The organism is Candidatus Nomurabacteria bacterium, from assembly GCA_020632395.1.
Classification (GTDB): Bacteria; Patescibacteriota; Dojkabacteria; order SC72; family JAHDCA01; genus JACKFQ01.
The window spans coordinates 288356-403698 of sequence record JACKFQ010000001.1 but is presented as its reverse complement, the minus strand read 5'-3'; the positions used below and the strand labels follow the sequence as shown (position 1 = coordinate 403698).

The 115343-nt window shown below is 40.6% G+C and carries 96 protein-coding genes and 3 tRNA genes (2 of these 99 running past the window's edge); 49 read left to right on the top strand and 50 right to left on the bottom strand.

The annotated features are described in order from the left end of the window. Positions 1–64 carry the start of a 50S ribosomal protein L31 gene (rpmE, locus tag H6763_01890; GenBank protein MCB9803558.1) on the bottom strand. Its footprint begins 266 nt before the window's first position, so the window shows 64 of its 330 coding nt (coding positions 1–64); its start codon is at positions 62–64; the stop codon falls past the left edge of the window. Positions 65–326: 262 nt separating this feature from the next. Here rpmE and H6763_01885 point away from each other — a divergent pair, with 262 nt between their 5' ends. The 17 genes from H6763_01885 (at position 327) to H6763_01805 (ending at position 17544) form a co-directional block, all read left to right on the top strand. Beyond that, positions 327–554, top strand: a complete 228-nt coding sequence (locus tag H6763_01885) for a metal-sensitive transcriptional regulator (GenBank protein ID MCB9803557.1) — start codon at positions 327–329, stop codon at positions 552–554. A 146-nt stretch (positions 555–700) separates the two neighbouring features. Further along, on the top strand, positions 701–1348 hold the full coding sequence (locus H6763_01880) for an MBL fold metallo-hydrolase (protein MCB9803556.1): 648 nt from the start codon (positions 701–703) through the stop codon (positions 1346–1348). A 139-nt stretch (positions 1349–1487) separates the two neighbouring features. Continuing rightward, on the top strand, positions 1488–2801 hold the full coding sequence (gene dnaB, locus H6763_01875) for a replicative DNA helicase (protein MCB9803555.1): 1314 nt from the start codon (positions 1488–1490) through the stop codon (positions 2799–2801). Positions 2802–2926: 125 nt separating this feature from the next. After that, positions 2927–3013, top strand: a tRNA-Leu gene (locus H6763_01870). Between the two features lie 47 nt (positions 3014–3060). Then, a complete protein-coding gene (locus H6763_01865; GenBank protein ID MCB9803554.1) occupies positions 3061–4344 on the top strand; it encodes a zinc ribbon domain-containing protein in 1284 nt (427 codons plus the stop codon). 8 nt (positions 4345–4352) lie between these two features. Continuing rightward, positions 4353–5207 (top strand): hypothetical protein, encoded by an 855-nt coding sequence (locus H6763_01860; GenBank protein ID MCB9803553.1) that lies wholly within the window; start codon positions 4353–4355, stop codon positions 5205–5207. Continuing rightward, positions 5185–5637 carry a hypothetical protein gene (locus H6763_01855; protein ID MCB9803552.1) on the top strand — a complete coding sequence of 151 codons (453 nt, stop codon included), beginning with the start codon at positions 5185–5187 and terminating at the stop codon, positions 5635–5637. The genes H6763_01860 and H6763_01855 overlap by 23 nt, the downstream gene beginning before the upstream one ends. After that, positions 5606–6625, top strand: a complete 1020-nt coding sequence (locus tag H6763_01850; GenBank protein ID MCB9803551.1) for an RluA family pseudouridine synthase — start codon at positions 5606–5608, stop codon at positions 6623–6625. The genes H6763_01855 and H6763_01850 overlap by 32 nt, the downstream gene beginning before the upstream one ends. A gap of 343 nt (positions 6626–6968) precedes the next feature. Beyond that, entirely contained in the window at positions 6969–8225 is a 1257-nt protein-coding gene (locus H6763_01845) for a LytR C-terminal domain-containing protein (protein MCB9803550.1), read from the top strand. Between the two features lie 237 nt (positions 8226–8462). Further along, positions 8463–11294 (top strand): type IV secretion system DNA-binding domain-containing protein, encoded by a 2832-nt coding sequence (locus H6763_01840; GenBank protein MCB9803549.1) that lies wholly within the window; start codon positions 8463–8465, stop codon positions 11292–11294. A 90-nt stretch (positions 11295–11384) separates the two neighbouring features. Continuing rightward, a complete protein-coding gene (locus H6763_01835; protein ID MCB9803548.1) occupies positions 11385–12176 on the top strand; it encodes a YebC/PmpR family DNA-binding transcriptional regulator in 792 nt (263 codons plus the stop codon). A gap of 28 nt (positions 12177–12204) precedes the next feature. Beyond that, on the top strand, positions 12205–12702 hold the full coding sequence (ruvC, locus tag H6763_01830; protein MCB9803547.1) for a crossover junction endodeoxyribonuclease RuvC: 498 nt from the start codon (positions 12205–12207) through the stop codon (positions 12700–12702). Between the two features lie 5 nt (positions 12703–12707). Continuing rightward, the gene (gene ruvA / locus H6763_01825) at positions 12708–13298 is read left to right on the top strand and encodes a Holliday junction branch migration protein RuvA (protein ID MCB9803546.1); all 591 of its coding nucleotides are present in this window, start codon (positions 12708–12710) and stop codon (positions 13296–13298) included. Positions 13299–13531: 233 nt separating this feature from the next. After that, the gene (gene ruvB / locus H6763_01820; GenBank protein MCB9803545.1) at positions 13532–14497 is read left to right on the top strand and encodes a Holliday junction branch migration DNA helicase RuvB; all 966 of its coding nucleotides are present in this window, start codon (positions 13532–13534) and stop codon (positions 14495–14497) included. Continuing rightward, positions 14497–15315 carry a hypothetical protein gene (locus H6763_01815; protein MCB9803544.1) on the top strand — a complete coding sequence of 273 codons (819 nt, stop codon included), beginning with the start codon at positions 14497–14499 and terminating at the stop codon, positions 15313–15315. Before ruvB ends, H6763_01815 begins: the two co-directional genes overlap by 1 nt. A gap of 318 nt (positions 15316–15633) precedes the next feature. Further along, a complete protein-coding gene (locus H6763_01810) occupies positions 15634–16059 on the top strand; it encodes a hypothetical protein (protein MCB9803543.1) in 426 nt (141 codons plus the stop codon). 3 nt (positions 16060–16062) lie between these two features. Continuing rightward, positions 16063–17544: a tyrosine-type recombinase/integrase gene (locus H6763_01805; GenBank protein MCB9803542.1), complete on the top strand. Its 1482-nt coding sequence runs from the start codon at positions 16063–16065 to the stop codon at positions 17542–17544. Positions 17545–17642: 98 nt separating this feature from the next. Here H6763_01805 and H6763_01800 read toward each other — a convergent pair whose 3' ends face one another. From H6763_01800 to H6763_01780, 5 genes are all read right to left on the bottom strand, one after another. Beyond that, positions 17643–18440: an NAD-binding protein gene (locus H6763_01800; protein ID MCB9803541.1), complete on the bottom strand. Its 798-nt coding sequence runs from the start codon at positions 18438–18440 to the stop codon at positions 17643–17645. Positions 18441–18680: 240 nt separating this feature from the next. Continuing rightward, positions 18681–24566, bottom strand: coding sequence for a hypothetical protein (locus H6763_01795; protein MCB9803540.1), 5886 nt, complete (start codon positions 24564–24566; stop codon positions 18681–18683). Then, positions 24547–25161: a hypothetical protein gene (locus tag H6763_01790; GenBank protein MCB9803539.1), complete on the bottom strand. Its 615-nt coding sequence runs from the start codon at positions 25159–25161 to the stop codon at positions 24547–24549. The genes H6763_01795 and H6763_01790 overlap by 20 nt, the downstream gene beginning before the upstream one ends. A 295-nt stretch (positions 25162–25456) precedes the next feature. Then, on the bottom strand, positions 25457–26158 hold the full coding sequence (locus H6763_01785) for a hypothetical protein (protein MCB9803538.1): 702 nt from the start codon (positions 26156–26158) through the stop codon (positions 25457–25459). A 1071-nt stretch (positions 26159–27229) separates the two neighbouring features. After that, a complete protein-coding gene (locus H6763_01780; GenBank protein ID MCB9803537.1) occupies positions 27230–28378 on the bottom strand; it encodes a hypothetical protein in 1149 nt (382 codons plus the stop codon). A gap of 87 nt (positions 28379–28465) precedes the next feature. On the opposite strand from H6763_01780, the gene H6763_01775 reads away from it, so the two are divergent. Further along, positions 28466–30043 (top strand): glycosyltransferase, encoded by a 1578-nt coding sequence (locus H6763_01775; GenBank protein ID MCB9803536.1) that lies wholly within the window; start codon positions 28466–28468, stop codon positions 30041–30043. A 74-nt stretch (positions 30044–30117) separates the two neighbouring features. Here H6763_01775 and H6763_01770 read toward each other — a convergent pair whose 3' ends face one another. The 4 genes from H6763_01770 to H6763_01755 form a co-directional block, all read right to left on the bottom strand. After that, positions 30118–30363 (bottom strand): hypothetical protein, encoded by a 246-nt coding sequence (locus H6763_01770; GenBank protein MCB9803535.1) that lies wholly within the window; start codon positions 30361–30363, stop codon positions 30118–30120. Between the two features lie 44 nt (positions 30364–30407). Further along, on the bottom strand, positions 30408–31145 hold the full coding sequence (locus H6763_01765; GenBank protein MCB9803534.1) for a sortase: 738 nt from the start codon (positions 31143–31145) through the stop codon (positions 30408–30410). Positions 31146–31259: 114 nt separating this feature from the next. Beyond that, positions 31260–31631 carry a hypothetical protein gene (locus H6763_01760; GenBank protein MCB9803533.1) on the bottom strand — a complete coding sequence of 124 codons (372 nt, stop codon included), beginning with the start codon at positions 31629–31631 and terminating at the stop codon, positions 31260–31262. Between the two features lie 66 nt (positions 31632–31697). Next, positions 31698–32468 carry a hypothetical protein gene (locus H6763_01755; protein MCB9803532.1) on the bottom strand — a complete coding sequence of 257 codons (771 nt, stop codon included), beginning with the start codon at positions 32466–32468 and terminating at the stop codon, positions 31698–31700. A 224-nt stretch (positions 32469–32692) separates the two neighbouring features. Here H6763_01755 and tnpA (H6763_01750) point away from each other — a divergent pair, with 224 nt between their 5' ends. Continuing rightward, on the top strand, positions 32693–33118 hold the full coding sequence (gene tnpA / locus H6763_01750) for an IS200/IS605 family transposase (protein ID MCB9803531.1): 426 nt from the start codon (positions 32693–32695) through the stop codon (positions 33116–33118). Here the strand turns inward: tnpA (H6763_01750) and H6763_01745 are convergent. The 11 genes from H6763_01745 to H6763_01695 form a co-directional block, all read right to left on the bottom strand. Next, positions 33085–34074 (bottom strand): IS30 family transposase, encoded by a 990-nt coding sequence (locus H6763_01745; GenBank protein ID MCB9803530.1) that lies wholly within the window; start codon positions 34072–34074, stop codon positions 33085–33087. The two genes, tnpA (H6763_01750) and H6763_01745, sit on opposite strands and share 34 nt — an antisense overlap. Before the next feature lie 125 nt (positions 34075–34199). Then, positions 34200–34850, bottom strand: coding sequence for a hypothetical protein (locus tag H6763_01740; GenBank protein MCB9803529.1), 651 nt, complete (start codon positions 34848–34850; stop codon positions 34200–34202). Between the two features lie 32 nt (positions 34851–34882). Beyond that, the gene (locus tag H6763_01735) at positions 34883–35848 is read right to left on the bottom strand and encodes a transposase (GenBank protein MCB9803528.1); all 966 of its coding nucleotides are present in this window, start codon (positions 35846–35848) and stop codon (positions 34883–34885) included. Positions 35849–36184: 336 nt separating this feature from the next. Next, positions 36185–36442, bottom strand: a complete 258-nt coding sequence (locus tag H6763_01730) for a D-alanyl-D-alanine carboxypeptidase family protein (protein ID MCB9803527.1) — start codon at positions 36440–36442, stop codon at positions 36185–36187. A 648-nt stretch (positions 36443–37090) separates the two neighbouring features. Next, the gene (locus H6763_01725) at positions 37091–37756 is read right to left on the bottom strand and encodes a hypothetical protein (GenBank protein ID MCB9803526.1); all 666 of its coding nucleotides are present in this window, start codon (positions 37754–37756) and stop codon (positions 37091–37093) included. 108 nt (positions 37757–37864) lie between these two features. Beyond that, positions 37865–39949 (bottom strand): hypothetical protein, encoded by a 2085-nt coding sequence (locus H6763_01720; protein ID MCB9803525.1) that lies wholly within the window; start codon positions 39947–39949, stop codon positions 37865–37867. Positions 39950–40116: 167 nt separating this feature from the next. Continuing rightward, complete coding sequence (locus H6763_01715) at positions 40117–43092, bottom strand: DNA gyrase subunit A (protein MCB9803524.1); 2976 nt, start codon at positions 43090–43092, stop codon at positions 40117–40119. Positions 43093–43265: 173 nt separating this feature from the next. Beyond that, complete coding sequence (locus tag H6763_01710) at positions 43266–43685, bottom strand: hypothetical protein (protein MCB9803523.1); 420 nt, start codon at positions 43683–43685, stop codon at positions 43266–43268. Positions 43686–43826: 141 nt separating this feature from the next. Beyond that, positions 43827–44627, bottom strand: coding sequence for a DUF4013 domain-containing protein (locus H6763_01705; GenBank protein ID MCB9803522.1), 801 nt, complete (start codon positions 44625–44627; stop codon positions 43827–43829). 309 nt (positions 44628–44936) lie between these two features. Next, positions 44937–46856: a type IIA DNA topoisomerase subunit B gene (locus H6763_01700; protein MCB9803521.1), complete on the bottom strand. Its 1920-nt coding sequence runs from the start codon at positions 46854–46856 to the stop codon at positions 44937–44939. Between the two features lie 168 nt (positions 46857–47024). Next, complete coding sequence (locus tag H6763_01695; GenBank protein ID MCB9803520.1) at positions 47025–47720, bottom strand: hypothetical protein; 696 nt, start codon at positions 47718–47720, stop codon at positions 47025–47027. A gap of 198 nt (positions 47721–47918) precedes the next feature. Between H6763_01695 and H6763_01690 the strand changes: the two genes are divergently transcribed. The 15 genes from H6763_01690 to H6763_01620 all read left to right on the top strand — a co-directional run bounded on the left by H6763_01690 (position 47919) and on the right by H6763_01620 (position 66215). Beyond that, a complete protein-coding gene (locus H6763_01690; GenBank protein MCB9803519.1) occupies positions 47919–49733 on the top strand; it encodes a type II/IV secretion system protein in 1815 nt (604 codons plus the stop codon). A 1844-nt stretch (positions 49734–51577) separates the two neighbouring features. Beyond that, positions 51578–52723, top strand: coding sequence for a type IV pilus twitching motility protein PilT (locus H6763_01685; protein ID MCB9803518.1), 1146 nt, complete (start codon positions 51578–51580; stop codon positions 52721–52723). Positions 52724–52742: 19 nt separating this feature from the next. Beyond that, on the top strand, positions 52743–53954 hold the full coding sequence (locus H6763_01680; GenBank protein ID MCB9803517.1) for a type II secretion system F family protein: 1212 nt from the start codon (positions 52743–52745) through the stop codon (positions 53952–53954). A gap of 97 nt (positions 53955–54051) precedes the next feature. After that, positions 54052–54633 (top strand): type II secretion system protein, encoded by a 582-nt coding sequence (locus H6763_01675; GenBank protein ID MCB9803516.1) that lies wholly within the window; start codon positions 54052–54054, stop codon positions 54631–54633. A 108-nt stretch (positions 54634–54741) separates the two neighbouring features. Continuing rightward, a complete protein-coding gene (locus tag H6763_01670; protein MCB9803515.1) occupies positions 54742–55521 on the top strand; it encodes a prepilin peptidase in 780 nt (259 codons plus the stop codon). 30 nt (positions 55522–55551) lie between these two features. Next, the gene (locus H6763_01665; protein MCB9803514.1) at positions 55552–56514 is read left to right on the top strand and encodes a prepilin-type N-terminal cleavage/methylation domain-containing protein; all 963 of its coding nucleotides are present in this window, start codon (positions 55552–55554) and stop codon (positions 56512–56514) included. Positions 56515–56549: 35 nt separating this feature from the next. After that, positions 56550–57215 carry a hypothetical protein gene (locus H6763_01660; GenBank protein ID MCB9803513.1) on the top strand — a complete coding sequence of 222 codons (666 nt, stop codon included), beginning with the start codon at positions 56550–56552 and terminating at the stop codon, positions 57213–57215. A 4-nt stretch (positions 57216–57219) separates the two neighbouring features. Then, positions 57220–57930, top strand: coding sequence for a prepilin-type N-terminal cleavage/methylation domain-containing protein (locus tag H6763_01655; GenBank protein MCB9803512.1), 711 nt, complete (start codon positions 57220–57222; stop codon positions 57928–57930). Positions 57931–57957: 27 nt separating this feature from the next. Beyond that, positions 57958–58968: a hypothetical protein gene (locus H6763_01650; GenBank protein MCB9803511.1), complete on the top strand. Its 1011-nt coding sequence runs from the start codon at positions 57958–57960 to the stop codon at positions 58966–58968. 18 nt (positions 58969–58986) lie between these two features. Further along, the gene (locus H6763_01645) at positions 58987–59379 is read left to right on the top strand and encodes a response regulator (protein ID MCB9803510.1); all 393 of its coding nucleotides are present in this window, start codon (positions 58987–58989) and stop codon (positions 59377–59379) included. Positions 59380–59440: 61 nt separating this feature from the next. Further along, positions 59441–60043: a hypothetical protein gene (locus tag H6763_01640; protein MCB9803509.1), complete on the top strand. Its 603-nt coding sequence runs from the start codon at positions 59441–59443 to the stop codon at positions 60041–60043. Beyond that, entirely contained in the window at positions 60040–63480 is a 3441-nt protein-coding gene (locus H6763_01635; GenBank protein MCB9803508.1) for a hypothetical protein, read from the top strand. Before H6763_01640 ends, H6763_01635 begins: the two co-directional genes overlap by 4 nt. A 160-nt stretch (positions 63481–63640) precedes the next feature. Next, positions 63641–64672: a type IV pilus assembly protein PilM gene (gene pilM, locus H6763_01630; GenBank protein MCB9803507.1), complete on the top strand. Its 1032-nt coding sequence runs from the start codon at positions 63641–63643 to the stop codon at positions 64670–64672. After that, positions 64672–65460 carry a hypothetical protein gene (locus tag H6763_01625; GenBank protein ID MCB9803506.1) on the top strand — a complete coding sequence of 263 codons (789 nt, stop codon included), beginning with the start codon at positions 64672–64674 and terminating at the stop codon, positions 65458–65460. The genes pilM and H6763_01625 overlap by 1 nt, the downstream gene beginning before the upstream one ends. Continuing rightward, positions 65460–66215 carry a hypothetical protein gene (locus H6763_01620; protein MCB9803505.1) on the top strand — a complete coding sequence of 252 codons (756 nt, stop codon included), beginning with the start codon at positions 65460–65462 and terminating at the stop codon, positions 66213–66215. The genes H6763_01625 and H6763_01620 overlap by 1 nt, the downstream gene beginning before the upstream one ends. Positions 66216–66556: 341 nt before the next feature. On the opposite strand, the gene H6763_01615 is transcribed toward H6763_01620, so the two are convergent. From H6763_01615 to H6763_01585, 7 genes are all read right to left on the bottom strand, one after another. Then, positions 66557–66940, bottom strand: a complete 384-nt coding sequence (locus H6763_01615) for a KH domain-containing protein (protein MCB9803504.1) — start codon at positions 66938–66940, stop codon at positions 66557–66559. 35 nt (positions 66941–66975) lie between these two features. After that, complete coding sequence (rpsP, locus tag H6763_01610; GenBank protein MCB9803503.1) at positions 66976–67278, bottom strand: 30S ribosomal protein S16; 303 nt, start codon at positions 67276–67278, stop codon at positions 66976–66978. A gap of 60 nt (positions 67279–67338) precedes the next feature. Further along, positions 67339–68058 carry a ribonuclease III gene (gene rnc, locus H6763_01605; protein MCB9803502.1) on the bottom strand — a complete coding sequence of 240 codons (720 nt, stop codon included), beginning with the start codon at positions 68056–68058 and terminating at the stop codon, positions 67339–67341. An 11-nt stretch (positions 68059–68069) separates the two neighbouring features. Then, positions 68070–68513, bottom strand: a complete 444-nt coding sequence (gene nusB, locus H6763_01600) for a transcription antitermination factor NusB (GenBank protein MCB9803501.1) — start codon at positions 68511–68513, stop codon at positions 68070–68072. A 28-nt stretch (positions 68514–68541) separates the two neighbouring features. Beyond that, a complete protein-coding gene (rpmF, locus tag H6763_01595) occupies positions 68542–68718 on the bottom strand; it encodes a 50S ribosomal protein L32 (protein MCB9803500.1) in 177 nt (58 codons plus the stop codon). Positions 68719–68797: 79 nt separating this feature from the next. Next, positions 68798–71509 carry an ATP-dependent Clp protease ATP-binding subunit gene (locus tag H6763_01590; protein ID MCB9803499.1) on the bottom strand — a complete coding sequence of 904 codons (2712 nt, stop codon included), beginning with the start codon at positions 71507–71509 and terminating at the stop codon, positions 68798–68800. Continuing rightward, complete coding sequence (locus H6763_01585) at positions 71509–71928, bottom strand: hypothetical protein (GenBank protein ID MCB9803498.1); 420 nt, start codon at positions 71926–71928, stop codon at positions 71509–71511. The genes H6763_01590 and H6763_01585 overlap by 1 nt, the downstream gene beginning before the upstream one ends. 97 nt (positions 71929–72025) lie before the next feature. Between H6763_01585 and H6763_01580 the strand changes: the two genes are divergently transcribed. The 3 genes from H6763_01580 to tnpA (H6763_01570) all read left to right on the top strand — a co-directional run bounded on the left by H6763_01580 (position 72026) and on the right by tnpA (H6763_01570) (position 74081). After that, the gene (locus tag H6763_01580) at positions 72026–72487 is read left to right on the top strand and encodes a YbaK/EbsC family protein (GenBank protein MCB9803497.1); all 462 of its coding nucleotides are present in this window, start codon (positions 72026–72028) and stop codon (positions 72485–72487) included. 4 nt (positions 72488–72491) lie between these two features. Then, complete coding sequence (locus H6763_01575) at positions 72492–73463, top strand: tRNA-dihydrouridine synthase (protein ID MCB9803496.1); 972 nt, start codon at positions 72492–72494, stop codon at positions 73461–73463. A gap of 222 nt (positions 73464–73685) precedes the next feature. Next, positions 73686–74081: an IS200/IS605 family transposase gene (gene tnpA / locus H6763_01570; protein ID MCB9803495.1), complete on the top strand. Its 396-nt coding sequence runs from the start codon at positions 73686–73688 to the stop codon at positions 74079–74081. Between the two features lie 359 nt (positions 74082–74440). Here tnpA (H6763_01570) and H6763_01565 read toward each other — a convergent pair whose 3' ends face one another. Together H6763_01565 and H6763_01560 are read right to left on the bottom strand one after the other, a co-directional pair. After that, positions 74441–75007 carry a GNAT family N-acetyltransferase gene (locus H6763_01565; protein MCB9803494.1) on the bottom strand — a complete coding sequence of 189 codons (567 nt, stop codon included), beginning with the start codon at positions 75005–75007 and terminating at the stop codon, positions 74441–74443. Between the two features lie 121 nt (positions 75008–75128). After that, positions 75129–75205, bottom strand: a tRNA-Val gene (locus H6763_01560). 96 nt (positions 75206–75301) lie between these two features. Here H6763_01560 and H6763_01555 point away from each other — a divergent pair. Then, complete coding sequence (locus H6763_01555; GenBank protein MCB9803493.1) at positions 75302–75928, top strand: hypothetical protein; 627 nt, start codon at positions 75302–75304, stop codon at positions 75926–75928. A gap of 326 nt (positions 75929–76254) precedes the next feature. On the opposite strand, the gene H6763_01550 is transcribed toward H6763_01555, so the two are convergent. The 5 genes from H6763_01550 to H6763_01530 form a co-directional block, all read right to left on the bottom strand. Then, on the bottom strand, positions 76255–76779 hold the full coding sequence (locus tag H6763_01550) for a hypothetical protein (GenBank protein ID MCB9803492.1): 525 nt from the start codon (positions 76777–76779) through the stop codon (positions 76255–76257). 486 nt (positions 76780–77265) lie between these two features. Beyond that, positions 77266–77342: transfer RNA gene (locus H6763_01545), tRNA-Val, on the bottom strand. Positions 77343–77664: 322 nt separating this feature from the next. Further along, positions 77665–78255, bottom strand: a complete 591-nt coding sequence (locus H6763_01540; GenBank protein ID MCB9803491.1) for an ATP-dependent Clp protease proteolytic subunit — start codon at positions 78253–78255, stop codon at positions 77665–77667. A 28-nt stretch (positions 78256–78283) separates the two neighbouring features. Further along, positions 78284–79516, bottom strand: coding sequence for a hypothetical protein (locus H6763_01535; protein MCB9803490.1), 1233 nt, complete (start codon positions 79514–79516; stop codon positions 78284–78286). A gap of 71 nt (positions 79517–79587) precedes the next feature. Further along, a complete protein-coding gene (locus H6763_01530) occupies positions 79588–80313 on the bottom strand; it encodes a class D sortase (protein ID MCB9803489.1) in 726 nt (241 codons plus the stop codon). Between the two features lie 95 nt (positions 80314–80408). Here H6763_01530 and H6763_01525 point away from each other — a divergent pair, with 95 nt between their 5' ends. Further along, complete coding sequence (locus H6763_01525) at positions 80409–81434, top strand: hypothetical protein (GenBank protein ID MCB9803488.1); 1026 nt, start codon at positions 80409–80411, stop codon at positions 81432–81434. A 3-nt stretch (positions 81435–81437) separates the two neighbouring features. On the opposite strand, the gene H6763_01520 is transcribed toward H6763_01525, so the two are convergent. Next, a complete protein-coding gene (locus H6763_01520; protein ID MCB9803487.1) occupies positions 81438–82136 on the bottom strand; it encodes a hypothetical protein in 699 nt (232 codons plus the stop codon). Positions 82137–82207: 71 nt separating this feature from the next. Here H6763_01520 and H6763_01515 point away from each other — a divergent pair, with 71 nt between their 5' ends. The 4 genes from H6763_01515 (at position 82208) to mutS (ending at position 89505) form a co-directional block, all read left to right on the top strand. Further along, positions 82208–82867, top strand: coding sequence for a DUF2085 domain-containing protein (locus tag H6763_01515; protein ID MCB9803486.1), 660 nt, complete (start codon positions 82208–82210; stop codon positions 82865–82867). Positions 82868–82889: 22 nt separating this feature from the next. Continuing rightward, positions 82890–83987, top strand: a complete 1098-nt coding sequence (locus tag H6763_01510; GenBank protein MCB9803485.1) for an AI-2E family transporter — start codon at positions 82890–82892, stop codon at positions 83985–83987. Between the two features lie 136 nt (positions 83988–84123). Then, positions 84124–86841, top strand: a complete 2718-nt coding sequence (locus H6763_01505; GenBank protein ID MCB9803484.1) for a hypothetical protein — start codon at positions 84124–84126, stop codon at positions 86839–86841. Between the two features lie 60 nt (positions 86842–86901). Continuing rightward, entirely contained in the window at positions 86902–89505 is a 2604-nt protein-coding gene (gene mutS, locus H6763_01500) for a DNA mismatch repair protein MutS (protein ID MCB9803483.1), read from the top strand. Here the strand turns inward: mutS and H6763_01495 are convergent. Both H6763_01495 and hisS read right to left on the bottom strand, forming a co-directional pair. Continuing rightward, entirely contained in the window at positions 89476–90177 is a 702-nt protein-coding gene (locus H6763_01495) for a response regulator transcription factor (protein MCB9803482.1), read from the bottom strand. The two genes, mutS and H6763_01495, sit on opposite strands and share 30 nt — an antisense overlap. Before the next feature lie 168 nt (positions 90178–90345). Further along, the gene (gene hisS / locus H6763_01490; GenBank protein ID MCB9803481.1) at positions 90346–91635 is read right to left on the bottom strand and encodes a histidine--tRNA ligase; all 1290 of its coding nucleotides are present in this window, start codon (positions 91633–91635) and stop codon (positions 90346–90348) included. Between the two features lie 180 nt (positions 91636–91815). Between hisS and H6763_01485 the strand changes: the two genes are divergently transcribed. Then, on the top strand, positions 91816–92556 hold the full coding sequence (locus H6763_01485; protein ID MCB9803480.1) for a hypothetical protein: 741 nt from the start codon (positions 91816–91818) through the stop codon (positions 92554–92556). Between the two features lie 48 nt (positions 92557–92604). Further along, the gene (locus tag H6763_01480) at positions 92605–95694 is read left to right on the top strand and encodes a transglycosylase domain-containing protein (protein MCB9803479.1); all 3090 of its coding nucleotides are present in this window, start codon (positions 92605–92607) and stop codon (positions 95692–95694) included. Between the two features lie 635 nt (positions 95695–96329). On the opposite strand, the gene H6763_01475 is transcribed toward H6763_01480, so the two are convergent. The 7 genes from H6763_01475 to H6763_01445 all read right to left on the bottom strand — a co-directional run bounded on the left by H6763_01475 (position 96330) and on the right by H6763_01445 (position 104305). Next, entirely contained in the window at positions 96330–98861 is a 2532-nt protein-coding gene (locus H6763_01475; protein ID MCB9803478.1) for a phenylalanine--tRNA ligase subunit beta, read from the bottom strand. A gap of 27 nt (positions 98862–98888) precedes the next feature. Further along, positions 98889–99938: a phenylalanine--tRNA ligase subunit alpha gene (gene pheS, locus H6763_01470; GenBank protein MCB9803477.1), complete on the bottom strand. Its 1050-nt coding sequence runs from the start codon at positions 99936–99938 to the stop codon at positions 98889–98891. 83 nt (positions 99939–100021) lie between these two features. Then, on the bottom strand, positions 100022–100360 hold the full coding sequence (gene rplT, locus H6763_01465; protein ID MCB9803476.1) for a 50S ribosomal protein L20: 339 nt from the start codon (positions 100358–100360) through the stop codon (positions 100022–100024). A gap of 160 nt (positions 100361–100520) precedes the next feature. Continuing rightward, positions 100521–101120, bottom strand: a complete 600-nt coding sequence (gene infC / locus H6763_01460) for a translation initiation factor IF-3 (GenBank protein ID MCB9803475.1) — start codon at positions 101118–101120, stop codon at positions 100521–100523. A gap of 16 nt (positions 101121–101136) precedes the next feature. Further along, complete coding sequence (thrS, locus tag H6763_01455) at positions 101137–102933, bottom strand: threonine--tRNA ligase (GenBank protein MCB9803474.1); 1797 nt, start codon at positions 102931–102933, stop codon at positions 101137–101139. 142 nt (positions 102934–103075) lie between these two features. Beyond that, positions 103076–103837 (bottom strand): RsmD family RNA methyltransferase, encoded by a 762-nt coding sequence (locus H6763_01450; protein MCB9803473.1) that lies wholly within the window; start codon positions 103835–103837, stop codon positions 103076–103078. Between the two features lie 15 nt (positions 103838–103852). Continuing rightward, positions 103853–104305, bottom strand: coding sequence for an RNA methyltransferase (locus H6763_01445; protein ID MCB9803472.1), 453 nt, complete (start codon positions 104303–104305; stop codon positions 103853–103855). 57 nt (positions 104306–104362) lie between these two features. Here H6763_01445 and H6763_01440 point away from each other — a divergent pair, with 57 nt between their 5' ends. Then, positions 104363–105385 (top strand): flippase-like domain-containing protein, encoded by a 1023-nt coding sequence (locus tag H6763_01440; GenBank protein ID MCB9803471.1) that lies wholly within the window; start codon positions 104363–104365, stop codon positions 105383–105385. A 101-nt stretch (positions 105386–105486) separates the two neighbouring features. Here the strand turns inward: H6763_01440 and H6763_01435 are convergent, their stop codons facing one another. Beyond that, positions 105487–106137 carry a hypothetical protein gene (locus H6763_01435; GenBank protein MCB9803470.1) on the bottom strand — a complete coding sequence of 217 codons (651 nt, stop codon included), beginning with the start codon at positions 106135–106137 and terminating at the stop codon, positions 105487–105489. 132 nt (positions 106138–106269) lie between these two features. Here H6763_01435 and H6763_01430 point away from each other — a divergent pair, with 132 nt between their 5' ends. Continuing rightward, entirely contained in the window at positions 106270–106653 is a 384-nt protein-coding gene (locus H6763_01430; protein ID MCB9803469.1) for a hypothetical protein, read from the top strand. 167 nt (positions 106654–106820) lie between these two features. Here the strand turns inward: H6763_01430 and H6763_01425 are convergent, their stop codons facing one another. The 3 genes from H6763_01425 to tyrS all read right to left on the bottom strand — a co-directional run bounded on the left by H6763_01425 (position 106821) and on the right by tyrS (position 112782). After that, a complete protein-coding gene (locus H6763_01425; protein MCB9803468.1) occupies positions 106821–108803 on the bottom strand; it encodes an ATP-dependent DNA helicase RecG in 1983 nt (660 codons plus the stop codon). A 165-nt stretch (positions 108804–108968) separates the two neighbouring features. Beyond that, positions 108969–110477 carry a bifunctional (p)ppGpp synthetase/guanosine-3',5'-bis(diphosphate) 3'-pyrophosphohydrolase gene (locus H6763_01420; GenBank protein ID MCB9803467.1) on the bottom strand — a complete coding sequence of 503 codons (1509 nt, stop codon included), beginning with the start codon at positions 110475–110477 and terminating at the stop codon, positions 108969–108971. Between the two features lie 340 nt (positions 110478–110817). Further along, positions 110818–112782 carry a tyrosine--tRNA ligase gene (gene tyrS / locus H6763_01415; GenBank protein ID MCB9803466.1) on the bottom strand — a complete coding sequence of 655 codons (1965 nt, stop codon included), beginning with the start codon at positions 112780–112782 and terminating at the stop codon, positions 110818–110820. A gap of 341 nt (positions 112783–113123) precedes the next feature. Here tyrS and H6763_01410 point away from each other — a divergent pair, with 341 nt between their 5' ends. Both H6763_01410 and H6763_01405 read left to right on the top strand, forming a co-directional pair. Beyond that, positions 113124–114047 (top strand): hypothetical protein, encoded by a 924-nt coding sequence (locus H6763_01410; protein MCB9803465.1) that lies wholly within the window; start codon positions 113124–113126, stop codon positions 114045–114047. Positions 114048–114057: 10 nt separating this feature from the next. Continuing rightward, complete coding sequence (locus H6763_01405) at positions 114058–114594, top strand: CDP-archaeol synthase (GenBank protein ID MCB9803464.1); 537 nt, start codon at positions 114058–114060, stop codon at positions 114592–114594. Between the two features lies 1 nt (position 114595). Here the strand turns inward: H6763_01405 and H6763_01400 are convergent, their stop codons facing one another. Continuing rightward, positions 114596–115343, bottom strand: the 3' portion of a protein-coding gene (locus H6763_01400; protein ID MCB9803463.1) for a replication-associated recombination protein A. 221 nt of this gene lie beyond the right edge of the window; the window shows 748 of its 969 coding nt (coding positions 222–969); its start codon lies off the right edge, out of view; its stop codon occupies positions 114596–114598.

Genomic DNA, 115343 nt, shown 5'->3' with positions numbered 1-115343 from the left:
TATTACCGCAGGAGCAAGTCACTTTTACGTTGTGGTTGTACTTGGGATGGATATCTTTTTTCATGACGGGGTGATTATAACAGATAGGTATGACCCATACAACACCTGTCCCGCTAACTTATAGTCGGGGAGGTGTGGTGCTGGTAGTTCCTTTATTGCACAGCTAATAGCCCAGTTTAGAACCACTTAAGACCCCTCACTATGAATACGTGATCTAACGGAAAACTACTTTGTAGTGATCCAGGCTTCACCTTAATAACTTGGGTTTGACCTATACCCCCAGGGGTATTACAATGGTTATAAATAAGCTGTTACTTTAAAATTCGATGCCAAGAAAAGGACCCTCGTCAATGATTGATAGATTACATAGGATAGAAGGACAGATCAGAGGGGTAGAAAAGCTTTTGCAAAACGAAGAACCGAACGAGAAAGTTATCCCCCAGATACAGGCTGTGATGTCTTCACTAGAGAGTGTTAAGCTGGAGCTTGTCAAAGAGCAGGTGAGGCAAAGCATACTTTCAAACCTCGACGAAGCAGTTAGTCTGCTTAAATAAGCGATTTATGTGTCAGATACTGTCCGAGAACTATCGATCAATATATCCTTCTGGAGAAGATACACTTCAGACGCTTCTCTGTATGGTGTAGAATACGCTGAACTCTGATGGAGTACTTCAGATACTTAATGTAATCGAATATCACCATGAAGATCAAGAAATTAGGATTCATAACATTTAGATTTAGTTGTGAAGAGATAGATATCATCACCGATCCGTTACTTTCCGAGGAAGCCGGAGTGACTATAGGAAAGACTACGGGAGAGGTTGTCCTATTCACAGGAGAGAAATACATCGGATCACATAGTGTGATAGAGGATTCCGGTTACAAGAAGATAGAACCCAAAAAGAGAGAGTCATTGCATGAGATCACAAGCCCTGGAGAATATGAACTCGGAGGGGTGCTGATCAGACGTCCACAAGGAACAGACTTCTATATCTTAGATGAGAAAGATGTACGAGTAGTTTATGTGGGTGAGATATCTAAATCTATAGCAGTAGAACAGTTTGCAGATCTTGGGGATGTTGACCTTCTGATCCTACCAGTCGGTGATGCAGAGGTGTTTCCAAATTTTGATAAATTAGAGAAGATCATCAGTAAGGTCGACCCGACATATATGATACCTTGCGGATATAAAGAGAGTGGACTCAAGGGGGACTTTGCTTCCTTGAAGGGAGTTGATGAATTCATCAAACAGTTTGGATATACCCATGTGACAAATGATAATAAGTTCGTTCTCTCATCGGGAACTGAGCAGGAGAGTAAGGTGATAGAAATAGTGGTACTTGATTGAACTTGTATTTAATGATTTGGAAGGGTTGGACAGCATTAGATATAATCAAGGATAGCTTCGTATATAATTAAGGGTAGCTTCACATAATTCAGAAGAGCTTTAGATATAATTAAGGATAGGTTAAGCAAGATAGTAGAGTATGGATAGGATACCACCACAAAATATCGATGCAGAAAAGTCAGTTCTAGGCTCGATGCTTTTAGATAAAGATGCTGTCATAAATGTCGCAGGAGTGCTTCGTTCCGAATACTTTTACGAACCAAGACATGCAACTATCTATGAATCATTGATGTCGCTGTTCGAAGAGGGTCAACCGATCGATCTTGTTACTGTTTCTGATAAGCTCAAGGCCAAAAAGGCGTTAAAGAGGATAGGAGGACGTTCATATCTTGCTGATCTTGTGAGTTTTGTGCCAACATCAGCCCATGCGGAGGATTATGCTCTGATAGTGAGAGGAGCCGCCTTGAGGAGGAAACTGATCAGCTCAGCTGCAAAGATCACTGAACTGTCATTTGATGAGCAGATAGATGTTCAGCAGGTTGTGGATAAAAGTGAGCAGTTACTCTTTGGTGTAGCTCAACAGGGTGTCTCAACAAATTTTGTTCACATCAAGGATCTACTCAAAGAAGCATATGAGAGAGCTGAGAGAGCAGATGAGAATTCTGCAGGTTTAGGTATATCTACCGGATTTAAAGAGCTTGATAAACTGCTGGGAGGGTTCCAGAAATCCGATCTGATCATACTGGCCGCCAGACCATCAGTAGGAAAAACATCGTTATCATTGGATTTTCTGCGGGCAGCAGGTGTGTATGAGAAAAAGAAGGTGCTGTATTTCTCTCTAGAAATGGGTAATACGCAGATAATCGATAGATTGACTGGTATGCAGGCTGGTATACCGTTTTGGGAGATCCGAACAGGAAGATTGAATGATGAGAAATTTATGAAACTTGCGGATTCGATGGGGGAGCTTTCTGAAGCCGAGATATACATTGATGATAAACCAGGGCAGAGTATAAATGAGATACGTACTAAAGCTAGGCGCATGGCTCTTGAGAGGGGTGTTGATATAATCTTTGTAGATTATCTACAACTAATGCATGCTGATAGTAGTGAGGGAAGAACACAAGAAGTATCACAGATATCTCAAGGACTAAAAAATATTGCTCGTGAATTGGAAGTGCCAGTAGTAGCACTCTCACAGCTTTCTCGTGCTATCGAAAGCCGTACAAATCGCCGACCACAACTTTCCGATCTGCGAGAGTCAGGTTCAATAGAGCAAGACGCTGATATTGTGATGTTCATCGACAGGGAGGAAACATATAATCCTGATACGGACAGAAAGAATGTTGCCGACCTTTATGTTGCAAAACACAGAAATGGACCAACCGGAATAGTTGAATTGGCTTGGGTTGGTGATATCGCAAGTTTTAGGAATATATACAAAGATTCATAAGGACTCATCCTCTGTACTTCAGAGATAGTTCAAATATCCTTCTGTTACTTTTCTTAGTGGATATTATCCAATACTGGCTAATCTTCTTGTCTTATAGGCGTTTCTGCGATATCATATTCTAGCTTGGTCGAGTGGTGGAACTGGCAGACACGCGGGACTCAAAATCCCGTGCTAGCAATAGCGTGAGGGTTCGATTCCCTCCTCGACCACCAATTAACGGTCTTTTCGATCTACAGGAATTAAACTTATACCAAAGATTATGGATTTTGAGAGTACTTTGCTAGATATGCTTGAAGGTGTGGGTAATTTTGATTTCAATATCTTGATCCGATCTTTCCTTGCTAGTCTTGTGGTTATCTGGTTTTTTATCGCTGTCTGGGTTTGGATCGATTCAGGAGAGAGAACTCGGAACATACTTTTTAGGATCTTTAGTGTTTTATTGGTTGCACCCTTTAACGTAGTGGGTTTGATAATCTATCTCATCCTAAGGCCAAAAGAAACTATAGAGAATGTCTATTGGGGCGACCTAGAAAGACGTTACCTCCTCTATGAAACCTCTGAGCTCGGAGATTGTCCGCAATGTGGGGACCAGCTAAGTCCCGGGTTCAATATATGTCCATCATGCTCATACGAATTGAAAGTGAAATGTAAAGGTTGTGAGATGATGTTGGATCGTAAATGGAATTTCTGTCCATATTGTAAGGAAAAAGTACTTCATCCACTACCAGAAGAGGAAGGTATCTCTAAAGAGGTCATTCGACAGAGAGTTGAGCAATCTCGTCAGGAGATCAGATTTAAGGTAGAACAAGAAGGGACTAGATATAAGACAGCAACTGGAGTGACTGTGAGATTAGGAAATATTGTTATGCATGGGGTCATGTCACTTGGAAAAGCAGTAAATGACTTTGTGGTCAACATAGTTGCATCGATCAAACCTTCCAAGAGCGATCGGAAGGACAACAGTATCAAAGATAAGAACAGTTCCGAAACTGAAGAACAGAAACTTCCCGAAACTATTATTGATGAAGAAAGTGGCGATTTTACAGAAAAGATATCTGAGTTAACTGATGAAGAACTCGAAAAAGAGATGGCTGATATCGAAGAGGTTATTGATGAAGTTCTTCAGGATGAATCTGATAATGAAGATACTGTAGAAAGAGTAGAGAGTGATTTGGAGGATATGATCTCGGATATGGAAGATGAGGCGTCTACAGAAGTTGGTGATGTTACCGATGAGGACATGGTAAGCGACAGTGTAGATCAGGTTGACGAGTCTATCGATGCAGGCGAGAGTAGAGAAGATGGTATTTTGGATAATGAAGTTATGGAGGATTCGGGTACAGATAGTCTGACTAATGATGATGAAGTAGGGGGTCTTGATATGAAAGATATTAATACTGCTGGATCTGATGAAACAGTAGAAGTTAGCAAAGAGCAGATAACTTCCGGAGATAGAAATTCAGCACAGGTTGATCGATCTACTAGATCTAAAAATTCCAAGAAGAACAAGAAGAAAAGAAAGAAGAAAAAACGATCTAAATAGATCAAAATATGGAAGAATTCCTATACAATTCACTATCGTTCATTCCTACGAGCATAAGCTTTGTACCACTTCTTGGGCTTGTTTATTTTGTCGGTATGATGATCTTTTGGTGGGAAGCCGATCTGGCAAAAAAGAACCGAAATTCGATTTTTGATCAATGGTTCTTCTCTACGCTTCTGATGTTGGTATGGGGGCGAGTGACTTATATCATTACCAGTTGGGATCAGTTTTCACAGTGGAATTGGTTCTATCTACCATACGAAAGATATGGAGAGCAAATATACCTTTTTCGTGCGATGCCATGGAGATTGTTTAGTATATGGGATGGTGGATTCCTATTTATACCGATGTTCCTTGCATACCTGATACTTGGGTATTTTTACACGGTATATATCAAGAAGTGGAGATGGCGAGAAATGATGGGAAGTGTTCTGTTCTCGGCGAATTTTCTACTAGGTAGTGCACTACTTCTATATGGACTATATGCTCGCGACAGTAGGGTTACCCTCAATGGGTTTCTGGTATTCATATTTTCTTTTGTGATACAGGTCGTGGTGCATTCAATAAAACGCTTTTATAAAGATAGACACGACCCGTACAGGAGGATGTCCAGGGTTTTGGTACTATTTTATCTTGTATTAGACATTTGGTTCATCAGCTATACATTTTTGTCACAGCCCTTGATCAACATGGATAGATATCATATTTATGGATTTGTGATCTTAGGATGCTTTATGGCTATATCGTATATATTGGATATTCGCAGAAAAACACCAACAACAGACGATCAGAAGACTTTGACACCTAGGAGGATCTCCCTAAACCAAGCGATCCGCATCAGTGATAAAAAAGATCAGAACTAAAGCGTCGGTAAATATTTTGGTTCCAACTGTGATCATACTGCTTACTGATCAATGGATCGGATTTTTCTATCGAAAGAACGGAGAGTGTTCAGTAGTAGATACGATCAAAAGAGTATATGAGCTTCCATTTGTAGAGATCTTCTTGATCCTGATGTCGCTTATCTTTCTATTGAGATCAGTACGTAAAAAGGAGACGGATATTCATGAGAAGATGCCCAAATATGGTGTTTATATGGTCTTGCTTGGGTGTGCAAGTAGTCTTGTGGAGTATATGATATTTGGTGCGAATTGCGATAATTTTTCGATATTCGGAAATTTTATGTTCGATGGGACGGATATTATTGTTACCCTTGGTATAATAGTGTTATTGTGGAATATAATCTTTGTGGAATTGAATCTTGCTACATTCAGAAGTAACAGAAAAAGATAAAGGAGTGCGATTAGATATGTTTGTCCTTCAGTTGATACGATCCCTTGAGGTTGGGACTGACGTTAGTACTGTGTCCAGAGAGCAGGTCCAAAATATATTGTCGGATATTGTGACTATCAATTCCCTGATCAAGAAGCCTTCATATAGATTGAAACAGGGTGATCAGGTCGAGATGGATCAGGATCGTTTAATGGAGCTTTTGGTGAATATACGAGAGAAAAGGGAGAGTATCAATCAGATCCAGCCGATACGAGGTGATCTTGAGATCATAGAGGAGAGTAGATCATATCTGGTGTTGAACAAACCTCGTGGTCTTGCAGTTCATCCCGGTATAGGAAATGAGCAAGATAATCTCGCAAATAGAGTTAATTGGTATTTCTCATCTACCGGTGTAGATACAGCACCATTGGTTCGTTCGGGGTTGGTGCATCGATTGGATAAGCCGGTGGGCGGATTGATCATTTTTGCAAAAGATCGCTCTACACAAATTGACCTTGCCGATCAGTTCAGTAGACATACGGTCTTGAAGATCTATCACGCACATTCATCAACAGCATTGGATGTTATCGGTGGGGAGAATAAAGAAGACCTAAGCGAGATGCCCTCAGAACTCGATAGAATCATCACAGAATGGAAAGAGGGCGGTGTTGACTCAATATCTCAAACGGGCTGGTTAAATGCTACAGGGGTGATCGAAAGAGATCCATTACATCGAAAACGAATGTGGTTTCGTCCGACTCATGCAACGGTGGGCAACTCGCGTAATTCTGTATCATTTATACGAAGATATGGTGACAATGAGCTTCTGATACGGATCGAAACCGGAAGAACCCATCAGATCAGAGCAACATTGATGTACTTGGGTTGTCCGATCGATGGTGATTCGTTATATTCTAGTAAATACGATGTCCCTGATCAGATAGATCTAACTTCAGTTGTGCTTGGGATCGCTGTCGATGGAGAAGATAGAGTCTGGCGTATAATATAAATATCTAGGCCATAGCTTCATTCTACAGGTATTTTTGTATATAAGTAGGATAAATAGTGTGTGGGAATGTCGAGGTGGTTTATATTAGCGGTATAGAGCTATTAAATACATGTATAAAGAAGTTATACAGTAACTGCCTGCACAGTTTGATCCGAGTAAGTAAAAGAGAGGTAAATACATAGGGTGGTTTACCAAATTCGACAAGCCCGTCTATAAAGCGGTGTAATGTAACAAATATGTAACAAGTGGTGCGGGTGTGTAGGGGGTAAATAAAGTGTACTAAACGCGATATGAAAACGGAAATATAGCTATAGGGTATGAGTAATATCGGTAGATTATCAAAATGACGAAAAATAATAGAAAGAAAAATAGTAAAAAAAGATCGGAAGGAAGGATCAGTAAAAGGTCTTTGGTTGTATCAGGTTCAGGACGCTCAAGCAAAGGTAGAAAGAAGGGAAGGATACATGATCTGAGTAGATATATGTCACGCGGAAATCTGATCATCCTACTTGTTGTAGTATCTGCTTTAGTCTTGGTCGTAAATTGGGTAGATATCACAAATTCACTCTCAGCTATACAGATCGAACCAACTATAAATAACTCCAAGTTCATACGTAAACCAATAGATAATGTTGATCTGGTAACTGAAAGTACATTGATCGTATTAACAACATCCACCGGCATGGATCTTAGGATAGAACACGCATTTGTAGTTGTGCAAAACAAGGAGAAAGCAAAGCAGTGGATCGTACATATCCCGGGAAATATCTACATTAGTAGTAGTTTTTCGAATTTTGCTGATTATACGCCAGTTTCTAATCTGTATTATCTAGGAGAACTTGAAGAGAAAGGTGCTGGAAAAGAGTATACGATCTGGGAGTTAGGACAGCTGTTAGGATATAAGTTCAATAATTATATCTGGTTAGATGATCAAGCTGTGAGTACTATGTTTGGCGAACTGAAAGATTATAATGACAGCTTTTCTATCTTGACGAGAATGATAGGTAGCGCTAGTCCGATCAATCTCCTTATCAACAACCATGAGATCGTCAAGATAGCAAATGGTACTGACAGTAATATAAGGATAGATAGGATAGTTGCTCTGATGGGAAGTATTCGAGCTGTACAGGATGATCCAGAAGAATATTTCGATTTTGAGCTATCAGAGCTACAGGAGTTACGAACTAGTGAATTTGGTATAGAGATCCCCGTAGTCACTTATGCAAGTGTTGACGATAGGCTGAAAAATATCGGAGATGCTGTCTTGGACAAGGATGTAGAGCGGGAACAGGCAAAGATCGAGGTTTATAACGGGAGTGAGATCTCAGGGCTTGCTTCGAGGTATACGAGAAAATTATCTAATAATGGTATGAATGTCATCAGGATCAACAACACGGATGATCTTTACGAAAAGAGTGTTATCTATACATCAGATGCAGAACGATTCGGTCATACGATCAGTGCCATCAGACAACTGATGCCAGTAGATGTTATCGTAGAGCCTGAAAGACCTTCATTTCTAACAACCGGAGACATTGTATTGGTGCTAGGTATGGATCTGAATATTGATTCAAGCTGGTTAGTGAACGACTCTGAATAGTTTATATATGTGTTCGCAATCAACGGTGTGAAGAGATTAAATCCCTCGACCGTTGGCCAAGGTATTTTTGTTACTCCACAGCCATTCTGGGATTGGGTCTCGCGAAGCAGGACCCAGTCTCATCCCCAATCGCACCCAAGGGGTATAAAAGTATGGTTCATAATTAAAGAAAGTAATAATGTTCGAATTGTTAAAGTGTTTTTGTATTGTGTAATTTCTTGTTAAAATAGTGTCATCATGTTTCAAGTCATACTGCTCATAGCTCTACTCTTTTCTGCAGGCTTTACTGTATTTGTGTATTTCTATACACGAAAAGAAGATGATGAAGTAGAGGTCTTTGAAGAGGTTCGTAATCCAGTGGTGATGCAAGTACTGGTTCCACGAGAGAATGATAAAACACCGTTAGCTTCTGAACAGATGTTCGCCTCCATACATGGGATCTTGCGTGATGCAAAGAAATCCTTGGATATGGTGAGCTTTGAAATAGTTTCGAATGGCATGAACGGTATTAGGTTCTTTATAGTAGCCCCACAGCACCTGTATAAATTCATTGAGGGGCAGGTGTATGCACAGTATCCAAACGCCGATATCAGCCTTGTTAAGGATTATACGCAGGAGCCGATCCAAGCTACTTTGTCCAATGGTGAACCTTATCAGGCGTATGTTACCACTGGACTGATCGAGCTTGAGAAAGATTATATTTTCCCCATCAAGACATTTCGAAATTTTGAAGTAGACCCACTGGCAGCAATTACTGCGGCAATGGCAGATCTTTCAGAGGGACAAGATATTTGGTTACAACTACTTGTGAGGCCCATAGCTAATTATTGGCAGGAAAATTCAAAAGAATACATAACAGCTATCCGGGATGGAAAAGATCCTGGTCAGAAAAACCTTTGGCAGAGGTTTCTTAGCGACATGTCAGGTACACTTACAAATCTAAATACATCAGGCACATCAGATAAACCTGCTGCAAAGCAAGTTGTAAAGCTGATACCGGGTCAGGATGAAGAGCTTAGGCAGATCGAAGAAAAGATGTTGAAGCCAGGATTTGAGATAACTATAAGGGTGATAACAAAAGCGGGTGATCAATTTACTTCAGAACAGCTTCTCAGAGATGTTGTAGCGAGTTTTAAGCAGTTTACAACATCTCATCTGAATGGTTTTATACATTCTGTACCCGATATGAGTGGTCAGGAGATATATCAGGATTATCTTCGTAGGTATCTACCTGCTGATCAGATCGATATTGTGAATATCGAGGAGCTTGCTTCTATATACCATCTCCCCAACATATCAGTGGAAACCCCAAATATTCATTGGAGTAGGGCTAGAAAGGCAGAACCACCGTTGAATGTTCCTGTTGTAGGTTCTGATGAAGACATTAATATATTTGCAGAAACAGATTATAGAGGAGAGAGGATACTTTTTGGTTTGAAAAGACATGATAGACGTAGACATATGTATCTGTTGGGAAAGACTGGAGTAGGGAAGTCGGCTACATTCAAGAACATGATCGTGTCGGATATCTTGAAAGGTGATGGAGTATGTTATATCGACCCACACGGGCAGGATATCGATGAGATCTTGAACTATATCCCACCACAGAGGGTCAATGATGTGGTGTATTTTGATCCCTCCGATAGCAAGTTTCCGATCGGTTTCAATATGTTGGAGTTAGAGGATCTTACGCTTCGTGATCTTGTTGCTGATGGTGTCGTTAGTGTATTTAAAAAGCAGTTTGGTGATTCGTGGGGACCTAGACTCCAGTATATCCTGCAGAATGCAGTAGCTACCTGTATAGAGGCTCAGGGGACTACTATCCTTGCTGTGCAGAGGATACTGATCGATACGAATTATAGGAAATTCATATTAAAACAACTTAAGGATCCGATCTTGTTAAAATTCTGGCAGGATGAGTATGAGCAGATGTCCCAGAATTCCAGATTGATCACAGAAGCTGTAGCACCTATCCAGAATAAAGTAGGTAGGTTCATCTCGTCATCGGTCATCCGAAACATTGTAGGACAAGTGAAATCAACTATCGATCTCAGAGAGATCATGGATAGTAAGAAGATACTGTTGATAAATCTAGCACAAGGAAAGATTGGTGAGGAAAACGCATCATTGCTAGGAGGTATGATAATCACCCGATTGCAAGCAGCTGCTATGCAAAGGGTTGATATACCTGAAGATGAAAGAGAAGACTTTTTTCTATATGTGGATGAGTTCCAGAATTTTGCTACTGACAGTTTTGCTAAGATCCTTTCAGAGGCTCGTAAATTCAGGCTGAACCTCACTATGACGAACCAATACATTGAACAGATCCCGTTGACGGTTCGTCATGCAATATTTGGAAATGTTGGTACATTATCTTCTTTTGTTGTGAGCCAATCTGATGCAAGTCTTTTAGCTCAAGAGTTTGCTCCGATCTTTGATTCAGAAGATCTAGTATCACTCGAATCTCACTCGATGTATTTAAAGCTCTGTATTGATGGTATGACATCAAAGCCATTTAGTGCGAAATCGCTTGATTATAAGAAGAGGCTTGATCCTTATGGTGAGAGGGAGAAGATCATTCAGGTATCACGAGAGCGTTACGGCACTCCACAGGAGGTGATAGAGGATAAGATACAGAGATGGGCAAATCAAAGTTATAGTCAACAGGGAAACCGTAGCCAGCTAACTTATAGTGAGAAGAAGGGGAAGTCTGATGGTGCCAGTTCGAAGCAACCCCAAGATCAGTCATCGACAAGGGATACACAGGGCAACGATCGTCAGCAGAAGCAACCCCAAGATCAGTCATCGACAAGGGATACACAGGGCAACGATCGTCAGCAGAAGCAACCCCAAGATCCGTCATCGACAAGGGATACACAGGGCAACGATCGTCAGCAAAAATTACCACCAGATCGATCCTCTGCAAAAGATTCACAAGCGAACGATAGGGATACAAGTCCAGGGTACTCAAACACATCTCCCTCTGAAAATGCGCTGGGTAACGATCGTAATGCGAACCCGCAACGATCACCGCTCCCGGTTATTGAGGGACCAAAAGAATCCAATTAACCTAGAGGATCTTATGTAGCAGTTGTGATCAGATATATTCAAACTGATTAGTGTGATAGAATACAGCAGTTAATTAGCATTTTCGACTCTATGTCAGGACATTCAAAATGGTCAAAGATCAAGCATAAGAAAGCTTTGACAGACGCAAAAAAAGGAAAAGTATTTTCAAAATTAGCCCAACAGATAACTATAGCTGCTAGAGAAGGGGGTGACCCTGAATCGAACTTCTCTTTGAGGTTGTTGATCGATAAGGCTAAAAGTGCCAGTATGCCTGCTGACAATATCCAGAGAGCAGTAGATCGGGGAGCAGGTAAAGGCTCGGAGGAGATTCATCTGGAAAAGGTCACATATGAAGGTATCGGACCTTTAGGCGTATCTGTGATAGTAGAAACCTTGACGGATAATAAGAATCGAACAGTTGCAGATCTCAGAAAGACATTTAGTGAAAGAGGGGGGGCTTTGGCTGAAGCAGGAGCTGTAATGTGGAATTTTGATCAGCTGGGATTGGTCACATTGAAGGCAGGGTCTATGAAGAAATCAGAAAAGTATGGACATAGCGATGAATTTGTACCATCAGATCCTGAGGAGGTGACCCTTGCACTTATGGAGATCCAGGGGATCACGGATATTGATAATTATCACGATGATGAGGAAAATGTCGAATATCTAGATGTATATACGGATCCAAAATCATTGACCACAGTACGAGATACTATCAAAGATATGGGCTATGTGATCACATCCGCAGAGCTTATCTGGAGGGCAAAGGTACAGAAAGAGCTTGATGAACAGGAAGTGGAGAGGATCAGGGAATTTGTTGAAGCTGTGGAGGAGCATGATGATATCCAGTCTGTATGGACTGATATTGATGATCAGCTATAGATCGAGATTAAGATAATGATAATGATGCATGCGTTTCTTTGGAATTGATCCGGGATATGCACTAGTCGGGTGGGCTGTTATTGATTTTGATGATGTTCGTAACGCACGGCTGATAGATTATGGCGTCATAACAACAGACAAACACCTAGCCATCCCTGAAAGACTCAATGAGATCGCTGTAGATATTAGTTTTCTGCTTGACAAGTTCCAACCTCAATTCGCAGGGGTCGAAACCCTTCTGTTCCAGAAAAATGTCAAAACAGCTATGTCTGTCAGTCAAGCGCGAGGAGTTATGTTATACATGTTGCAGAATCTCGGTATCGGTATAGTAGAGGTTAGCCCATTACAGGTCAAAAGTTCAATTGCTGGATATGGGAGAGCGACGAAAGCTCAGGTCCAAGAAAATGTTAGAATGATCTGTGGTCTGCAAGAAGTTCCTAAGCCAGATGATGCGGCAGATGCTGTCGCTGTAGCTATTTGTGCATATGATATGATCTACAGTGGAAATTTAAGTTCTAGACAATAATCGGAATGATCGTACAACTAAAAGGCATAGTTTCAGAAATTCGTATGATATCAAACTTAAAATACCTAGATCTGATAACTGTGAGTGGAGTGGGGTATAGGGTGACTGTGCCAGCAAACGAATTCCCAGGAGCAAAAGGTGAGGTTGTTGTATATACAAGTATGCAAGTCCGTGAAGACAGTCAAACCTTATATGGATTTGAAAGGGCCTCTACAAGAGACTTTTTTGAAATATTGATAGGTGTATCGGGGATCGGACCAAAGATCGGTATATCTATCTTGGCAACCTATCCAGAAGAGAAGGTCAAGCAGTTGATCCTTGAGACTGATCATAAAAGCTTAAGTAAGGTGTCAGGATTAGGTCCTAAGGGCGCAAAAAAGATAATACTTGAACTTGCTGGTGAATTGTCATCTGTAAATGAGGAAGAGGCAGACGCACGAAATTTGGAGATGATCAAGGATATGAAACAAGCTCTAAGAACATTGGGCTTCAAAGGTGAGGAAATGGAGAGTATGGTCAAAAAAGCTCATACACTATTAGAAGAAGATATGGAGATGAATGTTGAAGATCTCTTGGCACAAGTGTTGAGAGGGTGATCTTGGTAGATATTTTAAGCGAATCAATTAATTTTGAACTATAGGGCTGTCCAATGGTGGTTTCAAATATGTCAGATCAGGCTGTTCCTCAACAAGATCGTAGCGTAGGAGATAATGATGTTCTACAGATCGTTGATGCATCTGCATCTATCAATTCTGAAGATCCTGGCCAAAGTTCTACTACTGGTATAGATGATGGTACAAATGTGAGCCAAAGCAAAAGCGGTGATCCCATGGAAGAGACGATGAGACCTAAGCGATTTGACGAGATCATTGGTAGGATCAGAGAGAAGAAAACTATAATCATGATGATAGAGGCAGCAAGGAGCAGGGGTGATACCATTGATCATATCCTTTTTTATGGCCCACCTGGATTGGGAAAGACCACATTTGCAGTATCGATATCAAATGAAGTAGGTTCAACACTCAGAATTACCTCAGGTCCTGCTATTGAAAGACAAGGAGATCTTGCTGCTATTTTAACGAATCTCCGTCGTGGAGATATTCTATTTATAGATGAGATCCATAGATTGTCCAGGAATATCGAAGAGATACTTTACCCAGCTATGGAGGACGGTGCAATTGATATTGTAATGGGTAAAGGCCCTTCTGCTAAGACAATTAGGCTCAATCTAGAACCTTTCACGCTCATTGGTGCTACAACTCAGATCGGTAAGATAAGTAGTCCTATGAGAGAACGGTTTGGATTGGTCCAGAGACTAGATTATTTCGACGATAAAGATCTTTCTGCGATAATCAAAAGAGCAGCAAGGATCGAAGGGATGAAGTTTACAAAAGAGGCTTTAGAATCGTTATCTGGTCGTTCGAGAGGTACAGGTAGGGTGGCACTAAGACTTTACAGGCGTGTACGGGATTATCAGCAAGCACATGGTATAAAGGGCGATGTGACGATAGAAATCGTCAATAAGGCTCTAGATATGTTGGGAGTAGATAAGTATGGTCTAGAACGTATAGATAGGGAATTGTTGAGAGTGATGTATGAGAATTTTGGAGGTGGACCGGTTGGTCTTTCGACACTTGGAGCTGCAATTTCTGAAGATATATCAACAATATCAGATGTTTATGAACCTTTTTTGCTTCAACAAGGATTTTTAAGTCGCACATCAAGGGGTAGGGTATTGACCCAAAAGGGCATAGAGTATGTATCAGGGTTATTTGATGGTAAAATCACTGAATAATGGCAGAACAGAAAAGCTATGTAGACAACGGAAAGAGAGGGAGAATGTTAACCTTAGCAGGGTTGATAGGGGTAGGGTTATTCTTGCTCAGGGGGTGGGGTTTGATCGATATCAACTCAAATTATGATCTACTAGCAACATCTGCAGGATTCTTTATATTCACCTATATCGGTTTGTTGGTAGCATTCAAATTCAAGGTGACTTGCAGATCGATGCTGGTCTCAATATCGCAAAGCTCGATCTTTGTTGCAGGTGAGGTGCTGTTTGTTATGATGTTCTTCTTTAGGGAATTTTCAAGAGTATCGGATTTTGTTTTTCTATCAATACTTCTGCTTATCATAGTATTCGTCACATATGCGATATTCCTTATGACAAATATCTTTAATGTAGCTTCTTTTAAACCAATTCCATTGATCCAAGTGGCATCGACCGCCTCATTCATAGCAACGGTAATGATGATCTACTTCATCTCCTTTGCCTTGATAAATCTCGCTATACCAATGATCCTGATGATCAGTCTCATATTCCCGATATACATAGCGATCATGGCAAATCACTTTGCACAGATGTCCATTAGGTTCAGAGATTCTTCGATCATAATATTTTCGACTGCAATAGTAGGGCTTATTGCCTTCCTAGCGGTATTATTTCTAGGTTCGAGGCATGAATTGAGTGCTATAGTTCCTGCCTCTGTAGTTTTTGGCTTGATCGGATTGGAAATGTCCTTTGGTAAGTCAGAGAAGAAGAATGTACTGTTATTCCAGCATATTCTCGTCGTTATCGCAGCGTTTTTGGTAAATATCCTCTTTAATCGCTGATTCCCAATATTAAAATTTGAGGTATACCCACTAGAGAGTAGGGGTAGGGGCCTATAGTCATCAATGACCCATAGCACATATCGGCCCATACGGCCTATAGTATATCGTGTGGATAACTGTCAGAGGCGTTAAATGAGTGCTTATTTCCGATCCTATAAAAACATCGATATTTCAATATCAGGGGGAGTGACAAGAGTGTCATGTGCTACTTACAGCTAGAGAGGAGATAGACTCTATCCTACTTGACCATAGGTCTATATTTGTATACAGTATAGGTATGTAGCAACCGAGTATAATCACCCTTATATGCGGTACAGTATGGGTAGTGATCGGAGGAGTGGCTTAAAAGCAGATATAAAAGGATTATTTGCGTATACCAATATCAGATCATATATTCATGATCGCACTTACTATAAATTCTTTATTAAATTCATAAAAAATCCTCTACTTTCTACTATGTCTGGCAAATTCACAAACCCCTATCTAACAGTATATTTGAAGCATAACCCCTATTTACCCTATTTTGTGATGGGAAATTCCCCTATGCACCCTATTTCGCTTGGTATAGAGGCATTTCTGAGGGGTGTGAGGTGTTTGATAATCGAATTATTATCTGCTCTAAATAATATATACAGTACTTATTCATCAAAATTACTTATCTCACGGGCATTTTTGCATATTAGAACAGATGTTTCGTATATTGGCACAAATATTTGTGTCATACCAATTAATTATGTAGATTGAAGTATGGAATACAAATTCCCAAAATTACCAGATCAAGATGACTATCTATTGGATCTGCAAAACAACAATTACTCAATGCGAACTGTATATAACTACGCAAGGGATCTGTGTATATTTGCTCTGTTCCTGAAAACCAACGGATACGATTTTATGAATTTCGACAAGAAAGCTATCACCATGTATAAAGGATACTTAAAAAATGGAGATCATCTGATAGATCTGAATAGATTTAGAGAAGATGTTGCCAGAAATGCTGGTATATCAACTGAAATGGGCTCGAAGCCCTCTAAGGGGTCTAGAACGAACGAAGCGGATGAGGGTGCTATGAACATACCCTCTGAACAGGTCGAGAATGACGAAAATGTGCACAAGAGGTCTGAAACATATCTGGATGATGTCTATCGGAAGGTTTACGGTACATTAGGAAGTCTGAAGTTAGGATCGACCCATCCAGACGCATCTAAAGGTTTGGATGCACGAAGCGTCAATCGAATGCTATCAGCATTGCGTTCATATTTGAAATACAGGATCGAATTCGATCTGGATTATCCGGTAGCACCAGATGCGATCAAACTGATCAAAGCTGATAAGAAGAATAAAGGAGTTGCTGAGTTCGATGAGCTTGTTGCTTTAATCGAATGTCCGATGCAATTTGAAGCTGACGAGCGTGTGGCATTGCGAAATCGTGCTATGTTAGAGCTACTATTCAGTACTGGTATGCGTATATCCGAATTGATAGGATTAGATCTTGAGAATGTGGGACTCTCTGGTAAGTTATATATAGTTGGTAAAGGCCGTAAGGGTCGTTTTGTATATCTTACCCACCGTGCTATGTATTGGATCGACCAGTATCTCGGTATCCGTCTGAGATATGTTGATGAGAATGTCGATCCCGAAAGGTTCGACGGAAAGATGCCGGGTCAGAAAGTGAAGCTCATAAGTTTTGGTACAAAGAAAGGATTGGATATCGAAGGTGAAGAATCGATCGAGCTTGAGATTGATGGCTCAGAAAATAACACTGATCGTGAAACCTCCCAGAATATAGGTGTTTCACGCGGTGGGGATGACAGTAAAGCATTTACTGATGGTATGTCTCGTGCTGAATATGAGAAGCGAGCTGCCGAGTTCCAGAATCTCGCCCTACTTGAGAATCACAAACGCACGAACTTTCTAGCGAAATTCACATCCCCTGCCCTATTTATACCTTTTAGTGGCGGGAGAAATGGCAGACGCGGTCGACGTTTATCTACAAATCATTTACAAGAGAAGATCGCAGCATATAGGCGTAGACTTGGAATTCAGGTGCCTACTTCCGCACACTCTTTGAGGCACGGTTTTGCGACCTATCTTGCGGAGAATGGCGCCTCCCCTGCTGCTATACAGGTTCTGCTTGGTCACGAGAGTTTGCAGACAACGACCCGCTATGTGCATGCGAGCGATAGATTTGCTGAAGAGACGCATAAAGAGAAGCATCCGTTGGGGTGATAATGCTCTTTGAACCTAGAGCGACAGTTTTTTGATCAGGTTCTGAACAGCTATGAGTTTTGGACCTGAAAGGTTGATAATTAACGTATCAGAAGTGATCATTTTTCTTTCAGTGCGTAATCAAGAAGCTTGAAGAGTTTCACTTCCTCTTCTTTATCGCCTTTTAGTATGCTATCGATAAGTGATGATTCCCAAATAACGTGATCCATTTTGGTGTGCTTAAACAGATCTCGCATTTGAGGATCTCTCAACTCGGCGATCGAGACAATTTTTGGTGCATAACGTTCTATCTGGAGACCAAGAACTAAGGTGTATGTATCAGGCGAGGTCAAATTGTCACTAGTCATTATAATAGCAATTGAGGCATGATAAAGACTTGCTTTTCGTAAGATCTCTTTATCTAAAGGATCTCCGCTGACTAATTCTATATCACTCCGAGGAACCTGTTTTAAATAATTAGATATGATTACGATCTTAGTATCTTTACCGTATCTTTCAAACAACATATCAATTAGACCATTAGTGAATGAGTTATATCCCAAAATGACCACATGTCCACGATGATTGACTGATGCGTAACCCTTAGACTTATATTGAGCTAGGATCCTCACAATATTCCCAATCTCAGAGATTATCAACGAAAAGAATATCAAACTCGAAAAGATCAGTAAGATACCAAAAAAATGCCCAAGATTTGTTACAGGTGTGATATCACCATAGCCTACTGTCGAGATGGTTGAAGCCCACCACCAGATCACATAGCTTGGATCTGAAAATGCTGGGTTATGGGGTGATTCAAAGATTCCGACAAGAAATGCTAGGGCTAGAGACAGGATGATAACAGGTAAGCCAATTTTCAGGGTGAATTTGATGGTTTGTCGTAATTCTGGGTGCATTAAATCGATAGTCAATGTATATTAACAAAAACACATTAACACTCTAGTAGGTGCTAATCAAGACTTATCAAGATTGTATGCTGTAATTATCCCCCCCCGAAGGGCTTGAAATTACAGAAAATGATCGCAATATGTAAATATGCTATATATACACCAAGTTGATGATATTCATAAATAAAAGAAGCTCCGCGTTTGCAGAGCTTCAGTATAAACCAGGCTTAATAACTAAAACTAAGATCCTTATACAGGGACATTCGCCATTTGATCCCTATTAATTGTATTCATAGGGTCAAAATTAGCACCTAGTGCTACAGGAGCTACATTAGGTTGTACAGGTACTGCATTTTGCCGTACTGGAGGTACAACTGGTGTAGGTCGATAAATCTGTTCTGCATCATAGGACGGTACAAAAGAATCATCATGATATAGTTTATATGCCTCTTCTGGAGTTAACGGGTATGAATTTAGGGCTCCATCTGCTTGTAAATCACCTTCTATGTCATATACCATTTCTGTTTCACCATTAGGGCCTTTCCATACTCCATGTACGATACCTTGTAATGGTGATTCATCTCCTCTTCGCATTAATCCACCGTCGGTTAATGATGAGACTAGATGTCTAGGTACTGTGACTATTCCGTCGTCAGTCTCTACTCTGAACTCTTGTATCTCCTCTGGTAGTATCCAATCTGGTTGACCAGGTCCAGCATCATATATTAGCCTATCAGCGTTCAATCTACCGAAATCATCAGATGTCTCTTGTATTTCTCTTCGAATATATCCACCTATTCCTTGATTTGCATTTATACTTGCTCTCATATCATTCACATCCTCTAATACATTCTCAGCTTTACCTCTTACTGTATCATAGATAGTCTCGAAGATATTTCGATCTTCTGGGATATCAATATCGGTACCATCAGAGAATATGAATTCCATATCTCCATTAGATTCTATTGTAGCTCCTCCAAATTCATCTTTTAGTTGCACTTCTTGGCCTCTGATCACCTTTTCCACCATGTATGCTGGAATGTTAGTTGGTGAGTTTGAGAAAGGTTGGTTCACTTGTACAAACTCGATATCCGGATTTGTAACTGTGTAATCTTTACCTACCCATGGGTCTACTACTTCCATTGAGTTACCATCATTAAATACCTCTGATGTAGCTGTTGTAGAACCTTCTGGTGTATAGATTGTCTCTGGGTCAATGCCTGGTACATTTGCTGTAGATGTAGTTGTACCTGCATTCTGTACTGCATCACCAACTACTGTTGTTGTACTACCTGCTGCTGCACCACTGCCTACGCCATTGGCATAGACTACATTATTTGCTGTAGCTCCACCGCCAACTCCGCCTGCATATCCTACTGCTTCAGTTGCACCACCTTGCCCTACTTCACCTGCTGTTAATGTGTATGTTGCACCTGTTATTCGAGCATCTGCGAGTCCGATTATTCCTCCGTCAGGACCTTCAAGTGATGCTCCAAAACCGCTAACTGTAGCGTATTCTCCATCTTGTGTGACATATCTAACCACAACACCACCGTTCTCTGTGGCCATATCAGTCATTCTACTTAATGGTACTTCTACTTCTGTTCCATCTGATGTTACTAAGTGAACTACTGTGTTTTCTTCGGTCCAACTTTCAGGTGCTCCATCGATTTTAACATCAGTACCTGCCATTGCTTCTCTTGGATTACCCCAGTTTACTAGTCTTTCCCATGCATTTGGTCTAGCTTCACCAGCTGCGATGTCTGGCAAGTCATTCAATGCTCCATTGTAAACTGTGAATCCTGTTGCCGTAGATGTGAGTGATGATAATGAAACACTTTCATGAACTGGAGTTAGTTCAGTTGCTACCATTGGAACTGTAATTGATGTCCTTGAAATAGTTACAATCTCACGTGTTGTATCTGTAACAGTACTTCCACCGGTCTCGTTCAAAATACCACGATATTTCTCAACTGTATCAGGTGCTAAATTCTTAAGATCAAATGAATCTCCCTTGAATACAGGAGGTAAACCACCACCTCCTCGTGCTTCTGCTACTGCATCATTTGCGAATTGGTTAGCCTGACCTTCTGATAGTCCGCTTTCCACTCCGATTCTCTTAATGCTACCCCAGTGGGTACTGTGGTCTGCTACTCCATCGGCCATATCTGAGTTCCAATCTTGGTCAATATCATAATGTGTTTGTAGTTCAGCAACTTCACCTACTTCAACTGTAGATGTGCTGCTTCCTTCAACTACAAATGTAAACTCATCTTTTAGTGTAATTGTTGATCCCGACAATGTTGTAACACTATCTAAGTGAGATCCATCTACTGGATTTACAATAGAAAGTACATTTCCATCTTCTGATTCAAGTGATACGAATACATTACCGTTACTATCAACAATTGGGTGAGCTTCATATTCAATCTGGCCACCGCCAGGTATAGCTACGAATCCATTCATAGATTCGAAGTAACTATCACTTTCAACATAATCAATATTTCCATCTTCACCCATGACTGCAACATAGTCAAAGTCACCGTCTCTGTCTACATCAATGAATCCTACTGGACCTGAGTGTGCACCTGCTGGAACCTCAACGCTAAATGCTGTGACGCTATCTGCGCTATGTCCAGTCATCGACTCAAATTCATGTGCAAAATCTTGATTACCAGCTAGATACTCATCATAATCTGTACCTGATGGCATCTCATGCCCTAGGTAAGCGACATGGTCAAAGTCTAATCCTGCTGTACTTACATCTGCAGATCCATCATGTAATGCTGCTGCTGTCATACCAGATACTGGGACGGCCATATCAGCAGTACCGTTTCCATCAGTATCAAACAGTGCTAATACTGTACCATTTTGTCGTTCTTGTAATCCTAGCAATGTTCCACCACCCTGTTGTGCAAAGTGACTATCAAATTGTGAATCTAACCTATCTCCAACATTTGCTACTGTCATCTCAGACTGTGGAGCTGCTGATTCGCTTACTGCTTCGGCAGAGCCTGTTGCGGCTTCTGTACCTGTTGCAGCGAATAGCTTATCAACACTTCTTCCTATAGTACGTGTAGTCTTACCAAGACCACTAAAGATTGTGAATGTAGCTATCTGACTGTAATGCTGCTTTAATGTTTCTTTAGATCTTAGATTCTCAGATAGCAACATTGCATAAACTTTCTTGTCTGCATCAGTTTGTGTATCTTCAGCATCTTTATGCTTCATCCAGTTATCTACAAGACCACCAAGTTGACGTAACTTCTGTTGATCATGATCTTCGTAAGCTTTCTTTCTAAATGCAATAATTTTTTCGTTTAATTGTTGGTTTGTTAATCCTTCTCGCTCTGCATCTGTAAGTGCAAGCACGTCCATGATTGCAGCTCTGAAGGTTTTATCGGCCTCAGACTCTGTCATTGCAACAACTCTATCTGAGAAAGTCTTTTGATACTTCTCAAGCTGTGTACGCATGATATTTTGAGATTCTTTCAGACCTTTCTTTCTCCATAAGTAGATACCACCCAACTCAATGGCTGATGTCACAAGTGCACCTGCAGGGTATCCAATCATTTCAAATGCTGACTGAGTTCCAAGACCCCATGCAAGACCAACTACAGCTGGCACCATTGTTTTAGCGATTGCTTTCCAGCCTTGTCCTTTTGAGTCATCCCTAGCAGCTTGGAACTGTTGTTTTGCTTTCCCAAAACCTGTCCACATACGGTGTGCCTGCATACCTAATAATACTGCTGTTGCACCAGCTGCAACAAATCCTCCAGCTGTCGCAGCAACTCCAGATAGTACAATAGTAGCTGCTGGTTTCCATAATTTCTTCCAACCACCAGATTTGAACTTGGTCCACATATTCTTCCACCACTTACCATCACTCTGTTCTTCAAAGTTCTTCTTGAATGCCTCAGGATTTGCATTGTAGTACATGGCCTCCTCAGAGGTTACTTTCTTTCCATTTAGGTCAATCTCACCAGCTAGCTTATCGGCATTTTGCTCATCTGCCTGTTCTCTTACAGAGTCGACTAATTGCTCGTAATTCTCGAATCTTACTACTTCTGCAGCTTCTGCTGGGTTTGTACCTTCAATTGCACATAGAAGCTGATGTCTCATCTCTTCTACATATCTTTGGTAACCATCACCTACTGGAGCTCCTGTCGCAGCAGCTTCAATAATCTTGTCAAATGGTACTAAGCCTTTTCTATAATTCTCAGCATCTTCTGCTGGTGGTACTAATAACTCAAGTAGTCTAGTGGCTGCACCATCAACTTTATCTGCTGGTACACCTAATGCTCGAGCTATTGCCTTCAATTCGTCTAATCTTGTATTTTCTGCTTTCTCCTTCTGTTCGTATACATGTCGTGCGATCTCCCAGTTTCTTATCTTATTGAAGTCTGGGATTATAGTGTTGATATATGAAGCATCTTTAGCACTTGGTGTTTTGAGATGTCGCAATGCAATTGCCGGTTGGTTACCTTGCTGCATTCTTGTCATATCAGTATTCTCATCTTGTACCATCTTTGCTTTCACACTATCCCAATCAAAGCCCTCAGGTAGTAATGCTGCAATACGATCGAAGTCTGTAACATACAGCCTAATATCTGCAGTATTACCATTCGCAAGACCGAACATTAATTTCTTTAAGTTTTCTTTTGGTTGATCACCTTCTTTGAGTAAACTTGCTGCAAGTACTGCAAAGTATCCAGCCTGTTTCTCAGGATCATCTCCACCAAGCTCTTTTGCATACTGCTCGAGGAATCTAACATTTGCATAAGAGTGTGCTAACTCGCTCATCTTTGCTTGGCTAGCTTCATCACCCTTCATTGATAGAACTAATGCACGATCAATGACCTTCTCAAGCGTTACACCGCCTTCACCATTTCGCTCTTTTTCGAGTAATGCTTCTACTGTTGCCTTATCTTCAGCTGATAGTAGCTCTGTCATCTTGCCAACTATCTCTCGTTTGAGTCCGACTGGACCACTAGCGAGAGCTTCTACTTCTACGGTTCTATCTTTTGCTTCAGTTAATGTTTTTCTTAATTCTCGAGACTCTGGATGTCTATCTGCAATTGTTTCATTGAATTGTCCGAGATTGTTCAATGCATTCTCGGATATTTCTGCTAATGGCTTCTTTGCTTTCGCCTCTTCATAGAATTTCTTACCCGCATTTACTATGTTGATTGAATGCTGGATCTTCTTAACACGTGTTTCCCTACCAGCCGATCCAGAATTATGAAGCACTGTAAGAGCAGCGTTTGCTGCTCCCTTTAATATTTTTGCTTCATCAGTATCAGTATCATTGATTTCGTATTGATGTACAATGAGTCTCGTATCACCTGCTGGATCTCCAGCAACTGTCTTATTAATTTTTTCTTTATTAGCAGCAAACTGCTCTTGAAGGAGCTTTATAGCCGCTGGATCAGTATCTTGACCAGAAAGTCTCGTCAAGATTGCTTTATGCTCTGGATTGTTTGGATCAAAATCGGCAGGATTGCTACGAATAAAGAGCTCTATTAATGCATCTTCATTAAGATCAATGTTTTCAACCGATGCATGTTGTCGAAGTGTCTCTGTAAATTCCTGTGCATAACCGTCAGCTGGTATCCTATTGCTATCACCTCTATTTGGATTCAACGCACCAGGACGTATAAGCCTAGGCATATATACTGCCATGTCATATGCTGCTCTTGCGGCATCGGTTAGTTGGATATTTTGATTTGTAGCTTCTGTCAAGAGTGCTCCTGACATGTCGTCTGCAACAGACTTATATCCCTTACCAAGAATGAATTCCGAAGTACTCTTTAACTTCTCTTTCGCGGCTTGAGCACCATTTGCTGGTGGTAGTGATTCAGCTACCCTAGCATTTACAACTCCACCTCTAACTACAGCCTCATATCTATCAAGTACTGGTTGCTCAACACGTCCGCCTTCTATATTTGCTTCGACAGATGTATTCTGTGCGGCTACATGCGCTTCGATAATATCAAACAGCTCTCTGTTAAGCCCTTTTTCTACAAGCTCATGAGGGTGCTGATCTTTCTTCTCAACGATAAGATCGTAGGACTCTTCTCTCTTGTCAGGTGCGTTTCCAGATACTTCGTTTAGGTTAAGATTCTCTACTGCCATCGTTGAATGCGTCTAATAGGTTATGTGCCATCTCACCATATCCCATATCAAGCATCTTCTGTACGTGTGCTTGCTGTTCATCAGTGAGAGATTTAATTTTGTCTGCCATATCTTCAGCTTCGGACATGGCTGACTTAAATTCATTAATTAGTGTGAGAAGAACTTCTTCATGTAAATCATCATATGTCTTCCCATGTAGCATCTGTGCGACTGAATCCAATGCAACGCCTATTTGCATTGGGTTTGGTGCTGAGTCCATTAATTTATCCCACTTCTGCCTAGCTTCTGGGTTTAATGACTCAACTATCATAACGAATGCTCTTGATGTTGCACCATGAGCAATTGATTCTGTAATTTGATCTGCATCTTCCTCGGACATCTCATACTCACTTTGGAGGAAATCGTAAAGCTCTGCTAGCTTTACTTCTGCTTCCGACGGAGCCAGATCTTCTTTAGTAAATTTCTTTAATTCGGAAACTAGTTCCTGTACTTCAGGATCATCTTGGCTTTCTAGCTTCTTGATGAGGTCCTGGATTTGATCGTAGTCACGCGTTAAAAGCGCCTGCGATGCTTGGTTTTTAAGATCTGTGTCCATAAAAATAGGCAGAAATAAATTGATGCTTACATACAATATATGCGAAATAAGTTGTGGGTGCAAGTTTGTATTTGGTTTGAAGCTTTAAATATTTACGTGACTTTAGTCGATAAAAAAATACCACCCTTTCGGGTGGTATTTGTATTCGTATTCTCTCGTGAATTGGACCTCTACATATATACACAATCGAATCTTTGATTGTATACATGTGTAGAGAGAAGTGAAGATGGGTGATTAAGGCGGCCGCCTGTTTGACCAAGCGGCCACCTTTCTTCTTAAATCTCTCATGACCGCTCTACCGGTTGTTCTCCAGCGCCTCGCGCAGGTCAACCCAATCTTCTTGAGCATCCGTCCGATTTTCGGTCGCATCAACGAAGTCATCTCCGAAATATTCTACAACCATGCATCCCTCAGGAGCATCTTGGCCGATGAACATCTCTGCGTCTTCATTGACACCCCAAAAATATTGGTCAATACCAATCACACCATGCAGGCCATCATAGCCGCCTGAGCAGTGTATCGAAACGGGACTCTGAAGGTGGCGGAAATCGGCCGCTGTAAACGTATGCCCGGCTTTAGGGAAGAACGCATTGGTCAGAGACTGATAGGGCGAACCGTTTGCCGTCAGGAAGGTATGTAAGGTGACCGAATCGGGGTCACACATGTCTGCCCTACCGTCCTGCGCTTGCGTCTCGTCGAACAGCCATTCTGCACCGACTGCACCGAGCACCTGATCGCAATTCGCGTCGCCGCTACCGTTCTGCCCGCCGCCAAAATCGCCTTCATTGTAGCCATAGCCTTCGCCGGCATCTTCGCGTTCGACTTTCTGCACCGGCAAGTCTACTACTTCTTCTTGCGCCTCTGAAATCAGCGTACCGCCCCAAAAGGCGCCGCCGGTGAGGGCTAAGCAGGTGATCGGCCCACAGCAGAGCAACATCAGAGCTAAGATGACTCCGATAATCCAACGTCCTACATTGCTGTTATTTCCTTGTTCCATTTGTCACCTCTCATCGATTTTTTTCTCTCATTTCCCCTTTGGGGTCGACATATGCTCACGCATATGTGTCGGGCAATACCATTGCTGGTATTAGAGAGTGCCCGGATCTGTGAAAAGTTGCTTCTTAATCCGCTATCATGCGGTAAGGTGTCAACTTCTCTTTTATCAACGAGCCATCATGCTCGATGAAAGGACCGATCAAGCCCTATCAGCTGTCCCGTCGCTCGGGAACTCTCGAGTTGTTTCCGAACAACACGAGCCAACTGAGACTATTTCTCCTCTCGGATACGTCGGTGTCAACCGAAGCCGTTTCTTAAGCCAATGATAGCGAGGCTTAAGTGTATTTCTTTCTTATACCGATCATCGGATCTCGGTATAAGGCATAGCCGGTTTTATCTCCATGTCCTTGCTAAAGGGCATGCTGCAATATGTGGCAGCCATGGAGCGTTCGAAACTATCTATTTCATTACGACAGTTTCATCGCTAATCAGGTAACCCCTGTGAAGGGCCTACGAAGGTAGTATCTCGACGAATCGAGGCTTACCTCTACCTGGAGTTTGACCGTAGTCGCACTCTTTTTCTCGTGGTGCTAACCACGCACTGATTGGAAGCTCCGTCTTACCTAATTGTTCCACTACTCGTTCTCCACGTAGGAGTTTGAGAGGGCTAGGTTTGACCTACTTCTCTGAGAACTTGCCCTGCAAGCTCAATCAGAACTTTCTATGACGCACCTTAAAAAGGTGGTGGAAAATCTCTTTTCCCTTCTAGAAAGCTAGCAAAAGATGATCTGAAGATCATCTTCAAATAGCTTCCTAGAAAGCATAGTAAATATAAGGTGAAATTCTCAATGAATAACTTTGCAAATGCACTAAACTAAATAGAGAATTCTATTTTTCCCATCTTCACTTCTTTTCTGATGAATATATATGAGGGTGAACCGATGAATACATCGAGTCATTCCACTCAAATCCACCAGTTTTTAATGTGCGAGATATATGATTTATATCTCTATCACATTATCGCACATATAGTACCTAATGTCAATGACTATAGGGTGCTCTGTGCTGTTGTTTATTTGAAGACACGATCATCAATAGAATCAATATATGCCTGACTAGAAGCGGATGTAGAGTTGTATCTCCAGTCAATATTTTGATATGTAACATCTGATGGGATCTGAATTGAAATAGCTCCTATAATATTTGGAGAGTCTATCATTGCTTGGTGACATTCTTCATACCACCTAGCCTTATTACCACCTATTTCAGAAGAACCGTATTCAGCTACGATAACAGGTTTGTTATATTTTGAAGCTGCTTTGTACTGCTCTGTAAGCAGTTCATCGCACGTAAACCATTTCTCCCATGTTTCTCCTAGTTTCGTACCATGATTTAGTACCGATAAGCCTATGATATCAACATAATTGTCACCTGGATAATATCTTGGACTCCACTCTGATTGAATCCACATTGGATTCCACATAAACCTAACATTATCTACTTCTAGCTCGTCAAAAATTCTCCATATTCTCCGATACGCTTGTACGTATCGGATAGGATCGCCTTGCCATGGATACCAGTTTAATTCGCCTTCAGGTGTCGATTGTTCATGTGCGAACCGTAAAATTATATCCATATCTGAGGCCTTTGCCTCCGTAGCCCATTGTGCAATGTATTCATCGTGTTCACCGTCGATAATTGATTGCAGTGAATAATCTGGCTGTATTCTAGTTGGGTTAATAAAATCCCTTTCCCAAGGCTCCCACGTTATTATCGCAGTTGCCTGTAAATCATCTACTTGTTTTACAATATATGTAGGAAAATCTCGATACTGCTCATCCCATGCTTGAAAGAAGAGGAGATATTCCATCTTGTGCCCTATATTTTCTTCATGTGCTACTACCAGGTCAAAAGTGTCATATTGTAGCTCAGGTAAATAAACTCCTAGACCTATCCTACCCTCGGTATTCAGTTCGATTGTGCTTGTAACACTTTCTTCGTCAAAGTCGTATTCATCTAAATCTACAGGATTTAGTAGACTCCCACCTGATACTCCACCAGTATCTGATCTACTATCAAGAGTAATACCAGTTATCTCAGATATAATCTGATAGCTCTTCTCTCTTCCCAGTATCTGATACACGAGTGTTAGTGAGAAAAGCAGTAATGTTAAAGTAAATAGTACTCGCGATATATATAATTTTATCTTTTCAGTCTTCATGAGCTAATAATACTATAGGTTGTATATGTGGTATATACATGTTATAATAGGTTATAGGATAAATAAACCAATTTCATACGTATAAATATGAATAATTTTATCAGAAATTTAGAAATCAAAATAGTTGGATTAATCGTCCTTGTATCTGGTACATTGTACCTTTCTTGGATGTTCATGTCATTAAACTGGGATAATCCAGTGTTGGCTTTGCTATTTGCATTGGCCAACATACTCGCTGCAATATCTATATTTATAGCTATTATAAACTACACCTCATTTAGTATTCCTGAAGTTAGGTTAATTGAAGAAGATGATGAACTTCCTATTGTGGGTGTAATAATTCCCACTTATAAAGAACCTGTCGATATGGTACGTAGGACAGCTGTATCTGTACTTACACAAAACTATCCTGAAGATAAAATCGTACTGATTATAAGTGATGATGCTCATGATGTTGCTGTAAAGGCGATGGTTCATAACTTGGATGCACAATATGTTAATGCAAATATCTTATACTTTGAACCGCCACTGAAAGATGATCCAAATAGGCGTGGTGAAGCTAAATCAGGAAATCTTAATGCTGTTTATGATAAATTGCTCGAACTTGAGGATATTCAATATATTGAGACTAGAGATGCTGATGACGAGGTTGGACACCCAGATTTCTTACGTCATGCACTTGCGCATTTGATACATAATACTGATGCTGCATATGTTCAAACAATTAAGGAAGTAGCAACGACTCCAGGTGATCCATTTGGTAACTTAGAGGGATTCTTTTATAGAAGTTTGATGTTATCTAAAAATAAAACTAAATCTGTATTTCCATGTGGTTCAGGTTTAGTATGGAGAAAAGATGCTTTAGTTTCAATTGGCGGATTCCCAATCTGGAATGTAGTTGAGGATTTTCAATCAGGTGCCGAAGCTATGAGAAGAGGATGGCGAGGTATATTTATACCGATTGTTGGTGCTATTGGCCAAGTCTCACCTGAAGATATTGAAAGCTTGTATAAGCAAAGGGGAACATGGGCTTTAGACTCAATCAGATATATGCTTTATGGTGATAAAAGTGGCATGAATATTAGACAAAAATTGAATATGATTGAACCTGGTCTTGCTTATATTACTAGCATTGCATCAATAATCTTCGCTCTTATACCGGTAATGAGCTTACTATTTGGTATAGGACCATTATCGGTTGATTCGTTTGAATACTTCTTATATTTAGGTCCATATATGCTATCTATGAATCTGTTTATGTATCTTAGAGCCTTAAGATCAGGTGTATCTATGGGTAGTATTATCAGATCTTACCAAACGCTCTTCGGATTAAGCCCTGTATACTTCAGAGCATTTCTACAGGCATTGAAATTTGGAAGAAATAGAAAACCAAAATACATCGTGACAAGAAAGACTCATAAGCATGGAGTGTACCTTAAGGATGTATATATCCAGCTCGTTGTTGTTATGCTACTGTTCTTATCGATTACAGGTGAATTTTCTCAATACTTCCACTATGGTGAAAGCATTGATTTCTTTACAACAATTTGGGCTGTGTTCTACTTATACCTTTTCCAGAGGATTGTAATGAATAGTATTCATGGTGTAACGGTATCATCACTATTGGGTATCAAAAAACAGAAATACATCTTTCAGAATGCATAATCATTGGAGGTTTGCTTCGTAGACTTGATTCAATAATTGTTTTGATGCAAAAAAAAACGGCCGGAGCCGTTTTTTTATTTTCTTGCTATTGCTTTAGTGAGTTTATAGCTCGATATTAGTGTAATAGCTGCTATTAGTGCTGCAATTACTCCAATATAGAAAAGCTTATTAATATCACCTAAGGCAATTGCAGTATCAACATCAGTTACATCATGTACTCCATAGACTGAAGTTCCAGTTCCACCGTCGGCATACACCTTAGATGCAGCTGTCATGAGTGATAATCCAATCGTTGATACGATTGCAAAAGCTTTTTTCATGATCTAAAGAGCTAATAATTCAATTACGTTGCAATTATAGCATATTATAGGGTATCTGTCAATTGCTCTTTTGGTGCATTAGTTAGTTTTGCATAGCTAAGGATACGTTGGTCTGAAGGTATAAATAGCTTGCAAGTGTATAGTATGAGATCAGCGTTATAATCATTTATCGCGGTTGATTCACTATTCTTGTATACTTCGTATATGTACTCTCTCTGCTCCCAATAGATCTTTATTATATCTCCTTTCTTTAACTCTGGTAGTAGTAAGAATGATTTCTTAGTTTTTTCTTCTGCAGTCCAGCCAATACCACCCCACCTGTGTGAAGCAATGATGACAGGTCCATCGAACGTATCTGGTCTTGCAAAATCAGGTATCAGCCATGGTCCGTTGTTAAGTGCTTTAACTGAATCAGTTCCTCCATAGATTTTTGAGTCAATGCCAAGCGTTGGTATTATGATACGATTTTGTTTAGGTAAGTCTTCATTGAATTCAGGTCTAGGGTCAATTGGTTCTGGATCTGGTATCGGTTCTGGCTCCGGTTCGGAAATATCATCATCAGTGTCTATATCTGTGAGAGTACTGTAGGCTACGATATCTTCAGAGATATTACTGTCGAGTGTAGTTAATTCACGTGATGTCGAATTTGGATCAAGTCCATACCAGAAGCTCGGAATAAGTGGTATTGAAAGAAATAGCATGGCTACACCCAATGCAAGTCCGGCTAGAAATAGATCAAACCAAAGAAAGGCACGAATTACGTTTTTTTGATATTTTTTCACGCTGATATTCCTAGCACACTTAATCTATTGATATACTACTCTTAATAGGAGTATATATTGGAATTATTCTTGTGTTAAGAACTTAGATTACATTTGTGTCGAGCTTCCACCTGGCTAACTGGATAGAATCACTCCAATCCTCGCCTTCTGTTCACTGTTTAGCGATTCATCAATTGTGCTTAAGTAATCGTCAAGGGTTTCATTGTATGTAGAACTGTAAATGCTCAATAAGTCTTCTTTGCCTACTATTTGGGCTATTTTGTGCCAATATTCTGCGATTTGGTTACTTCTAGCATCAATATCTACGTTATCAATGGATTCTGAGGTATTGATGTGCTCTTTTGCACTTAAGATCGTTGATTTCTCAGTGTTTTGGGAATGTTCGACTATTTTTTTTGTAGCCTTCTCTTCTACAATAGTAAGGAACTGTACAACTCTATTGCTCGCTTCTGCCTCAGCATATCCTACAATGAGAAATATTTGCATCAATTGCTGAATAATATCTGTAAATTCAGGTTGGTTGTTCATGAAAACGCCCTTAGATATAAGCTATTATGCTGGTAGTGGCCTAGCATTAACTCTTCTGTGATTCCCTTGTGTTGTACTCACATTTGCAAGTTGAGCACTTTTCTCTTCTAAATCTTCATAATATTCAATAACAGGAGGTAAACTCTTGTCAAATTTCCAATACGAATACCCTGCAGCTAAAGCATAAAGTATACCTATTGGATTAAGTGACGCTAACGCTACAATTGCACTTATGCTGAATCCACCAGCCTTAAATAGCTCTACATACCTTTCCAACCAACGTAAATTTTTAGGAAGTTCACGTAATGAATTACTTGTAAACCAAGCATCAGATTGTGCTACAGTTCGGCTTTCTACTCCTCCTACTAGCTCTATTTGTCTTTGTGCACTGTATCCAGATGCATATCTGGCGATACCAAATGCTAATCCTACAGCAATTCCAATAGGTGTTGAACCTGCAATAACAGTTGCTAGTACAGTTACCGGTAGTGCACTTGCTAACCCTACCCATTTGGCGCGTACTGCATGTTTGTGAGCAGCTTCATAAGTCATAGAATTAGCCATTAATGCCTCTTCTTTATGTCTCCAACCATCAAAGAAATCTACAGCACCAGGTATTGCTATTCCTGTGATACCAATATCTGCGACAGCATCAACGACTTCTAATCCGACCTCAATGACACCAGCGGTCTGTTCAACTCGTCCTTGTGCATATCTTGCTTCGGAATTAACAGCATGTTCAGCGAACCATTGGTCCGAAGGCGTTATTGGAACTGTTTCAATAGTACTTGTCATAATAGCTACATTGTATACTATGGGGCTATTGCGGTAAAGATCCTTCATCCCCTGCATTCGCAGTTGAAGTGCACCACTTGAGGAATAGGATCATAGCATATTTAGCTCCTTTCTCAATGCCCGCAAGGGTGTTAAATAGTTTAACGCCTCCGGCATAAATCCCCGACCGTAAGGTCGGTTGGGGATGAAGTTGCTCCTGAATCGTGTAGTTTGTAAAATGTGGAATGAAATTAACCCGCATCGCACACTGTGTGTACCATTGTGAATACCATATCGTGTTAGTTACAAAATATCGTCGCAAGGTATTTAATAACGGAGTTTTTGCTTATGTCGAGAGTAAGTTGGCGGAGTTTTGTAAATATTACCCACAGGTTAGTATTGAGGAAGTTAACCATGATGAAGATCACATACATCTTTTAGTATCAATTCCGCCAACAATGCGTGTTGGGAAAGTAGTCGGTTTGTTGAAAAGTAACACAGCAGTAGGTTTGAAGCAAAAATTCCCGTTCTTGAAGCAAGTGTATTGGGGAACAGATTCCATTTGGTCAGAGGGATATTTTGTAACAACAGTGAAAGCAAATGAGTCTGTAATTCGTAAATATATTATCCGTCAGGGTCAAGAAGATTCAGGACAAACTTTGTTTGAATAGCCGAAACCCCGACCGTAAGGTCGCGGGAGCGGCTTCATACATTTCATAGGTCGGTTATTTATGTTCTTCTCTAATAATTTAATCTGCCTCAAACTTAACTGGGCCAAGTCAGTTCCTTTAGGTAAATATCTCCTAATTACACCAATACGGTTTTCTACCGAGCCCTTTTCCCAACTACTATACGGATGACAGAAGTAATACTTAGTGTTAAGTTCTTGAGATATTTGTTCGTGTTTTGCATTTTCTAACCCATTGTCTGAGGTTATTGTCTTAGGTTTGTATCTCTTAAGAAGCCTAAGCATATTCTGTGTATTTGTAGATGCCTTTTTGTTAGGTATCCTGGCTATTTTAATGTATCTAGTCTTACGCTCAATGTTTACAAGAAGGGAGTGTTGTTTACCCCTTGGACTTTCCATTAGGTCTGTCTCCCAATGTCCGTATTCAATTCGTGAGGCTATTTCTTTAGGCCTCTCCTCTATGCTAATTGCATTGTTAATGCGGTTTTCACGTGTAGAGGATCTACCACTCCATTTCTGTCGCCTCTTTCTCTTGTATGTGAGATAATTCCACAACTGGTACTTTCTATTATCTTTGTGGTAGATGTACCTGTATATCGTTTCGTGGTGGATACAAAGCCCTGTTTCCGACTTCAACTTTGCGGAGATGGTTTCAGGGCTCCACTGCTCCTCTCTTAGCTTTTCACGAACGTACAGGAGTATTTCCGGAGATTTTAATGGGGCTTTTCTTCTTTGTTTTTTGCCTCGTTTGAAGTATTTGTTGTGTGCCTTAATGGGGATGTATTCTCCGTAGATATATGGAGCATTGCGTTTATATTCCCTGGATAGGGTTGTGTGAGACCTATTGAGTTTTATTGCTATTTGTCTAAAGGACATACCTTTCTCACGCAATGCATACAATCTCTCCCTTTCCTCAAGGCTGAGTTGTTTGTGATGCACTGTCTTTCTTACTTAAGTTAAATACAAAGTATTTTAACTCAAGTGGTGCACTTCGTTTGCGGAGTCAGGTGGCGGACCTAAGCTCATCCAGCTGCCAATTCGAGCTGTGAAAACCGCTATACTACTCAAGTATTCAGTAGCTGGAACTTGCTTGCAGACCGTCGTCTCCTAAAGGCTCCATTTACCCTCTCGTTATAGAACCTGGTTGTTGCGACATCCTTCGCCTTCAACCAGGGGTGCTTCATGGGACTCCCATCTATATGTAGCTGTTTCCATTCATTGAAGGGCATTCTTGTTCGTCCCTCACGGCACTCCTTCTTCCACGCAGAGATCTCCGGGTCACTTATGGTTATAGGTACATGGTGGGCAATAGTTCTTTCATCAATGACCATCTTCAACCCCTGTAAACGAAGCTTCTCAGTGATCAGTATGTCATGGAACCCATAGGCTCCAGGCTCTCCAAATGGATGTGAACCAAGGTTTTTCAAGTCGGACTTTCTCATCACCATACAAGCACCGTAAAGATACCCTTCTGGTGGTATCTCGCGTAGTTGTAGATCTTTATACGGGTATCTGTCTTCTCTATAGGGGTTAGCTAGGTATAGATCATCTCCGAATACAGAGGTTCCATCGTACTCTGGTGATAGGATACCGATCTTAGCATACCCACACATAGTTCTTATTATATGCTCAGGATCAAAATTGACCAATCTCGTATCATCATCCATTGGAACAAAGAATGGTGTTGATGAGGTCATAAGTGCATAGTTGGGCATAATGGACAAATGCGTTGGTAATTGATATCAGATCATGGGGTTTTAGTCTCTTGTGATTTGAAATGAAAATACCAGTGAACGAGATTCATCTTCCTTTCTCGATTAAGTCCCCGATGCTTACCTATGCGCTCCTTGAGATAGGTAAACTCAGCCTCCAAACCGTTGGTGTCTTTACTCAGTCCAGGATGATCCAAATACAGAAACATATTGTCCAGAGAGTTCCGAAGGTGCCTAAAAGCCTTCCGAACGTTTCTGTGGGTGTACCACCAGGTACGCTTACCGTCATCTGTTGTCGCATATGTTCTCTGATTAATAAAATCTGAATATCTATCCTCAAATCTGAAAAGCCATCTGATCCAAATCTCCTTCTCATCATGGTTTGGAATCTTGTTTACAAATTTCACAATCTCCAAAAGTTTCTGGCCTGCTTCTGTTTGGGGATTTCTAGTCAGCAAGGTCTGACATCTCCGTTGTATGTGCACCAGACAGTACTGATGTGGAATGTCAGGATGTATTGTTTTAACCGCAGAAACAATACTTGAGTGCTTGTCACTAGTAATTCCAAGTACTATGTAGTTCCTCAGTCTGATTTGACCTAGGTTCCTGATGTAATCAAAGTATCTTTCTTTTTCTACACAGTCCCAGAAGATGACTTTCTGTTCTACCTTGTATGCTAGGGTACATCCCCATCTCTTCCAGTAAGTACCATCCGCTTTTAGAAATACATACACGAGTTGTTTTTGATATATTGGTGGTGGAGGATTGTCTAGAAAATCGTGAAATCTTCGACGAAGTGTCTTTTCTGAACTACCTGACGGAAAGACGGTATTGTTTAAAAAACTGACAGTCGTTCCCTCTAAGATCCAACTCCTAAATGCCTTCTTTGTACAGATTCCCCTTCCATATTTTCTGCCTGGTAAACGTCTTGATACACCGTTCACACCGGTATCTTTTAGTCCCGTTTCGATTGGCTCCCCAACCGATGCAGGAACCGCCACAGATGGGACATTTGAGAGTACTTTTTTTTCATAGTAGGGTATATTCTAACAGTTATCCCCTTCACAACAGCAGAAGTACACACTTTTACCAACGCATTTGTCCATTATGCCAATAATTGCATGTTTATCGATAGCTACTGGTTCTATATTGGAATTGCGATTGTTGGAAGTCCTCAAATCTCAAGGATCTGTCGAAAAGGAATATATTAAACAAAAGATCTCATATGTAGAATACACTACTGGGTATCAATTTGTTGTACATTTGTTTTTACAACGGTTATTACCTCATATTCTATTTCAAGGGGCACTTCATCTGTGTTCTCAAGGCATCCACCCCTACTCGCTCCACCACCGCCAATGCCAGCTCTCGTGAGCATATCCTGTAACCCACTCCTGTCCAGCAGGATATGACAAGCGAAAGCCGTATGTTGGTGCATTCTCTGCCAACCATGCCGCTGCCACTGTACCGTGAAAAAGCCGCTCCCACAGCATCGCCCGCAGCAGACGTACTAAAATCAACAACAGTACCCAACTGATGCTCACTATGACCCGGTCTTGCCGACACCTGGTCTGCTGCATCCACATTCCCACCATTGTACGAAACCCAGTAGTTGTAGGTACTGGCTTGAGTGGAATATGAGCGGTAAGCCGATACTATCGAAAGGTCTATACCCGCATTTTGGGCGGCAGCTCCTAGTTGTGTGAGCGCGGGGATCATCTCGGACCTGACATAGATCGTTCCTTGCTTATTCGAAGGAATGCGGATTCCCGAGATGTTTTGTAGGAGCGTGAGATTGGGTGGAACATAGTCCGAAGCAAGCTTATTACCCTTATTTACCACAGTCGAGAGAGTCACTGCAGATGCCGGAATAGTGTTAATGATCGCGGGATAGCTCCACCAGTTATTGGTGGATGAGGGGGACGGTTGGGTGTCAGATGGAGGTTGAGACTCTGGTGATGGGTCGGTTGCGGGTTGGGGTTCAGATGATTGGTCGGATAATTTTTTCTCCTCTTCGCTGTCATTTTGGGCTTCTTCGATAGCTTTTTCTGCTTCAATCCGGTCTTTCTCTAATGCCTCTTCCCAACCCTTGAAAAGCACCGTGTTAAGAGAAACTTCATCAATATTTAATACATCTGAGCTACCATCATCAGATGTACCAACATCATTCTTACCAATGTAAAAACCCCCCATAGCGAGGGCTGTTAGACATAACAGAATCGTTGCAATGACTGTCGCACGGGTCAATTGCTTCTTTCTGCGTACACGAATATCCTTGTCGGGTTTTGCCATAGATATTTACAGGTATATAAGATCAGATCCGTATTGTAATCGTCAATATAAGTTGATTCAACAACCCTAATGACTTGATACTCAAAGACCCTTTGGTCCCACACAATTTGTATGGTGTCGCCTGCTACAAGGTCAGGTAGTTTATTGAATGAAAGTAGCTCCCGCTGTTCAGATGACCACCCTATTCCACCCCATCTATGTGATGCAATTATTGTTGGGAGGTAATTGTTCATAGGATCACCAAGATCTGGAACGATCCAAGGTCCTTTTGATAGAGCATCATTACCATTAGAACCCTGTTGTAGTGTGCCATTTACACCTATTTTCGTGATCTTAAGTTGAGGTGTCGTTGGTAATGCGAGGTCTTGTGCTGGAAATGCCTCCACAACAAGCTCTTGGTCGGTTCTGTCACCTGAATCGATTGAATCTGGATCAATATGAATTTCGTCAGTGAGTGAATCCAACTCATTATCATATGCCGACGGATAGATCGAATAGACAATACCCGGAGCTAAGGGTAGCACAACAACGATCACCCCAAAAATAAGTAAGGCTATCCCTACCCAAGTATATATACTCAAGATCCCGTTGAGTACTTTCCTCCGATTTTCCTTCATAGAGTGATGATAACATAATTAGATTCAATATGTGGTTTAAATCAGGGTGATGATGATCAATATGTCACATCCGCAAAGGACAATTATCGAAGGGCATTTGCCACTTACTTATTGATTAGAGCGAGTTAAGGTTACCTCGTTTGGAGCTTGTTGTCTTAGGGTTCTATAGGATGATCCTCTAAAGAGTTGGACTTGTGTATCTCTACCTTGATTCCTTACAGCTTGTGTGGCTGCTAGGAATCCCTCATATGTGAGACCCGGTAGTAAAGCAAGTCTCACAAGTATTGAGTCGATCCACTTCTCTTCATCAAAAATCAAATGATTGATATTATGCCCATTAACTCTTAACTTAGTAATATACCTCTCAACTGCCAATAATGGATCCTCGGGCATAGGATATCCTTGTGATGCTAAAGAACCACTCAATCTAATTATATCTTCATTTGTAAGTCTACTACGTCTATAGGGGCCTCTTCGACCTTCTTGTAAAGTTTGAAAATGCGGTCCACGTAGGGGTGGCTGATCCGAATCAGAATGTTGTTCTGCAGTCACCGGATGGAATGAGCCATTGGCTAATCTCGTCGTGTTAGGACACTTGATTGCAGCAATATGCTCATACAGTAGCACTAATAGGCGGTCTTCTAAAGCTTTTGTTGTGTAGATAGGTGAGGTAAGTTGTGAGGTCACAATATATGGGATACCAATTTCATTTATCCAGATCTGAAATTTATGCGTTGGAAAATCTTGAAGAATAATTATTATAAAAAAACCTCCTGGTAGTTTGTTATCAGTAATTTCTCGTGCGTTATAAATTGTTAAGGAGTGAATCCTATGCTGTAAGAGGTGTTGATTTTTGTATTCAGTTCGAGTAAACCGTTCTCCTTGTGGAGATATTGCAACTGTACCATGTTGTATCAGAGTTCTAAACTGGCGGACATTCTTTGCTCTCATGAATGTATCTTGAATAGATGCAAGAGGAAGGGTAGGAAATAATAGCATGATCAAGCTTTCTACTAAAAGCTTATTGTAATTATTGGGATTGAAAGGTAACCCTAATAACGTTTCTGGTGTACTTTTTAGGTCCAGAATCTTTTCGAGACGAGACATATTATAGTCTATTACTGATTGTGCAAGCAGTGCTCGGGCTTGAAAATCCCTTGTTGTATCAAGGAATTTTGCATCTTGTGCCATTATTGGAGGTGGTCTATACGATGCAAGAAGCTCCCATAGAGTAGCTTCTCGAGTTCCAATAACATACTCTAGGACTTGGGTGATATACCCTGCTTCTTCTAAAGAGTTTGGATTTAGCATTTTAGTAAATGATGAGGTATGCCCAAGATCACTTAGCATTCTAATATGCTGAGAAATTGAGGCAATAAATTTAACCGCATCTGAATCAATACCTCTACGGTTCATTAGTTTTGTTCGTGCTTCTAGATTTCCATCTAGAAGAGCCTTCAGCTGTTGAAACACTTGAAATGTATTTTGTGTTATGGCTTGTGAAAGAAATTTGTTCCATTTGAGTAGAATCTGATTAGTAGCGTTAACATCGGATGATACCAGTTCTCCTAATTCACTTTTTACGGTGTTCACAATCAAATCTTCTACTTTTATCACTACCGTATCTGATTCAGAAAGCCATGCTGCGAAGAGAAGGTTGTATACAACAGCACGGACTTTTTTTTTATGGGGTGAAATTCCTTCCAACCAATCGCGAGTTAGTCTTGTATATACGGAGGAAATTCTGTCCTTGACCATGTCCAGAGGATGATTTTCATCCAAGTCAGAATCTGGTGGTACCCTACTAGCTCCATTCGATGGTAGAGCAATCCTAAGTACAGTTCCTAAATCTGTTAACTGTTTACGAGAAGTGCTATTAGGTTTATCAGAAACAAGTGCTCCAGTATATTTATTGAGTCGAGACCTAAGTGCATCAGCCAACAAGTCTGGATCGGACTCCAGGAAATCTGCAACATATCCAAGAGCTACTATCTCAGATCCAACTAATCCATCTAAATGTTCAAGAAGGTAAGGTAGTTGATAGGTTATATCTACCAAGATACGAGTTTTTTCATCGTGTTTTCGTTCATCATTCTGTGATGTATTGAATGTCCTTAATTGTTCAAATACAGGTGTCAATACAGAGTCAGCTGGAAGCACGTGTTTGTTCAGTTCTCCATGTTGAGTACTCACACCGAATTATACTATAGGTTATTATTGCGCGCAACGTTTCATCATTTAGAGGAGTGTACTTTTATATTTGATTATTCGTACTATGAATAATCTCATGTTGAGGTTGTGATGTTTGGTTATTTGGAACTCACAGATTTACTAAAATATCCGACTATAAGTTAGCGGGATCAGAGTATCGCCATCGCTGCGACACTATCATCTCCCCTCATCGACATCACCTTCACCCCAGAAGTTTGTCTTCCTAGTGTTGGTATTGAAGTGATCTCAGACCGTATCACCTGTCCAGCCTCCGAAATCACCACGATCTCTCTGTTAGGATGATCCATCACTCTAGCGACAGCAACTTTACCGGTTTTTTCAGTCACCCGAAATGTGAATACTCCACTCCCACCCCTACCCTGTGTCGGATAATCCTTAAGTTTTGTCATCTTGCCATAACCCTTATCAGAGAGAGTGAAAAGCTGGTTCTCATCAGATCTGATCGCATTCATCGATACCAAATGATCATCTTTATCCTTGAATTTGATCCCGCGCACACCCATAGTCGCTCTTCCGGTCGGTCGTACATCTTTCTCATGGAATCGTATAGATCGACCATTTCGTGTGACAAGTATGATCTCGTTCTCACCAGTCGTTGGTCGCACCCATAATAATTCATCGCCCTCATCAAGTTTTATTGATATCAAACCTGTGGATCTGATGTTCTCGAAATCTGAGACCTCTGTCTTTTTAACCGTTCCGTTTGCGGTAGCCATAAATAGATACTTGAAGCTCTTCGATCTTACAACCTTTTTCTCTACTTGCTCTTCCTGTATCTCATCTTCTCCCATCACACCATTCTCCGAGACACCACCTTTACCGAATGTTAGGACGCTTGTTATCAGTTCATCCTGGTCAAGTTGTACTAAATTGACCATAGGTAATCCCTTTGCTGTCCTTTGGAATTCTGGGATCTCATATACTCGAATGCTGTACACCTTACCCTTATTACTGAAAAGCATAAGATTATCGTGGGTTTCGCATGAGAAGGCGTGTTCTATATAGTCATCCTCCTTAGTTGTAGCTCCTACAACACCTTTTCCACCTCGTTTCTGCTTCTTGAATGTATCAGGTGGTTGTCGCTTAATATAGCCTTGGTGGCTTATGGTCACGAATGTTTCTACATTTGCTACCAGATCCTCTTCCGAGATCTCATCAACCATTCCCTTTACTACCTTGGTTCTTCTTTCATCACCATATTTGTCTACAAGCATCTGTAAGTCTTCATCCACAACCCTTAGGATCTCATCTGTACTTCCAAGGATCTTATTGTATTCGAGTATATTCTCAGTCACCTGCTTGAATTCATCCTGTAGTTTTTCCCTTTCCAATGCGGCTAATCTTCTCAATTGCATATCCAGTATCGCTTGTGCTTGGACATCAGTGAAGTCGAATTTTGTTATCAAATTCTCCTTTGCCTCTTCTTGTGTTTTGGATGCTCTGATCGTCGCAATGACTTCGTCCAATAGATCGAGTGCCTTAAGTAGCCCCTCTAGGATATGCCCACGATAGCGGTTTTGAGCCAAGTCGAATTCATATCTGCGGATAGTTATCTCTATCCGAAAGCCTAGAAATAGCTCTAGCATGCGCTTTAGAGATAAGGTTTGTGGCTCTTGGTCAACTAGTGAGATCATATTGGCATTAAATGCCAACTGCATCTGAGTATATTTATACAACTTGTTGAGTACGGTTTTAGGTTGAGCGTTAGATCTGAGTATAACTACTACTCGGATACCGTCACTTGTTGATTCGTCACGAATATCTGATATTCCTATGATCTTCTTTTCTTTAACGAGATCAGCGATTCGAGTATTTAATGTTGCTTTATTCACCTGATATGGGATCTCTGTGATGATAATATTCATCTTATCGCCTTTTTTCGCGTCTTCTATTGTCGCTTTCGCTCTCATCAAGATCCTCCCTCTACCTGTAGAGTAAGCATTTAGGATCTCGCTCTTGTTGTAGATAGTTCCACCTGTCGGGAAGTCTGGTCCTGGTACCATTTCATACAATTCGTCGGGGGTGATATCGCTATCAAAATCCGGGTACAATGTCACTGCACTGTCACCATTTTCTGGATCTGAAACCAGTCGATCCTTTATAGCCTGTAGCTTCTCTTCTGCATCTGCATCATTGGCATGAACATAATTTTCAAGAACGTCCAATGGTTTACTGTTTAGGGTCATCGGGATCTTTTCACCCTTTTCTCTCGCTAAGCGTAATTCATTGTAAATGGCTGTACCCTCCCACTTATTACCTTTTTTTATCATTGCTCGTAATGCTGTGACTATCTCTGTCAGATTGTGTGGAGGGATCTTTGTTGCCATACCTACTGCAATTCCATCACTCCCATTACATATGAGATTTGGAAATATCGTTGGTAATACGGTTGGTTCTAATCTTGTACCGTCATAGTTTGGTGTGAAGGTGACAGTTCCCTTCTCGAGATCCTGTAGCATCATGCTTGTGATCTTCTCCATTCGTGCTTCTGTATAACGCATAGCTGCTGGAGGATCTCCGTCGATAGATCCAAAATTACCTTGACCATCAACCAATGGATATCTTGTACTGAATTCTTGAGCTAATTTCACCATCGTTGGATATACTATTGACTCCCCGTGAGGATGATAGTTTCCAGATGTATCACCTGCGATCTTGGCACTTTTTCTATAATGAGCCGAAGGATTCAGGTTCAAGTCATTCATCGCCACCAGGATCCGCCTTTGTGAAGGCTTTAATCCATCTTTTGATTCGGGTAATGCTCGAGCTACGATGACTGACATCGAATAATCTAGATAGCTGGCACGCATCTCTTTGACGATAGATCTTTCTACTATCTCTCCGGGTTGATACATAGGTGCATATGCTTCGAATGGTTGTCCGACCTCTCCTACTCCCCCATCTGCAGTCTCCAATACAGATGCTTCAGCATCGTTTTCAGCCTCTTGTACATCTACTTCTTTTGGATCATCAGTATTGATCTTTGTGTCATTTGTTGAATCTTCTTCTGCTTCTACAGCAGTCTCTTGAGGTTCTGTTACTTCTGCCCTCTTTAATAGTTCCTTTTTTACAGTACTATCTTTCTTTTTGGTTTTCTCCGCCATGATTTGTTATTGAATTTTCGATCTTACTTATTGACCAGGCTCAATCATACAACAAAGCCTAGCTTAAGTGAAATAGCTTATATCCTCACGCATTATACCTTAATTTGAGCACTATCTTACTGAATATTTTTGCATCGTCATGAGCTTTTACAAAACTCCGTCATATTCGGAACTTATCGACTCTTCCTCCTCTCCTCTATCTTCCCAAAAACGTCAATATAGAAGAGTTCCATCCCATCCGAGCGGTTATACCTGGTTTGAATATTTTCACTCGAGCTGAGCTGATAGATACGTGCTGAGCCGGTGGATCCGAACTGAGCTTGTAGAACCGGATTGAGCTGATAGATACGTGCTGTGCCGGTGGATCCGAACTGAGCTTGTAGAACCGGATTGAGCTGATAGATACGAGCTGAGCTGATAGATCCGGGTTGAGCTGATAGATCCGGGTTGAGCTGATAGCTCCGGGTTGAGCCGTTGAAATTGTGTTGAGCAACTGAAACTGTATTGAGCCGGTGGATCCGCGTTGAGCAGTTAAAACCGCGTTGAGCTTTTTTACCTGGGTTCAGTAAATAATTCGGCCTGAAGAGGTGCACCAGAATGCTATCAACACAGGATGCAATACGTTAGCAGACCATTCTTATAGCAGAAATTCATAAGCCAGGATCATCTACAACGGACAATAGAAGACTCTACGATCAGGTCTCACATATCTTTAATCTCCCTCCGACTATAAGTTAGCGGGAATAGACTTGCCCTATCAAATGGGCCATAAACAATAAGTACAGCACATTCAAAGCAGGTGAAACAATAAATGAAAAGAAACACGACATAACTCCAACAATCCAGATCACAAATATCGCTAATATACCGATAAGTGCTACCAGAAGAAGATCCTTCCACCACATCCTCGATATTTTCATGACCTCCCGAAAATTAAACGCCCCAGAAATGGAGCCAGACTTAAGGAAAAGATAGGTCATAGAACGTCTGATAAGCGAGTTGATGAAAAAGTCAACTATCCCAACAATAAAGATTGCAAATATCATCAAAAGAACCCAAATGCCGACACTCGAAGAATCCCAATTAATACTGATCAATATTGCCAGAGGAACGATCAGTATCAGAGCAAGGGTCGCGGTTATAGCTTTAGGAGCTAGTCCGATAACAAAGTTGCCCAACCATAATCTTAACTTATACCCCAAATTATTATGATCTGGTAAAGGTGATGCTTTACCATTCATCACATTTAAAGTTGTTTCTAATGAATAACCTGAAATATATATAGTGACCGGCAAACTAATTATCATAACGCTTGCGGATACGGTCATTTGAGTAATGAGAGGTATTATTCCTGATATCGTTGAATTCTCAAATAACCCAGTATCACCAATATTTGTAATCACTGAACCTCCAATATTCATGATCTGAGTAAGAAAGGAGACCACTGCAAATACAACGATAAGTATTCCGACCTTCATGATCCAATCTTGATCATCGAAGATATACTTCAAAGCCTTCTGTATATCAATTCTCATTGTGAAAAGATAATAAAATTATGAAATAATTATACCATCATACCGTATCCATTCGACCAAGACTATAATTATCATCAATGGGAAATGAAAATTTTACAAATCTTCAAAACTAAGCGTGTACTGGCTAAAAACCTATTGCAAAGGTGTTTTACATCCAGTGTAGAGCATGATGGATCAGGGGCAACTGCTAAACAACCTGTGTAGAGCATGATGGATCAGGGGCAACTGCTAAACATCCAGTGTAGAGCATGATGGATCAGGGGCAACTGCTAAACAACCTGTGTAGAGCATGATGGATTGGGGTAACTGCTAAACATCCAGTGTAGCTAATTTCGCATACTGCTGTATGAATCTTCTTCGTGGAGGCACCTCTTCACCCATCAACATCTCGAAGGTCTTCTCTGCTTCTTCAGCATCATCGATCTGTACACGTTTTAATACGCGCACAGCAGGGTCCATAGTCGTATCGTAAAGTTGGTCGGCATTCATTTCTCCAAGACCCTTAAATCTGTTTACTGTAGGATTTTTACCTGCTTTGATAGCGTCTGCAACGAATTTGTCCTTCTCCTGCTCGTTTGTCAGGTAATACTTCTCTTTCCCTATCTCGACTTTAAATAGAGGTGGTTGTGCGACATATACATAACCTTGTTCGATCAGAGGTCTGAAGAATCTGAAAAGTATGGTCAGACCAAGCGTAGTAATGTGCAAACCATCTACATCAGCGTCGCTCATGAGAATGATTTTGTGATAGCGTAGTTTCGAGATATCTAAATTATCCCCTATACCTACTCCTAAAGCAGTAACGATATCTTTGATCTCATTGTTGGCTAAGACCCTGTCTAATCGGTACTTTTGAGTGTTTATGATCTTTCCTCGTAGAGGTAGGATCGCTTGTGTATTTCTGTTCCTGCCTTGCTTTGCTGATCCTCCTGCGGAATCACCCTCTACGATGAATAATTCACATTCGCTTGGATCTCTGCTCGAGCAGTCTGCTAATTTTCCAGGCAATCCGACACCATCAAGAGCGCCTTTACGTACTACAGCATCTCTCGCTGCTTTTGCTGCTGCCCTAGCTTTATTTGCAAGGACGGCTTTTCCGATGATTCCCTTTGCTTCTTTTGGATGTTCATTGAACCAGGTCGAGAGAGCATCTTTCACCACACGCTGTACTGAGGATTTTACATCTGGGTTGTTTAGTTTCATCTTTGTTTGTCCCTCAAACTGGGGATTTGGCACTTTGACTGAGATCACGGCTGTCAGACCCTCTCGTACATCATCTCCAGTAAGATTTGCTTTCATACCTTTGAGAAGGTCGTTTGAAGTCGCATAATCGTTGATAGCAAGTGTAAGTGCTGCTCTAAAACCACTTAGGTGAGTTCCACCCTCAGCATTTATGATGTTATTTGCGTAACATTTGACGTTCTCATCCATATTGTTGTTGTACTGGAGTGCCACTTCGACAATGTTGCCCTCATCTTCGGCTTGTACATAAAAAGCCTCCCCTACAGTCTTCTCATCGAGATTTAAGTAGTTCACAAAGGATTTTACACCCTGCTCGTAGAAGAATTCGTACACTTTGGCCTTACCTTCAGCTCTTTCATCCATGATGGTAAATCTAAGCCCACCTGTCAGGAAGGCATGAGCTCTGATCTGTCGGAGGATCATATCCATATCCCATTCTGTTGTATCAAATATCTCGTCATCTGGTTTGAATATGTGGGTCGTACCAGAAAGTTCTGTTTTGCCTACTTTTGTGACCTCATTTTGCTTGATACCTCTCTTATATTCCTGATAGTACTCATATCCGTCTTTATATACCGTGGTTTTCATGTAGATAGAAAGTGCATTGGTACATTTCATACCTACTCCGTGTAATCCTCCCGAAACCTTATAAGCTCCTCCACCAAATTTACCACCAGCATGGAGGTTGGTCATAATTGTTTCCAATGCAGAAACACCAGTCTGTTTATGCATGTCTACTGGCATACCTCGTCCGTTATCTCGAACTTCAAGTGATCCGTCAGCATGCACGATCACCCAGATATGGTCACAGAATCCCGCTATCGCCTCGTCTACCGAATTATCAACGATCTCTTTGAACAGATGATGAAGACCTACAACATCCGTTGATCCGATATACATAGCCGGTCTTTTTCTTACGGCCTCCAGACCCTCTAAAACTTGGATCTGTGACGCATCATATTTTGTAGTTTGTTTGTTTTGTGCCATTTCAGTTGATTGCTTGCTGATGTAATTCTGTCATTCGATGTGATTATACACTAATAGACAAGGAGTACGACCTTTGTCATTTATGACTCAGCTGAGATGTTAGCAAATATTGAGAGTTCTTAGCAAATATCATTATTATCATAACAGTTCTGGAGAAGCATACCTGGTTCAACCCTTTCGATCACGTATCCGATGGAGTTGAAGACACATATTTTCTAGTAGTAATTTTTTATTTACATTCGCGTCGTATCTCTCGGAAGCTACAATTACTGTCTTTATCTGGTCATTAACGATCTTCATCTCCTCTGGACCGTGCGCAATGCTTTCTTGGAGTTCTACTCTTAACTGCTGTAGTAGACTTGATAAAGCTGTTTTGATAACACCTTTCTCCTCTTTATCACTTTCTACTAACTTCTCTATCTCATTGAATTGATCTATCAGGGATAGATCCAGTAAAGGTGATATTGGTAGATCTTCGAGGATATCCTCTTTGTCTGGGTCATCCATCACATACACTTTGTTGGATCGTGATACGATCGTTGGTAATACACTATTCTCATTGTTTACTAGGAGTAAGAAAGAAGTTGCATCGGTTTGCTCCTCAAGGCTTTTAAGTAAGGCGTTCTGGGCTTCGACTGTGAGCATGTGTGCATGGAATATTACAGCTAGCTGTTGATTGCCAGAAAAAGGTTTGTAGACGATCTCTTTCAAGAGAGCTTTGACCTCATCTAGCTTGATGCTTACATGCTGAGGATGATCTATGTAATGTATGTCAGGGTCTGAAAGAAGATCAGAGATACTGTTGTATTGTCTGCTCATAAGCTCTTCAGCCATCTTGAGAAGGTGATCCCGTCTTTTTTGCACTTTGTGGTGAATTAGGAGATATGTCATCCACATGACTTTAGCCGACTACGAGCCACTTATCAATACTTCTTTAAAATTTATACCAATGTGGTTAATGCAACTGTATGAACTCCCCGAAACAAACAGTTTGACTTGCGCTTTTGAGAAGGATACTCTGTATATTGAGAGAGAATATTTTTAAGATTGCTGCCCACTTCATTGAATTCGACAAGGTTAGTAGACTATTTCGAAAATATCGCCAAGATAACTAAAGAACAGGCTGATGAGGTTCGTGTTGAATTAACAACCTCCTCCAAGTCAGAAGAAGCACTTTTGTTGGAGAAGGGATTTGTTGGTTCGGAGGATGTTGCTCGAGCAAAGTCAGAGATGTTCAACATCCCCTATGTTGACTTAAAAACAATACAGTTGGAGGACAGTGTGTTCTCCTCTGTTAGTGTAGAAAAGCTCAAGCGTTATCATGCGGTTCCCTTCCAAAAAGCAGGACATGTCATCAAGGTTGCTATGTCTGATCCGTTTGACATACAAGCTATCCAAGCCCTAGAAAACCTTCTAAAGCCGAAACATGGTGGAAGGGTTCTAGTACATATCGCAACTCGTGAAGGGGTAGATTTTATACTTGATAGTAATATCGGAGGGTTGATCTCCTCGGAGGTTTCGGATGCTTTGGAAGATGTCGATATGCCTGTCACAGAGCTTGAGGAAACACCTGACGATACTTTCGATAGTATCAAATTACAAAATGCTCCTGTTGCAAGGATCGTAAATTCAATACTTCAATATGCTATCAAATCTCAAGCATCGGATATTCATATCGAACCTCAAGAAACCCAGATGAGGATACGGTTTAGGATACACGGTGTGATGGTAGAGAAGCTCGTTCTTCCAAAGAATCTAAAAGATCCGGTAGTAGCGAGGTTGAAGATCATGTCAGAATTGAAGATAGATGAGAAAAGAGTTCCGCAGGATGGTAGGCTTCAGATAAAGAGTGGCGATCTGAAGTTTGATGTTCGTGTGAGTACCCTTCCATCAATAAATGGCGAAAAGGTAGTTATGCGTCTACTTGACGGATCACAGGGTGTCCCTGCTTTAGAAACTTCTGGCTTGAGAGGTACAGGATATCAGCTATTTGTAGAGGGTCTAAGTGCGACTAATGGGATAATACTTGTGACTGGTCCTACAGGTAGTGGTAAGACCCGTACTCTTGCAGGTGCATTGAGTCGTCTGAATGATCCAAAGGTAAATATCATCACAGTAGAAAATCCCGTCGAGATCCGCATACCCGGTGTCACTCAAGTTCAGGTCAATCCTCAAGCTGGCCTTACTTTTGCTCTTGGTTTACGCTCTATCCTTAGACAAGACCCTGATATCATAATGGTTGGTGAGATCCGAGATGAGGAAACCGCCCATCTAGCTGTAGAGGCATCGCTAACCGGTCACCTCGTTCTAGCAACTTTGCATACCAACAGTGCTGCTGCTGCTATACCAAGATTGCTGGATATGGGAATTGAGAACTATCTATTGGCTTCGACCATGAGGATCTCGATGGCACAAAGACTTCCTAGAAGGATCTGTCGTGAATGTATGGTTGCTACACCTTCAAGTCCTGAGGTATTGGCAAATATAAAAGAGGTGCTGGGGTCTATCAAGAATCTTGATATAGTAGCCTATCTCTCACAATTAGCTCAACAAGCAGGTAAAGAAGGCGCACCAGATCATCTACAGCAGATGAAAGCACCAGACACCGCTCCTGACGGGACACCACAGATCTATCTATATCACGGGAATGGGTGTCAAAGATGTAATGGTACTGGTTATCAAGGTAGGATAGGTATCTTTGAGGTGATGAAGATCGATCATAACATCAACGATATGATCATGAAGAAGTCTACTGATAGGGATATGGAACAAGCAGCTATTGATTCTGGAATGATCACAATGATACAAGATGGTTATCTTAAGGCTATTGAGGGATTGACTAGTATTGAGGAAGTATTGAGAGTATCAAAAGAGTAGCAACTCGGTTAAAAAACCTACATCCTACTGTATGATACCCCATTCAGAGTAAAATCCTGTACCTGTATGAGCTATCTTAATAGAACAGAATATTGAGGTAATACGATAAGAGGTGTCGGTGATCTGGATCTGAAAACTATTGATAACAATTCAAGCTAGTTTTGATACCCAGTTATAGCATGATGACTATTAGGCTATTTTATAGGTTTTGAAAATGTGTTGTCATTCATTTATAGTGGTAAAAGGATTGAAAAATTGTTTATGTAAGTTTATGGACTGCCCAGATGGATCCTAATAGTAATAATGATCAAGCGTTTGCTAACTTCTCTTACCCTACTGTCGGTGCTACTCCGGGCTCGGTTTCTCAGCCATCTCATGTGTCGTCTACTCAAGTAGATCCTAAATTAGACGAACAACTTGCAGCCCAACTCCCTCCGACTGCTCCTGTTGCAGTAAGTAAGCCAGTCGATCTTGATAGTCAAATGTCTCAACTCTCTCACACCTCGATAAATGATCCTATGGCAGATCTCAACTCTACCAACAATTCCCCCAACTCGACTCCATCGGATAACGCTACCCCGCTAGACGACAAGAAATCTTCTGAGGATAAATCTATAAGTGATAAAGTTGTGAATGATAGCGCCTCATCAACTATCGCACCTCCAACATTTGGTTCACCAAAGATCCAGTCTGTAGAGAATACAAAAAGTAAGAATCCTCTAAGATCTCTTGCAAAAAAACTCTCTAACTTAAGTGGTGGTCTGATAGAGTCTGAGGGATCGGATTCAGATTCGAAAAATGATTCAGATAACACGACACCAAATAGAACGGTTTCGGATATGACACAGGTCAAAGATCCACAAGGTGTAGTTAAGTCTACTTCTGTAGTTGGATCGGACGGTACTGCGAAAGCTCTATCAAATAAAGATGATGATGTATCATCCATGGGAGATAAAATAGCGTCGTCGGATATTACTGATCTGAAGGATGAGAAACTTGTAGCACCTATAGATAAGGATAAGCTTATGGATAAAGGCGACTCTACTGATCTTCCTGCGCAAAGTTTTGAGAGATCTGATAAAACAGTTAAGCCCGAGAAGATTGATGAGATTGCTAATGAGAAATCGAACAAAGATACAGTTTCAGGTCAGATTGAAGGATCGCATGACCCGACAGCTACATTGTCCGATGAGAGTGCGTCAACTACAAAGATGCCTGACCCTCAAGATCTGGTGTTAGGAGGCTCAACTTTATCAGATCCGACTGTGGTGGGACCTAATGCAGTAGATCCAACCGTAGTAGTCACAAACGTGGCAGACCCAACATTAGCAAGCCCCACTCCAAAGATCTCAACTCCGGCAGACCCAGCTGTAGCAGATCAGACACCAATAGGTTCAACTCCGGCAGACCCAGCTGTAGCAGATCCGGTATCCTCAATAACGATGGGATCTTCTAAGACCGTACCAGATCTCAACGCATCAAATGATACGGCTCCTGAGACTAAAGTTGAGACCGGAAATATTCAAGGGATGAGGAAACAGGTGACCATGCCCGAAATGAACTTCGTTCAAATGGATCCGAATATGGGTGGAGGTACAGAGATGAATGATATCCCCACACCAAACACCTCGCTAGAAGATATTTCCACGATCACTATTCCAAATGATCCCATGATGGGTAGTTCTATGCCAAATGAAACTACTCAGATGGGTGTATCACCTGTACTATCTGAGCCAATATCAAAAACAAAAAGTATTGATCCGGTCGAACAAAAAGTTACCGCAGCTGACTCAGGACCTAGCATTGAACAGTTAATAGAACCCACACCAATTACTGAGGTGCCCATGGCTGATCAGGTACATGGACCTACAGTAGCTGAACTTGCAGCAAAAGATAATTCCCCTACTCCAGTACTCACATCGAAGGGACGCTATCCATATACTATAGAACAGCTTCTCGACATCGTGATGGAGCGTGATGCATCTGACCTTCATCTATCTGTCGGCTATCCTGCGATGATCAGAGTTGACGGTCAGTTGATAAATGTTATCGAAGAAGTTGTAACACCTGAGCAGGTTCTCGACTTGATCTTACCCGTCCTTCCTGAACAGAAGAAGGAATTACTCGAAGTGAATCGTGAGGTCGATCTTGCATATTCACATAGAGGAACTGCTAGATTCAGGATAAATGCTTATTACCAACAGCAGACACTTGCAGGTGCATTCCGACTAATCCCAAATAAGATCAGAAGTATTGATGAACTGAAACTTCCCCAGGTGTTTCATCAGATAACGAAGCTAAGGCAAGGGTTGGTTCTTGTGACAGGTCCTACCGGAAGTGGAAAGAGTACGACTCTCGCAGCCATCCTGCAGGAGATAAATGAATCCAGACCTGATCATATCATTACGATCGAAGATCCTGTTGAGTATGTATTTCCTAAGGGGATGTCTATGGTCGATCAGAGAGAACTCCATGAGGACACCCACTCTTGGGAGATTGCACTAAAAAGTGCATTAAGGCAGGATCCTGATGTAATGCTTGTCGGTGAGATGCGTGATTTTGATACGATATCTTCAGCGATCACTCTGGCTGAAACTGGTCATCTTGTATTTGCGACATTACATACAAATAGCGCCTCGCAAACTATCGATCGTATAATTGATGTGTTTCCTGAACATCAGCAAGCCCAGGTTAGATCACAACTCTCCAATACGATCGAAGCGGTGATCGCACAGAGATTGATCCCGATTAGTGCGGGTGGTAGGAGGGCTGTTTCTGAGATCATGTTAGCTACACCAGCAATTCGAAACCTGATAAGAGAATCCAAGAACCATCAGATCGATAATGTCATTAGAACAAGTGCTGATATGGGAATGATCTCTCTAGAACACTCCTTGGTGAAACTAGTTAGAGAGAATGTGATAACAATGGAGCGTGCACAAGAGTATGCTGTACATCCAGAGGAGGTTGTGAGGTTACTAAAAAGCTAATTTATAGTTCTTAATCGGTATGAAACAGTTTCGATATTCAGCAAGGACTCAAGCCGGAGAGGTAATCAAAGGTAAGCTTGAGGCAAAAAGCAAGGTAGATGTGATCGAAGCATTGCAACAGAAGGGTATGATAGTAGTCAGTGTTAACGAGGATGTTACCATAGGCCTCCAGAAACTTAACGAGATAAATATCGGTGGTGTTCCAATGAAGGATAAGGTTGTTTTCATGAGGCAACTTTCTACTATGATATCTGCAGGACTTCCTCTATCACAGGCACTTGAAATACTAGAGGCCCAAGCAACAAATCCCCTGTTCAAAAAGATCTTGTCTAGTGTCTCAGATGAAGTCCAGGGAGGTATGGGCTTGGCGAAATCCTTTAGAAAGTATGAAGATGTTTTTGACGAGATAACTATCAACCTGATCGATGCAGGAGAAGAGAGTGGGCACCTCGAAGAGATCCTGCTCAAATTAGCAAATGAGTTGGAAAATCAGAAGAAGCTTAATGAAAAGATCAAGGGTGCATTCACCTATCCTGCTGTGATAAGCGTTGTTGTCGTGGTCGTTGTTGCGATCATGATGTTTTACCTGGTTCCGGCAATGGAAGAGATATATAGTGAGTTTGATGCTGAGCTTCCATTTGTAACACGCCTACTTATTGATATAAGTAATTTTGTTCGTAGCTACTGGTGGCTGATAGCTATGATCGGTGCCACAGTGATCATACTCTTGAAATACTACATAGACAGTCCTAACGGTAAAAGGAGATTCCATCTGTTTCTATTGAAGTTCCCTGTCTTTGGGACATTAGCAACCAAAATGCAACTGACACAGTTCAACAGGGTTCTGGGATTGTTGTTGAGTAGCGGTCTTTCAATCGTTGAATCACTTCGACTTACTGCATCAGCATTAAGCAATGTCCATTTTCGACAAGCAGTTTTAGTCACGAAAAATGAAGTCGAAAAAGGAGTTCCTATGGCAACACCTATTGCTCGTAGCGAATTTTTCCCTCTGATCGTCAGTCAGATGATAGCAGTTGGAGAAGAATCCGGAGAGATCGATATGATACTCACAAAACTAGCTCAGTACTATACTGATGAGGTCGAGGTGATGACTGCAAATCTAACTACACTACTCGAGCCGATCATACTCATAGTAGTAGGTATTATAATTGGCTTTATAGCACTTGCTGTATACATGCCTATGTTCTCATTGGTTGAGGTAATCGGTTAATATATTAGGGATGATATACATACAGGTTGACATACAGAAAAAGTTGCGTTAGATTAATATAGTAATAAGAGACTATAAATTAATCACTGCCTCTACAATGACTAGAAAATATTCAGGGTTTACTTTGGTTGAGATGCTCATAGTTATGGGTATACTCTCAGTTCTTATGGCTATAGGTGTTTCTGTTGCAAGGTTTGCAGTTCAGAGAGCAAATAACATCCAACATCAAAGTGCTGTAGATCAAATGTTCCAGGCATTACAATCATACTATACTGACAATCGAGAGTATCCAACTATTGGTGATGGTACATCAACTGATTTTGTTGACTTTGAGACAGCTTTAGGCACTGGCGGTGTATTAGATCAGTATGTTGACGCCAATTTTGATGGAGGTGCTGCAGCAAGATACTATTATTTCGTTGATAATACATCAAACTCACCTCAAGCTTTTCTGGTTTGTGTCTCATTTAGTGAGCCAACAGCAATTACAAATGATGATCAGGGTGGATATTGTCACGGAAATGGATTTGGAGATGGTGATGTAACTGGTGGTGAGCCAATTACTACAAAGGAGATAGCAGCAGTTACATTCCAGGAACTGGTCGAAGATCAATCTGCAGCAGCTGCTACTAGCGATTGGGACGGTGCTACTCAGAGCTGGGGTGGTGTATCGGAGTGATCATTTAGGCTACGGGAAGGAGATCTTAAAATTTAAGGTCTCCTTTTTTTATGCTTTTTATGCAAGTTTTTTATGATAGACTGACAATGTAAATTCAGTATGTGAAATATGTTATTAACCGTGTATGAGATCTGTCAGATAATATTGCTTTTCGGCTTGGGTGCAGCTCTTACAAGTTTTTTCAATGCCCAGATATATCGAATAGAAAATCAGATGAAGCTGAAAGACCTGATCTTAACACCATCTCAGTGTGAAAATTGTAAAAAAGACCTTAGCTGGTACGAATTAATACCTGTGTTCTCATTCGTTTTCCAGAAAGGCCGGTGTGCCAAGTGCGGCATGAAAATACCAATTTTATATCCAATAACAGAAGCTCTTTTCGGCTTCTCATTAGTCTTGCTTTGGTACTATCAGGTCAAGCCTGAGATATATCTACTGGCTTCCCTACTATACTTTCTTGCTCTGTATGACCTATTCTACAAGGGGTTTCCTAAAAATATCATGCATGCTTTCTTGATTGTGGGCATCACAGTTTTTGTGTATAGGTACTTTACTTCTATTGAGTGGAGTTTTGTTCCGATCTACCTGAGTATAGCTGTAGGGCTAATTGTATTGTTTTTTAATCGCATCAGAATGAGTTTTGGTGAGGGAGATCTTCTGGTTGTCATCCTTTTGAGTTTTTTCTTCCCACTCAAACAACTCTTAAGTGTAATTATCATCGGTTTGATGATCTCCGGATTTTCGATGATCGGACTCATGTTAATAAAGAAGGTCACACGAAAAGATATGGTGCCTTTTGTACCATTTCTGTATCTGGGGCTACTGGCCTACTTCCCTTTGCAAATATATATAGATAAGTATTTTGCTTACATACTTTACCTATGGTAAATTATGTCTGTAAGATCTTTACCTGCCTTTATGCGTTCGCAAATCAAATACCGAGGTTTCACCCTAATTGAGATGTTAATAGTTATGGCGATATTTACTGCCATATTCGGTATTTCTATCTCAGCCTTCTCCGGCTTGAGAACATCGATCCAGATGAATCAGAGAGTTGAGGATATCAAACAAAACATGCGATGGGTGCAAAGAGCTGCGGTGCTACTTAAACGAGATCCCGGAGAGAATTGGGTGTACGGAATCGGTGTTGATTTCAGTAATATTTATACTACAGAAGAATATCAAGTGTTCAAATGGTGTGCAAATGGTGAAGAATTCAATGAAACTCCCGGAGCTCAATCGTACTTCCCTTCCCATCTTGATCCGGGTGATAACGACTACGACCTTGTGACTCAGGGTACTCTCCCTTTTACGGATTCAAATAAGCCTAATTATATAGATGGAACCTTTTGTGATCCCGTCATAGTTGGAACTTCACAAAGTGGAAGATTAGCCTCTATGCCTACTACAGGAAGTGGTTTGGTATCCGGTAATGGTCCACAAGGACAGTGGCTCATCGATAAACCGTTGAGGGTTGGTTTCCTAAGAGGAATTCAGATTCCGGCATTCATATTATTCGAATCTGTTACTGGAAACGTCTTTTTTTATGATCAAAATGGTGTAATTATGAACTACGAATCTGATGGAGTCCCTGAAAACAATCCGATAGATCTGACTTTTGTTATCGCAACACCTAATGGTAGTCGAGGGCAGAAGATCACTATCGCACATGATTCCGGCAAAGTAACTGTAGAGTCTGTAGACCAAGCTACTATTCTAACCGAATTTGATTTTGACCCTCCTCTTGGAGTAGATGATAATGTTAATCTTTCGGGAGGTGGTGGGTCAGATCAAGACCCTCCTGTTGGTGGAGGAGGTAGCGAGGAAACCCCTCCAACAGGAGGTGATCCTATTAACCCACCGGTTTTTGATACTTTTTAGTTGTTGTATCAATCTATAATTCAGTTACCAGAAAAATGAAGAAAGTAAACCTTACTAACAACAATAGATACAATGCACAAGGTTTTGTTGAGGCATTGATAGCGATCTTGATCACAGGAATTGCAGCGATGGGCTTGATGACTGTTGCCGCCAATACCATAGGACAGGTGATTGACAATGAGATCTCAGATCAGTTATCACAAGAGGCGGTAAAGGGTGCGGCCATAATGGATTATTTTATAGAGGAGTGGAATCAAGGCAATCGCACGATCTCAACAACTAATATGCTTTCACCTGGGGGGAATACTTTTCAAAATAGCATAGGGTCTTGTTTCGCCTTGGATGGGGATCTAGGTGATCCTGTGATCTCAAATGCTCTAGCATACTGTAATGCTTCTGATTCTAGTGACAGTACAAGGTTTGGTATCAATCCATATGAGTGCCTATCGCAGTGGGATACTGTAAGTATAGATACTGTAGGATCAGAGGATCTGTCAGATCATCGAGATCAGATGTTTAGGATCATCTGTATCACACCAGAATCAGATAATACGAACTATTATATTATGGTGACAAAGATCTTCACTGGGACTAAAAGTTGTTATGACAGAAAATATAATGCACGTTATTCGACGATATCTGGGAAGAATGAAACGTGTGAGATGGTTGAACATTTAGCTGTATATACAGTAAAGCCATAAGAAAATGAACAACAACTATCGAACAATCAACAAATATGAAGGTCTCAGTCTTGTAGAGATGTTAATAACTCTGTTGATAGTAGGACTAGTACTTCTAGTTGTTTCTACTACATTGACAGCCCTGATAAAAGCATCCGCTATTTCTTCTGCTAGAACGCTTGTTCGTGACGATACGGAATACATCTTTGAGATACTGGAAAGGTATGTACAAAATTCTCAGATAGATGAGATCTTCTTATACAAAGTACAGAGTGGCATAAATACAAATTGGGGGGTTTCTCCGGAAGGTACTATCACCGCACCTCCTCGGGAAACCCTACAAGTATATGATCTCGCAAATGATCCTTTAAATACAGAGTTTGATGGAACTGAGATCCATTTCCGTCCGATCGGTAGCGATAATTGGGTATGTATAGCTATGTACCCAGGTTATCCTGGAACATCATTTGAAGACCTCGGTTTTATCGTAAAAGGGACAGTCCCCTCTCAAGATCCGCAATGTATAGCTGATTCGATACAAAGAGTATATCTAAATAGCGACGATGTTGATGTGAATTCTATGGTCATCAATGTTTATCCAGGTACGGGTGACAACTACAATTTTGTGATCGATCTTGAAGTAGAGCCGGTACATTGGGTCCCAGGTAAAGAATCTCGTTTCAAACCAGAATATTATCGCCAACTTATCGTTTCAACCAAAAAGTTGACCTTCTAGGGGGTGCGTGTTAGATTTATGTATACGATGTTTTCTTCAAATACTGCCAAAAATCGATACACCGCACAGGTACTCGCAGTAGTACTTGTAGTGATTGTTGTGGGCGTGATAATTGCCCTTGCCCTTATCTCAAGAACAATGGGTAATAGCAGACGGGTAGAAGAAGAAAGAAGCTCAGGAGATTCAATTCGAGTAGCTGATACCGTTTTAGATTCTATCAAAGATATCACCTTAGATGATCTTGCCACATGGGGGAACCAACAAGTATCCCCTTGTACTGATGGAAATTTTACCGCTTACAACTTCTTGACTGATGGCTGTGAGTTAAATGGATTACTTGATTTCGAATCCTTCACCAGCTACTTTGGGCTAGATGAATATTACTCCTCTGTAGAAGAAGCACTACTAAATGAATGTGGGTATGCAGATATCGGATCCACTCTAGGTGGCTTTAAGTTGTCATTCCAACCTGTAGGAGATGATGACCCTATTGAGGTCGATAAAGATACGGTCTTTGCTTTCATACCTGGTGCAGATCCAAACAGTGCCTGTACGAATATCATCATCAATGCCCAGCCGATTGCAGCTGGAAATGAGCAAGTAGGTGTTGTTTACATACCTTTGTATGTACAACTTGATACTGCTACGGGACAGGTCAGTGCATATAAACCTCATGAGTATGATGATATTGTCGGACAGTGTGTGAATACAGCCGCCTCTTGTAGTCCACCTGAATGGGTCGGTTGGGAAGATTCGGACACTCAATATGTTGCTCCTTTGAAAAAAACATATAGTTCTGAGGAGTATGCTCTATACGAGATGAGGATCAGACCTATCGGTGGTGATGTAAGCGTGACACGTAGTTACCTTCCAGATGGTTGTGGAGGTGCTGAAAGTACTCTTTTTAGAGTGTCGACCACGATCAATTGTAGTGGTAACTCACGTGGTAAAGAGTTTATTATCTCCGATCAGGAATGGGCACCAGCGATCTTTGATTATGTGCTCTTTAACGGTCAGGGAACATTAGAGAATCGATAATTTATCAAATAAATAAAAATGAATGAAGGTATAAAAGTGCTACTGATAGAGGATGAAACAGCACTATTAGACACATATGCTGAGATCTTAGTATCAGAAGGATATGATGCATACAAAGCAAGTGATGGATATATAGGGTTGGAGATCCTTGCAAGCTATCGTGACGAGGTAAAATTGATCTTTTTGGATCTGATGATGGCAGGGATCGATGGTTTAGAGGTACTCCGAAGGATAAAAGCAGAGCCTGAAAAATACGGCAATGCGCCGATCATAGTACTGACCAATATGACCAGTGAAAGAGTTATTAAAGAGGCGTTCATGATCGGAGCTAATTCTTACCTGATCAAGTCGGAGTTGGAAGCTGACGATATGATCAAGGAGGCTCGAGAGGTATTGGAGAGCAACAGTTAGTACCTATCAGGTCCGAATTCAAACCTGAAGACGCCCTACCATTGATTTATTTACAATTTGTATGAAGTTGTCTATCAAGAAGAAACAATTACTATTCTTTGTGTTATTTGTAGGTTATGTCCTGCTAGGGATCTATGGGTTCTACTACTGGAGTAGTACGCGAGATCACTACCCTACCCTCGTTTCTGAGACAGATGTGGATTACTACCCTTATTACCACTACATTATCCTCAATGAGCTGAGGATCAGTTCATTTCAACCAGTTGTGGTTGATTATAAATGGATCGATGGTGGGTTTTATCTGATCGGACAGTATGTTAACTATCAAGGTATCGTCAATGAAAAGCCTCTGTTTCTTTTCGGAAAGATCGGAGACGTTGAAAGAGAGGAGTTTATCTATCAATGGGAATTGGATGGTAGTTATACGGTATTAGCTGAGGATGACTTTCCCGAGTTATATCCAGTAGGAGAGCAGATACGGGTTGATTATCTAGGAGAGTGGCTCTCAGAGAGCCAAAGAGAAGAGTTACTTGCATCAGATAACCTAACTCCATCAGCTAGATATATGATCCCATATACTACTTTATATGCTACTCAGGATGATGTTGGCACCTTATATGGTGATTATTTTGTAGTTAATCTAACAAAAGATCTAAAAGAGTGAGTACACAGAAAATATTGCCAGGAGCAATATCAACGACAATATTCTTCCTGTTTTCTCTGATCTTTTTTTTAGGTGTACAGGATCAAGCCTTATCTTCATGTCCAGATAATTATCCTTCCTCAACATGTAATCTGTCACCTCAAGATTATTGTGGAGGCTGTACGAGATTAGATACCTATGTGTGTGTCGAGCAAGGAGATAATTGTGTATTGAGTCCTACTGGAGCAAATTATTATGTCAATTGTGGAAATAGTTGTACTTTCGACGTATACGACCCGCATCCGAATGGTTGTGAATGGGATTATACCGGACCCGATCCCTTTTGCCATGCAGTAAGTTGGGAGGATAGATCTCAGGGAACCTGCTGTGTGAACTATACTGGTGGTGGCGGTGGCGGTGGTGGTGGTACAGAGCCTCCTCCTGTTTGCCCAGAAGCTTGTGGTTGTATAGATAAAGACACACCAGAAGGAATGGGTTGTTGGTGTGAGGTGGGCGGTTGGCAGTATCATAATCCTGAGGGATGTATCCCTCCTGAATCTGATTATCCTTCATGCCCTGCTGGTTGTGGTAATACTGGTGGAGGCGGTGGCGGCGGTTGTAATGACAGCTGTTCCTGCTCAAATTACGCTTGTGTTCCTGGTACTTCACTTACTGCAACTGGCCCGCTTTGCACAGCAGGCACTGAGAGTTGTACATGTACTACAGAGTGTGGGAACATTCATACAAATACTGGTACTTCTATGTGCTATTACCCCGAAACGAATATTTTGACACCAGAGTCACCTACTCAAGTGACCATGACTGTAGCTGGATATAGTATACCGTTAACTTCCAATCCAACACTTATACCTATGCCACTAGCATCTAATGGCGAAACAGCAAGTGTTTCGATCCCAGATTATCCTGGGGACTCTACTGGTGCTAGAGCTGTAAAATATTATATGTGTTTTAATAATATCGGAGAATACGATTGGGATGATCCGGTTGATGTTAATCCCTGGAGACCACCAAATCAGTTAGAAGATTTCTGTTCTTCTTCTCCTTGCGATAATTCACCTTCTGGTATGCAATCTACATCCATTATCCAACCGTCCGGTTACTCGATATATGAAGTCCTAACGCAAGGAGCACAAGGTGGTAATTGGAGTGAATATAGGTTTGTTGATAAATGTGACAATACCTGTACGTATAGTCATAACTCTTCAGATGGATGGATAACAGGGCGTTATCTTGTAAATACATACCCTGAATTTGTAGATTTCGACGACCTAACGGATAGAAATGAAGCCTTCCTTGGTTGTACAACCAATTGGTCAAGCACTAGATTGAATGATGAGCTCGAATACTCGGTTACCGTTTCAGATGTTAACGGAGCATCCAATATCGAGACCATCTCGGTTTGGTTTTCTGCAGATGGTAATCCCCCTACGATAAAGGATCTAGCAGTAGGTGGTACGCCTGGGAGTTCGCCCGAAAGTAAAGAGTTTGGGTTTTTGGTTGAGAGGTCAAGAAATCAGAATGTATGGAATCATATCTTTATTCCAAGATATCAACCAGATCAAGCGAATCCGTTGATATGGTGGAGGCCAAATGATGGAACTCAAAATATCGATGCTACAAATAACGGTTATAATGTCAGGATCTTAGATCCAGATGGTAATCCGATAGCAATAATTAGAAATGTCAGTATAAGTGAAAATGGTAATGATGCTACACTGAATTTCAAACTGATCCTTCTGCATGAGTTGAATCATGACATTACTGGGGCATACACAATAGATGACTATCGAAGTATCCCGAATGATGAGTACTCGATAGCTTTTGCTGTTGGTGATGAATTTGGTTTTTCTGCATCAAACATACTACAACACAGGGTTGTGCCAGATTGGAATGTCATACCAGATGATCAATATAGCCTCAAAGTAGACTTTACCCCTCCTGTATTTACGATGAGTGATCTTGTAGTTGCTGGTTCACAAGAGATCAATTTTACTTGGAATGCTAAAGAACCAATCTTGTCAAATCAAAGTGGTTTCAAGAAAGTGGTTTTAGATTCATACTTCTCTCCCCCACCTCCTCCTTCGGTCATAGGAAATATAACACTTGGTCATGAAAGAGAATACAATTTTGTACCCAATCTCATTGATCTATTAAATCATGGGGACACTCACCTATATGCAGACTCAAATTATCATGAAAGTATTGTAGAAAAGATAGATCTGCTCGATCTCAATGAGGGATCACTAGGTTTTTATGGCGGTGCTTTAGACAATGCATGCAACTTCTCTAGATGTAATGGTGAGAATAGTTATAGTAGTGATAATCAAGGATATACTCCAGAAGATGGGTCATGTTTGAGCCAGGATATTGGAGAAACATGGGTTGTGACCAGAGGAGGCAATGTATACTCATCAGGTGGTTATGATCTGAATATGTATCCGATCTCACCTTATACTGGTAGTCAATCGAAATTGACTCCACAAGCAGATCTATTTGAGGATCCATTTCGTATACAGGTTTTTTTTCCTCGTGATGATGCATCAGTATCTCTCGACGATATAAAGATAAGTTCTGGGTTGTTGATGGCAGGGAATAGTACTCTCAATGGGGTTGAAGATTATTTATACTCTGGATTTATAAAGAGAGATTACCCTGCAAGTCAAGATAGAAATGCTGACCCTCAATATAAGGATCTCGTTGAACTGTATCGTGAAGTAAAGTCACGTTCTGATGCACTCGGTGAAGAAAAGTTCTTTGAGATGACATATCAGAACAATGTGCAAATATCCAACAATTCCTCAACACCGCTTTCTTTTGGAACGATCTCACCATCTCAATGTCCAGATAATTACAAGTACTGTGTGTTTAGACCTGTTGATTTTTATTCGACATCAAATGTAGAATTTCAACCTGGATTCACCTGCAATCGACCTACAATAATATTTGTACCTGGTAATCTTACAGTCAATCCTGATCTGGTACGCAGAGGATCGATAAGTAACGGGTGTTTATTCATCGTGAGATCGAGTATTAGTATCGAATCAGGGAATTTAAGACAATCACCTATGCTTATGCCCCCAGAAATTTGTCGAACAGATCTAACGGATACGGATTGCTATCCTATATACGATCTGTTAGAAGGTTTCTTCCTGACCGATGGAAAGATCACAATTCAAGAGGATAATACCAATCCAACGATTCCAGGATCATCAAATGTGAACGATGCTCTGCATGTCAGAGGTGCTCTGATAGCAAAGGGCGAAACAGGAGTTAATAGAGCTACTTCAGCGATAGAGAATTATCGAACTTTACGACTTGTACTCAATAACCGTTTTCCCACATTAGTTATTCATGGAGATCCAAGATATTATGAGATGGTCAAGGATGCCTTCGGAATGTATCAATATTCGTATTCTACCGATATAGGATTCAAGTGATTTGATTATAAGTTTTGACTTCTATAATCATCTTTGTTATTAATATCTTGAGAGAGTCTACAAATACTCGATCATTAAATAGTAACTCGATATTTTGTATTTAGAGCGTCTCTTACAAGGTAGAACGCTTCTCGATGAATAATTTATTAACTGCCCTTTGATGGCCATTTTACCAAGTCATGTAGGTATAGATTTCGGAAATCACTCTGTAAAGGCTGTCGAACTGAAGAATATAGGGTCTGATAAGCCTAGTCTGATCAATTTCGGTAGTCAGCCAACACCCCACGGAGTTATAAACAGTACTGATGTCGAACATCAGAAACAGCTCGCTGCAGCTTTAAAAGAGCTTTACTCTGCTTCAAATATCAAGAATAACAGCGTTGTTCTTGCTATCCCAGAATCTGCTGTGTTCACTAGGTTCTTAGAACTCCCGGGTATCAAGGATGATGAAGTCCAGAGTGCTGTGTTTTATGAAGCAAAGCAGTATATTCCTATCCCAATAGAAGAAGTACAAATGAGTTTTATCAAGATAGGTTTCAACCAGGAGAAAAATGCTCCGAGGATCCTCCTCGTAGCAGCACCAGTCAAGATCGTTGAAACATACAGTGCAGTAGCAGATAAAGCTGGACTAGATCCGATAGCTATAGAAACGGAATCAATTGCGATGGGCAGAGCTATGTATCGTGCAGTTAAAGATAGGCATATGGTCATGTTGGATTTCGGAGCGGAGACTACAGATATGAGTGTCATGAGTGAGGGATATTTAGTGTTTTCCCAGAGCATTTCGATCGGTTCTGACTCCTTGACCCAAGCGATAATAAATCAATTCAATTTCGAATATGTTCAAGCTGAAGAGTATAAAAGGAATTACGGTTTGGTTCCGGATGTTCTTGAAGGAAAGGTAGCAGCAGCAATGAGTCCTATTATGGATTCTATACTTACTGAGGTACGTAGAGGTATTGAATTTTATAAATCAAAAACATTGATGCCTGCACCGACACGGTATTTATTAAATGGTGACGGTGCACTATTACCCGGGCTTGCTGATTATATATCTGCCAAATTGTCAGTGAATACTGAGATCGCAGATCCTTGGACAAATATCGATATCCCGAAAAAATTCCAAGAAATTATATCGAGAAGTAAGCCATCATTTTCTGTAGCAATAGGTTTGGCTCTCAAGGATGAATAATGGCACAAGACCAAATTAACAACCAGATCAATCCAGCACCTTCAGCACCTCCGTCTGATGATGGAAGTGCCGAGAATAATGCTGTCGCGGTGGGAGAACTTAGTACATTTGATAACTCTGACCCTACTGTTTCTGAGGGGGCAAATGTATTGAAAGAGAGAGCAAAGGCTAAGTCATTTGAGAATGAGAGCTATCCAAATCTTCGTGCCGAAGGAGGAATAAATCTCATCCCCACGATGACCGAACAGCAACTCGACTTTGAGCAGAAGAAAACATCATTCAATTTATTTAGTGCCTTTGCGATACTTTTTCTGGTACTGCTTACGATAGGGATATTAGGTTACAACGTCCTCACAAAGATCAGTCTTAATAACGACAAAAAGGAATTAAATGCCTTAGAACAGGAACTCCTCAGTAATTCAGACGTTATAAAAGCAAACAAGGAGATTTTACAACGCTTTGATCTGTATAAAGAGATTCAAGAAACCACCTTTTCACCAAAAGAAGTTCTATTATATTGGGAGGATCTACTGCAAGGTTATGGTGATGTGAAAAGTATAGAGTTGAACAATGGGCTTCGATTCTCTGTCACTGGTAGCACAGGTTCACTTACAGAGATCTCATTTCTATGGCATATCTTGACTGTTGATGAAAAGATCCAGAACATGAACTTGGAATCAATGTCGAAATCAAAAGACATTGCTAGATTCAATTTCGAGGGGGAGTTAGATTTTGATTATTTCCTGGCAAAAGAAAATGCTCTAATCTCTGGGGAACAAAATAACTGATGGCAATATTTAAACAACGAAAATCTGATACAGGTCAAACAAAGGCAAAAATGAAAGGTCTTACGGTAAAAGATCTTCTCATCCCAGGACTTTTTGGTCTGATACTTTTGCTTCTGACCCTTTTTGTATATGTTCCGAGTATCACCGAAGCTAATAAGTTGCGTGGTGAGATCAAAGATGTACAACAGCGTCAAAAACTTCTCCGGGATAATTTGGATGCCCTCCAACCATTGATAGATGACAAGGTACAACTCCAGAAAGACTTAAGGAAAACTCAAAAGATAATTCCTCGTCAACTCGAGGTCGCAGATTTCTCTTATTATGTTGACAAATTGGCTCGTGATTCAGGATTGGAATTCAAAGAGATCACACAAGCAAATACATCCAAGTCCACCGATGAGCAAGGGGCTGCTTCCGGACAGAACTTTGGTTCATATGTAAGCGGTATCACAGGACCGATCGTATATGAAGGTTCGTTCTCACAGATCGTAGAGTTTCTCGATCAGCTACAACAGAAGTCGCCATATATGATACAGGCAACAAATCTTGAATTAAGCGGGAAGGATACTACTGAAACAGGAAGGATCACAAGTGATCTATGGCTGATAGAACTTAACATCACAGGTTATTTTATCAATCAGGAAGCAGATGTTTCATTGGCAGATATCACAAATAAGATAGTTCCTTACACAAAGAACTCAGATCTGCTCACGATCTTCGAGTATAAGAATACTATCCTCGAAAGTACCGAGTAAACTTTCACCTATTCATATAAAAACATCACGTTTTACTTCATGGTCGAGCAGACTGATGTAGCTGACTTTTTGTACTGCTAAGATCTTTTGGAGTTTACTCATACAGTTATGATCCCTATCATAACAACGAGAAATAGAAATACAGTTCTCGCAATGACAAATAGTTATACCATAAGATCAACAGCAAATAGCAGTACAACAACAGCTATGCAACACGATATATACAACTATCGCAATGGCAAGTACCTATGGCAACAAGAGTTATGCAAAATAGAAGCTGAACCATAAACAAAACCCCGACATAAGTCGGGGGGTGTTCTCTTGGTGAAATACTGGAAAGTTCAGAACTCGTCTCTGAGGATATCTTCTGTACCCTGGCCATCTGTGTTTGAGGTATTTTCATCGATAATATTGTAATTAGGCTCAGAATCTTCGGTTGTTTTACTCTCAGGCTCCTTTGAAACAGCTACAGGAGGTGCATCTCGGTCATCTTTTACCAATACCTTGATCTTCTTATCATTTCTTATCGCACTGATAGTCATAAGATCTCGGATAGCGTTTATGGTTCGACCTTTTCTTCCGATAAGTATACCCTTGTCACTATCTGATACGGTGATCTCTAGAATTGTTAATCCAGGAAAATCTACGCTTTCTCTTTCTTCTACGGATACTTCGTTGGGGTTGTTTACTATTCCGCGTACGATTGTTTCTAGTAATTGCTTCATTTTGATTATTTGATCAATTTAATAAGTATTTACGATCACTCACTTGCCTCTTTCTTTTTTGTCTTTGGTTGAGATTGCTTTGAACCCTTCTTGATCTCTTTTAGTATGCCTTCTTTGACGAGAAGCTGTTCTACAGTTTTGGTCGGTTGGGCTCCACTAGCGAGCCATTTTTTAACCTCTTCCGCTTCGTACTTAAATGTACTTGGTTGGGTTCTAGGGTTGTAATACCCGATCTCAGCAACAGATTTACTGTTCCTTGATCTGTGTGCTTCAGCAACTACTAATCGATAGTGAGGTTGCATCTTGCGTCCGGTTCTTTTGAGTCTAATTTTGAGCATCTTGAATTAGAAAATATGAAGTTACAAGCGTAGTGATTGTATCAGAACCTCTTAGCATAATCAAGCTATCCTCGCGATTTTGCGCTTTTTATGGAGTTGTTGTATGGCATGGGCGGCAGCTTGCTCTTCTGCTTTCTGCTTACTCGTTCCTACACCCTCTCCAAAAACTTGACCATCCACTACTACTGCCATCGTAAAGATCTTTTCATGATCGGGACCTTCTTCATTTAGAACTTTATATATGGGTGTAGATCTGAAAAGACTTTGAGCAAGCTCCTGGAACTTAGTTTTAGCGTCGATATCAAGACGATTCTCAACGATATTATCGATCTTGTGGAGAAGCCAGCGTACCACAAATTCCTTACATTTCTGATAGCCTTGATCGACATATATAGACCCAAGTATCGCTTCAAAAGCATTTGCTAAAAGGTAATCCTTATCCCGACCTCCGGTAGATTCCTCACCCTTCGACATCATGAGATGATCTCCTACTCCCATCTCTCTACTTGCAGCGGCTAAACTTTCTGTCTTTACAGTTGCGGCGCGAAAGCTTGTTAGCTCGCCTTCAGGTCTGTCTGTATATGTTTCGAAAAGATACTCTGACACGATCAGTTCAAGGACTGCATCTCCCAGAAACTCTAGCCTTTCATTATGCCTTTGATCCGAATCGTCTATCTCGTTAAGGTAAGATCTATGAGTCAAGGCAGTCTTGAATTTATCAAGGTCATTGAACTCGATGCCGATCTTGTTAGCAAAAGCAGTTAACTCTCTCTTATTCATGATAGTCTCTGTTAATTTGATCTTTTGCCCTTGTGCTCTTCATATAGCGCACCAAGGACTCCATTGACAAATTTGTCACTGGCTTGACCACCGAACTCTTTGGCTAGTTCTATAGCCTCATCGATCGCCACCTTTGGAGGTGTAAGCTTTCCGATGAATCCTTCAAAGATCGCGATCCTCAAGATCTGTAGATCGACCTTTTTTATCTGTTCGATAGGCCACTGGGGTGCATACTTCGAAATGATCTCAAATGTTTGATCTGTCGAGGCATGTATCCCATCTAGAAGGGATCTGTAAAGCTCTTCATCGAGCCCCTCTAGTTCATCAACTGATAGATAATCTGAGATCTCGAAATCCTCTGTCGGAGTGCCTTCTGATTCTGAATAATTCTCAAGGAAAAGTTGCTGTAGAGCAACTATCCTTGCTGCATGTCTCGGATCGTCAGGGTTCTTCATCTGGCAGTTCGTTTAGAAAAGCTAAGTTTTATTTCTTATCTGCAGGCTTTGGTCCGTAATGTCCGCAGAATTCACACTCGAAGTGGGGTCGCTTTGTCTTCCCACACTTTGGACATGTCACCACCGCAGGCTTTTCGAGTGCGTTATGAGATCTTCTCCTTCCCTTTCGAGCTTTTGAGATCTTTCTTTTTGGTTGCGCTCCCATGTTCGGGTCGTATCAGATTATCCTTTAACTCTGCGAATTATATTGCAATGAAGATAGAGTTGCAAGTGAATGTATGATTTTATGCTAACCAGCTCTCTTTGATCTGCACCGTATCACCAGCAGTTAGCCCAGTTGAAAGTATTTCATCAGCAACTTTTGCTTCGATCCTATCCTGTATGAACCGTCGCAACGGTCGAGCACCCATCCCTGGCTCTTGGGCGTTATTTGCTATCAACATGGGGATCGATTCCTCCCAAACGATCGAGATACCTCGGTTTTGTAACCTGATCGCCAGATCGTCTAGCAGTAACTTAGAGATCTGAACTAGATTTTCGATACCATGTGGTGCGAACATGATCAATTTATCGAACCTATTTATCAGCTCTGGTCGTAAGGCTCCCCTCAACTCTAATAATGCACTCTGCTTTGCTTCCTCCCACATAGAACCATCTCGCTCAAGAGCATCGATGATCTGCCTGCTTCCAATATTACTGGTACAAATGATTATTGAATTTGTAAAATCTATCGTCTCTCCAAACGAATTTGTCAATCTACCATCGTCAAATAGTTGAAGGAAGAGATCCAATACCTGTGGATGAGCCTTTTCGATCTCATCGAATAAGATAACAGAAAATGGTTGCTGTTTGATCTTGTCTAAGAGTGTTATCGAAGAACGTGCATCTTCTTGGTTAGAACCCAAGATCTTGCTAATGGAATTTATCTCTTGGTATTCAGACATATCAAGACGAATGAACTGTTCGGTAGATCCGAAGTACTCCTTGGCTAAGACCTTGGAGAGATGAGTCTTACCGGTTCCTGTGGGGCCTAGAAAGAGGAATACTCCAATAGGCTTGTTGGGATCCCTTATATCTGTCCTAGCACGTTTAAGGGATTCGACCACTGAATGTACAGCTTCATCCTGTCCTATGACCTGTTTGGTCATGTTCGATTCGAGATTCATGAGGTTTGTTGCTTCCTCTACTGTGATATCATCAACAGGGATATTTATCTGCATCGCAACGGATCGTGCTACTTCCGCACTGGTTAATTTCTTGATCCCAGAAGCCTGAGCCCATGCGCAAGCTGCCTCTATGACATTTACAGCACTATCAGGTAATCTTCTGTCCACTATGTATCTTTGAGCGAGTTCGATCGCTGTAGTGAGCGCAGGGAAAGTCACATACAGTCCGTAATTCTTTTCCAGTAGCTCGATCTTTGTCTGCATGATCTTCATGGTATCTGATGCTGTAAGCTCAGACACCTCGATCGGTTCGAAACTATTCTTCAACGACTCGTTATCGTAAAAAGCCTTTTTGTAGTCACGATAATTGATAGACCCTACTATCGGGAACTTTCCGTCGATAATGAAGGGTAGAAGTATACCCGCGATATTCTGACCACTTTCCTGGGATTGTGTAGGTATGATCTGCTGTATTTCGTCAATGTATAAAATTGTGTTTCCTGCTCTCTCCAATTCCCCCATAGCTTTGCCAACCAATGCCTCGAGGTTCTGATCTTTGCCAGATATTGCTATGAGTGTGTTGAGATCCAGTTGCGTGATCCTTTTATTCAGGAGTTGTGGGGGGACGTTCCCTCGATTTATCTTTTGGGCAAGACCTTTGATGATGCTGGACTTCCCTACTCCGGGTTCGCCGATCAACAGGGCATTGTTTTTGGATAGTCTACCAACCACAGAAACTAGTTCGTTTACTTCCCTATCATGTCCTATACCAAATTTGTTTTGTTCGAAAGCCATCTTTTGATTCAGATCTTTGGTGAATTTGTTTAGGAAGAATGTATAACCGTAGATCCATTCTCGGGCTATACCACCGGTTTTGAAGTATGGGAAATTTACATTGAATTGATTTACAGAGCGAATGCTTTTTTCCTTTGAGAACATGTAATAAGCTACCTGCTGGAGGATCTCGTGTGATGAATTCTTGTCCTTGAGATACTTCTTTAATATCGGGAACACTCTCATGTACGATAGGAAGATATGTATAGGTTTGATATTATCTGCCCCCGAAAGGATAGCTTCATTCAGTGCATATAACATGATGCTTCGTAGTGCAGGTAATGGATAGCTAGGCATGGATTCTGCATTTATTCCATAAGTGTCTAATTGGTCTAAGGAAAGATCTAGATCTGATCTGGTTACCATTTCTATCACATCTGGATGTGATACCAAAGTTTTGAATAATTCCATAGAATCGAGCCCATTGTTACTAGTGAAATCAACAAGAAGTTGTTGACTCCTTTGACCTAAAAAATACAGAGCCTTCAGCATACTGTATTTCTCAAATTCGACCCCTTTTGTGGTTATCTCGACGAGATTTTTCTCGTCAAAGTCTTCAGATTGGGGGATCTTGATAGGATGGCTTTTGTTGCGATAGTATTCATGCCATAGAACGATCACACCTAATATGGATAACCAGAAAGTAATACTGGCAACCTTACTGCCAACAATAGCAGTTATGAAAGATACCTCGGGTAGCAATCTAAACGTAGTAAACATAAAAAGAACAGACACGATGAGACCTGGTAGTATTAATGCCTGTGCTAAGAGAGATTTGTATTTATCGAACTTTTCTATCTTTTGATATGTGTTTATCAATGTAGATAGATCCTTCGTTTTGATAGTGTAATGATAATCTGTGGTTATGAGAAAAGGAGCATAAGTCTCATCTAGGAGTATCGGAAGTTCATCGCTGATCAGTGTATATGAATTCTCACTTTTATCGTGATATCCCAGGATCGTTGTTTTGTTCGATTGGATGTTCGCTCTGTTCATCAGCCTAGAAATGGAGTAAGTATAAGCATAACAACGGCAAGTAAGGGAATGATCAGCCACGCAATTACACTACCGTATGCAAGGACAAAGGAGAGTAAAACCATTATTAGACCAATCGGAATGTAAAGGATCCTCATGACAATTCCCATAAAGTAGCCTACCGGTTTAGTATCTCGGTGCCATGGTACAAAAAAGGTCTTCATCAATAGAAAAACAGAGGTTTGATCGACAACTACCTCAAATACTCGTGAAGCATATTTGCTCAATAGTAAGGGCATCTTTATGTACCACCAGTCGAAGAAGTCTGAAAAGAACATAGAGATCAATTTTGAGAGGCTAGGTTCTCTATCCAGCTCAAAACTCAGGAATACCGGAGGTAAATTCGTTAAGATCTGTTTGTTTGCTTGGGCAGATTCCATATATTTTTTTTAACAATAAACCCAATAGATTTTACTTAATTTCCGTTCATATTGGAATAACTACAATAATTGCCGTCAAAAGGATATAATCCCTGAAATGTCAGTACAACAATTCAAACAATATGTTTCCGATAACAAGCTTGAGGGTATTGATATCGTAGAGCTAGATCAAGAAACTAGGACAGCAGAGTCAGCTGCCAAAGCAAACGGAGTCCATGTCTCTTCGATCGTGAAATCGCTTCTAGTTGCATATGGAGAACCTCTCGAATTCTGTATATGTCTTGTACCAGGTGATAGACGTTTAGATCTTGAAAGATTGACTAAATTTCTTGGTCAGAATTGTCGCATGGCTACGCCTGATGAGGTGAAAAGTCTTACAGGATATTCGATCGGAGGAGTACCTCCACTTGGGCATGTTACGAAAGTTGTTACGTATATACTTAGTGGTTTTAGCAGGGATGCTGATGTAATTGCAGCTGCTGGATCAGGTAACTCCGTCTTTCGGGTACCCTACTCCAGACTTGTTGAGATCACAGGTGCAATTGAACTTGATATCTGATCGTATGCGACCTTCTTCTACCTCAATCTGGGAAAGATTACCAAAACCGTTCACTGTACTAGCACCTATGGAAGATGTTACAGATACGGTTTTTCGTAGATTGATCATTGGAATCGGCAGACCGGATCTGTTCTACACAGAATTTACTAGTTCGGAAGGGCTAAGATCTGAACATGGGCGTGAAAAAGTACACCATCGTCTAGAATTTGATCCAGTTGAGCACCCCATCATAGCGCAGATCTGGGGAAAAGACCCTGAGGCGTACGCTTTTGGTTCGAAGTATGCTATCGATCTCGGTTTTGATGGTATCGATATAAATATGGGTTGTGCAGTGAAAAAAGTCATCAAGCAGGGCTGTTGCTCTGCATTGATGAAAGATCGTGGTCTGGCGACTGAGATCATAAGAGCTACACAAGAAAATTCTTCAGGTAAGTCAGTGTCAGTTAAGACAAGGTTGGGATTCTCAAAGATAGAGACAGAAGATTGGATCAGTTTCCTATTGGAATATAACCTGTCAGCATTAGCAATACACGGAAGGAGTGTCATACAACAGTCAAAAGGAGTAGCTAACTGGGACGAGATCGCAAAAGCAGTAAAGATACGCGATAGTATAGCTCCGCAAACATTGATCATCGGTAATGGTGATGTCTCAACCAGAGAACAACTACTCACCTATCCTGCAAAATACGGTGTAGACGGTATAATGATAGGTCGTGGGATATTTCAGGATCCATGGATCTTTTCCGATCAAGGGCCGGATGATGTACAGCGGTCGGATGAGCTACTGCGGTTGGGGCTTCAGCACATACGGTCGTTTGGTGAGTATTGGGAAGAGCGAAAGAACGCTGATATACTAAAAAGATTCATGAAGATCTATGTACGTGATATTCCGGGGGGTTCACTACTACGTGACAAACTCCTCCACTCCAAGGATCTCCATGAAATGGAGAGGACACTCCAAGATCATATAAGTTGAGTAGTGTCTGTTATGGATTTTATTTTGTCACTTTTCTTGTTGTTTTCCCCTGTGATATTTACTGTGATATTCATTTATTTGATATTTTTGGTTGTCGTTGTGCTATCTTTATTGAGTCGACGCGAATACCCCAAGTCTTTTAAGACTGGGGATGAAGCGAACTGATCCACAACAAGGCGTAGCATTGTTGAGGGCGTCTGAGCGAAGTGTCATAATTAGGATGTGAAGAAATATTGGAGCGGATCTCACACAAAACACAGACTTCGGTATCATGTAGTCTGGATACCCAAAAGGAGAAAGAACATCCTTCGTAAGGATATATCAACACGCTTAACAGAGATATTGTATGAAGGTTGTAAACTAAATAAATGGTGGATAGAGGAATTAGCAATCAAGACTGATCATGTTCATATGTTAATCCAAATTAAACCACGAGAGAGTTTATCATCGGTAATGCATAAGATTAAAGGTGTGAGTAGTCGATTATTAAAACAAGAGTATCCAGACCTAGATGAGTTTCTATGGGGGGATAGCTTTTGGTGTGACGGCTATTTTGCAGTAACAGTAGGTGAGATAGAAGAGGGGGTGGTAAAAAGGTACATTTCTTCACAATCCTAAAATGACACCCCTAGCCGGAATCCCCGGCATTCATGCCGAGGGAGTCGGCTCAATTCATGTTTGGATGTTGTTTGATTGTTACAATAGAGATTTTAAAGATAGAGATATTTGGCTGATACTTCTGATAGTAAGTTTTTTTGCTGGATACGGATATATCGTATCTTTTATCTATTACTTCGCGGTAAAAAATGCGAATTAGTGTGTTGGGGATTGGGATTATGTCGTTATATCAGTCATATTTGTTTGCGACGTTGCTATTTAGAATTAATGGATCAGGTACGACGATCATTTAAGGAAGATATTTGTTGAAGGATTTAGGTAACGATTGAAAATTTGAGGCCACACCAAAAAGATCATTCTTACAAAAGCATTTCATATCTGTTGTACTGGATGTCATTCGTCATAACTTCTCCTACTAGTGTAAAACCGGCATTAGACAAAACTTTTTCTGAACGAACATTGCCTAGACGAACCAGACCAAACAACCTTTTAAATCCTGCCTTCTTTGCAATTCTTGTCAAGGCGATCACTGAATTAGTCATCCATCCTGGGTTATCTGGATCCGCCCAATAACCTATCTCGGCATCTTGAATTTCCGGTGACTTAATATCTACAGCACAAACTATCTGGCCGTTCGAGTTCCTTGCGACATACACAAATGCCTTCACATCGCGCCATTCCGCCCTACTCTTTTTGCTGACAAAGAAGTCGGCATCTTCAGGGCCGTACCTTCGACCTTTAAAAGCGCTTAGATCAGCAAATAACATATCGAAAACTGTTGGGGAATTACAAATAGTTGCTATCTGCTGAATGTCTTTTGCTGTTACATCACAGTCGTCATCTAAAGGCTCTAGGATCCCTACCTCACGGGTGATGTAGTTTTGAATCTCAGTTTTTACGGACAATTCTTTAATATCTGGAATCATTGGATTGGGTGTTAATTAATTCTGGGTGTCGTAAACGGTTTATGATATATAGAAACCGATCCTGAAGGCAAGGAGGCAGTATGGGAGAGATGCCTTGTAGGGATCAGCACCCCTACTCTTTTGGTGGGCGTTGAAGGACTCGAACCTACGACCTCTACAGTGTGATTGTAGCGCTCTAACCAGCTGAGCTAAACGCCCGTATGTGTGAAATTATACAACATGTAGGAAAGATATAGCACTGTCTATAGATTAGACATTCTTTATTTACTGATGTTCTTCTGGTACAGTTTTTTTATGCGAAATAGAGAAAAAGAAACGAAACAGTTCTTTGTGGCGTTGCTACTTCTGTTGCTTGGGTTTGTGAGTTCAAGATTTACCAGCTATATGATCGATATGTACTATCCATCTAGAGCATCTGCAGTAGACCTTATACATGAATTCCTGCCATACATCCAATCTCTAGAGATCGTAGCTGATATCGGCGTATTGGTAGCATTTTTCCTATTGATTAGCTATATACGAAAAGCTCCGGAACAAATCTACAAGATCATGGCATCATTTGGAGTGATGTATTGTGTTCGCGCGATATTGAACATAGCCACCCCACTCGGAAAACCACTCGGAAATGAGATATCTCATGGGATCCTAAAAAAATATTTTCATCAAGCAGGTATGTTTCCATCAGGTCATACAGCATTTGTATTTATCGTATTCTTTGTGATACCTCCCAAGTACAAAACACTTAGAACACTTGCTCTGCTAAATGGTCTGATCGAGGTGATATCGATGGATCTCTCTTGGGGACATTGGACGATAGATATTGCTGGTGGGATCATGTTAGCCTACTGTGTGTATAGGTTTGTGGAGAATTACGGAGAATGGTTCTTGAGAGAGAATGTTCAGTTGAGTATCGATCAGTAGTAAAGATATTCTGAGGTATCGTCTGTGATCTCGATATAGGATCTATGATCTGATGACGAAATTGGAGAATTACATATCTCATAAACATACGCTGGTGGTTTCGGATCACAATCAGCAATTTTGATATACCCACCGTCATTAAATGATCGATATATTTCGAGTTTTAATACTAGGCGATACAGGGGCAACGCTCGGGTCGCTTCGCTCCCCTCGCTAGATACATGTGGAGGTATGTGCCACATGTATGCGAACCACACACTTCGTGTGAGATTGATTCCCGACCACCCAGACCATGTAAAACCCGGCTTAATTGTATTTTTGTGGTGCTATTGGGGTCTGTTATTTAGTAAATAGTAGTGAACAATTCTCATCTTTCTCCCAAGTGTTAGTCCATTATGGATGTTAATTTTCCTCTTCATTTGACTAAACATGCCCTCTGTTGAATTATTCGTGCTCGGGATCCATTTGGATGTCTTATACACAAATAAATACTGTGTGAATCTGAGTAAACTCTGGTATGCTTTTACGGTTCTCTCTTTAGTATATCTCCATCTGTTGTCTCTTGGATCTATATATCCTTGTACAAGCTCATCTGCATAAACCCTATACCAATTAAACAACTCTTTATGTAATTGGTATGGAGTTAATGTTTCTATTTTGTACCAGATATTCCATAAATCTATATTTACTTGGAGGTTAGGATGCCTAGTTAAATACCTGGCTAATATCTTAGCCATATGAAAGTGACACATCTGTATTGGAGTAGTACCAAAGCTGTTGTAGAAGGATCTTCTGCCATCTACAACAATCCCTAAGATACTAAAACCTTTCTCAATTAATTTCTTATACATGTAGTCATATGGATCTTGTTTTTCTCTTTCTACGAATACCCACAGTAAGTTCTCCTTGTTAGTTATATCCCTACATACACTAACTCCTAGATCGCCAAACCAAGTCGTGTCGAAAGAGATTACACAGGTTCTAGGTATTAATTCAGGAAAGTCGAAAGTTATTTGGTCTATCTCTTTTTGTATTGTTCTTGGGTTTAGTTCTAGTTGCTTGTATGTTTGTTTACCGAAGACGTATTGATCTAAGATGCTTGTTGTTTTACGAGGTTTGTTTTGAAATCTGATTCCACAATCTTTGCATTTGTAACGTTGTTTCCCATGACGATCTAAGCCATCTTTCTTTGTATTTTTGTCCCCACATTTAGTACATTTTTATTTCGCATAGTTAATAACTCATTAGTTTTGGCTGTAATATACAGTAAACTACGCTTTTTAGCACCACAAAAATACAATTAAGCCTAAAACCCCACCTTTCGGTGGGGGTTTACATGGTGGGCGATACAGGACTCGAACCTGTGACCCCTACAGTGTCATTGTAGTGCTCTAACCAGCTGAGCTAATCGCCCATAACTGACGGATATTTTATACGGATAATTATTATTATTCAACTGTCAGCCTAATGAAAGAGGTTCTCAATTATGGAGAATAATAATCCCTCGATCTTATGGTCTGGACATTTTTGTTATTCAACAGCCCTACTAGACTAGCGTTTCGCTTCGCGAGACCCAATGATAATTCCCAAGCTAATGCATGGGGGATTCAGTTTTGTTCATAATAAACTTAAGAAAGCGGACAATAATGTAGGAAAGCTGACAATATGGTCGGTCGAAGATGTTTACGACTTGTGTATCAGATGTGTTGAGTGGCTAATTATCTGATCAAATCTTGCTATTTTACCTGCCTATTGGAAACCACTTGATCGATCAGGCCGTATTCCTCTGCTTCTTTTGCCGTCATATAATGGTCACGATCTGCGTCTTTCTCTATCTTTTTCACACTTTGTCCAGATGCTTTTGATAGGATCTCATACAATCTCTGTTTCTGCTTGAGCATATGTTCTGCATGTATTGCTATATCAGAGGCTTGACCTTCGATACCTGGTGTCAAGGGCTGATGTATCAAAATTTCACTGTGAGGTAGCGCAAATCTTTTACCCTTCTTTCCTGCTGATAATAATACCGCTCCCATTGAAGCTGCCATCCCTACACATGTGGTCGATACATCACAGCTAATATAGTTCATTGTATCAATGATCGCCATACCTGCTGTGATCTGACCCCCTGGGGAATTTATGAACATTTGGATGTCCTGTTTTGGATTTTCTTTTTCAAGGAATAGTAATTGGGCAATTATTGTATTGGCCATATTAACTTCTATCACATCTGTTACAAAGACGATCCGGTCTTTTAGTAGGCGAGAATATATATCATATGCTCTCTCGCCTCTCGCTTCTGATTCGATGACTGTAGGTATTAACATTGGTTAATTTAAAAATTTTATATTTATCTTACTTAGCTTTCTTCTTTGTTACGTCTTTTTTGGCTTTATCCGAAGTTTCCGGTTTCTTCTCTTTGCTTTTCGTTGTTTCTACCTTTGATCCTTTTGTGGTTGCTTTCTTACTCTCCTGGTCGTTCTTTTCATCATTCCCAAAAAAATCTTCTCCGAAAACTTCTTGTAGAAATTGTCGATATGCTTTCTGTTTTCTCATATAGGTTTTTATCTGTTCCTGCCATTGTGGGTCATCATAAGCGCTCTCATCGAATTCCATCGGATGATCATGTCCTTCATGGTCATGGCGATATTGTGCTTCTGCAGCTTTCTTCATAGCTTCTATCTCTGACCTGAGCTCATCAGCTTCAATAACGATATCTTTCTTGTCTGCATAGATCCTTAGAACAACATCGTTCTCTAGTGCCTCTTTAGCATCCTTCAACCACATTTCCTTCAACTCCTCGTGTCGGAGATCTCTTTCTTTAAGAAAATCACGCATGCTCATTTTTGCCGCATCAAGGTCTCTTTGAAATGCTTCCTCACGTTGTTGTGCTTCAAATACTATAGCTGCTTGGGGTATTTCGATCTTGGACACCTTTACAGCCTCGCGCATTGCATCACTTGCAGCATTTTGATCCAAGATACTTCTCTTCTGTTGCATGATCAGTTCTTTTATCTTTGCTCTTAAGTCGGCTAAAGATCGTACATCATCGAATTGATACAACTTTGCTATCCTGAGTGCCCATTCGTCATCCGGCTTCTCCTCTTTTTTGGGATCGTGTGTTGTGGCATTGTTCTTGAACATCGTTTCAAGTGTCTGATCTATCTCTGTCTCTTTCACATCGGGTTTCTGCTGTTCGACCTTGATCTTTTTTGTGTCTGCAAGGTCAAAGTCAGGCATAACTGTAACCTTTACTGTGAATTTGATACCTTCTCCTACTTTCAATTCTCCAAGATCTAGGTATTCTGGTGGTGCTACCGGTTGTAGTTTTTCTTTTATGATCGCGGCATTTACATAGTATGGAGCGATCCTTTCAAATGTTTCAGCTAGGACCAGATCCCTCATTTTTGGTTCGATCATCTCCTTTGGGGTTTTCCCTTTTCTGAAACCCTTTAGATTGAGATCTTTGGATTTTGTTTGTAAAAGTTGTTCGTATGATTTTGCAAATGCATCTGCAGGGAGATCCATTTTTAATATGATCTCATGCTTCTTCGAGCTATCGTCCTCTCTACTGTAAAAATCGTCCATGGATAAGCGTTTATAAAGTTACAAGATGTTTGCAGTAGGAAATAACTCCGTACTGTAAAAACGTGAGTATTCTATATATTTCTGTAGGCTTTGTCCAGTTGACCTACTACTACTAATCTCTGTTTTGATGTCCACAGGGGGGTACAAGTCACTAGAGTGATCCGATGGTCATTGTGATCTGCAAGGATACTGCGGTCATTTTTCTCAACAACTTTTGTTTCTGTGACAGTATAAGTGTATTCGATCCCTCCTTGCTGTGTGATCGTGATCTTGTCGCCTATCTTGATCTTGTCAAGATTGAAGAACGTATTTGTGCTTGGAGGCAATTCTGCAAATCTATGGCCAATCACAACCATATTACCTTTTTCTCCAGGTCTGACTGAAAGAGGGAAATGCCAAGGACCTCGTTCCATTGCAAATGCATCTTCCCCGTCTCTTATGGGAGCATTGATCCTAGCGGACTCTATGTTCAACGTAGTTGATATAGGCTCTAATCTCTGAGCTACCGTTCCAGAGTTCTGGAAACGAGCTAATACTTCAGGAGAAACATATTCCAGTGAGTTGCTGTTGTCAAAATCTGCTTCGTAATCAACAAGTGCCTTTGAAGGCGCTAATGTTGTAAATAGATGTAATGTAACACTTCTTGTTTTTCCTTGAGGATCGAACGACTCTTTTGCCAGAACTATATCATTATAGTTTGGATATACGATCAGAAGGAGTGCCCCTATGAATGGTAGAGGGGTAATAAATAGACTTAATGTTTTAAGAAAAACTTTTCTTGTTCTTGTGCGATTCATCTTGGCTGATATTATACCAGACACATACGCTTATTGCATTTATTATAGGATTAGGTTAAAATCCTTTTGTAATAAATTGATCAAAGTTTCGGTTGATGAAACCAACTACAAAAGGTACGGATACTAGAAATCAGTCTGTTGACAAGAAGATGGTCGATAAGGTCAATCAGCAAATGGCTACAGAAGAAGATAGTTTGATGGCCAAGATCATAGGTTTTGGGTTGATACTTCTTGGTGCAGCATTCATTGTATTAGCAGTTGTTGTCGTAGTGCTTTCAAGAAGGACTGCCGAGATCGATGAGTCTCTTGAAGTCCCCACACTCAAAGCAAATCTATATACAAACGAGGAAGTGACAGCAGTTGAAGGTACTACCTCACCAGATGGTGAAGTAATGTTCTTTATCGATGGTGAAGAATCTGATGTCGTTGCTACTGCAGACTCAGATGGTGAATTTTCTGCAGAATTAACATTGCCCAACGAGGAGGGAGTGTATGATATCCAAGCTGCAACAGTTGAAGGATTCCCTCTAAGAAATAGAAGCAAGAAGTCAGATATCTCAAGTATCACTTTAGATAAGACAGCTCCTTCAGCAGAGGCTGAATTTGACTACGATCCAATTTCACAGGATGGAAAATTCGATCTCTCAGGAACAGTCGACCCAAATGCTATTGTCAGACTTTCTGCTCCTGATGGTGTTGAGTATTACACCTCAGCTAATGAAGACGGGAAATTTAATTTCGAACAGATCAAGTTAAATGCTAAAGATACTGAATATAATGTCACTTTGGTAGATGAGGCAGGAAACGAAAGAGAATTAGCCCTCAAACTTGAAGTCTCATACCCAGCATTTGTAGAACCGATCGCCTCTGGTGACGTAAATGGAGATGGTGTGGTTGATGATGCTGACGGTGATCTGAATGGTGATGGTGTTACTACTGGTGACGGTACAGTAGCAGGTGTCACTGATACTCCTGATCTTCCTGAAGCTGCTGGTGAATTAGATGCAGCCATGGATATATTAGGTGGGAACACTCTAATGCTTATCTTAGGATTGATCGCAGTAGCAGTATTTTCACTCAATAGCGGAGTTGTTGCAGTCAAACTAGGTTCAAAGAGATAAAGGTCAATTGATGGTCACACGTTTGACCTTTGACTTGAAATCACCTTGGTAAACAGCGATATGGAGTTCCCTAACTAGGAACTCCATATTTATTTGTTGATCTGTTATCTGATCAGCTGATGATGGTGTACTTGATGTCCTGAAGAGGATATTCAATTTATCTCCTATCATCCCAGTGATAACTGCTTTGGATGCCAGAAGGGATTTGATGTCTTGTGCTGAGAAGTATGTATAGAAGTTCTGTCCATCAGCTCCTTCATGTGGCGGATGAGTATGCATATTGAAAAGATATTTGACCTCAATTTGACGAGGAACTTTCTTTTCATAAACATCTTTACGACTATAAAGTTTGTCATTCAAAAAAACTTCTTTTCTGAGATATCCTTTATGTCTAGATGCTGAGTACAATACGGACACATTACTTTTTGGTGTGACAGCTTTACGATTTCCCATGATATCCGAAGAAAGTATCAGATCTCCATCAGCCCAGAAAACTGCTATCGCTCGTTCAAATCCATCAGCTCTAGTGTATTTGTATAGCTTGATGACACGTTTCCAGAAATCCTCTGTAAAAGAGATCGCTTCTGGCAACTCATACTCAGCAGGAAATCTACCCGCATCTTGCCATGCACGGAGATTGTTATATAGCTTGAAAAAACTTATTGAATCCGATGATCCAAAATTCTTGAATAGATCGAACATGAGAATTCACTATCAATAATTAACTTATCCAGTATAATCGAAGAATAGTTTGATTTGAATCATATTAACACATGGAGTTACTTCGCAAATATTCAGCTGAGGGAATGCTCATATTCCTCTGCATATATCTACTTGGGGCATTTACTGGTCCGCTCCTACAAAAGTTTGGTCACCCTGAACTTGGTCAGAAAGTGACAGCTATATATCGCGTCTTTTGTCATCAAAGGGTCGAGAGATCGATGTTCATACTCGGACAGGAGGGATTTATCAGATTTTATTCACTAGACGAACTTGAAGCTAAGGGTGTCATTCCGGCTGAAAATCCCTATGTACCAAAAGCTCTATCTACATCTATCTATGGGCATCCGTATGTCGGAAATGATCAGGTAGGTTATAAGGTGGCTTTGTGTATAAGGGATCTAGCTATCTATGTGGCTCTCGTTGCATTTGGGTTGATTTATATATTGAAATACCGAATAAGTGGTAAGGATCTACCGTACACATTCAAATGGGGTTTGATACTGGCTCTAATGTTACCGATGATGCTGGACGGTGGGTTCCAACTGATCGCAGAGATCTTTGATCTATCCTGGGTTCCGGATGCGTATTTCGCTAGTATATGGAAAAGGATCATAACCGGTGGACTCTTTGGGGTCGGATTCGGGATGTTGATATTCCCAAATCTAATAAGTAGCAACAATATGTTATATAATAAGCAAGAAGATCGTTAGATAACTTGAGGGTAATTTTTGTATGACAGAGAAAAAGAAAGCAGATATGGTCGTTGTTGATATTTCTTGGAATACAATTTTTAGGATATTGGTGACGATATTTGCACTAGCACTGATCTACAGAATATTCCCTATCATCGTATTGGTATTTTTTGCATTTGTCATAGCATCTTCGCTGATCCCATTAGTTTCGACATTAGAGAGAAAGAAAGTTCCTAAGGTGCTTGCTGTTGCTGTAACATATATCGGTATGCTACTGATCGTCACTTTCATCTCTTTTGCTGTTGTCAGACCGATCACAATCGAGCTGAATGTGGTTTCAAGCGATATACCTGGCTTTATTGAAAATCTCCTCACAGACTCGGCGGATTTTTTGAGTAAAATTCCATTTATTGATGTCAAAGAGAGTGAGTTAAGGACGAGCCTACAAAATTTCTATGATAACAATATCTCCGGAACGAACTTCATCAGCTCGTGGTTTTCAGGAGCTGACGAGACTATTAGTGCACTTTCGAGTATTGGTGGTTTTGCTAGCTCGCTGTTCTTCATGATCATTCTTTCTGTCTATATAATTCTTGAGCATGACTCATTTATCGCTATACTTCTTCTGCGGATCCAAAATGAGAAGCGAAAGACTCTCGTCACAGAATTGATCGTTGAGGTTGAACAGAAGTTAGGTACATGGTTACTTAGTCAAGGTGCCTTGATGTTGATAATCGGTACTTTGTCATTTATTGTGTTATCGATCATTGGAGTGAAGTTTGCATTGCCTTTAGCCACCATTGCGGGATTATTAACCGTCATACCTACTCTAGGACCGATATTCTCCTCTCTTCCGGCAATATTTGTCGCATTACTGACATCTGGTTTTGGATCTGCGATCGCTGTGGCGATTGGTTATGTACTGATCCAACAGATCGATAATGTATTCATCACACCCAAGATAATGGGTAATGTTGCTGGGTTGAAGCCGATTGTCGTTGTTGTTGGGATCTTGATCGGTTTCACTTTAGGTAGTGTGACTGGTGCGGTATTGACTGTACCTATACTTGTACTATTAAAGATCGCATATGAATTTTTCTTTAAGTTGCAGAAGCTTAATAAGATAGGACAACTTTAACCGCTAACTTATAGCCCGAAGATACTTAGCCCCAGTGTCATACTGTGCTAGAATGTGATGTATACTGGATTGCATAGGCTGTTTGTTTTCTGGCACTTCAGTACATTCAAGTAAGTTCTTATAGCACTGCCCTAGGATGTTTGGCTTTTCAAAAGATTCGAATGAAGCAAATGAGATGAATGTGTATTTTCACGAAGATCACTCTTCTAAAGAAGTTCGTGAAGATACTGTCGGACGTAAAGGGATGAGTCTGTTCAAACTCCGTGACATGGATGTTCCGATCCCCGACTTCTTTGTGATCTCGCCTAATGTATATCGCGACTTTCTTTTTTCTGCATTTGATAGAAAATTAGGCAAATTATTAGAAAAAGTAAAGGATCCTGATGTTAAAGAATTAGAGAAGATGATACTGTCTACTGATTTTGATGATATGGTCAGAGATGATCTGATCAAGGCATACTCAAGATTATCAGGCTTCTCAAACGCATGGGTAGCAGTCCGATCCTCAGTGGTATATCCTGTAGATTCAAGTGTGAGCTTTTCAGGTATATTTGGCACCGAATTAAGTGTTAGAGGATTAGATCAATTATTTGCCGCTATCAAGCAGGTTTACCTGTCTGTATTCAAAGAAAGAGTAGTCCTGTATTCCAGAGATAAGAATGTCGATGTATCTTCATTGCAGATGGCTGTAGTTATACAACGTATGGTGCAACCGGAGGTATCCGGTATCGCCTATACTGTAGACCCTGTCACAGGAGATAAGGGCTCAATGAGCATAGAGGCAGTTTTTGGGCTTGGTGATGTTATCACCGAAGGTGCGATCACACCAGATAGATATTCATTGGAAAAGAAACATCTCGATATTGTAGAAAAACATATCTCACCTCAAGAATGGATGCGTATACGCAGACCTTCTGATAAAAAGGTAGGTGCTGGTGATGATTTCCAGAAGATACAGATCTCACGTTCATGGAGTCACCAGCAGAAATTAGAGGATCCGCATCTGATCGATGTTGCAAAAGTATGTCTAATCATCGAACATCAAGAAAAGAAAGCACAGATCATAGAATGGTGTTGGGAATCAGGTAATGTATGGATACTGCAATCAAAACCGATCTCTGATCCTGCAAGTGAATTTGCCACACAAAATGTCGCTCAGAAACCTATCGAGACGGATAGTGTTTATGATATCGCAGTAGATATCATGAAAGAGGAGCTTTCAGAAAGGAATGCTGCAATACAGCGTTCAGAACAGCTACAACCGAAGTCAGAAGATGAAACATCCGAAGAACCTGTCGCACCTACTACTGAAGAGATCGCAATTCAACAGAAACAGATAGAAAAGATCGAAAAGAAAGTCCAACAGATGGATGAAAGAAGGCAAGCGAAGAAGGATAAGGCTGTCGAGAAGAAAGTAAAGGATCAACAGAAAACAAGGGCAGAAATGGGCTTACCAATATCTCCACCAGCAAGTATCACTCAATTCCTGCTTTCTGGTATTGGCTCAAGTGTAGGTATAGTTATGGGGAAGTTATCTGTGATAGATGGTGCCTCAAAGATCTCAAATGATATATATACCAAAGACGACATCCTCCTGATAAAGAATTTCAACAGCTCTTTGGAACCCTTCGTGATGCAGGCTGGAGGTGTGATCATGGATGAAGGTGGATTGACCAGCGATGTATCGATATTGTGTAGGGAGCTTAATGTACCAGCAGTTGTTGGTACGGGATTGGCCTCTACGCTATTGAGGGATGGTGATTATGTCAAGATCGATGGAAATGTCGGTAGTATATACAAAATTGTAAGAAAAGAAGATCTTGAACCACAGAAAAAGGAGGTCGAAGCAAAATCTGCTCCAGTGGTAAATGAAAATGAGAAGACGAGTGATCTAGATCTCGAAAAGGTGGCTGAGGATACGATCAAAGCATCTGTCACCCCTGAAGTACAAAAGGACGCTACAGACCGATATATTCCTACTGCAACAAAGGTTTTACTATTGCCCGGTCAAGCTACACTCTCTGCCGATCATAAGGATCTCAATGAATATGTAGACGGGATTTCATATATAGATCTAGAAGCCTTTATGCTTGAGGCTGGGCGTCATCCGTTGGCTTTTGTAGCTGAGAAAAAATTCAAAGAATATTCGAAACAGTTTGAGTTGATCCTAGACGAGTATTCTGATAATGCTGAGGGCAAGGAGGTAGTAGTTGCTTTAGGTTCTGCTACTGTTGGTCAGATGCGAGGACTTACTAAGGGATCTTCTTATGAGGACGCAACATTGGATCAAGATCTTTTTGGTGCTCAGCGATTAGTACGTTCAAAGGAACTGCTCAACAAAGAGTTGGAGATGATCAGAAGGGTAAGAAATGTGTACAAGAGTAGAAATGTTTCTGTAGCTATACATGCACCATCCAACATTCAAGCTATAAAGGAGGTTAAAAAAGAGTTGACCAGCAATGGTTTGAAGAGAACAGGTACTTTCAATGTTTACGTGATAATAGATTCAACCTCTGAAATAATACTGATCGATGAGATCGTTAGTGCAGGTATCGACGGAGTGATAGTAAACACACCACTTATCGCAAGACAACTTCAAGGACTTTCAAGATTTGATAAAAATGCTAAATATGATCTTGGGACGAATAGCCTATGGAATATCATCTCAGAGTTACTTGAGAAATTAAAGGATTCAAGAATAAAAGTCTCAGTAGTCACAGATGATAATGTTTCTCTCGTCAAGAACTGCGTTAGATCAGGAGTCAACGGCATAATAGTATCGCCAGAATACGCAAAAAGGATGAAGCAATTCGTAGCTGACGAAGAGGCGAAAATGATCTTGAGCATGGAATGACCTTGCTACTACACCTCTGATCTATGTCCTCCTGAATTTCTTATATGCTATACTCACAGCATGAAGGAAACGCCTATGATGAGGCAATACAACAGCTTCAAGAAGCAATACCCAGACAAGATCCTGTTATTTAGGATGGGTGATTTTTACGAAACTTTTGGGGATGATGCAGTTAAAGCCTCAAAGATACTGAATATAACATTAACCACTCGGGATAAAAATAGCGACCCTACTCCACTAGCTGGTTTTCCTCATCACGCAATTGACCAGTATTTACCAAAGATCGTACAAGCCGGGGAGTGTGCAGTCGTTGTTGAACAGTTGGAGGACCCGAAATTCGCTAAAGGGATAGTCAAACGTGGTGTGACTAGAGTTGTAACACCCGGAACATTAGATGGTGATCTAGCTACCCAGGAGAGAAATCCGTATCTATTGTGCTTACGCACTAATGGCAATCATTTAGGTATATCATATTGTGATATATCTACAGGTGAGTTGAAGGTAAGTCGAACTAATTATGATCAGCGATCAGTGGAACATGTCATCTCATCCCTAGACCCTGCCGAAGTAATCCTATCAGAGGATGAGAATATACTAAAATTGAATTTCGAAAATATTCAGATATTTGGGAGTCTACCTAAGAATAAAAAGGAACTGAAGGATCGGATTGCATCCTTTTTCGGGATAAGAGGTATAGACGGATTGGGGATATCTGATGATATCGTACTGCTTGAAGCGCTTTATACTATCCTTGACTACATTGAGGACACCCAAAAAAGTAGACCCGAGCATATATCCAATCCCAAATTAGTCTCTTTTGACGATAAAATGATCCTTGATATTTCTACGATCCGTAATCTGGATCTGCTTCGAAACTCTCAAACCGGTTCAAAAACTCACAGTCTCATGGGTATCTTAGATGAAACACTTACACCGATGGGTAATAGGAGATTGCATAGCTGGATCCTAAATCCTTTGGTTGATAGAGAAAGTATTTTGGAAAGGAGTGAGCGGGTAGATGAGCTATTCTCTTCACCTACTGAACTTTCTGAGGTACGAGCAATCTTGGCAGAGATAAATGATATCGAGCGTATTGTTGGAAAGATCGGGTTGAACAGGGTTAATCCAAGAGATCTGAAAGCTCTACAATTATCACTTGAAAGAACAGCGACTTTGGAGGATCAATTGAAAAACCAAAGGTCGACACTTAAAGCCTTTTCTAGAGGGGTTAAAAGGGCTCAGCTTGATAAAGTTGTCGAAATAATAGATCAGAGTATCAAGGATGACCCACCTGCAAATATCAGTGAAGGAGGATTTATCAAAGCTGGTACAAATAAAGAGCTTGATGATATAAGAGAGTTAACTACAGGAAGTAAGGACTGGTTAAAGGAATTAGAGAAGTCCGAGCGCGAGAAACACCAGATACCATCTCTAAAAGTCCGGTTCAATAAGGTATTTGGATATTTTATCGAGGTGACCAAAACACATGTCGATAAAGTACCCCAAGAGTATATTCGAAAACAAACATTAGTAAATTCTGAGAGATACATCACAGAAGAATTAAAGATCAAAGAGGACCTTATCCTGAATTCACAAGAGCGTATCAACTCAATAGAATTAGCAGAATTTAATAAGCTCAGAACAGAATTGCTCCAGTATATTGATGACCTCAAACTCTGTGCAGTTGCACTTTCAGAGCTTGACGTAATCCAATCATTTGCCTATGTAGCTTCTTCATATGACTATGTTCGCCCTACCCTTTACGAGCATGGTTCGAACGGATCACCAATCAATATCGTTTCGGGTAGGCATCCAGTGATCGAGAGACTAGTTGAAGATACATTCATTTCAAACGATACGGCGATGAGTGTTGAAAGCGAAAGGATGATCATCATCACAGGACCCAATATGTCGGGTAAATCGACCTATATACGACAGGTTGCTCTAATTGTCCTCATGAGTCAGATCGGTTCATTTGTTCCTGCTAAGCAAGCAGATATATCTGTCACAGATAGGATCTTTTCTAGGGTTGGAGCAAGTGATGATCTTGCTCAGGGAAGAAGTACGTTTATGGTCGAAATGGAGGAGTCTGCAAATATTTTGAACAATGCAACTGAAAAAAGTCTGATAATTCTCGACGAGGTAGGTAGAGGAACTAGTACCTATGATGGAGTGAGCATTGCATGGGCATTAGTTGAATTTTTGGTAAGTAGTATCAAAGCACGAACATTGTTTGCGACTCATTATCATGAACTAACTGTGCTTGAACAGGAGTGGCCCGGGATCGTTGCAAATTTCAATGTAGAGGTACAGGAATCGGGAGAAGAAGTGATATTTATGAGGAAGATCGTAAGAGGTGGAACAGATAAGAGCTATGGTATCTATGTCGCTCAGATGGCTGGTTTACCTAAAGAGGTTGTGAATAGAGCCAATGAGATCTTAAGAGGTTTGGATGTTCAATTAGGTGGTGATATTGATAAGAAAGGATCTGTAGAAAGAGTGATCCAGAAACCCGAAGTACAATACAAATTGTTTGATGAGAAAACCTCACATGTTGAACAATTACTTGAAAAAGCTGATCTGGACAATCTCACTCCTCTCCAGGCATTAGAACTACTCGTAAAATTGAAAGGATCATTGGGATCCAAGCAGGTAAAACCCTAATCCCCTCCTACATCGGATCATCTCAAAACTTGTTTCCTGCCGTATTTTCTTTTTCAATAGGGTCATCGCAACTCTCACACTATTTTGATCAGAAGGATATCCATTCGTAGCAAACATTTTCGAGATCTCCTCTAAAGGGCGGAGGCCTTCATTGGTCAAGAAATAGTGAGCTAAAAGGGTCTGCTTCTGCGAGAGGAACACTTTGTAACCATTGATGGTCAAACTATTCTCATAGGTATCCAACTCGTAATAACCTCTACGGATAGTATGAGCCTCTTTGAGTGTATTGAGCGGAAATATCAAAAGTTCTATCTTGTTTGCCAACTCGGCCGGATGAAAAGGTCTTGGTAACACGTCATCAGCTCCCAACTCGATCCAATGGATACGTTTGTCCGGATCGATCTGGGTTAGAAAAATGATCTTGAAGGTTCTTTTCTTCACCATTATCATTGGTAAGACACGTCTTCTGTCCTTAATGGCGATCTCTTCATCCACTATCACCAGATCCAGAGGCCATGCGTCAAATCTGATCTTGAACCCTTGGTAGTTATTAGAGACCATGACATTAATATCCTTACTATGAAGATGTCTCTTCAATTCAGTAATTAAACTCTCGGAAGGGGTCAGAAACAGAGCGTTCTTACTTGGTTGTGTATCTAGATCAGTTTGCATATTCTGATGGTATATCACACACCTTGCAAAAATCTTGCAACTTTATGAAATTTCCTGAATATATGTGAAAAATCAGGTGTGAAGTTAGAGTGTTTTGGTGTCGCAAATACCTCAACTGAGGGAGTTTTGTAAGATGAGCCTTGAAGATTTTAGAGGGAATGTGATCTTTTAAGACTGAAGCTCAGAGTATGCGATGTTCTTCTGTTCTCCCGTAGAAAGGTCTTTTAGGGTATATGTGTTAGATCTGATCTCCTCTTCACCGAGAAGGATAACAAAACGAAACCTTTTTTTGTCAGCATACGACAAGGCCTTACCAGGTTTGATCAATGAAAGACCTCTTTCTACTATCTTACCCTCTGATCGGAGTGACTTTGCTAATAATTCGCATTGAGTATCATATCTCTCGTCTATCAGAGGTAGGTAGTACTTATCAGTTTTTGAACTCTCTAATTGATCCAACAACCCCCAACTTTCGAGGAATAGTTTTATGGTCTCATCTCCAGGTGCACAACCAACAGCAGGTATATCCTCCGAACCAAATATTGATGAAAGACCGTTATATCTCCCTCCTCCAAAAAGAGAGCGCAGGTTGCTAGGGTTGTTATCGAATACCTCAAACACCATTCCATCATAGTAGTCAAAACCTCTGATGATATTTGGCTGAAATTTTATCCAATCCCCATAACCCATTTTAGTGAGTGATATGATCAGGCTATTAACATCCTTTAATCCAATAGTGTCTTTCAATTCGGGAAACTCAGCAAGAAGACCATCCATCTCGGTTAATTCCATAAACTTTCCGATCTTCTCTATAGCGTTTTGATCTGCACCAATCTTCTCAAGCCTTTCTTCAAGATCCGGAAGTGTTAACTTCTCCCACTTGTCCATTATCCTGATAGCTTCTGTGACAGCATCATCCTCGATCTTGATAGATCTCAATAGCTCATCAATAAGCTTCCTGTGATTGAGAAACAAAGTAAAGCTACCTTTAGGTGGCTCGAATGAAAGCATTATCTCAAGAGCGATCTGGAGTATCTCTAGATCAGCAGATATCCCCTCTGCTCCAAAAATATCATAATTCAATTGCCAGAATTCGCGATTCCTACCTCGTTGGGGTTTCTCTGCTCGCATAAAGTTTGCAATTGAAAAATACCTTATCGGTTTTGTTGTTGTTTCATATATCTGGCTGACCATTCGGGTTACTGAGGGTGTCATCTCTGGGCGTATTGCTACAACTCGACCTGCTCTATCAGTGATCGTCATCAGCTCTCTACCTCCAAGATCCTCACCGGACTTGGCTTGGAACAATTCGATAGGTTCTACCAGTGGACTAAGGTACTCTTCATATCCAAATCTGGTACACACATCCCTCCATACATCGAAAATGTATTTTCTGATGGTAAATTCTTGTGGGAACCAATCAGCAGTTCCTTTATAAGGCTTGTTAGCAAGTTTCATATCACGAGAGTATAACAAAAAAACCAGAAGGTGTGGATGTTTGCGGTCTTATCTACATTGATCCGAATCTTGTTATGAGATCAATGTTTATGTGGTATATATTACCTTGTTATATAGCGGATCTTTCGTAAGGTATATAATATGTTTGTCATCGGAGATATTTTTGAATAAACTGGAGGTATGTATAGCTATAAACGAGATATCCTGATAAGTGTCAAAGAGGATGTACAAAATCATTTAGCAGAAGGTGATCAGATAGTAGACTTCTTTGAGGTCGTGCCGATAGATCACAATATATTTGATCGTTCCTCCCCTATTTTGTATCTGACACGAACCAGTTTAGTACTTGTATATGACGAGATCCTTGAAATATATGAACTTAATGATCTAGAGATCAATTTCGTTGGCGAGATGCCTAGATTTACGATCATAAATCAATTGTTGGAGCGAAATCTTGTATATCAAGATGGGATCGATACCGGTCTCTTAGAGTTGCGTGATTCAGAGTTTATTCTTAAACTCTCGATCATCGAGGAGAAACAGGTTTCTAAGGATTTCGTTTGTCGTGAAGGTCCTCTTGTCCAGAAGTCTATAAAGACATGGGCGATGGGAAGGATCATCATGAATCAGAAAGCAGGTATGCAGTATGATCCCAGGCTCAGGGAGATGTTGCAAGGCAACTTTGTCGGATTTAATCAGAAAACCATCCTATACTTTGCAATTGTTGCATCGATTTATCTTCTGATGAAGGTTACCCTGATCCCTGTACTACCAGAGATGTTCGGTTCTGTGTTTGATGTGCTGTTTGGGTTGATACTATTATTTATGGGTGTATGGCTCTATTTAAGTTTGAGTAAAGCACTAGAAAGGGATGGAGTTGTTTTTCGAGCATATACTCCTATAGATGATCCGAAAATTTAATAAAAATTACTGTGACTATTTAACTCTCTTCTCGTATAATCATTAACTATGAAATATCGTGTTGGAATGTCAGACAAACGGACAAGATCGAAGTCCGTCAATAATCGTAAAAAAGCTGGTTCTTTAGGTAGGATCAGTACAAAGGCATTTACTGCATCGAGTGTATCACAACGAAGAGGAAAAGAACGTAAAGGCTTACGCAAGTACTCTAAACTGCGAGTTGTAGGTAGAGGTGTACCATCTTCAAAAGGGCGTACAAACACTACATCACCTATCTCACGGTTTACCGGAGCAAAATCAAAGTTCAAAAAGATCGCTGGGAGATCCGTTGCCGCTCTTGTGACGGTCGGATTTATCCTGACTGTTGTTTCAATGATAGCTTTAGGCTTGTATTTAAAGAACCTAGAATCCTCACTACCCGATCCAAACAAGCTTGTTGATAGGTCATCCGATCAAAGTACCATCCTTATGGATCGTAACGGTAAAGAGCTATTCAAGATCTATGGGGATGAAAATCGTCAATTCGTGAAAATAGAAGATATTCCTGATGTTACGAAATGGGCCTTACTAGCTGCAGAAGATGTCGAATTTTATCAACATAAGGGAATGGATTGGAAAGGGATCTTCAGATGTGGGATCCTCTCAGTACAAAGCTACCTGAGCGATGGCTCAAGTGGAGGTTTGTGTGGAGCAAGTACGATCACCCAACAGCTTGTGAGAAACACTATCATGTACGATGTATATGGTGATGAAGCCTTTGAAAGAAGTAGTTTCTTTACTGCTGCAAGGCGAAAGCTCAGAGAGCTCCTGCTGTCTATGCAGGTCGAACAGACTTTGACAAAAGATGAGATCCTTCAGTTGTATATGAATGAGGTTGCATTAGGAGGTGTGAATTACGGTTTTGAGGCAGCTGCCCAATCGTATTTCGGAAAGAGTGTGAAGGAACTGGATCTTGCAGAATCATCCATGTTAGCAGGAATTATTCAGCAACCTTCAATATTATCACCATTATTTGGTATCAATCCTGAAGGAGCACCTGCAAGACAGAAATACGTACTCGACCAGATGCTCAAGTATAAAGATCTAACAGGAGTCACAGAGGAGGAGATCAGCGCAGCAAAAGAGGAGGAATTAAAATACTCATCAGGAGCAATAGATATTGAAGCATATCACTTTGTTTTCTATATAAAGCAGATCCTTGAAGAGGAATTCGGACAGGAGGTTGTTGAACGAGGAGGATTGAGGGTCACAACAACATTGGATCTTTCTACACAAAGGATCGCACAGGAGGAGATCACGAATGGTATCCAGAAGTATGGAAATAATCTCGGTGTATACAATGGCTCTATGGTTGTACTTGATCCAAACACCGGTCAGATATTAGCAATGGTAGGCTCAGTGGATCCTAATATCACAGATGATCCTAGGATAGATGGAAATGTAAATATAGCAACTTCTTTGAGGCAGATGGGTTCATCATTCAAACCCTACGTGTATCTAACTGCTTTTCAACAGTATGGACCTTGGTTTGAGGCTCCGGATATCCCAATGAACTTTGGTAACTACAAACCCGTGAACTGGGATGGAAAGTATTATGGATTGATGACAGCAAGGGAAGCATTGATCAAATCAAGGAATATCCCTGCGAACTATACATTGCAGATGATTGGGATAGATTCGGTGTTACAAACCGCCGAGAAGGTAGGTATAACAACATTGACCGATCGAGCTAATTACGGATTGAGTCTTGCACTTGGAGCTGCTGAAATGAAGTTGCTCGAACACGCCCAAGGTTTCTCTGTATTTGCGACAGGAGGGATAAAAAGAAATGCGACAGGTATCCTGAAAGTAGAGAATTCGAAAGGAGAGGTGTTGGAAGAATATAAACAAACCGAGGGTGAGCGTGTTTTTGATGAGAAAGACGTTTATCTACTAAATTGGGTGCTTTGTGATCTTGGAGGTTTTGGGGATCAGCCATTCGCATATCAGTATAATCTGAATGGTAGAAGGGCTATATGTGGTAAGACCGGAACGACAAATGGTCCGAAAGACTTAGTTTCAATTCAATATCATAAAAATCTTGTAGTTGCTATATGGGCAGGAAACAATAACGGAGAGGAAGTCCCAGGAGCATGGAGTACTACCGTACCACTCCCTATCGCACATTCATTTATGGAGCGTGTTTCAGGCAAATATCCATCTGAATTACCTACTAGACCAGCAGGTATCCTCGCAGCAACTGTATGTAATGAAACTGGACGTTTAGCCGATAAAGATACCAACTGCAAGAAAGTACCTACGATCTATGTCCAAGGACGTGGACCAAAAAAAGATGACAGGGAAGAGCTACTGATCTGTAAATCCAATAATCTCGTCGCTACAAATACCGAGGAGGCCAAGAAATTTACCGAAACTGATGGGAAGTATACCCTACTCGATACAAAGTGGTTATTGAATTTCACAATGGAGAATGCAAGTCAGCAGAACAGCTATAAGAATTATGTAGAAAAAGATTCGAACCTTCTCCTCGAAAGACCGGGAGATGGTGTATGTCCTCTTCCCTTAGGTCCGGGTAATGCACCTATAATTGAATTCGTGTCTCCAGCTGATGGAACGAGTGTAAATACTGGTGGTAGTATAGATGTTTCTGCAACAGCAAGAGCTGAGGGAGAAATCGATTATGTAGAATTTAGATTTGGTGGTACTCTTGTTGGTGGTAGGATAAACTCTGCTCCGTTCGAAGCCAGTTTTGTAGTTCCCGATGTGCCATCTGGCAACGTTAGTCTTACTGCAAAAGTTGTTGATGATAAAGGAAGGACTTCAACGGCGACTATCACGATCAAGGTGACAAATACTACTCCTGTTAAGAGTATTCAGTTTCTCACGCCTGCTGATGGCGCAACCTTTACCCTCCCGGTAAAACAGGAATTATCAGTGCAGGTATCTGGATTTGATCCCGGAAATATCCAATTCACTATCTCTGGACCTGGGGCATATAACTGGTCATCAGCTGGTATCAATGCAGGGAGTGGTGTTTGGTCTGTCAAGTGGGAAGAAGGCATTCTTATCCCAGGAGAATACTTTATAACAGCGTCTTCTTCAGGTGTTAATAAGCAGATCAAGGTAAAGGTGAACTGATCTCCACAGCTTTTTCTCAATGGCATGGCTTATAATAATTATCTTGTTGACAGACCTACTTCTCTGTATTATATTGATCTTAGGTCCTCACGAACCTCGTGTGTGTCCGTCGCTCTCCTTCGGGTTTGCGGCAGTGGTAGTTCGGTTTCTACCACCGACTGCACTTCGGTGCCTTCGGTCACACTTCAGGCCACCCTCACGGGTGGTTTCGTGTTTTTAGTAGCATGACCTTCCTATTGTGATCAATGTCCCCTTTATATTTTCCACTTTTTAGGTAGTTCGACGGATATGAAGGAGATTAGATCCCGGAAATAATGAGAAAGGGTCATTGGTGCTATATGTTTCATTTATGCTATATAGGCAACGTACGACATATACGCAACGTAAGACATGTACGCAATGTGCGACATATACGCAACGTACGACATATAGGCAACGTACGACATATAGGCAACGTAAGACATGTACGCAATGGGAGCAATGTGTTTAATGGATGCCATGTACGATAAGCATGCAAAAATATACAAAATACCCAATGTAGGATGTGTAGGTAACGTAGCCCATCAGTGTACTGTTTCCCTTGATAAGATCCAGAGATCAAGCTGATTACTCTACAGTCTCAAATGCCAGGGAGGCTACTCCTTTACCGTGGCATTGGTTTCTCTTCTGACAGCTCTCACAATACGTTTGATAATTTCTTTCGCATCATCATTCGTTAGCGTTCTTTGTGAGTGGTTCAGGTTGACTCTCAATGTGATCTGCTTCATTCCTTCTTTTTTCTGGTCTTCGGATCGATAGATATCTACAGCTTCAATTTTGGAATTTAAATTTTCCTCATGAAGTACTTTTTTCATCGGAACCTCAACTGCTGTGTATGGAACATCTGCGTCAAGAATGAAACATAGATCATAGCTAATGAATGGAAATCTCGAAGGTTCATTGTATTTTGATACTGATGAATACCATTCGACCAATTGCAACAGGTCTACCTCGAGATATAATGTTGTACGAGGTAGCTTGAGTTTCTTTACAAGTGTTGGATTCAATTCTCCTAGAAAGCCGACAAATCTATCGCCTACATCTGTTCTGAGTATGATCACAGCTGATGCGTTTTGGTCAAATAATCCGAGATTATCTTTATACCATTCTGGTATCAATTTCATATCCACTTTTGAAAGTGAGATCAGGTCGGTGTTTGAGATCGAGAGATTGGCAAGCAATTCGGTCCAGTATGCCTTCAGATGATAGTATCCTGCACCTGATATTTTAGGATCATACTGTTCATCAGCGATCACAATTCCCATTAGTTCAAGTTCGATCGGAAGTCCGTCTTCGGCCACATTATCCTTATGATGGGCTTTGTTGATCTCAAATAAGCCTACCCTACTATTTGTACCCAAGAGATTCTTTTTCACCTTGTCAAGCAGTGAAGGTGCTAAAGAGGGCCTCATAAATTCCAACTCTGGTGATAGAGGGTTTGTTAGTCTGTAGCTTTTTTCAGGTCGAAGATCGAGCCTCTCCAAATCTTTTAGAGATATAAAATTGTATGTAAGTACCTCGTTTAATCCTAGATCGATAAGAGAATCTCTAACCTTTGTTTTTAACCTGACCAAAGGATTTTGATCAACAGGGAGTAATGATCTCTTAGGTAAGGTTATCGGAATTTGATCATAACCACGTAGCCTGGCAACCTCTTCTTGGATATCTTCTTCAATATTTAGGTCTCTTCGGAAGGAAGGTATCTGAACCAGTAAGCCGGGATCTGTCTTGGTAGAAGTGAGCTCGACATTAGATAAGGTATCAATAACTTCTTGTCGTGAGAGTGATGTACCCAGTCTGCTGTTTAGATAGGAAAGATCAATTTGGATCTGGTCTTGTTTTTTGGATGTTCTACCCGGGTAAACATCGATAACTTCTGAAGCTGGTGTTCCTCCTGTCAGATCTATGACCATTTCGATAGCCATAGCTAATCCGGCAAGTGCAGCCTCTGGATCGAGTCCTTTTGAGAAGCGAGTGACTGCGTCGGTTGAGATACCCAATTGCATTGAGGATTTTCGATTATTGTACATATCAAAATTCGCGCTTTCGATTACGATATTCTTAGTATTTTCATCGATCTCTGTTTCTGAACCTCCCATTATCCCTGCAACTGCGATGGGATTTGTACTATCACATATAAGCAGGTTATCCTCATAAAGATCATGAGTCTGTCCATCCAGCGTTGTGATCTTTTCACCGGATCTCGCGGTTCTGACAGTAATATATGCACCATCTTTAGCATTTGGGTCTTTGCTTCGAAGTTTGTCATAATCAAAAGCGTGTAGTGGTTGACCGAGAAGTATCATAATGTAATTAGTTATATCTACTACGTTATTGATCGGTCTTAATCCTGATTTGATGAGCTTTGCCTTTAGCCAGATCGGTGAAGGTGCAACCTTGATATCTTTAAGGACAATTGCTGTGTATCGTTGGCATAGGGCTTCAGCTTCATTAGATACATGTAGTGATAGATCGTTAGTTGAATCAGTCAGGACTTTATCTAGGGTGGTTTGAGGCTCTGTAAACCATTGTGGGGATGTGAACGGCTTGCCTACTATACCTGAGACTTCCCTTGCTATTCCGATTATGCCAAAGCAATCCTGACGATTAGTGAGTGCCTTGTTCTCTATATCGATAACTGTGTCATCTAATTCTAATACTTCTGAGATCGGAGTGCCGGCTGACCTATCAGTTTGTATGACTAAAACCTTTGTATGGTCTGGACCGAGATCTAGTTCCCTTTCTGATGCAAGCATACCATTTGATTCCACTCCTCGAAGGGTTATAGCTTGAACCACTCCATCATGTTGTTCTGGTCTAGGATTGTAAGGGACTTTAGTGCCTGGTGGTATGTATGCGACTTTATCACCTTCTTTGAGGGATTTGTCACCAGCTACTACTTGGATACTGCTACCTGATCCGATATCTACCTGAAACACTCCCAAAGTGTCAGCGTTAGGGTGTGCTTCGGCTTTGTCGATCTTTGCTAAAAGGATCTTTCTGTATTTCTCATCTAGCTCCTCGACACTTTCCACCTCACCTAATTGTGAGCGGATCTTGCTGATCAATGTATCGGTGTCTGTCTCTACACCTGTTAGTTCTCTTATCCATTTCAAGGGTACTTTCATATCAATATCTTGCTAATTTATCATATTTTATCCTCTGAATTGACTGAGGAAGTTTAGATCACCGCTATGTAACCAGCGTATATCTTGTATCCCATACTTCAACATGACCAACCGATCCAAGCCAAAACCCCAAGCGAACCCAGAATATTCATTTGGATCTATACCTGCCTCCTTTAATACATTTGGATGGATCATTCCACAACCCATTATTTCCATCCAACCGGAACGTCCACATACGTTACATCCTGTTTTGTTACAAAACGGACAGCTGATCAGGTATTCTAGATCGGGTTCTGTGAATGGGAAAAATGCTGGCTGTACTTTTACATCTAATTCTGTCTCAAAGAATGCTTCAAGATAAGTTTTGATAGTGCCTATCATATCGCCAAGACTGATACCTTTATCAACATATACTCCTTCAACTTGGTGTAGTGTGTGTTCATGACTTGCATCAGTGGCTTCGTTCCTAAAGCATCTTCCTGGTATGACAGCTCTGATTGGGGGTGTTTTTGATCTGAGAACACGATTTTGCATGGTGGAGGTGTGCGCAGGAGGGATCAATCCTTCTTCAGTCCAAAAAGTATCCCAATTATCTCTAGCGGGATGTCCGGGAGGAAAGTTCAATGCTTCGAACATATTGTAGTCGTTATCCAGCTGTCTGGATTCTACGACCTCAAAACCCATTTGATAGTATATCTGGATAATATTCTCTAATTCTTGAGTGAGAGGATGTTTTGAACCCACACCATATCTTACATTGATGCTTTTTTTATCTTCAACATTGATATCAAATGGCGCCGTAACATCAAGTGGTGAATCGTGACTTGAGATCATCTTTGAACCAGCGGTCCTTAATTGTTCCATTCGCTCTTCTAAATAGGCTTTGATGAGATTTACCTGTTTTCCGTATTCTGCTCGGTCTTTCGGGTCAAGTTCTGATATCGATCTTAGTGCATTGGTGAGTGCTCCGTTCTTTGAAAGATACTTTTCTTTTAATTCAGTAGGATCCGGTTCATTGGTAAGATCTGATCCAAGTTCTGTGTATAGCTTCTTAAGTTTTGGGTCTTTGATATCCATATGTTTAGTGTATAACTTAATACATGTTAATAAAAAAGGGGCCTGGAAAAAAGGCCCCTGTAGTCACTCAATTGTAAGAGATCTTACAAGGACGCTACTATCTTACTAAACACTTCTGAGTGTCCTAGTGCAATCTCTGAAAGCATTTTTCTATTCAACTGTATGTCTGCTGTTCTAAGTTTGTGGATAAGTTGGCTATATGTCATACCGTTCTCTCTTGCTGCTGCATTCATTCTGTCTATCCAGACCTTGCGTGCTTGATTCCTTCTCTTCTTTCTATCATTGTATGAGTACTGTCCGGCATGCATATATGCCTCATGTCCAACTTTATAAAGTTTGGATTTTGACATCCTGTAACCTTTGTTGGCTTTGAGGATCTTCTTATGTCTTCGTCTTCTTGTGATTCCTGTCTTTACTCTCATTTCTTTTAATTCAAAACGTTAAACACTAACGACTTTCTTATATCTTTTAACAATTGTCGAGTCAACAAGTCTGCTTGAGTTCTTCCTTCTTTTTGCTCTTTTGCTCTTGTTCGTCTTTAAATGGTGTTGACCACTCTGCTTATAGACGAGCTTAGCTACCCTATTCCCCTTTGGGTTGGTCTTCTTTATCCGTTTTAGGGCTGTTTTTCTGCTTTTCTGTCGTGCCATCAGATTTCAATGTAATGTAAATCTTTCTTCCTTCCATCTTCTTGTCGGGTTCGATACTACTATAACCGTCAAACATAGTCAATATTTCGCGAAATTTTGCTTCAGCTTGCTCTCGTGTGAATCTTCCCTTTCTGAACATAGTAAGTCGAACATTGTGACCTTTATCAAGAAAATCTTTTGCTCTGCGCACCCTGAATGCTATGTCGTTCTCAGCAATTACAGGGGTAAAACGAAATTCCTTCATTTCCTTGACCTTCCCAAGCACTTTCGATTTCTTCTGCTTCTTCTTCTGTTCGTATACATACTTGGAATAATCGATTATCTTGACTACAGGTGGGTTGGCTTGTGGGGAAACCTCGACGAGGTCTTTACCCGCAATTTCTGCTAGTCTTAATGCTTCTTGAATCGACACGATTCCGAGATTACCCTTCTCATCATCAATCAGTAGAACCTCAGGTACTCGTATCTGGTGATTTCGCCTTGGTCCGACATCTTTTTTTACAAATGGTGTATTTCTCCTAAAGTCTCTCATCTGAAATATTGAAAAATTATTTTTCCGAATGGCCAAGAGAAGGTTGTATAACCCTACCCTTAGCTTCTTCGGTTATTGTGTTGATGAAGTCCACGACCTTATGGAGGCCTTGATCCTTCATTCCTCTCACTCTAACAGAAACTGTTCCTGTTTGCTTCTCCTTCTCCCCGATCACTAATATGTACGGGATCTTCTGCATTTCAGCCTCTCTGATCTTATATCCTAGTTTTTCGGATCTGTCATCAAGATCTACTCGGATACCAGCCCCCTTCAATTGATTCATTAGCTCACGACCATATTCGATATGATCGTCTGTGATCGGAAGGATCTTTACTTGTACAGGTGATAACCAAGTTGGAAATGCACCCCCATAATGCTCGATAAGAAAAGCAAAGAATCTTTCAAATGAACCGATAAGTGCTCTATGGATGACATATGGTCTGGCTGTACCACCGTCATTTGTAGTGTACTCGAGTTCAAATCTCTCGGGTAAGTTGAAGTCCACTTGTATAGTGGATATCGTATCTTCCTTACCAAAAATATTTATGGCTTGAACATCTAATTTAGGACCATAGAATGCAGCCTCCCCAAATGCCTCGTAATAATTCACCTCATGTTTATCCAACACTTTTCTCAAGGTTTCTTCTGTCTTCTCCCAATCTTCTCTGGTTCCGCATCGCTTAAATTTCTCATCATCTGGATCGGAGAGTGACAATCTGAATTTGTAATTATCGAAGCCGATCTCCCCATAGAATATCTTCAGCATCTCCATTACCTGCATAAATTCTTCTTCCAACTGATCTGGAGAGCAGAATATATGGGCATCATTCTGTGTGAATCCACGAACCCTCTGTAGGCCTTGCAATTCTCCTGATTGTTCATAGCGATATACCGTACCCATTTCGCCAAATTTCAGAGGTAGATCCCTGTAGCTTCGCATCTCGTTCTTATATACCATCATACATGCCGGGCAATTCATCGGCTTTAGGTAATACTCTTCATCTTCTATCTTGATACCGGGATACATTGATTCTTTATAAAATTCAAGATGTCCGGAAGTCTCAAAGAGTTCTTTTTTGTTTATATGAGGTGTCAGAATATGAACGTAACCAAAGCTTCTTTCTAATGCGTACATATAATCCTCTAGCTCTCTGCGGATGATAAATCCATTTGGAAGCCATACTGGTAAACCTTGTCCGATCTCCTTGATATTTGCAAATATGCCAAGCTGTTTTCCTAGCTTACGGTGATTTCTCTCTTCAGCCATTTTCAATCTTTCCAACTGCTCCTCTAACTCCTCCTCTGTCTCAAATGCAGTACCATATATCCTGGTAAGCATTTTCTTCTTTTCATCACCTCTCCAATAAGCTCCTGCGATCCGTAGCAATTTCACTGCACCGATCTCACCTGTAGAGCTAACGTGAGGTCCCCGACACAGATCTAGAAATTCGTTATCACCTGTTATAAAGAAGCTGAGCTCTTCATCAGGGATATCATTCAGTAGGTCTAGCTTATACTCTTGCTCAAGGCCCTTGTATCGCTCAATAACACCTATTCGGGGTCGAAACTCCTGTGTGAGTGAGAGATTCCTTTTGATTATTCGTCTCATCTCTTTCTCCAATTTCGGTAGGATCTCATCGGTAACAGGCTCCGAAAATTCAAAATCATAGTAGAAGCCATCATCTATTGCTGGACCTATACCTAGTTTTGTATCTGGATAATATTTGAGAACTGCTTGTGCAAGTACATGTGAAGCAGTGTGTCTAAGTTTTTCAAGATGCGATACTTCGCGATCATCTTTAATCGATGCCATTATGGTGTTGAATATAATTTACGTGGAAATTCTATGGATTGTTTTATATCCATGTGGGGTAGACAAGTCGGTCAATTTTGTTCTTTTTGGTACCTTTTATTCTGTACATTTGGCCATATTCTATATTGAGTTGGTATATATTTCAATCACCTAGTGATCTTTTTGAATTTTCCGTCTCTACAACGAACAGAGTTATAGCATTCATACCAAATTCATAGGTTTCCAAGAGTCGTATCCCCTCAACCCTAAAATCACTTATCGGATAATGATTTGGATGTTTTAATATGAGAACACCTGGGAATTTCTTAGAACCCGGGTTCTTGATACCTGGAAGTAATCTACTAGAGTTTTGGATCATCTCCAGTATCTTAAAGCGTCTTTTTCGATTATATAGTTTGTATGGAGGATCTATGAAGATCACCTCATATGTTTGCTCTGCAGACAAAGTTTTCTTTACGAACTCCTCTACTTTCTCTTTTACCACAATTGCTTCGAGTAGGAAACCTGTTTTTTGAATATTGCCCTCTATGCAACTAATTGCTTGTTTTCCAGCATCTACAAAAAGGCAACTCTTCGCTCCTCTGGAAAGTGCCTCTATTCCAAATGAACCGGAACCCGCATAAAGATCTAGTACCGTTCTGTTGCTAATATCTCGTTCGAGCATATCAAATATCTGTGTCTTCATACGATTTGTTAGTGGTCGTGTTTTCTTCGGTATGTCGAGCATAGCGCCTTTTGCCTTACCCGCTGAAACCTTCACCTGCCCTACTGTCGTGAGGATATTATCTGTAGCCATCTGTTTTAGAAGTTCTCGTTCGCGGAGTTCATATTCATCCCAAGACTCTACTTTCCACTTAGTTCTCTGTTTCCTTAATTTTCTTAATGAGTCATGTTTTAAGCTCATGGTTAAGTTTTTACGCTATATATAATGAAATAGGATTATACCTGCACTTATGGATACATTCAATGAAAGCTTTTTTCCATGCATAGGGATCATGATCGTTTCATCAGAGATCTCAAGGATGTTCATTCCTATTCCCAATCTCTCATTACCAAAGATAAAAGCTGTCGGACCGTTTAGATCATACAGATGATAATCTTTCCCATCATCTGTTAATTCAACTGAAATGATTTTATACCCATTTCTTCTGGCAATTGTGATAGCTTCTGTTGTACTGCCATGGTGACTCCAAGAGACTGAGTCCTCTGCTCCTAGTGAAGCTTTTCTAACTTTGTGATCTCTGGGTGTTGCAGTTATCCCACAAAGATATACATGAGTAACTCCTGCCCCATCACAGGTTCTCAGAATACTACCAACGTTGTGGGAGGAACGTATATTGTCCAGTATTACAGCTATCTTACGATTTGTCATGACATTTTTATGAGATTTTATGTATTATACATCAAGGATAGTTAATGAATTCATCATATGAAAAATAATATACCTTGGAAGAAGATATTTTACTGGTTGATACTTATTGGTTTTGTTTATGCAATATCGACAAACCTTGCGGATATTGAGAATGTGATAAGCATATTACAACGTGCAGAACCGGTCTTGCTCATCTTAGCAGTGGTCGTGCAGATGATGGCCGTATATGCTCTCAGTTCAACACTATTGCAAGGATCGAGGCTTGTAGGCATCAAGAACAATAGCAATAGATCATTCTTCTACTACCTCATGATGCTGTTCTTTAATGTTGCGCTACCATTCGGTGCATGGGGTGGTATGTTCATATATTCAAAACGATTATCATCAGGATCGCATAAATCAACCTTAGGTGTGTGGGTTGGTGTTATGCTTGCACAAATTGTCGTAAACATGGTGTATTTCCTGTTTATATGTGCAGGTTTGTTATATCTGGACCTGACAGGTTTTAAAGGTTTGTCAATACTTGTGATCAGTGCTGTCATATTTTTGTTCCTGCACAGCTTAGTACTATTGTTCATGTGGTTCTCTACCTATAGACCATTGTATCTAAAGAAATTTGTCCTTGGTACTAAGGAATTTCTAGGTACATTTGGAGGTATTCGAAAGGTTTCATTCCTACAGATGGGTACTTCAAAGATCAATTCTTGGCTCGATGACTTCAATATATCCACGAGGATAATTATGAATGGTAAAGATTCCCGTTCATTGGGATTGGTTTTTATGAAGGGATTCGTAACCGTCTCGTTGTCAGTTATCGTACTTTGGTTGTTATTCTTATCATTCCAGATACATGTAGATGCTTTTCAACTGATAGTTGGGATCGGAGTGATATATCTATTTACGGTAGTTTCGCCCACACCCTATGGGATAGGCTTTGTCGAGGGTGCGGCTCAGCTTGTGTTCTCAGGTGTAGGTGTGCCAAAAGAAGCCGCTGTTGTAATAGTATTAGCATATAGGGGATTGTCAGTTTGGCTTCCGATATTTTTAGGATTCTTCGTTTTTAGACGAATGGGAAAGTAATTGTAGATCGTTCATGATCCAATGTAGAAGTATTAACAAAAACTTATACTATCTTGTGGATTTAGATCCCTACGCTTTTTACACTACTATGCTATATTCGACTACTCCTGGAGGCTTAGATTTTTATTGTCTTTAACTACACTCACAACCGTACCGTTTATGAATACATCAGATAGGTCATCACCTGATATGACGATAGGTGGATGCTCGGAAGTAGATTCTGAGACGAAATATATCGCACCTTGTTCCGTTTCTGTATGGAATTTTTTGATCATTGCGGCCTGGTCTAGTACAACGACGACATAATCACCATTCTCAGGGTGGTTCTTTGATCTATCAACTATGACATAATCGCCTTCTGATATAGACATTCCTTTTATATTTGCTCTGTTCATAGAATCTCCTTTTGCACGCAATGCATAAAGTTCTCCCTTTCCAACTAGACTGGATGTTGTGGTCAGATATCCTTCAATATTCTCAATAGCAAGTATCTCCGCAGGACCACAATTGGCCGAGCCAACTATCGGGACATTTATGAACTTGTTTTCTTTGGATCTATTTGGATTGACATTCTTGACACTATTTGTCGTTTTATCTACGATCAGAAACCCCTTTTTCTCAAGTTGTTTTAGGTGATGTCGTATCTTTTCTGGATGTTCTACCCCTATTAACTTCCCTATATCTCTTAAGGATCTGTCGGCGAGGTTAATATTTCTTGATAATGATAATAGATCTCGTTGAATGCTGTGCATATAAGGGCTATCTAATAACTTAGCACCTATAATTTAACGCATTTACGCTATAGTGTCAAGTGGGACTTGACGCCCTTGACACACTACTGTGTAGGGATTAGAATCTGAATATTAAGTTGTAAGGTGCAAGGCATGACATATATAAAAGTCGATACGAATTTTATTGAATTAGAAAAGCTTTCGCACCTTTTAAGGTTACCGAAGGCTTTGATCGAGGAAGTAGTTGATAAGGGATATGTCTCTTCAGAAGATCATACCTGCTTGAATGAAGATCTGCTAAATGTGATCCGTAGGATCCGATTAGCAGCATTTCTATCTAGTGCAAATATTGCAGAGCATGTCAGAGAGGAGATCATGTCTGGGAATTTCTCTTTAGAAGAGTATCAGACCTCTCTTATCGGATTGTACCAAAGAGAGAAGATCTCAAAAGACGAATTATCTAGGTTAAGTCAGTGGGATTCTAGTAACCCTTTTGAAGATACAACAGCGGGAATTGACCATTTGAACAGAAGTTAGTTTGAACAGAAGTACATTTGAATGTTAGACATATTTAACAGAAGGCAGTTTAAATAGAAGCGTTTTTTGGTTAGTTATCTGTAATTGAGTAGATGGGAATAACGATCGTAAAGTTTTTAAACAGATAACTGAGAAGTATGATCAGGTGTCCGGACTTTAGGTTTTAGTTAACTTAAGCTCTTTTTCATCTCAAAGATAGTGAAGGGTCTAGACGGTAGCTTTTCAGCTACCGTCTTTGCTTTGCGTAACATTTCAAGATCAGCTAGATCGGCGATCAGTAGATTTGGCAAACCTGATTGTTCTGCTCCGGTGATCTGTCCTGGCCCCCTATCTTTCAGGTCGTATTCAGCGATATCAAATCCTGATTTATGAGATACAAAATACTTCAATCTCTCGACTGTATGGGCTTCAGGATCTTCAGAACTAGGTATCACGTAACAGTATGCCTGTGAAGCACCTCTCCCTACTCTACCTCGGAGTTGATGCAACTGTGCCAGACCAAATCTTTCGGCACCCTCGATCACCATGATGTTGGCGTTTGGTATATCGATCCCGACCTCAATCACAGTCGTAGAGATCAAAACGTCTATCTTGCCACTTTGAAATTCACTCATTCTTTTCATCTTCACTTTGTCAGACAGCTTCCCGTGAAGATAGTTGATATTTAGTCCTTTTAATTCTCCTTCAGATAGTTCCTTGTAGATCTTTAATACAGATAGATCTCTCTCGGTTTCAATTTCTGATGTTTCGATCAGTGGTAGGACAATGAAGGCTTGTGTGCCGGTGCTCTTTATCTGTTCATATACCCATCGATAGCAATCCGAGCGTTTATTTACAGGTACTAGGTGTGAGGAAATAGTCTTGCGGGTGCTAGGTCCAGAGGATAGCGTCGAGACTTCCATATCACCAAAGATAATTCGTGCTAAAGTTCGTGGGATTGGTGTTGCCGACAAGCTCAGATAGTGTGGCATGAAGTTTCCACCTACCATCTCTCGGATCTTTTTCCTCTGCTCAACCCCAAATCTGTGTTGTTCGTCGATTATCACAAGTGCAGTATCTTCTGGTAGATCCTCTCTGTGCAATAGGGCGTGTGTTCCGATAAGCATTTCAGCATCGTCTTCATATATAGTTTCTTCTGAAGTTACAAGTGCAAGTTTTTCTGTGACGATAGACGAATTATTTTTAAAATTCTCGTAGTGTTGTTTTGCGAGTATAGTAGTCGGAGCAAGTAGTATGACCTTGTAACCAGCTTCAATGGTAGCTGAAGCGGCTATCATTGCGAGTACGGTTTTACCAGAACCTACATCACCATTGATCAGTCGATGCATTGGCGTGTTCTTTCTTAGATCCTCTAGGATCTCTGAGATAGTCTCCTCTTGTGCTTCAGTTAGGGTAAAAGGTAGAAGTTGTCTGATCTCCTGAAGTCTAGTATTGGAGGTGGATATCGGAACTCCAGGGTATCTTTCGATCAGAGCTTTTCGCTCCTTGATGTCGTATGCCAAACCTACCATCTCATCAAATTGTAGAGGGATTATGGATCCTTTTAGTTGTTCCATATCTTCGGGGAAATGGATCGACATAATGGATCGGTCCAGAGGTACATCAGCGTTTTCAATGTGTTCAGAAACCTCTGAAAAGTCGACTTTGCTGATGGTGTCATATAATCTGGCACGAAGCCACTTGGTCGATATACCATCAGTTTGTTTGTATATTGGGCTGATCCTGCCTAAATGAAGCTGTTCCCCATTTTGTTTGATCTCCTCGTAATTTGTGACGTAATGATCTCCCCCATGTTTGGATCTTTTGATCTGAAAAAGGTATTCGTGTGTGGGGTGGATACTTTTAATTATAAATCTCTGGTTGAACCATATCAGATTGATAGATCCTGATCCGTCATCAACTTTTGCTCGTGTTATAGTCTTTCGGCTTCGTGTGTAGCTGTTGCTGATCGCAGAAACTGTGGCTTTGATAGTTGCAGATTCTGTATGTCTTGCCTCTGATATTGGTTGGGTGTTAGTCGAATCAACATATCGTTTGGGGATATGGAGCAAAAGATCAACAATTCTATAGATACCAAGCCTCTCCAATTTTTTTGCTTGAACCGGACCTATAAATGGTACCTTAGTGATATGATCGCTAAGTTGCAACATTAGGTTTGCTATAAGCTCATTATTGCAAATATCATTGGCAGAAGTACTGTGGCTACCATCGCCACTGCAACGATGATGCTTAGGACTTTTCGAATTCGTTCTCGTGTTTTATCTTTCATACTTGGATTCTACAATGAAGCCAGGATAATTCCAAACATCTTTTTTCTACAAGGTCGGAGTGAAGTAAGGGTCATCGTTTAGGAGTTGTTTGCGAAACTCTGATTCGATAGCCTCTCTTGCTCTTCGAGTCCTAACAAATTCGAGCCATTCCCGATCTGGGAGTTTTTTATCAGGATCACGGATTATCTCGACGCGATCTCCATTCTGAAGCATTTGACTAAGTGGAGTCCTTTTTGAATTGATCATTACATCGCTTGTCTTATTCCCTATATCTGAATGAAGGCGATATGCAAGATCGATGACTGTAGAGCCTATCGGCATCTCAATCAGCTCGTTAGAAGGTGTAAAAACGAAGATCTTGTTGTCAAAGAGATCTGAATGTATCGGGATCGAGAACGAATCTTTTCTTGTAGTCTGAAATTCATACATTTTCTTGTGAATATCTTTCACCCAATAAAACTCGTAGCTTGTCTTTTTGGAACCATACACCCCTTTGTATCCAAGATGTGATGCAGGTCCGTAAATGTTGTAGTGATGCATCTCAGCAGTTTTTATCTGGATCTCATAGGTTCTATCGCTCACGCCATTGGGCATGATGATAAGATGTATCGAACGATATCCGTTTTCTTTTGGTTGTTTTATATAATCTTCATAATGCCGCATATCCACATGCGAAGTTTTGATCAGCTTCTCGGTCAGTATGTAACAATCCTCTGCTGTCGGAACAATAACTGTAAATGCAAGCAGATCAAGAATATTATCGATCGTATTTTTATCAGTATATGCTTCTTTGTTCTTAAGCTTCCGATATATGCTATAGTGACCTTTGATCCTGCCGTACACCTTCACATCTTTCCCGACACTTTTTTTTGCAAGCTTATCTAGATGTCCCATTATCTTTTCAAGCCTCATTTCGTCAACCTCTTTTCGATCTTTCATTACTTTATCGATATGTTCGTATTCAACAGGCTTGAGTATCTTGAAAGCGATCTCCTCAAGTTCTTTCTTGATCTTGTATAGGTTTAGGTATGTGCATAACGGTCCATATATTCCCATCATGTTCTGTGCCGCGATCTTCTGCTTCTTCTCACTAAGAGATTCGATGGTACGAGCATTATGCAATCTATCAGCTAATTTGATCATGATCAGGCGAAGATCTCGACTACTTCTTAATAGAAAGCGTGTTATTGTTTCCTGATCTGATCGACTTCTGGTAGCTAAAGAAAAGCCTTGTAATGCAGTGACCATAGATAATATCTCTGAGCCAAACTCTTTCTGGATTCTCAAAGAGACATCCTGATTTAATAGTGGATCTTTGCTGTTGAGGGTGTTGTGTAGAAGTGCAACAACTATAGATACAGCATCCATCCCCATCTCACTAACAATTGCAGCTACGTTTAATGGATGAAGATAGTAATCCTCTCCTGATAATCTTTTCTGTCCTTGATGGACGTTCTTTGATAGATCCATAGCCGAGATCACTGTGGATCGATACTTACTCGGAACATTTTCTAAGATATGATCTCGAAGTTGTTTATGATTCATCTTTTCCATTTCTGTAGGCACATAAGATCTTGTTAAATAAAGACCCCCATTTCTGGGGGTTCATTTCTATTTACAACTAAAACAGATCCCCCTATATATCAGGTGTAATGACAATTAGTAGTAGGTTAAAGTTGTGTTTTCTAATGGGTCTGTTCATCTCTCGTGTTATTCTAATCGTTAAAAGCTCAAGAATCAAGGAGTATCTGATATTTCTGAGTGATGTTAAGATTTAACGTTTCTTCTCAAACCATCCTTGGTTCATATATGAATGCATGTATTGTAAGTAGCTAACTACTATCTTCTGACCGGTTTTGCAGGTCGAAACTTAGTATGTCTTGCTGATATGTCCCTAAGAACTCGGGGTTCTATCCTTTTTTATTCTAATAGTATTTTTCCCCATCCTAATGACCATGCCGTCACTCGGTCTTATGATCTCGTTGAGCTTATTTATACTTTGATCTGATACCTTTACTCCTCCTTGTTCGATCAGTCGCCTTAGTGCAGATCCCGAAAGACCAAGTCCACCATATTTCTTGAGTAGATCTAGGATATTGATCTCTTCTTCAGCGACATTTACTTCAGGGATCTCGACATCATAGCTTTTATTCTGGAAAACCTCCTCAAAATATTTTTGTGCCTCTTTTGCCGAGGACTCATCTTTAAGATCCGAAGTGACTTGAAAAGCTAGTAGCTTCTTGAGAACTATAGGGTTTTCTCCTGATGCAAGTCTGTTTTGGATCTGTTCTAGTTCATCTGTAGATGCATCTGTCAGAAGCTCAAATCCCAAAAGAATTAAATCATCAGAAAAAGCCATGACCTTACCGTAGATGTCTATTGCACTGTCGGAGAGTTTTATCATATTCCCTTCAGACTTGCCCATCTTCCTACCATCATCTGTAGTTAGAAGTTTTCCTGTTAGCACGATTTTTTGCTTGTGGAGTCTTTTGATGACAAGGTCTCTACCTGTGAGCATATTGAAGAGCTGATCGTTACCTCCAATTTCTACGTCGATCCCCATATGTACTGAATCCCAACCTTGCATCAATGGATAGAGGAATTCATGAATAAATATCGGTCGATCTTCTGACAATCGTTTTTGGAACATATCTCTTTTCAACATCTGTTGAACAGTGAATTCGGAACAGAGATCGATCACCTCCGCAAAGCTCATCTGTCCGAGCCAGTCATTATTGAACAGAACTTTTACAGGATTATCAGGATTATCGATGTCAATTAATGTTTTGGCCTGTTCTTTATAGCTACGGAGATTATGTTTAACCTGCTCTGCTGTTAACTTTGTTCTGGCAGCTGATTTATCCGTAGGATCGCCTATTCTTCCAGTGAAATCACCGATAAGCATTATAACCTCGTGACCCAATTTCCTGAAATCTTCTAGTTTCCTCATCAATACAGCATTTCCTATATGAAGCGTATCTGCTGTAGGGTCAAAACCTTGGTATACCCTCAATCTTCGTCCCGATCGTAGTAGACCCTCAAGCATATCGTATGATGGTAGGACATCCTCAACAGCTTTGTGCAAAATCCTTTTTATGATCTCTTCATCTTTAGAAATATGATAGGTCTTGAACTGCAGTGTTTCAAAAACTAACTCTTCACCACTGTCTACCTCTATGGATGATTGCTCTTTTGATATCACTCCATACTTAGCATCAATATCTCCGAGGAATCTGTTTAAAGCACCCATAAAGTCCTTTGCGATACTTTCCAGGTCATCATCCTTCTTGAGCGAATCGAAAACTACCATAATTGACCGACTGTTGTCGTTTACAAGCGTCGTTGTTGCTTGTTTAGATACCAAACCGCGTGTGAGGATAGATCTCTCGTCAAAGTATGCTGGCTCTCCAGCCCTAACTAATGTCTCACCTTTCGATCTGTCACCAAATGGCATATCTTCGCTAGTTATTCCGATAGTTATATCACCCTGTACCTTTGAAATATCATGGATCCCTACGGGGACACCGTACTTTAGAGAAATTGCATTTGCAATATTTGTAAGGATATTGATATTGGGGATATCTTCAGCAGTCAGAAGTCTCTCGAGAAGTGATATATGTGCAGGGGGTTGTTGGTCAATTCGTATTTCGAGCGATCCCCACAACTTCTCCCACAGATCCTTACTGAAAGATCCCTCTAACACCTCTTCTCTCATTGTTCTGATACTATCGGTGATAGAGTACAAGTACTGATAAGAACCATCAATATCATTTAGATCATTCTTAACATCGAAGAACAGTACAGCTGTTCTATATTCTGGAGCTACCTTTTTCAGCTCTTCACCTATTGAGATCTTCATACCTGATCTTTTTTAAAATTAAAAAACGCCCTCACATAAATACACGTGTATGTATCTATGCAAAGGCGTTTGAATTAGTTATTTAAACGCGGTACCACTTTGCTTCGGCTAATAGCCCTCATTATCAATGCTCGGAGGTGTAATTCGGTGGGCATATATTTTATGGTGTATATGCCATACGGACTCTCAGCATACATCCGCTCTCTGTATCGCACTTACTGGATCTCCTCCTCAAGGCATCAATGTTAGGAGATTATATCTGATATGTTCGGATATTGCGAGGGTTGTGCTAATATCAATAGTGGATTGGTTATAAATTAGTTAGATGAGGTAAGGGTTAGATGCGTAATGAACATATTGATCTTGAGAATTATCTGAAGTCAAACTCATATACTGGATCCGGAGAGTTGGAAAGGTCAGACTTTTCCGAAGTCATAAGCAAATACGGCTACAAACCTCTCAGTAAGGGTATGAATACAAGAGCATATCTCACCAATGACGAGAGGTGGGTCGTAAAGGAAGGTCGGTGGGATCTGGATATTAGCTTCTTTAAGAATCTGAATATCCAAGTGCCGGCATCAATGACAGAATCTTTCTTAAGCGCATTCAAATTATATTTTCTCCCAAATCCCGACGTGATCATTAGGCAGTTCAATGATTATCTACTGTTTTCTGAGTACTTTGGATATTTCGACCATAGATTCCCCACAAATGAAAGATACGATAGAACAAGAGATAAACAAAGAGCTTTGCGTTCTCATCTTGATGAACAGCTAGTTAAAGCCTCTGAATTTTACGCTTTTGATCTTGATCAGAAGGTTTATGATCGAATATCATCAGTACTTGATACAAACCTTCTCCCTGCTGAATTCTTACTGTACTCTGGATCTATCTCTGAAGAGAATTCTGGGAATGACACCTACTACATTGTGCAGGAATATGTCAGAGGTGAGCTATTCCATGATGCCGATGAGCTCGAAGCACCGGATATCGTTCAGGCGAAGTTGCTTCTGGTTGCAGTGTTAGTTCTGGTCATGGCAATGTTGGAAGATAAGGTTCCGGATATGAGACCTCGCTATATGATGGGTGAATCTAGAGATTGGTTTGGTTTAACAGATAATGTGATCGTCAATGATACAGAGGTATTTTTTGTGGATACAAGATGGTTGTGGGATCTGAAGGGTAATTTTGTACAAAGGGGTTTATTTATACCTGAGATCACGATCGAATCTGCAAAACGCTTTATACATAAAATTGTCGGATGATCAGAAACCAATGGAAAGTTTTCTAATAGCTCTCGCAATCTTCTTTCCGGCTGCTATCTCAAACTCTTCTCCGATCGTTGCCTCGAAACTAAAAATCTTTCGCTTTCTAGATATTCCGATCGATCTTAGGCTTACTGTTCGAGGAAAGAGGATCTTCGGTGATCATAAAACTTTTAGGGGTTATCTAGTTGGAATTGTCGCTGGTGCCTCGACATCATACCTTCTCTTTGATGTTGCTGGGTTTCCACAACTCATAGATAGTGGATATTCTGGGTCAGCTTTTTTGTTTGGAGCAGTTCTTGGATTTGGAGCTTTATTGGGTGATTCCATTGAAAGTTTTTTCAAGCGTCAGGTTGGTGTGCAACCTGGTTCTTCTTGGGTTCCCTTCGACCAGATCGATTTCTTGATAGGTGGTTGCATTGTGGTATTGCTTTTCACTGATGTCGGTCTGTTGGTATATCTTTGGATCGTTTTGATATATGGTCTGATGCATCCTCTGGCTACGATCATCGGATACTATCTGGGTCTCAAGCAGGATAAGATCTAGTTCACTTGAAATACTTCCTTTTTTTCAAAACATCAGGCAGACATTGTTGTCCAGATCTTTTATTAGGCAGGTCGTGATCGTAAATATACCCTTTACTATATCCTAGCTCTTTCATAAGTTTTGTTGGTGCATTGCGGATATGTAAAGGGACGTCAAGTTCTCCATATTTGCGTATATCGTCTTTGATGTTGTTTGAGGCTGTGTATGCGGAATTATTTTTCGGCGCATCAGCTAGATATTGTGATAATTGGATCAGTGCCACTTCACATTCGGGCATCCCTATCCTCTGGCAAGTATCAAAAACTGCATTAGCAAGTATCAGTGCGTTAGGATCTGCATTTCCTATATCCTCAGAAGCGAAGCGAACTAAGCGTCTAGCAATATACAAAGGGTCTTCGCCTCCGGCTAACATTCTAGCAACCCAGTATGCTCCGGCATCTGCATCTGAGGATCGAAGAGATTTGTGCACTGCTGATATCAGGTTAAAATGCTCTTCACCGTTGCGATCATACATTAAAGGTCTCTGACTTGCTGATAAGATATGTTCGAGCTTCAAGACCTTCTTCTTTTTCTTATCGGAGATCTCTGATAGAAGAATTGATATTGCGATCTCAACTATATTGTAGGCACTTCTCATGTCTCCCCCGGCTAGTTTGGAAAGTTTGAGGAGAGTTGTTTTCTTATATGTGATATCCGAATACTCTAGTTTCAATACCTGTTCGAGTTTCTGTGCTATAGATCTTGCATCC

Bases quoted from the DNA above. Each gene is read 5' to 3' on its own strand.
- H6763_01885 (MCB9803557.1), top strand. From the start codon at position 327: ATGCCAAGAAAAGGACCCTCGTCAATGATTGATAGATTACATAGGATA.
- H6763_01880 (MCB9803556.1), top strand. From the start codon at position 701: ATGAAGATCAAGAAATTAGGATTCATAACATTTAGATTTAGTTGTGAA.
- dnaB (MCB9803555.1), top strand. From the start codon at position 1,488: ATGGATAGGATACCACCACAAAATATCGATGCAGAAAAGTCAGTTCTA.
- H6763_01865 (MCB9803554.1), top strand. From the start codon at position 3,061: ATGGATTTTGAGAGTACTTTGCTAGATATGCTTGAAGGTGTGGGTAAT.
- H6763_01860 (MCB9803553.1), top strand. From the start codon at position 4,353: ATGGAAGAATTCCTATACAATTCACTATCGTTCATTCCTACGAGCATA.
- H6763_01845 (MCB9803550.1), top strand. From the start codon at position 6,969: ATGACGAAAAATAATAGAAAGAAAAATAGTAAAAAAAGATCGGAAGGA.
- H6763_01840 (MCB9803549.1), top strand. From the start codon at position 8,463: ATGTTTCAAGTCATACTGCTCATAGCTCTACTCTTTTCTGCAGGCTTT.
- H6763_01835 (MCB9803548.1), top strand. From the start codon at position 11,385: ATGTCAGGACATTCAAAATGGTCAAAGATCAAGCATAAGAAAGCTTTG.
- ruvC (MCB9803547.1), top strand. From the start codon at position 12,205: ATGCGTTTCTTTGGAATTGATCCGGGATATGCACTAGTCGGGTGGGCT.
- ruvA (MCB9803546.1), top strand. From the start codon at position 12,708: ATGATCGTACAACTAAAAGGCATAGTTTCAGAAATTCGTATGATATCA.
- ruvB (MCB9803545.1), top strand. From the start codon at position 13,532: ATGGAAGAGACGATGAGACCTAAGCGATTTGACGAGATCATTGGTAGG.
- H6763_01815 (MCB9803544.1), top strand. From the start codon at position 14,497: ATGGCAGAACAGAAAAGCTATGTAGACAACGGAAAGAGAGGGAGAATG.
- H6763_01810 (MCB9803543.1), top strand. From the start codon at position 15,634: ATGGGTAGTGATCGGAGGAGTGGCTTAAAAGCAGATATAAAAGGATTA.
- H6763_01805 (MCB9803542.1), top strand. From the start codon at position 16,063: ATGGAATACAAATTCCCAAAATTACCAGATCAAGATGACTATCTATTG.
- H6763_01800 (MCB9803541.1), bottom strand. From the start codon at position 18,440: ATGCACCCAGAATTACGACAAACCATCAAATTCACCCTGAAAATTGGC.
- H6763_01795 (MCB9803540.1), bottom strand. From the start codon at position 24,566: ATGGCAGTAGAGAATCTTAACCTAAACGAAGTATCTGGAAACGCACCT.
- H6763_01790 (MCB9803539.1), bottom strand. From the start codon at position 25,161: ATGGACACAGATCTTAAAAACCAAGCATCGCAGGCGCTTTTAACGCGT.
- H6763_01785 (MCB9803538.1), bottom strand. From the start codon at position 26,158: ATGGAACAAGGAAATAACAGCAATGTAGGACGTTGGATTATCGGAGTC.
- H6763_01780 (MCB9803537.1), bottom strand. From the start codon at position 28,378: ATGAAGACTGAAAAGATAAAATTATATATATCGCGAGTACTATTTACT.
- H6763_01775 (MCB9803536.1), top strand. From the start codon at position 28,466: ATGAATAATTTTATCAGAAATTTAGAAATCAAAATAGTTGGATTAATC.
- H6763_01770 (MCB9803535.1), bottom strand. From the start codon at position 30,363: ATGAAAAAAGCTTTTGCAATCGTATCAACGATTGGATTATCACTCATG.
- H6763_01760 (MCB9803533.1), bottom strand. From the start codon at position 31,631: ATGCAAATATTTCTCATTGTAGGATATGCTGAGGCAGAAGCGAGCAAT.
- H6763_01755 (MCB9803532.1), bottom strand. From the start codon at position 32,468: ATGACAAGTACTATTGAAACAGTTCCAATAACGCCTTCGGACCAATGG.
- tnpA (MCB9803531.1), top strand. From the start codon at position 32,693: ATGAAATTAACCCGCATCGCACACTGTGTGTACCATTGTGAATACCAT.
- H6763_01740 (MCB9803529.1), bottom strand. From the start codon at position 34,850: ATGCCCAACTATGCACTTATGACCTCATCAACACCATTCTTTGTTCCA.
- H6763_01730 (MCB9803527.1), bottom strand. From the start codon at position 36,442: ATGGTGGGAATGTGGATGCAGCAGACCAGGTGTCGGCAAGACCGGGTC.
- H6763_01725 (MCB9803526.1), bottom strand. From the start codon at position 37,756: ATGAAGGAAAATCGGAGGAAAGTACTCAACGGGATCTTGAGTATATAT.
- H6763_01715 (MCB9803524.1), bottom strand. From the start codon at position 43,092: ATGGCGGAGAAAACCAAAAAGAAAGATAGTACTGTAAAAAAGGAACTA.
- H6763_01705 (MCB9803522.1), bottom strand. From the start codon at position 44,627: ATGAGAATTGATATACAGAAGGCTTTGAAGTATATCTTCGATGATCAA.
- H6763_01700 (MCB9803521.1), bottom strand. From the start codon at position 46,856: ATGGCACAAAACAAACAAACTACAAAATATGATGCGTCACAGATCCAA.
- H6763_01685 (MCB9803518.1), top strand. From the start codon at position 51,578: ATGGCTGATCAGGTACATGGACCTACAGTAGCTGAACTTGCAGCAAAA.
- H6763_01680 (MCB9803517.1), top strand. From the start codon at position 52,743: ATGAAACAGTTTCGATATTCAGCAAGGACTCAAGCCGGAGAGGTAATC.
- H6763_01675 (MCB9803516.1), top strand. From the start codon at position 54,052: ATGACTAGAAAATATTCAGGGTTTACTTTGGTTGAGATGCTCATAGTT.
- H6763_01670 (MCB9803515.1), top strand. From the start codon at position 54,742: ATGTTATTAACCGTGTATGAGATCTGTCAGATAATATTGCTTTTCGGC.
- H6763_01665 (MCB9803514.1), top strand. From the start codon at position 55,552: ATGCGTTCGCAAATCAAATACCGAGGTTTCACCCTAATTGAGATGTTA.
- H6763_01660 (MCB9803513.1), top strand. From the start codon at position 56,550: ATGAAGAAAGTAAACCTTACTAACAACAATAGATACAATGCACAAGGT.
- H6763_01655 (MCB9803512.1), top strand. From the start codon at position 57,220: ATGAACAACAACTATCGAACAATCAACAAATATGAAGGTCTCAGTCTT.
- H6763_01650 (MCB9803511.1), top strand. From the start codon at position 57,958: ATGTTTTCTTCAAATACTGCCAAAAATCGATACACCGCACAGGTACTC.
- H6763_01645 (MCB9803510.1), top strand. From the start codon at position 58,987: ATGAATGAAGGTATAAAAGTGCTACTGATAGAGGATGAAACAGCACTA.
- H6763_01640 (MCB9803509.1), top strand. From the start codon at position 59,441: ATGAAGTTGTCTATCAAGAAGAAACAATTACTATTCTTTGTGTTATTT.
- pilM (MCB9803507.1), top strand. From the start codon at position 63,641: ATGGCCATTTTACCAAGTCATGTAGGTATAGATTTCGGAAATCACTCT.
- H6763_01625 (MCB9803506.1), top strand. From the start codon at position 64,672: ATGGCACAAGACCAAATTAACAACCAGATCAATCCAGCACCTTCAGCA.
- H6763_01620 (MCB9803505.1), top strand. From the start codon at position 65,460: ATGGCAATATTTAAACAACGAAAATCTGATACAGGTCAAACAAAGGCA.
- H6763_01615 (MCB9803504.1), bottom strand. From the start codon at position 66,940: ATGAAGCAATTACTAGAAACAATCGTACGCGGAATAGTAAACAACCCC.
- rpsP (MCB9803503.1), bottom strand. From the start codon at position 67,278: ATGCTCAAAATTAGACTCAAAAGAACCGGACGCAAGATGCAACCTCAC.
- rnc (MCB9803502.1), bottom strand. From the start codon at position 68,058: ATGAATAAGAGAGAGTTAACTGCTTTTGCTAACAAGATCGGCATCGAG.
- nusB (MCB9803501.1), bottom strand. From the start codon at position 68,513: ATGAAGAACCCTGACGATCCGAGACATGCAGCAAGGATAGTTGCTCTA.
- rpmF (MCB9803500.1), bottom strand. From the start codon at position 68,718: ATGGGAGCGCAACCAAAAAGAAAGATCTCAAAAGCTCGAAAGGGAAGG.
- H6763_01590 (MCB9803499.1), bottom strand. From the start codon at position 71,509: ATGAACAGAGCGAACATCCAATCGAACAAAACAACGATCCTGGGATAT.
- H6763_01585 (MCB9803498.1), bottom strand. From the start codon at position 71,928: ATGGAATCTGCCCAAGCAAACAAACAGATCTTAACGAATTTACCTCCG.
- H6763_01580 (MCB9803497.1), top strand. From the start codon at position 72,026: ATGTCAGTACAACAATTCAAACAATATGTTTCCGATAACAAGCTTGAG.
- H6763_01575 (MCB9803496.1), top strand. From the start codon at position 72,492: ATGCGACCTTCTTCTACCTCAATCTGGGAAAGATTACCAAAACCGTTC.
- H6763_01565 (MCB9803494.1), bottom strand. From the start codon at position 75,007: ATGATTCCAGATATTAAAGAATTGTCCGTAAAAACTGAGATTCAAAAC.
- H6763_01555 (MCB9803493.1), top strand. From the start codon at position 75,302: ATGCGAAATAGAGAAAAAGAAACGAAACAGTTCTTTGTGGCGTTGCTA.
- H6763_01550 (MCB9803492.1), bottom strand. From the start codon at position 76,779: ATGTATAAGAAATTAATTGAGAAAGGTTTTAGTATCTTAGGGATTGTT.
- H6763_01540 (MCB9803491.1), bottom strand. From the start codon at position 78,255: ATGTTAATACCTACAGTCATCGAATCAGAAGCGAGAGGCGAGAGAGCA.
- H6763_01535 (MCB9803490.1), bottom strand. From the start codon at position 79,516: ATGGACGATTTTTACAGTAGAGAGGACGATAGCTCGAAGAAGCATGAG.
- H6763_01530 (MCB9803489.1), bottom strand. From the start codon at position 80,313: ATGAATCGCACAAGAACAAGAAAAGTTTTTCTTAAAACATTAAGTCTA.
- H6763_01525 (MCB9803488.1), top strand. From the start codon at position 80,409: ATGAAACCAACTACAAAAGGTACGGATACTAGAAATCAGTCTGTTGAC.
- H6763_01520 (MCB9803487.1), bottom strand. From the start codon at position 82,136: ATGTTCGATCTATTCAAGAATTTTGGATCATCGGATTCAATAAGTTTT.
- H6763_01515 (MCB9803486.1), top strand. From the start codon at position 82,208: ATGGAGTTACTTCGCAAATATTCAGCTGAGGGAATGCTCATATTCCTC.
- H6763_01510 (MCB9803485.1), top strand. From the start codon at position 82,890: ATGACAGAGAAAAAGAAAGCAGATATGGTCGTTGTTGATATTTCTTGG.
- H6763_01505 (MCB9803484.1), top strand. From the start codon at position 84,124: ATGTTTGGCTTTTCAAAAGATTCGAATGAAGCAAATGAGATGAATGTG.
- mutS (MCB9803483.1), top strand. From the start codon at position 86,902: ATGAAGGAAACGCCTATGATGAGGCAATACAACAGCTTCAAGAAGCAA.
- H6763_01495 (MCB9803482.1), bottom strand. From the start codon at position 90,177: ATGCAAACTGATCTAGATACACAACCAAGTAAGAACGCTCTGTTTCTG.
- hisS (MCB9803481.1), bottom strand. From the start codon at position 91,635: ATGAAACTTGCTAACAAGCCTTATAAAGGAACTGCTGATTGGTTCCCA.
- H6763_01485 (MCB9803480.1), top strand. From the start codon at position 91,816: ATGTATAGCTATAAACGAGATATCCTGATAAGTGTCAAAGAGGATGTA.
- H6763_01480 (MCB9803479.1), top strand. From the start codon at position 92,605: ATGAAATATCGTGTTGGAATGTCAGACAAACGGACAAGATCGAAGTCC.
- H6763_01475 (MCB9803478.1), bottom strand. From the start codon at position 98,861: ATGAAAGTACCCTTGAAATGGATAAGAGAACTAACAGGTGTAGAGACA.
- pheS (MCB9803477.1), bottom strand. From the start codon at position 99,938: ATGGATATCAAAGACCCAAAACTTAAGAAGCTATACACAGAACTTGGA.
- rplT (MCB9803476.1), bottom strand. From the start codon at position 100,360: ATGAGAGTAAAGACAGGAATCACAAGAAGACGAAGACATAAGAAGATC.
- infC (MCB9803475.1), bottom strand. From the start codon at position 101,120: ATGAGAGACTTTAGGAGAAATACACCATTTGTAAAAAAAGATGTCGGA.
- thrS (MCB9803474.1), bottom strand. From the start codon at position 102,933: ATGGCATCGATTAAAGATGATCGCGAAGTATCGCATCTTGAAAAACTT.
- H6763_01450 (MCB9803473.1), bottom strand. From the start codon at position 103,837: ATGAGCTTAAAACATGACTCATTAAGAAAATTAAGGAAACAGAGAACT.
- H6763_01445 (MCB9803472.1), bottom strand. From the start codon at position 104,305: ATGACAAATCGTAAGATAGCTGTAATACTGGACAATATACGTTCCTCC.
- H6763_01440 (MCB9803471.1), top strand. From the start codon at position 104,363: ATGAAAAATAATATACCTTGGAAGAAGATATTTTACTGGTTGATACTT.
- H6763_01435 (MCB9803470.1), bottom strand. From the start codon at position 106,137: ATGCACAGCATTCAACGAGATCTATTATCATTATCAAGAAATATTAAC.
- H6763_01430 (MCB9803469.1), top strand. From the start codon at position 106,270: ATGACATATATAAAAGTCGATACGAATTTTATTGAATTAGAAAAGCTT.
- H6763_01425 (MCB9803468.1), bottom strand. From the start codon at position 108,803: ATGTTGCAACTTAGCGATCATATCACTAAGGTACCATTTATAGGTCCG.
- H6763_01420 (MCB9803467.1), bottom strand. From the start codon at position 110,477: ATGGAAAAGATGAATCATAAACAACTTCGAGATCATATCTTAGAAAAT.
- tyrS (MCB9803466.1), bottom strand. From the start codon at position 112,782: ATGAAGATCTCAATAGGTGAAGAGCTGAAAAAGGTAGCTCCAGAATAT.
- H6763_01410 (MCB9803465.1), top strand. From the start codon at position 113,124: ATGCGTAATGAACATATTGATCTTGAGAATTATCTGAAGTCAAACTCA.
- H6763_01405 (MCB9803464.1), top strand. From the start codon at position 114,058: ATGGAAAGTTTTCTAATAGCTCTCGCAATCTTCTTTCCGGCTGCTATC.